The organism is Rheinheimera sp. WS51, from assembly GCF_050936095.1.
GTDB lineage: Bacteria > Pseudomonadota > Gammaproteobacteria > Enterobacterales > Alteromonadaceae > Alishewanella.
The window spans coordinates 1-115343 of sequence record NZ_JBOTRC010000009.1 but is presented as its reverse complement, the minus strand read 5'-3'; the positions used below and the strand labels follow the sequence as shown (position 1 = coordinate 115343).

Sequence of the window (115343 nt, the reverse complement as noted above, 5' to 3'; positions counted from 1 at the left end):
AGGTGCACGCTCACGTATTCGTGATACTGACTTTGCTAAAGAAACGGCTGAATTGACTCGTGCTCAAATTTTACAGCAAACCAGTCAAACAGTATTAGCTCAGGCTAACCAACGTCCACAAGCTGCATTATCTCTTTTAGGATAATACCGCTTTAAAAAGCTAGATAAAGGCCGCGCCTTTATCTAGTCTTTTCAGTTTGAAGTGGGGGGAGTTATGAATAGTGTAAATAGCATATCAATGGCTACTAATCTTAAGCATGATGACAGTTTTAAAACTGATGTAAATGTAGTCGCCCAAAATGATAAGGTAGTGCCGTTAAGTGATGCGGATAATAAAAGCCTTAATGAAACAGCCAAGAAAGAGGTACAGCCCTCAGAGGCTGAAGTTGAGCAAGCTTTATCTATAGTTAATAAGGCTGCAGTCTTTGAACAGCGCTCATTAACATTTACTATGGATGAAGATTCCGGTAGAACAGTAGTAAAAGTGATAGATAAAAATACAGAGCAAATGATTCGGCAAATCCCATCTGAAGAATTATTAAAAGTCTCGCAAGAAATAAAGAAACTGCAAGAAGAGATGGGGCAGTCATTAGGATTACTTATTAACAGTAAAGTATAAGTAGTTAAATGTTCATCAGATAATGAGGTTGCTATGTCAAATATAAATTTTTTAGGTGCCGCATCAGGTTTGCCCTTAAATGAATTAGTGACAAGTTTTGTTGATGCTGAGCGTGAAAGTAAATTTGGTCGCATTAATAAAGCTAAAGCAACTTTAGATGCATCTTTATCTGGTATAGGCAAACTGAAGTCTGCTTTATCTGCTTTTCAAGATGCTGCTAGTAAACTTAGTGGCGATAAATTAAAACAACGCTCAGTCACTATTACCCAACCTATAGAAGGTAAAAAATATATTGAAGCTACAGCTAGTGCAACGGCATCAGCGACAAGTTTTGATATTAAGGTTAATCAATTAGCTCAAGGTAGCCGTTTAGAATCTGCTGATGCGGCTTATAGCAGTGCCGATGATGTAATTGCCACTAGTGATGGTAAGTTAACCTTTACTGCGGGTAGTAAGAGTTTTGATATTGATGTCACTGCGGGTATGACTTTAGAGCAACTAAGGCTAAAAATTAATGATAGCGGCGAGAACTTCGGTGTTAATGCCAATATTATTAATGCCGGTGGTAGTGTTGGCACTAAGTTAGTTTTAAGCTCTAGTGAAACAGGCGATGGCAACGATTTAGTTGTTTCAAATGATAATGCCGAATTAGATGCAATCTCTACTCAGCCAACGGGGGCATCAGCTGGTTTAACAACTGTACAGTCAGCGCAAAATGCCATTGTAGAAATAGATGGTATTTTAGCAACAAGCGCGTCGAATACTTTTACAGATGTTGTTCAAGATATTAGTTTGACAGTATTACAAAAAACACCCGATGGTAACAATGCCAAACTAGACGTAGGCGTTGATAAAGAGACAGTCAAAACGAATATAAAAGCTTTTATAGATAGCTACAATCAGTTAGTTGACCAGGTAGATAGTTTAACAAAAAGTCGTACTTTGGGCGCAGATGGTAAAACAGTCACCGGTAATGGCGGTAGTTTAAAAGGTGACCCTTTACCTCGTTCTATCATGAGCCAGCTACAAGGTATCTTAGGCAATACTATAGACGGTAGCGATGCTGATATGAATTCCTTGTACTCACTTGGAATAACCTTAAATAAAGACGGTAAGTTAGAAATTAGCACATCAACAGAATACAGCGATACTTCAGGACAAATGCGTTTTGATAAAGCGTTAGATGAAAACTTTGATGCTATTGGTAAGATGTTTGGTAATGAATCAGGTTTAATTGCTAGTCTAGATTCTTTTATTCAAGAATTTAATAAATCCGGCGGCATTATCGCAAGTAAAGAGTCGTCGATTAACAAACAAATTGCAAATAACACTAAAGCTTCTGAAGCTGCTAGCCGATATATAGAAAGTTTCGAGAAATCATTACTAAGTCGTTATCAAGCACTGGATAGTTTACTAGCTGAGATGCAACGGACACAAGCAAGCGTAACTTCTGCACTCACTAGCTTGCCTGGGTTTGGAACGAATAAACAATCGTAATGCTATTTCTATTATATTTTTTAGTTCGGAGTAAAGTGCTATGAGTTATGGTATTAAAGCGTATAAAGCTGTAGGTGTAAAAGATGATTTAGCCGTAGCGGATCCACACCGTGTGATCCAACTTTTAATGCAAGGTGCTTTAGAAAATATGGCTAAAGCCAAAGGCTTTATTGAGCGTAAAGATTACAGTGGAAAATCGACTACCTTATCAAAAGCAATGGCCATTATTAACTCATTACAATCATCTATTGATATGAATGTTAGTGGTGAAATATCTAATAACCTACATTCATTATATGGCTTTATGCATGAACATCTTATTGTCGCTAGCCGTGAAATGAGTATTGAAAAAGTGCAAGAAGTTATGGATATTCTTTTAACGATTAAATCAGCTTGGGATCAAATTCCTGTAGCAGACAGAGAAGCCGCTTACAGTATGCGGGCAAAAAATACTCAGGAAGTAGGTGTGGCCTAATGCCTAAACCAGAGGCTGTTTTTGAAAAGTTAGCGCTTTTACAAGCAGAGATTAACAATCAGCTATATTTAGAACCGGCCGATTTAGAGCTTGCGATAATCAAAGTAATTGAATATCGCAAGTTGTTGTTATCCATTAGCTCTGAAACGCAATATGTCAGTCAAGTAAATCAGCAGCTAGAATGGTTAAATACACAAGTGAAGCGAATAAGTAATTTAAAAACCGAAGTGATGGCAGAAATTACCCAATTAAACCGTGCAAGAACAGCAAATGCTAGTTACGATATAAATAAATAGTTTTCATTTGTTAAAGGTGATTATGCTTAATCATTATCAAGACTTAATGCACCCAGATCCAGCTAAACAAAATTCTCTAGATGTTATCTTTCAAAAAAGCTTATCTGAACAGTTTACCGCCAATTTAGCCGCATTTTCTCAGTATTGCCCTAGTATTTTAAATCAATTAGTCGGTTACAAGATTAATCAATATAACTTGTTCTGTACCCAATTAGGCCAAGCAAACCTGCTAGATTTAACCAATGGTCAAGCGCTATATTCAAATAATCCCAAAAATGAAATTAACAATGAAGTTGAAAGCTTTCTACATGATGCTGTCGTTGTAAGTTTAAAAGAAGCGGCCTTTCAAGCAGAAAATACTGCTTGGCCCACTAAAGCTTTAGCAGCATCAAGTACTATATTACTGTTCGGTTTAGGCTTAGGTTACCAAGTGCAACTACTATTAGAACAAAGGCCACCAGCGGTATTGGTTATTTATGAACCAAACCATGACTTTTTTTATAGTTCGATGCAGGTTATTGATTGGGCGAATATTTATCAGCTTGCAGAGCTACATGGCACATTAATTTCAATTCAGCTAGGAAGTGACGGTAACAATGTAAACACTGTTATTGCTGATTTAAGACACTATCAGCCGGACTTAAAAGAAATCTTTATTTATAGACATATCGCTCATCCAGTGATGGATGAAGTTATCCATTTTTTGCTTTCTTCGCTAGCTAGAGAAAATAAAGCCTGCGGTAGAGAGCGACATTTTATAGGTTTTAATGAGCCAGAGCATTTTGTTGCCTCAAGAGTAGGGAATGTACTCGGTAATATTGACTGCTTAACTACAATAGACTCAGAAGCAAAAGGGTTATTTAAAACTAATATAGCTGCTTTTAAGCAGTATTATCCCGAACTCTCTAATATTATTGCTAATTACCAACCAAAGCATTGGTTCTTTGTTCGGCATAAAAAACAGGCTAACCTTTGGCATAAACAACGAAATGTGCTGCTTTATCAAAGTAGTACTTTAGATGCTGAAAAAGTTGTAAACGATTTTATAAAAAAACCTTATCAAGATGATTTATTGTTAGGGCAAAAGGTTGTCGATAAATTTAAACATTATGTCCATTATAAACATATAGCCAAACTACAAAATACGTTCAGTCAAATAGCGTCTAAGTCACAGCGCAATATTAATCAGCTTAGTTCTTTAATTATTTTTGGTATTGGCTGTGGCGAGCATATATCACAGATTAATCATCAAACTGATATTAAACAACTCTATATATTTGAACCCAATGTTGACTATTTGTATGCCAGTTTGTTTTGCTTTAACTGGCAGGCGTTATTTGATGAAGCAGCTGAAAATAATCAACAAATATATTTAAATATAGGTGGTTCAGACGATGATTATTTTGCTGATGTTATGCAACAGTTTTATCGAAATGGCCTTTTTGCTATTGCCGATACCTATATGCTACAAGCCTATGATAGTCCTTTTTTAGCCCAGAGTATTAAACTATTAAAACAACAGTTAAAAGTGGTTTTAGCTATGGGAGATTATTATGATTATGCTCGTTTTGGCATTAGTCATACCTATGATAACTTCCGTGCTGGTCATTATTGGTTAAAAGCTGATAGGGCGTTGTATAGTCAGCATCCAGCAACAGATATTCCAGTATTTATTGTTGGCAATGGACCAAGTCTAGATCATAGTATCGAGTTTCTAAAGCAACACCGAGATAATGCTATTGTTATAAGTTGTGGTACGGCATTAAAAGCGTTGCATGCACTTGGTATAACGCCGGATTTTCATGCCGAAGTAGAACAGAACCGCTCGACCTATAGATGGATCACTCAGGTAAATGATGTATCCTATTTAAAGTCAATAAATGCGATATCAGTCAATGGGCTACATCCTGATACTGCGAATTTATTTGCTGAAGTCTTTCTTGCTTTTAAAGCAGGTGAGGCGGCAGCTTATGTATTTAAGAAATTACTCGATGGTGCTGCGGACATTGCTAATTTAACTTATGCATATCCAACCGTATCAAATTTAGCTGTTAATTTTGCGTTGCATGCTGGGTTTAAACAAGTTTATTTATTTGGTGTCGATCTTGGTTATATTGATGTTGATAACCATCATTCTCAATTCTCTGCTTATTATGATCAGCAAGGAAAGTCAGTATACAACTATCGGCAGGAACATGGCGATGGTATAGAGGTATCAGGTAATTTTCGTCCGACCGTTTTAACAAAAGTTGAGTTTGATGTCTCTAGACAGATAATGGAGCAAACTATTGCTGCATTTAAATCTCAAGTTGAAGTATATAACTGTAGTGATGGTGCGAAAATTAAAGGCGCAATTACCCTGCAACCTGCAAATATTTTAATATCTAATAATTTGCAAGATCGCAAATCAATTTTAGAACAGTTTTTACAAGCCGCTTTTTATCAAAACAATTTATATGAGCAAAGCCAATTATTCTTAAAAAAATATAATGTTGCGCAATTCAAAAGTAGTATCAGGCGCTGGTGTGATTTAATTCAAGATGAAGTAACAGATATTGAAGGAGCAGAAACATTGTTAGAACAACAATGGGCCTTATTTAGAGCTCTTTCTATGGAGCCAGGCAGTTTGTTATTTCCTCTGTTGCATGGTAGTACAACCTACATACTCGGTGTTTTAACTAAACTTATATCGCTTATGGCTGATAATGAAAGTTTTGATTTTGCTCTAGAGCAATATAATTATGTTATGGCTATTTGGATAGAGTATCTTAACAGTGCCGCTGATGATTTATGTAATGAACCTTTAAAGTTAGATATCACCATATAATTAACTTGTAATTTAGATTGAAAGCTTAGCGGTGAATGACAAAACGCATGACACCATTCTTTGTGTTTTTGTAAGTTAAGCCTGCATACTTAGCAACATAAATAGAAGCAAGGTTAGTTGGTAAAATTTCGGCACAAATACTACCTGATAAGTTATGCACTAATTGTGATACCATCATTTTTGCTAAGCCTTTACCTCTGTAGTTAGGAGCTAAAGTCCAAGAAATTGTGTGTTTATCCTTTTGTGTATCAACACGGGTAGTGCCTATTGGCTGTTTTCCAAGCTCTACAATACATAGTTGTCGGTGGGGGTTAAGAAGGCTCTCTTTTAACCAGATTAAATGTTGCTCGTTAGTGATAGGAGTGGAGTTTAAACTGAATTGTCTGGTAAGCGAGTCATTACGCCATTGCAAAAGCTGGTTAGCATCAGCCATGGTGGCCAGTCTAAAATGCAACGATGTGGTCATATATTAAATTAAACTCCAATCTAAAGCTGTTCCCATATTGACATCTTTATTGATAGAACGTCCTAAAAATAGTGAAATATATTTAGGATCTAAACCTAAACCAGGGCGTACAGAACGTAGATTTTCTTTAGTAAATAAATCACCTTTTTTCATATCTTTGGCAATATACAGTGAACGGCGTAGTCTGCGCGACGCGAGCTCCTTCTCAGTACAACCATAATGCACTTTACCTAAGGCATCACTGGCTCTAGATGTTTCCTCTACAAGCATTTTCAATTCATGAGGCTCTAACGAGAACTCTGCATCAACTTCACCACCGTTTCTATCTAAGACAAAGTGCTTTTCAACGACGGTAGCACCTAATGCCACCGCTGCTACTGCAACGCCAACGCCTGGCGTGTGGTCGGATAAGCCAACCTGACAATTAAATAGTTCTGCTAGGTGTGGGATGGTGCGAAGGTTAGCGTCAACCGGCCTTGCAGGATAGTTGCTGGTGCATTTTAATAAAATAAGATCTTTACAGCCGTTATCGCGTAGCACTTGCACCGATTCGGCAAGTTCGGCTTGTGTAGCCATACCGGTTGAAACAATAATAGGTTTTCCTGTTTTGGCAACAGCCGCTAATAAGCCATGATCACTATTTTCAAATGATGCAATTTTATAGCAAGGAACATCTAATTGCTCCAGAAAATCTACTGCAGTGAGGTCAAAAGGGGAGCTAAATGCGATTAAGCCTTTGCTCTTAGCATAATCAAAAATTGGTTTGTGCCACTCCCAAGGTGTCATCGCGGCTTGGTAGAGCTTATAAAGTGAATTGCCTTGCCATAAACTATGTGGATCTTGAATATAAAACTCATTGTCATGAACATCAAGTGTAATAGTATCAGGCGTGTATGTTTGAAGTTTTAATGCGTGAGCACCTGCGGCAGCTGCAGCATCTACCAGTGCCATAGCTTTATCTAATGATTGGCCATGGTTACCAGACATTTCAGCGATGATAAAAGGAGTGTGAGCTTTTCCAATTAGTTTATCGCCTATTCTAATCTCTGACATTATGACTCCTATATACTAAGGCTTTGCTTTGAATAAATTATTTATTGCTTTGATAACGTCTTTGGTACCTGCTGTAATAGGCACTATAGTAGCAGCAGCTTTGCTTATTTCATCTAGCCGTTTTGGCTTCAATAAGTAATAGCGTAACTTTTCTGCAATAAGTTGCTCTGACATATCAGCAGCTTGCCCTAACCAGACACAGGCACCTAGCTGTTGTAGATACGCTGTAGTTGCTTGTTGGTTTTCGGCCACAGTAACAATTAACCCAGGAAGACGACTAATGCATCTTTCCCAATGGCTAGCACCGCCAGCGCCTAGCATAAGTTGTGCTTTTTGCATTAAAGCCGCCATATAGTTGCATTGCACATGTAGCTGCATATTGGGCTGGCTGGCTATTTGTTTTTCTAGTTCAGTACGCCAAGGATTATTGGCACCAATTACGATATCGGCCGTGACTTGCTGAAACTTTAGCGATGCAATAGCACTAATGGCTAAAGCCGTTAAATTATGCTCATCGCTGCCACCAAAACTGACTAAGATATGCTGTGGTATTGGCTGAGATTTTGTTTGATAAAACTCATCTCGTAGCAAGGCATAACTTGGCCCTAACAGTTGAATGCAGTGCGAAGGCACTAAATGATTATAGCGGCTACTAGCATTAGGTATTAAGTTTTGATCAAGTAATAAGTCACAGTCGTGCTGACGATTAGCTAAGTCATCAATGACTAAAACATACTGGCAGTGGCTGCGCAATAGTTGGCAATATTCTAAGCCAAGCTGATAGTGATCCACTATAAGTAGTTGATAATCAGTATTAAGAGCGGCTTGGGTTTTGATAGCGTCACTGCGCTGGGAATCTAAGCTGTTGTCGAGCGGGAACACAGTAAAGCCAAGCTGCTCAATCACCTTAATTAAATTGCCTTCACTTTGTTGGCAAACAAAGTGACATTCAGCACCTTGCTGGCGCAATGCGTGAGCAAGGGTTAAACAGCGCATAATGTGGCCACTACCTATCTGCACAGATGCATCGGCGCGCAGCAAGACTTTCATTTATGCTTTTTCCTGTTGTAGCAATTGATAAAGCAATTCTGCTCGGCGCCAGTCTTCTACAGTATCTATATCTTGGACTAAATGATCAGGTAAAACATGCATACGAGAATTTGCGCCAAAAATGGTTTTAGTGTTATCTAGCCAAGTACTGGCTTTGGCCCAATATAATTGGCCTGCATCATGAAATGCAGGCGCTAAATCTTGTGAACGTTTAGCAATACTTTGCGGATCAAAAGGAGTGATACCCGCATTTTCAGTCATTAATAAGGCGCGTTGAATAGGAAATGAAAACCGAGCAGCAGTAAAAACATAATCGGCTGAGCTTGTTTGTAATTGTTGATATAGCTGACGAAGGGTATCAGCGTTAAGCAAGGGAGTAGTAGCATATAAACAAGCACAATATTGCAAAGGCCAGCCTAAACGTAGCAGTTGCTCAATGGCATCACGGATCACAGCACTGGTGCCGGTGTGATCATCAGCCAGTGAGTTACTGCGCATAAAGGGCACTTCTGCGCCAAAATCTTGGGCGATAGAGGCAATTTCTGCATCATCAGTTGATACAACTACCTTATCAACTATACCACTTTGTAAAGCAGCCTCAATAGGATAGGCCAGCATAGGCTTACCATGGAAAAGCTTTATGTTTTTACGCGGTATACGTTTACTGCCGCCACGAGCTGGAATAATAACAACATTCATTTTAATAGTTCAGTCAGTTTATCCGCAATATATTGTTGCTGCTCACCGCTTAATTCCGGAAATATCGGCAGGCTAATAATGCGTTCATAAAAATCCTCAGCCACAGGAAAATCGGCCCAATCAAAGCCTAGCTGCTGGTAATAAGGCTGAGTATGAATAGGAATGTAATGTACATTCACGCCTATACCAGCAGCTCTTAAACCGTCAAACACAGCTTTACGCTTAGTTTTGTCGTTAAGACGAATAATATATAGATGCCAAGCGCTGATATTGTCATCATCAAGCGCAGGTAAACCAAGTGGTAAATCTGCCAGTAACTGATTGTAATTAGCGGCTAGCAGTTGGCGCTTTTTTATAATAGGTAATAATCGCTGGCTTTGGCTTATGCCAAGTGCGGCTTGCATATCGGTCATGCGATAATTAAAGCCTAATTGTAACTGTTGGTAATACCAAGCACCGTGGCTAGGCTCGGTCATTAAGCTATCATCGCGAGTGATACCATGGCTTCGCAGCATGCGCATTTTGGCTGCTAATTCAGCTTTATTGGTTAAGGCTACGCCACCTTCAGCGGTGGTAATAATTTTCACCGGATGAAAACTAAAGATACTAATATCACTATAACGGCAGTTGCCTACAGCTTCATCTTGATAGCGAGCGCCTACGGCATGGGAGGCATCTTCAATAATACTAAAACCAAATTCGTTGGCTAAATAATAGATCTGCTGCATATCGCAGCTGGCCCCAGCTAAATGTACGGGGATCACGACTTGCGGTAAGGTGTCTGTTAATCGAGCCTGCTCTAGTTTTTCGCGTAGGCTATTTACAGCCATATTGCCGCTATCTGGCTCTACATCTACAAAATCAACATCAGCACCACAATAACGGGCGCAGTTAGCTGAAGCAACAAAGCTAATGGGCGATGTCCATACTCGGCTACCAGGGCCAACGCCTAAGGCGAGACAAGCAATATGTAATGCAGAGGTAGCACTATTTACTGCTATGGCATCTTGGGCACCGGTGAGCTCTATTAACTTTTGCTCAAAAGCCGGTACAGCTGGCCCCTGAGTTAAAAAGTCACTTTGCAGAACGTCTGTTACTGCATCAATATCAGCTTGATTAATATTCTGACGACCATAGGGGATCACAACATAGCTTCCTGATTAAACTGAGCCAGCTGCTCTACCGTTAAAAAGTCTGGGTTTTGGTCTGATACATATTCGAAATTTTCAGCAACCAGCTGTCCTTTCTCTTGTAAAGCATTGCTAGAGAAATCATTGCTACGACTGAAGAACTTAATGGCTGGCGCAATAACATAATGATCAGAGAATTCAAAGGTATGATAAGACATATCACTTGGGCACATCATTTCGTGTAGTTTTTCGCCAGGGCGAATGCCCACTACTTTTATTGGTATTTGTGGCGCTATCGCTTTTGCTAAATCAACCACCCGCATTGAAGGTATTTTGGGCACAAAAATTTCACCACCTAACATGCGTTCGAAGTTTTTTAATACAAAATCGACCCCTTGTTGTAGGCTGATCCAAAATCGAGTCATCTCTACATGGGTAATTGGGATATGCTCACTGCCTTTCGCTTTTAATTGCTGAAAATAGGGAACAACAGAGCCGCGAGAGCCGACCACATTGCCATAGCGCACTACCGAAAATCGGGTTGATCGGCTACCTGCCATATTATTCGCTGCAACAAAGAGTTTATCTGAAGCCAACTTAGTGGCTCCATATAGATTTACCGGATTAGCGGCTTTATCTGTCGACAGTGCTATCACTTTTTCTACATTATTTTCGATAGCGGCATTGATAACGTGTTCGGCACCGTTGATATTGGTTTTAATGCACTCCATTGGATTATATTCAGCTGCGGGAACCTGCTTTAAGGCTGCAGCATGTATAACATAGTCTACGCCATGCATAGCGCGGATAAGTCGCGCTTCATCTCTAACATCACCAATAAAATAACGCATACAGCTTTGATTAAACTGTTGTTGCATTTCATATTGTTTAAGTTCATCACGAGAAAAGATAATAATTTTTTTAGGTTTATATCTAGCGAGCAAAGTCGCCGTATATTTATGGCCAAAAGAGCCGGTTCCGCCAGTAATTAATATGGTTTTTCCGTTGAACATGCAGCGCCCTTAGTAGCTGAAATCAGCCATCGTTATTATATTCATGCGTTATCTTGCAATCACAATTGTTAGCATTAACTATGCCGGAATAAAAAGCAATTTAATACTATGGATTATCAGTATATTGGCAGATAAATGATTAGGGTAGGTTAATAGCTGTTATTTTTTTGACACTGCGTCAAAAAAATAACTTATTTTGTTGCAAGCTTACTGATGCTTAGTACAATGAAATTAAAAGCATAATAAAAAGTGGCGCTATGTTGAATAATCCCGTTGTATATATTGTTGATGATCAGTCAGGGCGTGCTGAGCGTTTAAGTACGGTGTTAAGCTTTATTTCAGAGCCACACCAAAGCTGTGATTTAGAGACGTTAGTGTCTAAATTAAACCGTGAGCCTATTGCCGTTGTTTTACTGGGGGCTATTCCTGAGCAACAGCATGCCGATATTATTCAGCGTTATCCCACTGTCGCTTTTTTATTGCTAGGTGAGCAATTAAAGGCACATTTGCAATACCCTAATGTTGTTGGTTTATTAACTGAGCCCTTTGCTTATGCAAGCCTGACCCAATTATTGCGTGATTGTCAGCAATATCATCGTTTAATGCCAAAACAGCGTCAGCAAGATGCTAAAGTTCAATTTGATGGCATGGTGGGTAATTCTGAGCCCATGCAACAAGTACGTTTTTTAATTCAACAAGTGGCAGCAACTGATGCCAATGTTTTGGTATTAGGCGATTCAGGTACAGGTAAAGAAGTGGTTGCCCGGAACATCCATTTGTTGTCACACCGCAATACGGGACCTTTTGTGCCTATTAACTGTGGTGCTATTCCTGCTGAGCTATTAGAAAGTGAATTGTTTGGCCATGAAAAGGGCGCCTTTACTGGCGCTATTTCAACTAGAAAAGGCCGTTTTGAGCTAGCCCAAGGCGGAACCTTGTTTTTAGATGAAATTGGCGATATGCCTCAGCCAATGCAGGTAAAGCTGCTGCGGGTATTACAAGAGCGTACCTATGAGCGAGTGGGGGGAACTCAAGAAATTAAAGCCGATGTGCGTATTGTGGCAGCCACGCACCGCAATTTAGAGCAAATGATTGTAGATGGCAGTTTTCGGGAAGACTTATATTACCGTTTAAATGTGTTTCCAATTGAAACGCCGTCGTTACAACAAAGAGCTGAAGATTTAGGCTTACTTATTCAGGCTTTATTACAGCGTATTGCGCAGCAAAATAACGCAAATGTGAAGTTTACTGATAAAGCGATTGAAAGCTTAAAACTGCACCCATGGCCGGGTAATGTGCGTGAACTCGCTAATTTACTGGAGCGTATGGTGATTATGTATCCAGATCAGGTAGTTGATGTTGCTGAGTTACCTGTTAAATATCGGCATTTAGATGTTGAAAGTTATCAGCCTGAATACCCAGAAAGCCTGCAAGAGCGAGACTTACTAAACGAGTTATTTCAAACAGATGATGATACGGAAGAGCCAGATAGAGATACTGCAGAAGCAGAGTCATTATCTGCTTTTGCCAGTATGCAGCATTTACCAGAGGATGGTTTTGATCTAAAAGAGCATTTGGCCGAGTTAGAAATTCATTTTATTTCATTAGCCTTACAACGGCATGAATACGTTGTTGCACGGGCCGCTGAGATATTAGGCTTGCGCCGTACAACCTTAGTTGAAAAAATGCGTAAATATAATTTAAACAAAGAAGACTAAGAACAACAGTCAGTATATTGACACTGAAATAAGACTATAAAGTTATTTCTTATCAGTGGGTTATGTTTGGCCTGAACATTGCATTATCTATAGCACCTTAATATTTACTGTGCTAAAGGTAACGATAATTATGGCTAATACTGCTGCTGTTTCATCCCTTTATTCTGCAACACTAAACTTGTCTTCTGCGAGTTTAGGCTTATTGCCTGGGGGCTTGAATAAAACTGCGGATCCGCAAGCAAGCTTTGATCAGGCAGAAGCATTACTACAGGCCTTACCTGCAGCTGTTATTTTATTAGATCAACGTGGCTATGTTTATCAGGCTAATGCTGCCGCTATCGATTTACTTGGTGAGCCGTTAATTGGCTTGCGCTGGTTAGATGTTATCACTCGCAGTTTTAGCCCTCGCAGTGACGATGGTCTAGAGGTGTCATTAAAAGATGGCCGCAGAGTTAAATTAGCCATTAGCGCTATGGCTGCAACCTCGGATCAAACCCAGCCTGGCCAGCTTATTATGCTAACAGATTTAACTGAAACCCGTGCTTTACAAAGCCGGTTGAGTCATATGCAGCGCTTGTCTAGTTTAGGCAAGATGATGGCCTCTTTAGCACACCAAATTCGCACGCCTTTGTCATCGGCTATGTTATATGCGCAAAACCTCTCTAATCCGCGTATTACTATGCAGATGCAACAACAGTTTCAGCAGAAGCTGCAATCGCGATTACAGGATTTAGAGCAGCAAGTGAACGACATGCTGTTATTTGCCCGCTCTGACACATCACAAGCTGTAGACTCTTTTAGTATCAGCGAGCTAGTTACTGCTATTGAAGACAGTGCTGAGGCGGTATTAACCGAGGCTAATGCAATATTTCACCTCAGAGTAACAGCAGAAAACGCTAAATTAATTGGTAATTTGAATGCGCTCAGTGGCGCTATTTTGAATTTAATCAAAAATAGCTTACAAGCTAAACCTGAACAAGCCGAAATTCATTTAACCATTAGCCAAAGTGTACATAAACCGGAGCATATTATTATTGCAGTTGCTGATAATGGCCCCGGCGTGGCTAAAACTATTGAAGCCCAATTATTTGAACCTTTTGTTACTAATAAATCTTCCGGAACAGGTTTAGGGCTTGCTGTAGTGCAAGCGGTTGCTCACTCACATCATGGTGAAGTGCGTTATAAACCGAGCGAGCTAGGAGGCGCTTGTTTTGAAATGCAACTGCCCGTTCAGCAGGATCTAGGCTTAGGTTTAACTAGACATAAAGCGGAGGCTTAGCATGAAACAGACCATTTTAGTGATTGAAGATGATGCAGGTTTGCGTGAAGCACTACAAGACACCTTAATGTTGGCAAATTATCAAGTGCAAGCTGTAGAAAGTGCAGAAGCAGCCTTGATGTTATTAAAGCAACAGTCATTTCAACTAATTGTTTCAGATGTTCAGCTTGGGGGTGCATCGGGCTTAACCTTACTAAAAACGGTTCGTGAGCATTATCCGCAAGTTCCGGTATTAATGATGACAGCCTATGCCACAGTGCAAGCGGCTGTTGAAGCTATACGCTTAGGGGCTATAGATTATTTAGCGAAACCTTTTTCGCCCGAAGTATTAGTAAATACGGTAAGTCGTTATGTTAGTTCAGAAGATGCTTCTACCATCGAGCCTATTGTTGCAGCAGAAAGTAGTAAGCAGTTACTTACTTTATGTGGCAAAGTGGCACGTACCGATGCCAACGTTATGATTTTAGGGCCTAGTGGCTCAGGTAAAGAGGTGTTAGCTCGCTATATTCACCAGTTGTCGGAGCGTAATCAAGGGCCTTTTGTTGCTATTAACTGCGCTGCTATTCCAGAAAATATGCTGGAATCTACGCTGTTTGGTTATGAAAAAGGTGCCTTTACCGGTGCCATAGCCGCTTGTCCTGGTAAATTTGAGCAGGCACAACACGGCACTATTTTGTTAGATGAAATAACAGAAATGGATTTAAACCTGCAAGCTAAATTATTAAGGGTTTTACAAGAGCGTGAAGTTGAACGGTTGGGCGGGCGTAAAACAATTAAATTAGATGTGCGTGTGTTAGCAACAAGCAACCGTAATTTAAAACAAGCAGTAGCTGAAGGTGTGTTTCGTGAAGATTTATTTTATCGCTTAAATGTGTTTCCTTTAACGTGGCCGGCATTAGCCGAGCGGCCTGAAGATATAGTGCCGCTAGCCGAGTACTTTATTGATAAGTATTGTCGCAATGAAGGGCGGGCTATTGCTAAATTAAGTGCTGAGGCCGCATTGCGGTTACGGCAGTATAGCTGGCCGGGTAATGTACGAGAGTTAGATAATGTTATCCAGCGTGCCCTAATAATTTCTAACCAAGATAATATTCAAGCTGAAGATATTATGCTGGAATGTAGCCAAAGTATTCCAATGCCATCGTTGACACAAAAGACCGGCGAAATAACAAATAGCCATTTAGCTAGCAGCGATACTCATTTAGTGCAGCCATCATTGCCTGCAAGCACATCGGAGCCAGAGATAGACTTTAAAACCAGTGTGCATGATCAAGAACACCGTATTATTTTGGCAACCATGAAAGCCTGCGCAAATAAACGTAAAGAGGTCGCCGAAAAGCTGGGTATTAGCGATCGTACCTTGCGTTATAAATTAGCTCGTATGCGTGAATATGGTATTGATATTCCGGTGTAAATAAGTCGGTTATGTTTAATTACAACGGGCAGCTAAGACGCTGTCCGCTTTCTTTCCCTATCTAGAAACCAAGTTCAAGATCAATTAAGCCTAGAATAGGTTTGCTTTATTCTGGCTTTATCTACTGGATAGCTGCATTTAATTTAAACTTTTCTAATTATTTCAATGCATTAAAGTTGGCATATTTAATGCTTATATAACTATATTAGTTAAGCAGCAATTTTTTGACAGGTGACGCGATGAATATCAAAGGCCAAAATTTATATGCCGAAATGCAGTCTATGGCAGTGCAAGCTCGCGCAGTTGGCACCGAGCTTAAAGTAAAAAATACTGCTGAAGTTAACCCAAGCCAAACTGATTTTAGCCAAATGCTGACCCAAGCTTTAGGCAACGTTAATGATTTAGCACAAGAAACAGGCAAGTTACGAGGCGCACTTGAAATGGGCGACCCTAACGTATCTTTAGCTCAAGTGATGATTGCTAGCCAAAAGTCGTCATTAGCATTTGAGGCAACAGTGCAAGTTCGTAATAAACTGGTAGAATCGTACAAAGAAATTATGTCGATGCCGGTATAGGTCAGGAGTAAATAGACGTGGCTGATAATCAATCAACCGAACTGGCATTAAGCGGTAATGACTACGCCAGTGATGAGCAACAAGAACAAAAAACTAGCTTACTTGGCTCTTTAGCGGGTACTGATTTAATCCGTCAGATTACCATGGTTATTGCGTTAACTATCTGCTTAGCCATTGCCATTTTAATTGTGTTATGGGCCAGGCAGCCCGAGTTGCGTCCTCTTGGCACCTATGCTACCGAAGAACTTATTCAAACACTTGATCATTTAGACTCGCAAAATATCAGTTATGAGTTGCAAGGCAATGTTATTTTAGTGCCTGAAGATCAATTTCAAAAAGTTAAATTATCTATGTCTCGTGCCGGCTTAACTAAAGAGTCTTCAACGGGGACTGAATTTTTATTAAAAGACAGTGGCTTTGGCGTAAGTCAGCGCTTAGAAACCGAGCGTTTAAAGCATAGCCGTGAGCAACAACTGGCTCGTACTATTGAAGAGCTGCAAAGTGTATCGCGTGCTCGGGTGTTATTAGCTATTCCGAAAGAAAACGTTTTTGCTAGAAAGCAAAAAATGCCTTCAGCTACCGTGCTTGTTACTGCTAGAGGCGGTACTGTTATACGCGATAGTGAAGTTGATGCCATTGTGGATATTGTGGCCTCAGCGGTACAAGGATTAGAGCCAACACGAGTTACCGTAACAGACCAAAGTGGCCGTTTATTAAACAGTGGCTCGCAAGATGCTTCAGCGGCAAGAACGCGCAGAGAATATGAATTACAGCGTACTCGTGAAGAGGAATATAGACAGAAAGTTGACTCTATTCTAATGCCTGTTCTGGGGTATGGTAATTACACCGCAGAAGTTGATTTACATATGGACTTTACCGCCACAGAGCAAACTCAAAAACGCTATAACCCAGATTTACCCGCTGTACGTAGTGAAATGACGGTTGAAGAAAATAATGTAGGTAGTGTCAGCGGTGGTATTCCTGGTGCCTTATCTAATCAGCCGCCGCTGGATTCTACTATCCCTGAACAAGCTACAAGTAGTAGCAAACAACAAATTATTCCAGGTCGCAGCCATAAAGAAGCTACGCGTAATTATGAATTAGATACCACTATTAGTCATACAACTCAGCAAAGTGGTGTGATTCGCCGGTTAAGTGTTTCAGTTGCTGTTGACTATAAAATAGGAGCAGATGGTGTAACACCTGAGCCGCGCAGCCAAGCCGACTTAATGAATATTCGCCGTTTACTGCAAGGTGGTATTGGTTTTGATGTTCAGCGTGGAGATATAGTTGAAGTTATTTCTGTACCTTTCATCAAAGATGACATTTTAGATATTGAGCAGCCAAGTTTTTATACTCAAGAGTGGTTTACTCGCTTAGTGAGACTGATTATTGGCGGAATTATTGTTATCGTACTTTTACTCTTTATCGTGCGTCCTATGTTGAAGAAACTGATCTACCCAGATGACACTAAAGAAGCTTATGATGAAAAGTCGATGAGCAAAGGCTTAGACTTGGGTGATGACACTGTCGACATGCTAAACTCATCATTTGATGATAACGCTGTAGGCTTCGCTGCCGATGGCACCTTAATGTTACCAGACTTACATGGTGATGATGATCTATTACGCGCAGTTCGAGCCTTAGTTGCTAACGAACCTGAACTGTCTTCTTTAGTAGTGAAAAATTGGTTGGCTGAAGATGAATAGTATAGAAGAAACAAAACCTAGCTTTGATGTCGCTAAACTTGATGGCGTTGAAAAAGCAGCAATATTACTTCTGAGTTTATCAGAAGAAGACGCAGCGCAAATTTTAAAGCATCTAGAGCCAAAGCAAGTGCAGAAAGTGGGCTTGGCTATGGCGCAAATGGTCGATTTAAATCAAGCCAAGATTACCGCTGTGCATAGTTTGTTTATAGAGCAAATTCAAAACTTTAGTACCATAGGTTTCCAAAGTGAAGAGTTTATTAAGCGAGCACTAACGGCTGCCTTAGGTGAAGAAAAAGCAGCTAATTTAATTGACCAAATTGTATTAGGCGGCGGAGCTAAAGGCTTAGATTCATTAAAGTGGATGGACTCGAAGCAGGTGGCTAGCATTATTCGCAATGAACACCCGCAAATTCAAACTATTGTTTTATCCTATTTAGAGCCTGAACAATCGGCTGAAATTTTATCGCAATTCCCAGAAAAAGTGCGATTAGATCTTACAATGCGTATTGCTAACTTAGAAGAAGTACAGCCAGCAGCATTACAAGAGCTAAATGAAATAATGGAAAAACAGTTTGCTGGCCAAGCGGGAACTCAAACTGCAAAAATGGGTGGTTTAAAAGCGGCTGCGGATATCTTGAATTATATGGATACCAATGTTGAAGGCATGCTAATGGATGCTATTCGCGAGAATGACGAAGAAATGGCGCAACAAATTCAAGACTTAATGTTTGTGTTTGAAAACCTGGTTGATGTTGATGATCGTGGTATTCAAACGCTATTACGTGAAGTTCAGCAAGATGTATTAATGAAGGCATTAAAAGGCACCGATGAGAACTTAAAAGAGAAGATCTTAAAGAATATGTCGAAGCGGGCTGCTGAATTACTGCAAGATGATTTAGAAGCTATGGCTCCAGTACGAGTAAGTGATGTTGAAGCGGCGCAAAAAGAAATTCTGTCTACGGCTCGTCGCTTATCTGACGCTGGTGAGATTATGCTTGGCGGTGGTGGTGGTGATGACTTCTTATAATGACGGTAGAGCATAACACCTAGCGAATGCTAGATAATGTCGGTATTAGGTTGTAAAAGGTGAGTCTGGCATGAGTGATAAGAAAAATTTTAATTATGGTCGGCCATTTTCGCCTGACGACGAAACTGAACAACAGTTAAAACAATGGCCAACGCCAGATTTAACCGCTGAAACAAGCCAGCGCACTAATGCCTTTAATATTGCTAATGTTTCGCGTAAGTCTGAGCATAATAATGCCCATAATACCGATCCTGAAGAGCTTAGCATTAAGCCTTTAACGGCAAATGATATTGAAGAAATTAGACAAGCGGCTTATGACGAAGGTTTTGCTGAGGGCAAAGATGACGGTTTTAGTAAAGGCTATGCTGAAGGGCGTGAACAAGGTCAACAAGATGGTTTAGCTCAAGGCCAAGCTGAAGGCAAAAAATTAGGCTTAGCCGATGCTGAACAAGAGTTAACCCAGCAACGCAAACAACTCACTGCATTATTACAACAATTGCAACAGCCTTTGTTAGCCGTAAATGAACAAGTAAAGCAACAATTGGTAGCGCTAAGCTTAGCCATGGCAAAAGCGGTTATTGCGGTAGAGGTTCAAACTAATCCAAAAGTTATCTTACAAGCTATTACCGATGCCGTTTCGGCCTTACCATTACAGAGTAAAAATGTAGCTATTACCCTTAACCCTCATGATATAGCAATAATTGAACAGTTTTACTCTACAGCAGATATTGCAGCAAATGGCTGGCATTTAATTGCATCAGATCAGGTAGCTCAAGGCGGTTGCTTAGTAAAAAGCACTTTATCAAGTGTCGATAGAAGTATAGAGCAACGTGTACAAACCAGCTTAGCCCATTTTATTGAATTACAGCAATTAGCGAAAGAACAAGACACAAAGGCTAGAGCAAATGAACTTGCAGCTAATCCGGCTTCTGATAATGTTGAAGCGTCGCCAAATACTCCAGCCCCTAGTGCAGAGCAAGGTATAGCCGATAGTACGGCTGATGCGGTAACAGCTTCTGAGCCTAGTGAACTAGAAAAAGCGCCTGATCAAGCTTATACAGAGGCTGAACAGTCGCATCAAGATGCTGATTTTTCAAGCCAACAGCCAATAGATAAAGAGTAACTATGTCTAGCAGCGATCTTCTAAGTGAATTCTTACAACAACAGCAAGAATATATTCAATCTGCGCGGCCAGCTGCGGCTGGGCATTTAGTACGAGTTGTTGGGTTAACACTAGAAGCGACCGGTTGTAGTGCGGCAATTGGCCAGCCATGTATGGTTGAAGCCGCCCAAGGCGAGATAATGGCCGAGGTAGTCGGCTTTGCTAATGAACGTATCTTTTTAATGCCCAAAGACGATATAGCGGGCGTTGTGCCTGGTGCTAAAGTGACGCCTTTACTGAACTATAAAGGCGTTCCTCTTAGCTTAAACTTATTAGGGCGAGTTATCGATGGTGTAGGAGCCCCATTAGATGGCAAAGGGCCTATTGCATCAACAGAATATGCTACAGCCAAAGGTAAACCAATTAACCCTTTGAATCGACGCCCTATTAAGCTGCCGCTAGATGTTGGCGTGCGTGCAATTAATAGTATTATTACCGTAGGGAAAGGTCAGCGTATGGGCTTATTTGCTGGCTCGGGTGTGGGTAAAAGTGTGCTTCTGGGTATGATGACACGTGGTACTGCGGCAGATGTTATCGTAGTTGGCTTAGTAGGCGAGCGGGGCCGAGAAGTAAAAGAGTTTATTGATGAAATTCTTGGTGAAGAAGGTAAAGCTCGCTCTGTTGTTATTGCTGCTCCTGCAGATGTATCGCCTTTAATGCGCTTAAAAGGCTGTGAAACGGCGGTTCAGGTTGCGGAATATTTTCGTGATCAAGGCATGGATGTGTTGTTATTAATTGATTCAATCACTCGCTATGCTCAGGCGCAGCGTGAAATTGCATTAGCGGTAGGTGAGCCGCCAGCAACAAAAGGCTATCCCCCTTCTGTTTTTGCCAAGTTACCGGCTTTAGTTGAACGAGCAGGTAATGGCTCGGGTAGTCAAGGCTCGATAACGGCATTTTATACGGTACTATCTGAAGGTGATGATCTACAAGATCCTATCGCCGATGCATCGCGGGCTATTTTAGATGGCCATATAGTGCTATCTCGTCACCTGGCCGACTCAGGCCATTTTCCTGCAGTAGATATTGAAAAGTCTATTAGCCGGGTAATGCCAGCGGTAACCAGCATGGAGCATCAGAACCAAGCTCGTGCTATTAAACAACTTTATGCCAGTTATCAACAAAGCAAAGATTTAATCTCTATAGGCGCTTATGTCCGAGGCAGTGATCCTCAGCTAGACAAAGCCATTGCCATGATGCCGAATATTAAGCAATTTTTGCAACAAGGGATGACAGAAGTTATTGCTTATGACGAAAGTTTACAGCAGCTTAATCAGCTAGCGCCGTTACCTCAGGGGCATAAACAATGATAAATCATCGTTTTGCTATGCTAATTAAAGTGCAACAACAGCGTGAGGAAAAGCTGCAAGCGCAGTTTATTAATGCCCAGCAGTTTTACCAGCAAGCCGAGCAAAAATATCAGGGGTTAGCTGATTATAGAACTGAATATATTCAACAAAGTCAGCAACAAGGTAGCTCTGGCTTACAAAGTCGCCAATATAATCAGTTTGTTAACTTTATAGGCAAGCTAGATCAAGCCTTAATGCAACAAGCTAAAGCCGTGCAGCAAGCCAGACAAGTGGCTGAACAGCGCAAACAGGCATGGTTAGCTATGCAAAAAAAACGTAAAGCACTTGAGTATTTAGTAGAGCGCGAACAAACCGCGGCTTTACATGCACAAATGAAGCAAGAGCAGAAAAACGCTGATGAGTATGCAGGGCAAATTTTTATGCGCCGTTTAGCTGCAGAAAAAGCAGAAGAATTATAAAAGCCTAATAAATAACAAACTGGCCTGAAATTTGTATGTATTTATTCTACATGCTGCTAATTAGCTTTTTAAAGTGATTAGCACAACATAAATATATTTTATTGGTGCCTTTGGTTATGCCTGATAAAGCCATTGTTAAACTGTTTGCTTTGATGTGCTTTGTTTATGTTAGCTTTTTAATGAGCTAGTTAGGCGTTAAGTGTCGTATCAAATGCGCTAAGTAGCAGGAGATGAGTATGTCTGGTCAGCCAGTTTCAACGGTTTTAAGTAGTATAGGCAGTGTAGATAGTTCGCTGCGTACAGGATTAGCGCAAGCTGAAACTAGCACGTCAGATGCTTTTGGTGCTAGTTTAGACCACGCTTTAACCCAAGAGCATAGTCAAAACTCAGGCCAGCAATTGCGGCAACTTCCTGCCGGTGTCGGCAATTTGTCTGAAATCAGTTTAGCACTGGCAAAAAATGATCCTGCTGTTAGCCTAGTTACAGTAGAAAACACTGGCAATGGCTTATTAGCTAATAATTTATTACAACAAATTGCTTTTACTAAAAAAAGTACTGAAGCTGAATTAACGGCTGAAACAAGCGACATAAAATTGACTGATACTAAGGCGCCAATTACCACAGGTCCTGTGCTAGTAACTGATGATCCTGATGCAGAACCTAAGTTAACTTTACCAGATGCTACAGAACAACTGCCATCGAAAACGGTAAAACCACCCGTGGTGGAAGGAAATCCGGTTCGCATTACTGATGAAACCAAACCTGAATTAGTGCTACCAAATGGCCCTGATAAAAAACAAGACAAAACAACTAGACCGCCAGTGATGGAAGGCAGTCCGGTTCGCATTACTGATGAAACTAAACCTGAATTAGTGCTACCAGATGGCCCTGATAAAAAACAAGACAAAACAACTAGACCGCCAGTGATGGAAGGCAGTCCGGTTCGCATTACTGATGAAACTAAACCTGAATTAGTGCTACCAGATGGCCCTGATAAAAAGCAAGATAAAACAACCAGACCGCCAGTGATGGAAGGAAACCCGGTTGGCAATACGGATAAAACTAAACCTGAATTAGAGCTACCAGAAGCCCCTGATAAAAAGCAAGATAAAACAACCAGACCGCCAGTGATGGAAGGAAACCCGGTTGGCACTACTGATGAAACATCGCCTAAATTAGATTTACTTAATCAGCCAAGCCATGGCCTTATTAGATCCGGTACCCAACCTATCCAGCGCGATGGGCCTATAACTATTGATATTGGTGGTAGGCCTGATCCTGAAATAGGTATTCCGGTAAAACCGATATTTAGTCAAGGCAATATTAGTTTAGCCACAGCTGCTAATAAAGAGCAGACTAAAGTAGATGATAAAACGCCAGCTAAGTCTAAAGCATCTTTAGCAGATAAAGTTGATACAGATAAAATGACTTCATCGGCAAAACAATCAGAGGTTAGTGCGCAGTTAGCCGAGAAATTGACAGCGTCGTCTACGGGCGCCTCCCGTCAAGAAAGTAGCTTTGCAGCAACTTTAGCAAGTAGTGTCACAAATACACAAGCAAGCGCGGTGGAATCACGTTTAGCTACAGCCGCAAATAATGCTAGCCAGGTGGCTTCTCATACTGAACAGTTAAAGCAAAGCATTAACCTAATGAAGCAAGATGCTGCAGGGCATATGCGTCAGCAAGTAAGTATGATGCTAAGCCAGCAGATCCAAAAAGCAGAAATTAGGCTTGATCCCGCAGGGCTAGGCATGATGCAAATCAAAATTGATATGCAACAAGAACAAGCTACTGTGCAATTTACCGTGCAACAACAGCAAGCTAAAGAGCTAATAGAACAACAATTACCGCGTTTACGTGAAATGCTCCAACAACAGGGTATTCAATTAAGTGAGGGGCAAGTGCAACAGCAGTCACAGCAGCAACAACAGCAAAGACAGTTAGCACAACAAGGCCAGCAGAATCAGAGCTTTGCACAAGGAGAAGATGCAAATGGTGAACAGCTTGGCATGCCAATAAAATTAGTCGTCAAGCATTCAGAAAGATTAGTGGATTATTATGCCTAAGTGGTAAGTTGCTATTTACTGACGATTTATTGGCTATATAAATACAACAAGATAGAAAACTTGGTACAAAGATTTACATTCTCTAGCTTAGGGTCGCATAATAGTGACAAGGAAAATGACAGGTAGTTTTTAATATGGCAGCAGATAAAGATTTAGTGATTACTGAAGGGTCAGGTAAAAAAAAGAAACTGGTTATTGTTGCAGCCGTAGTTGTCGCTCTGTTGCTTGCTGGTGCAGCGTATTTGTTTTTGTTTAGTGATCAAAACAAATCAGACTCAGGTACTGAAGGAACATCAGCAAGCAAAAGTGCCGAATCAGTTAAAGCAATGACAGGCTCAGCACTATATGTACCTTTACCTAGGCCCTTTGTGTTCAATGTGCCAGGTAGCGCCCGCGATAGAATGGTACAAATTAAGGTACAACTCTTAGTCCGCGGTAAAGAAAATGAAGTGTTAGCAATGCGACATATCCCCCTTATTGAGGGCAGTTTATTAGAAACCTTTAGCGCCTCTAATGCTGATGATCTAAGTGCACCTTTAGGACGTGAAGCATTAAAAAATGAAGCTTTAGCTAATTTACAACAAGAATTATTAGAAGTAGTGGGTTCGGTGGTGGTAGATGAAATACTTTTCACCGGTTTTGTTATGCAATAAGAGTGAGCAGCCGTGACCGATTTATTGTCACAAGACGAAATTGATGCGCTTTTGCATGGTGTTGATGACGTTGAAGAAGAAGAAGTAGTCGAAGCTGGCGATAAGTCGCATCGCTCTGCTACTGAATACGATTTCTCATCGCAAGATCGCATTGTGCGCGGACGCATGCCAACCTTAGAAATGGTTAATGAGCGTTTCGCACGGCATATGCGCATTAGCTTATTTAATATGATGCGCCGTACTGCAGAGGTATCAATTAACGGCGTGCAAATGATTAAGTTTGGCGAGTATGTACATACTTTATTTGTGCCTACAAGCTTGAATATGGTTCGGTTTAGACCTTTAAAAGGCACCGGTTTAATTACCATGGAAGCACGATTAGTCTTTATTCTAGTGGATAACTTCTTTGGTGGTGATGGCCGTTACCATGCCAAAATTGAAGGTCGTGAATTTACGCCAACCGAACGACGCATTATCCAAATGCTGTTAAAGCTTATTTTTGAAGATTATAAAGAAGCTTGGGCGCCGGTGATGGACGTGTCTTTTGAATATATAGATTCTGAAGTTAACCCTGCCATGGCTAATATTGTTAGTCCAACTGAAGTGGTTGTTATTAGTTCTTTTCATATTGAGCTAGACGGCGGAGGTGGTGATTTTCATGTTGCTTTACCTTATTCAATGCTTGAGCCTATCAGAGAGCTGTTAGACGCGGGTGTACAAAGTGATAAAGAAGATACAGACATGCGCTGGAGTAAGGCGCTACGTGATGAAATCATGGATGTTAAAGTTGATTTAAGCACTAAAATGCTTGATGTCGATATTAGCTTACGGGAATTAATGGAGTTAAAAGCGGGTGATATTATTCCAATAGAGGTACCTGAGCATATTACCGTGCTGGTGGAAGACTTACCTACTTATCGCGGTAAATTAGGCCGCTCACGGGAAAATGTTGCGGTTAAAATTGTCGAAAAAATTAAACGCCCAGAATCTGTTAAGTCAGAATTGCATGTCTTTACTAAAGGCGGTCGCCGACTTGATAGCGACGCAGATATTAATGAATTAGAAGCTGATCTGGATTTGTCAGATCATGACATAAGGTAATAAAAATGGCTGATGATAAAGATACCATGGACGAATGGGCAGCTGCGATGGCAGAAGCAGAGGGTGGTGCTGAAGCGGTTGATTTAGAAGAGCTTCGTGATGAAAAAGCGGAAATTAGCGCAGATGAAAAACGTAAGCTTGATACTATTTTAGATATCCCTGTTACTATTTCTATGGAAGTAGGGCGGGCAAAAATAAGCATTCGTAATTTGTTACAGCTTAATCAAGGTTCTGTGGTTGAGTTAGATCGCGTTGCCGGTGAACCATTAGATGTATTAGTTAATGGTACTTTAATTGCGCACGGTGAGGTTGTGGTAGTAAACGATAAGTTTGGTATTCGCTTAACCGACGTTATTAGTCAAATTGAACGTATTAAGAAACTACGTTAATGCTGGGCTTTTTAACTAAACTTTTTTGCTCTTTGCTACTTATATTGGCGTTTACCAGCATAAGTAGCTTTGCTGTTGCCCAAGACAGGTTAACTGATACTGCCACGGAGCAGGCTAAAGCAGAGTTAGAAGCAAAGCAAACTAAAGCAACTTCTGTCGTGACTGAACAAGTTAATACAGACGGTATAAATTTAGATGCAACTAAGTTAGATACTACAAACCCTAATACCGAAACAGAGAAACCTGCTTCAGGTCCGATAAAAACAACTGCATTTCAAAGGCCTACAACTGATTTAACAGCGCAAGATAGCCCTCGTCCCAAGTCAGGTTTAAGCCTTGGTAAAATGGCCATTTCTTTGACGATCGTAGTGCTTATTGTCTTAGTGTTAGGTTGGACCTTTAAAAAGTTGACACTTCGGTTACCTGGAAGTCGGCATATTAAAATTATTTCTACTACTTCTTTGGGCCCGAAGGAAAAGATATTAGTTATTGAAATGCAAGGGAAACAACGGGTTTTAGGTGTTACAGCTAACAGTATAAATTTACTGTTTGAACTAGAAAATCCTCTTCCAGAAGAAAAGTTGGCATCAGACTTTCATATGCAGTTACAATCGTTTCTAAAAAAATAGAAAAAATTATGCTACGACTGTTGTTTTTGCTGCTAGTTGCTTTAGTTAGCCCTGAGGTTTTTGCTGATAATAGTGCGTTATCGGCACTTAAAATAACCACCGCAGCCGATGGGAGCCAAGAATATAGTGTAACACTGCAAGTGTTAGCCATAATGACGATGCTGAGCTTTATTCCAGCGCTCGTTATTATGATGACCTGCTTTACTCGCATTATTGTGGTGTTGGCTATTTTGCGCCAAGCAATTGGTTTGCAGCAGTCGCCATCAAACCAAGTCTTAATTGGTATTACGTTATTTTTGACGTTTTTTATTATGGCGCCAGTATTTAAAGATATTAACGACACTGCCATTCAGCCCTATTTAAGCGAGCAAATTACCCCCGTTCAAGCGTTAGAAACAGCCATAGTACCGATTAAAGGTTTTATGCTACACCAAACTCGGACTAAGGATTTGGATACTTTCGCCCAAATAGCCGGTTTAGAACTAGCTGAAAACCCGCAAGATTATCCCATTACGGTTGTTATTCCAGCGTTTATAACCAGTGAGCTAAAAACTGCCTTTCAAATTGGCTTTATGCTGTTTATTCCTTTTTTAATTATTGATCTGGTGGTGGCGAGTGTATTAATGGCCATGGGTATGATGATGTTATCGCCGATGATTATCTCATTGCCATTTAAGTTAATGATGTTTGTCTTAGTCGATGGCTGGATACTCGTTATGGGTACCTTGGCCACAAGTTATGGGGTAGGCACATGAGTCCAGAGGTTTTTGTTGATATATTACGCGATGCTTTATTTTTAGTTATCTTGCTTGTTAGTGCCATTATTTTACCGTCGCTGTTTGTGGGATTATTGGTTGCGGTATTTCAGGCTGCGACTTCGATAAACGAACAAACATTAAGCTTTTTACCGCGCTTAATTGTAACACTGCTGGCATTAACTTATGGTGGTCATTGGTTAACTCAAACCATTACAGAGTTTACCCACGAGTTAATTCTTAGTATTCCTACGGTTGTTGGCTAGCTGAGCCTATTATGGAATTTCCATTAAGCATATTAATGCAGACCATCGCTGATTATTTACTTCCTTTGTGTCGAGTTACGGGAATGTTTTTGATTATGGCGGGTATAGGGGTGCGTAATGTCCCTATGCGCATTAAAACCGGCTTAGTTGTTATGATTACCCTAATTATCATGCCAACCTTACCCCCTGTGGCCAGTGCTGACTTAATGTCTGGGCAGATGATTTTAGAGGTCTTACTGCAATTAATGATTGGTTTTGCTTTAGGCTTTATTTCATTATTATTTATTACCACTTTCGTCGTGGCTGGCCAATTGTTAGCAACTCAAACGGGTTTAGGTTTTGCCTCTATGGTAGATCCAGCCAGTGGTGTTAGTGTACCAGCGATTGGTCAATTTTATTTAATATTGGCCACCTTGCTATTTTGGTTGTTTGATGGCCATTTAATTATGATCCAAATGCTTGTATTTAGCTTTGATACTCTGCCCATTAATGGACAATGGTGGGATGTTAGTAGTTATTGGGTGGTTCTTGAGTTTGGCGGTTGGATGTTTGCTACTGCGTTAGCCATTGCTTTGGCGCCTATAATCTCTATGCTTACGGTTAACTTATCTTTTGGCATTATGACTCGTGCTGCACCTCAGTTGAATATTTTTTCGATAGGTTTCCCAATTACTATGTTATCGGGCTTAGTTATTTTATGGCTGACGTTAGATACATTTTTATTCCACTTCGAAAAGCAATGGCAGCACAGCATAGAATATAGCTGTCGCTTAATTGGCTGTTAAACAAGGCGCATTGACATGGCAGATGATAGTGCAGAAAAAACCGAACAGCCCACCCCCAAGAAGCTGCAAGACGCAGCAGAAAAAGGGCAGATAGCGCGGTCTAAAGATTTAGGCACAGCCTTTGTTTTAATTGGCAGTGCCTGTGCTATTTTAATTTTTGGCCGAATGTTAGCAGAAGCCATTTTAACTATTGGCCGGCGCATGATGCATTTAGATCAAAAAGATATGTTTGAAATAAACTCTATGTTTACGGCTTGGGGCGAAATAGGCAAAGAGTTGATTCCACCGATGGCGGGCATTTTTGCGTTTATCCTTGCTGCGGCCTTTATTGGTAATGTCTTATTAGGAGGCTTTAACTTTAGTATGCAGGCGGCTGCGCCTAAAGCCAGCAAAATGAGTGTATTAAAAGGCTTTAAACGCATGTTTGGTTTGCAAGCTTTGGTTGAGCTATTAAAAAGTTTTTTGAAAGTAATAGTGGTAGTTGGTATTGCTTACTTACTTTTAAAGTTCTTTTTCGACGATATTATGTCGCTTTCTTTGATGAGTGAACCTAACAATATTAAGTCAGCTTTATATTTTTTAGCTTGGATATTTTTAGGGTTATGCTCAAGCGTTTCAGTTATTGCATTAGTTGATGCCCCTTATCAAAAATGGAACCATATCAAACAGCTAAAAATGTCGTTACAAGAGATAAAAGACGAGCATAAAAATAGTGAAGGTAGTCCAGAAATTAAGGCTCGTATACGTCGTACGCAAATGCAAATGTCTATGAAGCGGATGATGCAAGAAGTGCCAAAAGCAGACGTAATCGTAACCAACCCAACGCACTATGCTATTGCATTAAAATATGACCAAGGAAAGTTTAGAGCGCCAGTTGTCGTTGCTAAAGGCGTAGATGAAGTTGCTATGCATATTCGTAAAATAGCCAATGAACATAAAGTGCCAGTATTAGAGTCACCAATGTTAGCGCGCTCTATTTATCACACTACAGAAGTAGACCACCCCATACCAGAACAGTTATTTGCAGCCGTAGCTCAAGTGCTAGCTTATGTCTATCAATTAAAAATGCATAAAAAAGGCAAAGGCACAAGGCCAAAAGCCTTAGCTAAAGATCTGCCAATACCAGAAGATTATCGTTATTAATCTATATTGTCATAAAAATCGACTGTAACCCAAGTATCTGTAAATGTTGGAGCAGTTCTTGCTTGTGTCCTGTATAGCGCCAATTTACTGTCAGGATTATCATGCAGTTAGTCAGTTATCTTAAAGGTTTTGATCGTTCAAAGCTTAACTTCTTAACCGGGTTAGGTACGCCGCTATTTATATTAGCTGCTTTAGCCATGGTGGTTTTACCTTTACCCCCGGTATTATTAGATGTGCTGTTTTCATTTAACATTGCCCTAGCTCTAGTGGTTTTGTTGGTCACGGTATATACCATGCGGCCACTGGATTTTGGCGCTTTTCCTGCAATTTTGTTAGTTGCAACCATTATGCGCTTAGCTCTGAACGTAGCGAGTACTCGGGTGGTGCTACTTGAGGGGCATAATGGTGGCGATGCTGCGGGTAAAGTTATCGAGGCTTTTGGCTCGGTGGTTATTGGCGGTAACTATGCGGTCGGTATTGTTGTTTTCCTAATTCTTATCATTATCAACTTTGTGGTTGTCACCAAAGGTGCTGGCCGCATAGCTGAAGTCTCTGCACGTTTTACCTTAGACGCTATGCCGGGTAAGCAAATGGCCATTGATGCCGATTTAAACTCAGGCTTGATTACCCAAGAGCAAGCTCGCGATCGTCGTGATGAAGTGACTACAGAAGCTGATTTCTACGGTTCAATGGATGGTGCTAGTAAGTTTGTTAAAGGCGATGCGATAGCCGGTATTGTAATTTTAGTGATCAACTTGGTTGGTGGCTTATTTATTGGAATGATCCAGCACGGCTTATCTTTTGCCAATGCCATGGAAGTTTATACCTTATTAACAATAGGTGATGGCTTAGTGGCACAAATTCCATCGCTGTTATTATCTATAGGTACAGCGATTATTGTTACTCGGCAAAATAAATCTCAAGATATGGGGCAGCAAATGACGGCACAGTTGGGCAATACCCAAGTGCTATTTGTAGCTGCAGGCGTATTAACGCTGATGGGCGTTGTGCCAGGGATGCCGCATTTTTCATTTTTATCATTAGCGGGCATTGTTGGTGGTATGGGCTATGTAATGCATAAGCGTGGCAAGCAGGCTAGCGCTGAGCTGGTATCTAGAGATGCTGCTGCAGTAACCGCAGCAGAGCCTACAGTTAATAAAGAAATTGGTTGGGATGACGTACAGGGCGTTGATGTGATTGGCTTAGAAGTTGGCTATCGCTTAATACCTTTAGTTGATAAAAGCCAAGGCGGCGAGTTATTAAGCCGAATTAAAGGCGTACGTAAAAAGCTATCTCAAGAATTAGGCTTCTTAATTCCAGCGGTACATATTCGAGATAATTTAGATTTAGAGCCTAATAGTTATCGCATGACCTTAATGGGCGTAATTAGTGGTGAAAGCGAGCTACGGCATGATAATGAGTTGGCGATTAACCCAGGTCAAGTTTTTGGCACTGTAAAAGGAATAGAAACCAAAGATCCTGCTTTTGGCTTAGATGCTGTATGGATTGCCAAAGAGCAACGTGAGCATGCACAAACTTTAGGCTATACCGTTGTTGATGCAGCTACTGTTGTTGCAACCCACTTAAGTCAAATTTTAACTAACCATGCCGCTAGCTTATTAGGCCATGAAGAAGTGCAAAACTTACTTGATATGCTAGCTAAGCATTCACCTAAGTTAGTTGAAGGCTTAGTGCCTGATACTTTACCGTTAACTGTAGTCGTAAAAGTGCTACAAAACCTATTGCAAGAAGGCGTACCTATTCGCGATATGCGCACTATAGTACAAACCTTAGTTGAGTATGGGGCTAAGAGTCAGGATGTTGACGTACTGACTGCAGCTTGTCGAATCGCCTTGCGTCGTTTAATTGTCCAAGAGGTTGGTGGAAACCGCAGCGAAATTCCGGTTATTACTTTTGCGCCTGAACTTGAACAAATGCTACATCAGTCTATGCAGGCCGCCGGTAATGATGGTGCGGGCATCGAGCCTGGGCTAGCAGACCGTATTCAGCAGTCATTACAAGATGCTTATCAAAGCCAAGAATTAAGCGGAGATAGTGCTGTTTTATTAACGTCAGGAATTTTACGCACAGTTATGGCACGATTTGTGAAGTATACCATACCAGGACTTAGGGTATTGTCTTATCAAGAGATACCCGATGATAAACAAATTCGCATTGTAAGTGTGATTGGCCAGGCTTCTTAGGAGTAACTCATGAAAATAAAACGCTTTGTAGCAAAAGACATGCGTAGTGCTTTAACCGAGGTAAAAGAGTTCCTTGGGCCGGATGCGATTATACTTTCTAATAAAAAAGTGGCTGAAGGAGTAGAGATTGTTGCCGCTATTGATAATGAAGCCAAGCCAGAAAAAATGCAGCCTAAACCGGCACCGCAGCGTGTTGCGTCACGATTCCAGGCGACAGTAGCTGATGATGATGAGGCTGAACCTGCCGCTGATTCATTAAAAGCCTTATTAGCACGCCAAATGCAAAAACAGCAACATGAACAGGGTAATACTGCGGTGCCATCTCAAGCGGCCGCAGTACAGAATCGTCAGACCCAGCCTGAGCGTGCTCCTGCTTTTGACCGTCAAAATACTGGCAATACACAGGCCGTACCAAATTTACAATTATCTGAGCTTAGCAAATTGCAGCAACAGCAAGCTGACTTTATGCAAAAGCAAATGGACTCGATGCGTAATGAAATGCTGTCGATGCGTCAATTATTGCAGCACCAAGTATCAGGACTGATGTGGCAAGATTTAGCTCGTCGAGAGCCTTTACGTGCTTTGGTGATAGAAAATTTGCAACAGCTTGGTTTATCTGAGGCAATGGCCGATCAGCTCGCTTGTTTTATGTCAGAAGATATGAATTCAAATGATGCTTGGGATGCGTCGTTAGAACTACTAGCAGGACAAATTAGTACTACTAATGATGATATTTTACGCCGTGGTGGTGTAGTGGCTTTAGTTGGACCTACAGGCGTAGGGAAAACGACTACAGTTGCTAAGTTAGCTGCTGAGTTCGCGCGTCGACATGGAGCTGATCAAGTCGCATTAATTACCACAGACTGTTATCGCATTGGCGCTTATGAACAATTAGCAACTTTTGGTCGTATTATTGGCTGCCCCGTTAAGTTAGCAAAAGATAGCGAAGAATTAACCTTGTTAATTAATCAGTTACAGCAACGTAAATTAGTTTTAATTGATACTGCTGGGATGAGCCAACGAGATATTCATTTAACTGAGAAACTTGCTACACTAGTGAATAATAGCCATGTCAAAATAAAAAATTATCTGGTATTGTCTGCTACAGCACAGGCTAGAGTTATGCAAGAAAGCGTAACTCATTTTAAGCGTATTCCATTGTCAGGTTGTATTTTTACAAAACTAGACGAATGTTTAAGCTTAGGAGAAGTGATTAACGTGGCTATTCAAAATGCATTAGCAGTAAGTTATCTGACTCATGGCCAGCGTGTACCTGAAGATATTGCTGTTGCAGATGCTAAAGCCTTAGTACAACAAGCTGAAACATTGCGATTAGCACAAAGCAGTACGGTTCATCAATGGCATACAGATGAGATGAGTCGAGTGGAAACAACCTATGCATAATCATGACTATTTAGATGATCAAGCTACTGGCCTTAGAAAAATGAATAAGCAGATGGTAAAAGTTATTTCAATTAGTGGTGGTAAAGGCGGCGTTGGTAAAACCAATGTTTCGCTTAACTTGGCCATGGCGTTATCGCAATTAGGCAAAAGTGTTATGGTGCTTGACGCTGATTTAGGTTTAGCTAACTGTGATGTAATGTTGGGTCTTCGAGTAGACAAAAATTTATCACATGTATTGTCAGGTGAAGTATCTTTAGACGATATAATTATTGACGGGCCTTTTGGTATCAAAATTATACCGGCTTCGTCTGGCTCACAAAGCATGACAGAGCTGGCTCCGGCAGAACATGCTGGACTTATTCGTGCTTTTAGTGAAATGCAAACCAGTGTTGATGTCTTATTAGTTGATACTGCCGCTGGTATTTCAGATATGGTACTTAGTTTTTCCCGCGCATCGCAAGATGTGCTTGTTGTTGTCTGTGATGAGCCATCATCAATCACTGATGCTTACGCATTAATGAAAATACTAAGCCGAGATCATGGTGTTGATAAGTTTAAAATTGTTGCCAATATGGTGCGAAGCATAAAAGAGGGGCAAGAGCTTTTTGCTAAGTTAACACGAGTAACTGACCGCTTTTTAAATGTAAATCTCGAATTAGTTGCAACTATACCCTATGATGAAAATGTCCGCAAAGCGGCACGTAAGCAAAAAGCCTTTATTGAGGCATTTCCAAAAACACCAGCAAGCATGGCAATTAAGAGTTTAGCGTTAAAAGCCGGTAAGTGGCCATTACCTAATATGGCATCAGGGCATTTAGAGTTTTTTTTAGAGCAATTAATTGACTCTCATCCGGAACGAGGCTTAGTGTGAATAGTAAACTAGCAGCTTATGGCGGTGTTGATCGCATGCAGCAATTGATAGATCAGCACACGACTTTAGTTAAGCGTATTGCCTATCATTTGTTAGCGCGATTACCGGCAAGCGTGCTGGTAGATGACTTGATTCAATCTGGTATGATAGGTTTAATTGAAGCAGCAAAGAATTTTGATGGTAGTAAAGGCGCAAGTTTTGAAACCTTTGCAGGTATTCGCATTAGAGGTGCAATGTTAGATGAAATGCGCCGAGGCGATTGGACGCCGCGCTCAGTACATCGTAATGCGCGTTTAATTGCCGATACTGTAGCCGAACTAGAAGCTGCCTATGGCCGTGATGTAAAAGATTATGAAGTGGCGGAAAAACTGAATATATCCTTAGATGAGTATCATCATATACTTAGTGATATTAGCAGTGGTAGAATTATTGGTATTGAAGATCTTGGTGTTTCTGAAGATGTAATCGTAAGCAGTGATGATGCTGGTAGCGATGATTTATTTGATATCCAAGCTAATAATGCATTTCAACAAGACTTAGTGTCTACTATAAGCAATTTACCTGAACGTGAAGCACTAGTATTATCTTTATATTATAATGAAGAGCTAAATTTAAAAGAGATTGGTGCTGTGCTAAACGTAAGCGAATCACGTGTTAGTCAGATACATAGTCAGGCACTTGTTAGATTAAAAGCCAGAATGCAGAATTGGGTCTAACCTTATACTGAGTTAGCTGTAATATCTCGTTGGAGGAGATTTTGGATAAAAACATGAAAATTCTTGTAGTTGATGACTTTTCAACTATGAGACGAATAATAAAAAACCTATTACGTGATCTCGGCTTTACCAATGTTTCGGAAGCTGATGATGGCAGTACCGCCTTACCTATGCTTCAAGGTGCAGACTTTGATTTTGTGGTAACGGATTGGAATATGCCTGGAATGCAAGGTATCGATTTGCTTCGCGCTATACGCGCGGACGAAAAACTAAAGCATATACCTGTATTAATGGTTACAGCAGAAGCTAAAAAAGAGCAAATTATTGCAGCTGCGCAGGCTGGGGTGAATGGCTATATTGTGAAGCCTTTTACTGCTGCAACATTACAAGAAAAATTGGCAAAAGTCTTTGAGCGTTTAGGCTAATCGTCACTGACAGGAGAGTCTTAGTATGACGATGAAAACTGAACCGATAATTACATTAGAACAAGCTCGGCAACTGGTTGAGTTTATGGAGTCAGAGCAAGTTGATGCAGCTAATGAGCTAGTTCAAACACTAGTTGTACCTAGTGCATCTGAACTATTTGAAGAAGTTGGTAAGTTAACTCGGCAGCTACACGACTCTTTAGAGAATTTTCATGTTGATCCTTCTTTAAATAACCTACTTGAAGAAGATATTCCTGACGCTAAAAAACGATTAGCCCATGTAATTGGCATGACGGAACAGGCAGCTAACCGTACTATGGATGCGGTAGAGTCCTGTTTGCCTATAGCTGATAACATTTCTCAACAGCTCAATATTATTCAACCGCAATGGCAGCGTTTAATGCAAAGGCAGCTGCAGTTAGGTGAGTTTAAAAGTTTATGCCACAATTTGGATGGCTTTTTAGTACAAGCTAATAATGATTCTAAAACATTAAATGGTTTATTAACTGATGTATTAATGGCACAAGACTACCAAGATCTTACAGGGCAAATTCTTAGCCGAGTAATTGAGTTGGTTCGTGAGGTTGAAGAAAGTTTGCTCGGGCTGTTAACTGCTTTTAATCATTCAAATACATCAGGCTCAACAGTAAAAAGTAAACCAAAAGCAATAACACGAGATGCCGAAGGTCCTATCTTAGATGCCGCAGAGCGAGAAGACGTGGTAACAGATCAGGGTGATGTTGATGACTTACTGTCAAGTTTAGGCTTTTAATAGAGGTATTCATGCATGAGCTTTGATATGGATGAAGATATTTTACAGGACTTCCTTGTCGAAGCAGGTGAGATTCTTGAATTATTGCAAGAACAATTAGTTGAGTTAGAAAATAACCCTGACGACGCAAATCTATTAAATGCTATATTTCGCGGCTTTCATACCGTTAAAGGTGGCGCTGGTTTTTTAGCATTAACTGAACTAGTTGACGCCTGCCATGGTGCTGAAAATGTTTTTGATATTCTAAGAACAGGCAAGCGACAAGTCACCGCTGAATTAATGGATGTTATTTTACAAGCTTTAGACAGCATTAATGCCATGTTTGTTGCTGTAATACATCGCCAACCATTAACCCCAGCACCCGCTGAGTTACTTCAAGCTTTACACTTTTACAGTGAACCTGCCTCTGAAAACGAAGTTGCTCCTGGTGCTGTTGCAGATGAAGAACTTGTGGCTGATGTTACTGACGCTCAAGACGAGATTGTAGAGCAGACTGCCGAGGAGCAAACAGAAACTCATACTGCTGATGGCCAGGGCATTGATGAAATGACCGAAGATGAGTTTGAGAAAATTTTAGATGAATTACATGGCAAGTCTCCAGGTTTAGCTAATAATGCGGCAGATGCCAGCAGTCAAACTAATGCTAACAATGCTAACAATGCTAACAATGCTAGCAATGACATTACTGATAACGAGTTTGAAGCTATTTTAGATCAGCTTCATGGCAAAGGTACCTTTATTCCTGATGCCATTAAAGAGCAAACCGCTCAGCCTAAAGCGACTGATTCGAGCAGTAGTGATTCAGATGAAATAGATGATGATGAATTTGAGGCTTTACTTGATCAGCTACATGGCAAAGGAAAGGCACCCACAACTGCGTCTGTTAGTTCAGCTAAACAAGAAAAGGCAGAACCACAAAGTATTTCTACTGACTCAGATGAAATAGATGAGGATGAATTTGAAGCTCTACTCGATCAACTTCATGGCAAGGGGAAAGCACCTCAGACGATAGAGAATAAAGTTAACCCAGCGTCTTCTAGCACGGCTAAAGCTAGCAGTGACAGTGATTCAGATGAAATAGATGAAGAGGATTTTGAGGCTTTACTTGATAAATTACACGGTAAAGGAAAAGCGCCTACTTCAAAAGAAAGTTCAGTAGAAACTAAAGTAGCAACAACAGCTGCTGAAGTTAAACCTACAGCAAAAGCGCCTGTGGGCTCAACTGCTAAAGCTACTGATAGCAAAGCTGTTGATAACAAAGCAAGCACAGCTACTACACCCGCTAAAACTTCGCCGGTTGTTAGCCCAGCTCCAGTTGTTGCTGCAACACCAGATAAAGCAGTGGCTATGCAGCAAGTTCAAACTGATACAACGGTTAGGGTTGATACTAAGCGGTTAGATCAGATTATGAATATGGTTGGTGAGTTAGTTCTGGTTAGAAATCGCTTGTTAAGCCTTTCAGGTAGTGCTGAAAATGAAGCGATGAGTAAAGCCATTGCTAATTTAGATGTTGTCACTGCCGATATACAGGGCGCGGTGATGAAAACCCGCATGCAGCCTATTAAAAAGGTATTTGGTCGCTTCCCTAGAGTTGTTCGTGACATGGCTCGGTCTTTGAAAAAAGATATTGAGTTAGTGTTAGAAGGTGAAGAAACCGATTTAGATAAAAACTTAGTGGAGGCTTTAGCTGATCCGCTAGTGCATTTAGTACGTAACTCTGTAGATCACGGCATTGAAATGCCAGACGTTAGACAAAAAGCGGGCAAAAAGCGTGTTGGTACTGTGAGGTTAGCAGCAGAGCAAGCAGGTGATCATATCTTACTAACCATCCAAGATGATGGTGCTGGGATGGATCCTGAAAAGTTAAAAAGTATTGCGATTAAACGTGGTATTTTAGATATTGATGCTGCTGCTAGAATGTCTGATACCGAAGCCTTTAATTTAATATTTGCCCCTGGCTTTTCAACCAAAGAGCAGATTTCTGACATCTCTGGTCGTGGTGTAGGCATGGATGTGGTTAAAACTAAAATTAACCAACTTAATGGCTCTGTACAGATCCAGTCTAAGCTAGGTGAAGGCACACTATTAGAAATTAAAGTGCCATTAACCTTAGCTATTTTACCAACCTTGATGGTGCTTGTTGGTAAACAAACTTTTGCTTTGCCATTAGCGGGTGTGAGCGAGATTTTCCATTTAGATTTAAATAAATCAAATATGGTTGATGGCCAATTAACCATAGTGGTGCGTAATAAAGCCATTCCTTTATTTTATTTAGAGCATTGGTTGGTTAAAGGCTCAGAGAAAAAGCGTCGCCGTGAGCAAGGCCATGTTGTGATAGTACAAATAGGCACCCAACAAGTCGGTTTTGTTGTTGATGCTTTAATAGGTCAAGAAGAAGTGGTTATTAAACCTTTAGATCGGTTACTGCAAGGTACGCCAGGTATGGCCGGTGCGACAATAACATCTGACGGTGGTATTGCTTTGATACTTGATGTCCCAAGCTTATTAAAACATTACGCTAAAAAGTCAAAAATTAAATTAGAGCGTTTTAGTAACGGCCGAGGTGAATAGAGTAATATGGCGATAAGGGTCCTAGTAGTTGATGATTCAAGTTTTTTTCGCCGTCGACTGACTGAGATCTTGGCGAAAGACCCATTAATTGAAGTTATCGATACGGCAATTAATGGGCGAGATGCCATTGATAAAGCAAAGTCATTGCAACCCGATGTTATTACTATGGATGTAGAAATGCCGGTACTTGACGGTATTTCTGCGGTACGAGAAATAATGCAATGGCAACGGATCCCTATTCTCATGTTCTCATCGCTAACCCATGAAGGAGCTAAAGCAACTTTTGATGCCTTAGATGCCGGTGCGGTGGATTTTTTACCGAAAAAATTTGAAGATATTGCACGAGACAAGGAAGAAGCGAGTCAGGTATTACGAGATCGCGTTAAAGCAGTTGCGCGAAAAAGACCTTTAGGCCGCACCACTTTTAACTCACTTGCCCCTAAGAGTGACTCGCTTAGCGCATCATCTATTAACACAACGCCAGTAAGCCGCAGCACAGGCTCTGCAGCTTCAGCCGCTACGACAAAATCTGAACTATTCCAACGACCACAACTCACTCAGCGTGTATCGGCATCCAGCCGGATTAAAAAATTTCAGGCCAGTGGTAAAAAGCATAAACTTATTGCAATAGGAACATCAACCGGTGGGCCAGTTGCTTTGCAGCGTATTCTAACCGCTTTACCTGTAGACTTCCCTTTACCTATAGTGCTTATTCAACATATGCCTGCGGCATTTACGGGCACCTTTTCTCAACGGTTAAATAGCTTAGCTAAAATCACGGTTAAAGAGGCTGAAGATGGTGATGTTTTGCAGCCAGGTGTTGCCTATTTAGCACCAGGTGGCAAGCAAATGCTGATTGAAGGATTGCCTAATCAAGCCCGTTTAAGAATTCGTGAAGATAATTCTGCAAGGATTACCTTTAAACCTAGTGTTGATATTACTTTTGCAACAGCTGCTAGGGTGTTTTCTGGTGACGTTTTGGCTATAGTTTTAACAGGCATGGGAGCCGATGGCCGTGAGGGAGCAAGAATGTTAAAGCAGCAAGGGGCACAAATATGGGCCCAAGATGAATCGAGCAGTGTGGTCTATGGCATGCCTCAGGCGATAGCTCAAGCAGGACTAATGGATGTTGAGGTAAGTTTAAATGATGTGTCAGCTCATCTAATGGTGGAACTAAATCATGGATAAACTAGCGTTTGCCGGATTTGCCGTAGCCATTATTGCTGTAGCGGGCGGTTTTGTAATGGAAGGGGGTAGCCTAACAACTTTATTGCATTTACCTGCTTTTTTTATCGTTGTCGGAGGCACTATTGGGGCTGTGATGCTACAAACACCCTCTGCTCAATTTAAGCAGGGTTTTAAAATGTTGCCCTGGGTGTTTTGGGCTCAGCCTAATAAAGTAGCGCATACGGCACAGCGTATCGTTAACTGGGGCACAGCAGCTAGAGGCAGTGGCTTCTTAGCCTTAGAAGATGATGCACTTTCAGAGCAAGATGAGTTTTTGCATCGAGGTTTAAATATGCTGGTAGATGGCGTAGAGCCAAGCGTATTGCAGGATACGCTTGATGCAGAATTAAGTTTAGAGCATGAGCGTTTAATGCGTGGTGCGAGCATTTTTGATGCTATGGGAGGTTATAGCCCAACAATCGGTATTATTGGCGCAGTGCTAGGCTTGATCCAAGCGTTAGCGCATATTTCAGAGCCTCAACTATTAGGTATGGGCATAGCAACAGCCTTTGTGGCTACAATTTATGGCGTAGGTTTTGCTAATTTTTTCTTTTTACCTATAGGAAAAAAATTAAAAAACTTAGTTGAACAACGCTCACTATATAACGAGCTTATTATCGAAGGTTTAGTGTCTATAGCTCATGGTGAAAATCCGTATAATATTGAGCGTAAGCTGGCCGCTTACCAGTTGGATTAAGCTATGTATCGTCGGCGTAGAAGTTATCAGCATGAGTCTGATCAAAATTTAGATCGCTGGTTAGTTTCTTATGCCGACTTTATGACGTTATTATTTGCTTTGTTTGTTGTGTTATACGCAATGTCTATTATCAAAGAAGAGCAATATAGCGTCTTAGCGCAAAGCCTAACTAGAATGTTTGATAAAGCAACAGATCCTGATACGGGGTTAACAGGACCAGGTTTATTGGTAGAAGCTGGGCCGCAAAGCGAAGTCGATTTATATGGTAGTTCGTTACAGCCTGCTAAAGGGCCAACTTTATTAGCTGATGCCAGTACCTTATCTGAAATTGATAATAAGCATTTAGGCAGCCCTTTGCAGTTTGTTGAGCAGCATTTAGTTAAAGCGTTAGATAACTTAATAGAGCAAGGTTTAACTAAGATAGAGCGTGAAGAAAACTGGCTAACCATAGAGTTAAATAGCGGTTTACTCTTTGCCAGTGGCAGTGCTACGGCAACCGATTCTGCAACAACATTATTATCTGAAATCACTAAGGTGATTAACCCTATTACCAATTATATTCGGGTTCGTGGTTACACCGATAATCAACCGATTAATAATGAATTATTTGCTTCAAATTGGCAGTTATCTGCTAGTCGTGCGGTGTCGGTATTACAAGTGCTTGAAAAATTAGGTACTACACCAGCTAGAATGGCAATTGAAGGCTTTGGTCAATACTATCCTTTTACTAACAATGACAGTGCCCAAGGCCGGGCTGAAAATCGTAAAGTTGTTATTGCTATTTCTCGTTATGGTTATCAAGAGCCTGAGCAGCCTATGATTGAAGCTGCTGAAGATGTAGAGTTACAACAAAAACTAGAACAAATAACCCAAGATGACGGCAGTATTAAAATAATTGCCTTACCAGGTGGGGGAATTCGAATTACAACTCGGCCTTTGCCTGCCCAAGAGTAAGGACAATAATGTGCAAATTTGGACGGTAGCGAATCAGAAAGGCGGTGTGGGTAAAACCACCACTGCGGTCAGTTTGGCGGGCTTACTCGCAGAGCGCGGCTTTAAGGTTTTATTAGTTGATACCGACCCTCATGCTTCTTTAACCTATTATTTTGGCATTGATGCCGAAGAGTTGGAAGTGAGTGTTTACGATATTTTTATTCGTGGTAATGAAGTAACAGCAGAGCAAATTTTACAATCATTGTGTCCAAGTGGTGTTAAAAACTTAGATATTTTACCCTCATCTATGTCGCTTTCTACTTTAGATCGCTCTTTGGGTACACGTGGTGGTATGGGCTTAATGTTGAAAAAAGCCTTACTAAAAATAGAAAAAGAATATGACTACGTGCTTATTGATTGTCCACCTGTAATGGGGGTGTTGATGGTTAATGCTATAGCGGCATGCGATAGATTAGTTATTCCTGTGCAAACGGAGTTTTTGGCGTTAAAAGGGCTAGATAGAATGATAGCCACGATTAAACTCATGTCTACATCGCAGAAGAAAAACTATCCTTACACTATAGTCGCTACTATGTATGATAAAAGAACTAATGCCTCTTTAGAAGCATATAAAGCCTTAAAAAACAGTTATGAAGACAAAGTATGGCCGTCGGTTGTTCCAATAGATACTAAGTTTCGTGATGCTAGCTTAGCGCATACGCCACCGAATGTGCATGCACCCGCTTCGCGAGGTGTATTTGCTTATAATACGTTACTGACTTATTTGTTACAGTTAGCGTCGGAGTAGCGGATGAGTAATTTAAATGCTAGTCATAAGGTTATGCAACACTACTTATCTGCTTTATTAACAGAAGAAGTTGCAAAGCCCGATTTATTAGCACAGCAGCAAAAGCAACAGCTCAATGAATTACTGTCGCAGGTCAGCCAGCCTAAGCCTGTAGCTAAAGCTACAGTAGTGCAAGAACAGCCTGAAGTTAAGGTACCAGTGGCAGAAACTCAGGTTGAGCAGTCTATAACAACTAAAACAGAGCTAAAACCGTCAGCTGAGCCAGTTAGCTCTAAGGTTCATTTAGAAAAAGAATACCGCCAAGGCCGTTTTCAAGCCCTGTTTTTTGAGTTAGCAGGTTTAAAGGTTGCAGTGCCTTTAAAAGAGCTAGGCGGCATTCATAAGCTAAGGCATGTAAATAGCTTGATAGGTAAACCAGAATGGTTTAAAGGTGTTATGCTCTATCGAGAGCAAAAAATAAATATAGTTGACACTGCACGCTGGGTAATGCCTGAAAAATATGATAAAAAAATGCAGCAACAGTTAGATTATCACTATGTCATAATGCTAGCGAACAGTAATTGGGGCATTTGCTGTGAATCATTAGTTAATACCTTTGTCCTTGAACAAGATGATGTACAGTGGCGACAAAGTGAAGGAAAGCGGCCTTGGATGGCAGGGGTAATTAAAGAGCATATGTGCGTGCTAGTCGATGTTGATGCGATGATTGACTTGCTAAACCGTGGGTTAGATATTTCATCGTAAGCAAATATATAAGTATTAAGGAGCGGTGTATGAGTACACTAGAAAAACAATCTAAGTCAAAAGGTGCTAGCGCTGATGAAGTGTTGCAATGGGTAACCTTTAAACTAGAGGAAGAAACCTACGGTATTAATGTTATGCAGGTACAAGAAGTGCTGCGCTATACTGAAATTGCTCCTGTACCCGGTTCGCCAGATTATGTCATTGGCATTATAAATTTGCGGGGCAATGTCGTCACTGTAATTGATACCTGTACTCGTTTTGGTTTAGCGCAAGGTGAAGTGACTGATAATACGCGTATTGTTATTATTGAAGCTGAAAAGCAAGTAATAGGTATTTTAGTTGATAGCGTAGCAGAAGTCGTTTATTTAAAGCAGTCTGAAATAGATACAGCACCCAATGTAGGGACTGATGAAAGTGCTCGCTTTATTCAAGGGGTTTCTAACCGAGACGATGAGTTACTAATTTTAGTTGATTTGAATAAGTTACTTACCGATGAAGAGTGGGAAGAGGTTGGCACTATCTAATGATGCTGCTTTGGCTTGTTATACTCACACAAACGCTATTACTTATTGCTTTAATTCTAAGGCTATATTTTATTCAGCGTAAAAGCCAGCTGCAGCTAGAACAGCTGCAGCAAGAGTTGCTATTGCTAAATGAAAAGCAACAAGAGGCCAACTTATTTGGCCATGAAATTACAGAATTGCGTACTGGTATTATTGGTGTGGGTCATAGAGTTATCAGTATGGAGTCAAACTTATCTGAGCAGCAGCAATTATTGCAGCAGCTTATGGATAAGCAACAGTCATTAGAGTTAGCGGATCCTGAAGCAAAAATTTATAGTAGAGCTATGAAAATGGTAGAGCTAGGGGCTGATATCGATGAAATTATCCGTGAATGTGAATTGCCACGCGCTGAAGCCGAATTGTTAATGAATTTACACCAAACCAAATCAAACTAGCTTACCTTAAGTTTTAATATCAACCCGTTGGTGAATATTATGCCAATTTTCGGGAAACTTGCCTTGTAATACATAGGAAAAAGCAATTAGTTCTGCAATAACAATATAAAGTTGCTGCGGAATTTCTTGGCCTAAACTTAGCTGATTTAACAGCTTACTTAATTCATCATCTTGGTGAATTAACACGCCATGCTCTTTAGCAAGAGCAATAATATCATCAGCTAATTCGCCTTGGCCTTTGGCTGTTACTGTGGGGGCCGCTTTACCTGAGTATTGCAACGCCGTGGCTGTTTTATGCTCAGTGGCTTTATCGCCGGTTGTACTTTCTGGCGTAAATTGTTGATATTTCTTCATCATTTTTTAAACCTTTCTGATAGTTTAAGCACTTTGGCCACTACACTCTTATGGTCACCAGGCTATTGGTTCTGGGCATTAGGCTTTGTGGGATCACCCCTAAAACACATTCTGCCTGATTAACTTCGATACCTTGGGCTTGGCAACGTTCTTTTAATAAGGGTAAAAAACGCTCAGTAACTTTTTGTGCTGCGACTTGCTCAGCATAAAATTGTAACTGTAATTCATCTTGCTGCAAGGTAGCAATGACCAACAATTTACCTAGTTTTTGTAAATCAAACTTCATGGTTAAACGCCACTGCTTTTGCTTGCTACCTGCTTCTTTGTTATTGGCTTCTCGTTGTTCAATGCTAATTTGATTTAAGACACTTTGCTGGCCTTGCTGCATGGGCAGCTGGAATACTAGCTGCTGATTACTATTAGGATCGACCATATTTAATTGGCTTTGTTGAATAACGCTGCTGTGACTGCTTAATTGACGAAGTAAGCCACTAGCTTGTGCTGGCTCTAGCTGACCTATAAGTGATGCTAGCCTTTGATTTGGAGAGGTATTACTCGCAGGCGCGGTGGCTTTTTGTTGTAAGTTACCCAGTAGTAATTGGATGGCTAAGGCTAAGGTACCGGCTCCGGTTTGTGGATTAGGCGTTGCTTGTAAAGGTTGAAATTGTAATAGCGCGCTAAGTTGCTGAGTTAACTGGTTTGTCGTTAATACTTTATTGCCATCAGGTTGGCCCTGGCGAACCAGAGACAAGACTTTACTCATTTCTGGCTCTAAGGCGTTATCAGCTAAAGGGTCAATATGTTGCGGCAATAATGGTAGTAACTGACGCCAGGCTTGTTGCACACTCTGTTGCAAGCTTTGTGCTGACATTACAGTGGTACTTACCGGTGCTGCACTAGCTGAACTTGGCGTGGCAGGCTTAGTGATAAGCTGCACCGCTAAGTTTAGCTTATCGGTAGCGACGCTAGCTGAGTCACTTAGAGGTAAGTTGCTAAGCTGTAATTGCCACTGATTGCCCTTGGGAGTAATTTGCACCTGATAATTGGCATTATTAAATACAGTTGCACCGGCTTGGCTTGGCTGATTGGGCAAGGTTAATAGTGCTAACTTGCCATAGCTTAACTGTTGGTTGTTTACTGTTACAGTAGGTGTTTGCTGATTAACGAGGTTACGCAGCAGTTGCTGAATTTTAATATGCTCTTGCGGATTTAAGTCGACTTTAACAAGCTGCTCTGCAGTCATGGTACTTAGCTGCTGTGAAATAGGTGGGCTCACAGCATTGGCTTGCCCTTGTTGCGTTACAGTTGGCATCAAGTGCAGTTGACTGTTGGCTGGTCTAATAATCAATTGCACTGGCATTTCTTTGCTATAGGTTGCAACTTGGCGTTGAATAGCTGCGCCTATAGCACGGCTAGAAGCCGAACTTAAAATAATGCTAGGTAATTTAGCAATATTCAAAATGATTTTATTGTTATTAATACTAATACTGGCATTGATAACGGCACCTGTTGCTTGATTTGACGCATTAACTAACACATTACTGATTTGCAGAGGGGCGATAGCGTTTGTATTTAGTTGGCTATCTTTTGGGCCTGCTTGATTTAAGAGGCTAGGGCTTAACGCTAAGGCAATTTGCTGGGCTTGCACCGGATTAATTGGCAAGTTAATTGTCGTTGCTGGTGCTTTAATGTTTAAGGTTAATTGACCATTGTTTTGACTGATAAACTCAACTTGAACCGGTAGTTTTTGTGCTTGGCTTTTATTATCAGAGTTGACGGGAGTTAACCCTGTAAAGCTTGTAGGTAAGGGGATCTGTAGCGGCCCTTGTTTAGTGGGCAATTGAACAAAAAAGCCACCATTACTAAGCTGTTGCAGTTGGGCTTGATATATTTGCGCCACTAATAGCTTAAGCGCAGGCTTATCAAGCGTTAAATTACTGGCTTGGCTTGGTATGGGTAAGTTTATTTCATTCATTATTTGCTCTTTTTCTTCCTTAAGTCAGGGCTGTCTCATTCGTATTATGGTCGCATTATGCTAATATGCGCGCAATTTACTTTGTCGTCGATAACTTTAGGTGTGCGCTCACTTGCTATCTTATCCCGTATCTACCGGCCAAATGTTGTTGCAAGCCACTGATCTTAGCTGTATTCGGCAAGACCGAGTGCTATTTGAACAGCTATCTCTTCAGTTGGCAGCTGGCGATTTATTACAGATTGCCGGTAAAAATGGCGCAGGTAAAAGCTCTTTATTGCGTTTATTAGCAAATCTTGCAACACCAACAGATGGTCAAGTGCATTATTTACAACATGCTTTGCCAAAAGCGGCGGCCGACTATGCTGCTAACTTATGTTATATCGGCCACCATAGTGGAATTCATGAGCATTTAACGGCGATTGAGAATATTTCTTTTTGGCGAGCCAGTATGGAGCTTGCTGCGGCAGATGATTATCAGCTTTTAGCTCAGTTAGGCTTAGCTGGTTTAGAAGATATTCCTTGTCGCATGCTCTCTGCTGGGCAACAACGCCGAGTGTCTTTAGCCAGATTATGGTTTACACCCAGCCAAATCTGGATTTTAGATGAGCCTTTTACGGCATTAGATCAAGCTGCCATTGGCTTATTGCAACAACATTTTTTAACGCATTTACAGCGCGGCGGTGGCATAATACTAACCACTCATCAGCCTTTAACGCTGGATTACCCTGCAATACGAAAATTGGAGTTAGCTTACAGATGGTGATGCTAGGCCATTTTATTCGTCGTGAATTGTGTTTATTAGCAAGGCAAAAAGCCGACTGGCTTAACCCAGTGCTGTTTTTTATTATTGTGCTGACTTTATTTCCGTTAGGGGTTGGCCCCGAGCCTAATTTATTACGGCAAATGGCGCCTGGTATTGTCTGGATAGCGGCGTTGTTAAGTGTGTTGCTAGCAGCAGAGCGTTTATTTAAAGACGATTATCGCAATGGTGTGGTTGAGCAATTAGTGGCAGCAAGACAGCCTATAATGAGTTTTGTGTTAGCAAAGTCGTTTACAAACTGGTTAAGCACTGGATTACCCTTAGTGTTGTTATCACCTTTAGTAGCATTATTATTAGGCTTAAACGGTGCGAGTTTAACGGCAATGTTTTTCACCTTAGCCTTAGGCACTCCCTTACTTAGCTTGCTAAGCGTATTAGGCGCAGCACTTACGCTTTCTGCCGAAAAAGGGGGCATTTTATTGGCACTCCTTATTTTACCCTTGTATATTCCGTTGTTAATTTTTGCTAGCGCCGCTATGGAAGCCGCCAGTATGGGGCTATCTTATCAAGGCCAGTTAGCAATAATTTTAGCAATGTTATTATTTAGTTTGGCGTTAGTCCCGTTTGCGGTGGCCAGCGCATTGAAAATAAATGTGAGTTAACATGTTTAAATGGTTACACCCTTATGCAAAACCTGAGACTGTTTATCATTTATGTGGTCGTTGGTTACCTTGGCTAATGCTATTGGCCTTAGCTACTTTGGCTTTAGGTAACATTTGGGGCTTAGCATTTACGCCACCAGATTATCAACAAGGCGATAGCTACCGTATTATTCACCTGCATGTGCCTGCAGCTATTATGTCTATGGGAACTTACTTCTATATGGCTGTAGCGGCTTTTATCGCTTTAGTCTGGCAGGTTAAAATAGCCCAGTGGTCAGTACTAGCAATAGCGCCTATTGGTGCTGTTTATACCGCAATTGCGCTAGTAACTGGGATGGCTTGGGGTAAGCCTATGTGGGGTACTTGGTGGGAGTGGGATGCACGTTTAACCTCTGAGCTTATTTTATTGTTTTTATATTTAGGCGTTATTGCCCTAAGCGGCGCTTTTTCCGATAGAGCTACAGGCAGTAAAGTGGCTTCATTACTAGCGGTAGTCGGTGTGATTAACTTGCCCATAATCCACTATTCGGTACAGTGGTGGAATACCCTACATCAAGGTGCGTCTATTACTAAGTTTGCTAAGCCTTCGATAGACCCAAGCATGTTGTGGCCATTATTAATTAGTATTTTAGGTTTTGCATTTTTTATGTTTGCTATGGTCTGTATGCGCTTACGCACGGCTATTTTACAAAATGAACAACATAGACCTTGGGTTAAGGCGCTGGTGAGGAAGTCATAATGTATTTTCAATCATGGGCAGAATTTTGGGCAATGGGTAATTATGGCTTTTATGTTTGGTTATCTTTTGGCTCTACTTATGCCATGTTGGCCGCTTTAGTGGTTTATAGCCGCTGGCAGCATAAACAGCTTAAACGTGAAATCGCAGCGCAAGCTGCTCGTGAACAACGCATCAAGCAGTACCAGGAGCAACAGAACTAATGCAGCCAAGACGACAGAAACGCTTATTAGCCATTGTGCTTATTGTGGGGTTAGTTACCGCTGCTGTAGGGGCTATGCTATATGCTCTACAGCAAAATATAGATTTGTTTTATACCCCGACGCAATTAATAGAAGGGTTAGGTAAAGATAAAGTGATCCCGCAGCCTGGGCAAAGGTTACGCATTGGCGGTATGGTTGTTGATGGCTCGGTAAAACGCGATCCTAATACACTAAAAGTACAGTTTGATGTAGTTGATACAGGCCCAAGCGTGACCATTATTTATCAAGGTATACTGCCAGACTTATTTCGCGAAGGCCAAGGTATTGTTGCTCAAGGTATTTTACAAGATAGTCGCACCATCATTGCCAGTGAAGTGTTAGCTAAACATGATGAAGAATATATGCCACCAGAAGTAGCAGAAGCGATGAAAGGCATTAAACATGTTCCACCGGTAAATAAGCCAGCCAATGGGAGCTACTAATGATTGTTGAGTCGGGCCAACTGGCTCTTAGCTTTGCCTTTGCCTTATCCATTGTTTTAGCTGTTGTTCCTTTTTACGGCAGTATTAGTGGTAATCAGCAAGCATTACTTAGTGCTAAACCCTTAGCGATAGCTATGTTTATTTTTAGTGCAATCGCAATGGCGGCTTTAGGTTACGCTTTTTATATTAGTGATTTTTCAGTAATTAATGTTGCTAGTAACTCCAGCTCGGTGCTGCCTTGGTATTATCGTTTAGCGGCGAGTTTTGGCTCTCATGAAGGCTCTATGCTGCTTTGGGTGCTAATGCTAACCGGCTGGACAGCATTAGTTGCTATTTTCTCTAAAGGCTTACCTTTATTTTTGCAAGGCCGTATTTTAGCCGTTCTTGGCTTAATAAATGTCGGTTTTATTGCCTTTTCTTTATTAATGTCTAATCCGTTTGAGCGTAGCCTACCGTTTTACCCGGTAGAAGGCCGTGATTTAAATCCTTTATTACAAGATTTTGGCATGATTTTACATCCGCCTATGCTGTATATGGGCTATGTAGGTTTTGCTGTGGCCTTTGCTTTTGCTATTGCCGCTTTAATGGGGGGCAAGTTTGATAGCGTTTGGGCTCGCTGGGTTAGACCTTGGGCGTTAGCAGCTTGGGTGTTTTTAACCTTAGGTATTATGTTAGGCAGTTGGTGGGCTTATAATGAGCTTGGCTGGGGCGGCTGGTGGTTTTGGGATCCGGTGGAAAATGCCTCTTTTATGCCTTGGTTAGCAGGTACGGCTTTAATTCATAGCTTAGCGGTAACTGAAAAACGCGGTACTTTTAAGTCATGGACGGTATTACTGGCCTTATCAGCATTTGCGTTAAGTTTAGTTGGAGCCTTTTTAGTTCGCTCTGGGGTTTTGGTTTCAGTGCATTCTTTTGCTACCGATCCGGGGCGAGGCTTATATTTATTAGTCTTCCTACTGATTGTTGTTGGCGGCTCATTATTACTTTATGGCTTACGAATGAGCGCAGTTCGCAGCCAAGCGCGCTATCAGCTTTTCTCTCGAGAAATGCTGCTATGGAGCAATAACATCTTTTTATTAACGGCCTGTTTAATTGTATTTTTAGGCACCTTATTTCCGTTATTTCACAAAGAATTGGGCTTAGGCTCTATCTCTATAGGTGAGCCTTTCTTTAATCAAATGTTTTATTACCTGACCATTCCCTTTGCCTTGTTGTTAGGCTTGGGGCCTTGGGTGCGTTGGAAACAGCAACAATTTATGTTGTTAATCAAGCCGCTTTCATTAGTTGCGATAGCGGCGGTGATGCTGGCGCTAACGGTTATGGTGACTATGCAAAGCCTGCAAGCTAATTTAGCATTACTTGGCTTATTGTTAGGTGCCTGGGTGGGAGTATCTGCCTTAGCTGAAGTCTTGTTGCGTTTACACAATTTTGGTTCTATTAAGCAAGGTTTAACTAAGCTTAATGCAAGTCATTACGGCATGACCATAGCGCATATTGGTTTTGCTGTGTTAATTGTTGGTGTTGTGATGACTAAAACCTACACTGAAGAGCGTGATGTGCGAATGCAAGTAGGCGATGTAACTTCAATCGCGGGATATGACTTTAAATTAACCGAAGTCTATGCCCTTAATGGCCCTAACTACGGGGGGCAGGCCGCTGAAATTGATGTTAGTACTAATGGCAATTATGTTACTCATTTACATGCTGAAAAACGTTTTTATCGTATTCAACGTATGGTGATGACCGAAGCGGCCGTGCATGCCCGTTTAAGCAGAGATTTATATATCTCTTTAGGTGAGGAATTACCTGGCAATGCGTGGGCATTACGCATACAGGTTAAACCTTTTATGCGTTGGGTTTGGTTAGGCGGTGTTTTAATGGCCGTAGGTGGCTTATTAGCGTTAGCCGATAAGCGTTACCGTAAAAAATCAAAGCGTAGAGGTAATAAGGAGCGAGTTAATGCGTAAGTTGTTCTTTTATTTGCCGCTAGCCTTATTTTTAGCATTAAGTTTATTTTTACTGAGCGGGTTATTTTCTAATCCGATGGAGCGTAGCTCGGTAACGGTAGGCAAGCCACTACCCGAATTTAGCCTGCCCGATTTAATGCGGCCTAAACTGCAGTGGAATGCTAAAAAGTTAAAAGGGGAAACTTTTTTACTTAATGTTTGGGGTACTTGGTGTCCAACCTGTAATGCTGAACTTGCCTATTTAACTGAGTTACGTCAGCAAGGAGTAAAAATAGTTGGTTTGTACTATGACTTACCAAAAGACCCAACCTTTGATGAGCCCTTTAACTTAGCCACTTTACAGCAAGAAGTTGCAGAGAAGCTTAGTCAACGCGGCAATCCATACCAATTTAATATCTTAGATGCTTCACGCACTTTATCATTAGATTTAGGGGTAAGTGGCGCACCAGAAACTTTTTTAGTAGATGCTGACGGTGTAGTGAGGTTGCATCATATAGGGGATATTAATCCACAAATATGGCGCAGCAAAATTGCGCCCTTATATCAGCAGTGGAGTGCTAAGCCGTGAAGTCATTACTAATGATATTATGCTGGCTATTCTTTGCTAGCGTTAGCCACGCTGAAGAGATTTTAACTTTTAATAATGGTGCTGAGCGGCAACTTTATCAGCAACTGACTGCTGAGTTGCGCTGTCCGCAATGTCAAAATCAAAATATTGCCGATTCTAATGCTGTTGTGGCGGTAGATATGCGCGAGAAAACCTTTCAGTTAATTCGTGAAGGTAAAAGCAGGCAGCAAATTCTAGATTATATGGTTAATCGCTATGGTGACTTTGCGCATTATCAACCACCAGTGAATAAACTAACGCTTTGGCTATGGGTCGCTCCTTTAGTCATGTTAATCGCCTTACTATTATTTGGCGCTTATAGACGTCAAGCAGCAAATAACTCGCAATCTTCAGCTGCTAGCGAGTCTTTACACACCTCATCGTTAGATAAGGCAAAAGATGCTGAGTTAGATAAGTTGATTGACCGTTACCGGAGTAAAAAATGATGATCTGGCCTTTAATAGCCGCAACTAGCCTAATGCTACTGATTTGTGTATTAGGTTTATTTTGGCCTCGGCAAAGTCGGCAGCAAAATTTATCTAACACCGCGCTATTTGAACAACGCTTGCAAGTATTAGCTTTAGCGCGTGATAACGGTGAACTAGCGGAATCTGATTTTGTGCAAGCGGCAAACGAATTAAAACAGCAATTTATTAGCGGCAATGATAAAGAAATTGCTGCTCAGACTAAAAAAAGCCACCTTTTACCTTGGATTATGCTTATTAGCATTATTGTTATAGTGTCAGCCGTGTATTCATTTAATGGTAATTATAGGCAATTACAGCAGTGGCAACAGGCGCAAGCGAATTTACAGAGTTATGGCGAGCGAGCTTTACTACAACAAGGCGAGCCTTTATCGACCGAAGAGGTCAGGCTATTTGGTTTAGCATTAAGAACTAAATTAGCTAAAGAGGGTGATGATGCTATAGCTTGGATGTTACTTGGTCGAATTTATTTGTCTCAAGGCATGCCAGAGCAAGCTGTTGATGCTTTTGAAAAAGCCTTGCAGTTAACTCCAGATCGGATCCCTGTGTTATTAAGTTATAGCCAAGCGTTAATTATTGTTGGTGATGAGCACAGCTTAGCGCTTGCGGGACGTGCTGTGGCTAGAATTTTGCTGCAAGAGCCTAAAAATAGTGATGCTTTATCCTTGATGGCGTTAATTGCCTATGAAAACGGCGATCTGGAAGAAGCTAAACAAGCTTGGACCGCTTTATTGGCAGAGCTAGAAACGGATGATCCGCGTTATCAGGCGGTGCAGCAACGCTTAAGTGAATTAGGGGTCGATGTTGATACTGCAACGCGGCGTATAACGGTAGATCTTTATGTTGATCCTGCCTTACAAGAAGCTAACCCTGATGCAACTTTGTTTTTATTTGCCAGAGCTAAAGAGGGACCGGCATTACCTTTAGCCGTGCAGCGTATTCCTCTAGTTGCTGGCCAGCAGCAGCTAGTGTTACAAGAATCAATGGCTATGCAACCAGGTTGGAGTTTAGCCAATGCTGATCAAATAGAGGTGGTTGCTAGAATGTCGTTATCAGGAACCGTTGAACAGCGTCCTGGCGATGTGCAAGTCGTCTCTGATACGTTGTCTTTTGAACAGCCGCACATTTCAATTAAGTTAACCCTGGAACCCTAATATGGCCAGATTAAAGCACTTTATTAGTAGTACTGCTATTTTATTAATGCTAGCTGGCTGTGCCAGTAATAGTGCACCAGAGCGTGCTGCTGAAGATGAGATAGCGACATCTTCTAGTCACAGTTATGCTGACAAGCGTGATCCGCTAGAAAGCTTTAACCGTGATATGTGGGATTTTAACTACGATGTGTTAGATCGCTATCTATTAAGACCCGCCACAGTAGGTTATATGACCTTAGTGCCTAAACCTGCTAGAAAAGGCTTAGTGAATGCCAGTAATAACTTGTCTGAGCCGGTTAACGTGTTAAACGGTGCCTTACAAGCAAAACCGAATAACACAGCGATTAGTGCAGCACGGTTTTTAGTAAACAGTACTTTGGGTATTTTTGGTATTTTTGATGTAGCCACTAAAATTGGCTTAGCTGAGCAAGATGAAGATTTTGATCAAACATTAGCTGTGTGGGGCGTTGGTGATGGGGCTTATTTGATGCTGCCGGGCCTAGGCCCTAATACTGCTCGTGGTGTTGTCGGTAAAGCTGGAGACTCACTGTATTCACCTTTGTCACTTTTAAGCATGCCATTAAGTGTGACTAAATATGTAATTAGCGCCTTAGATAGCCGTGAGCAATTAATGTCTATGGAGCAAATGTTGGATGAATCGCTGGATCCTTATGCTTTTGTAAAAGAGTCTTATTTCCAGCGTATATTATTTAAAATTTATGATGGCAATCCACCTAAGCAAGCAGAGCCAGAATTAGATGAAGACGCCTTTGATGATATTTTAGATGATTGGTAAAGCGAACAATCAGTTAGCTTATTATATCTAACCAAAAGCGACTTACTCAATTAAGTCGCTTTTTTGTTTAAGCTAATTTTCTCGGTTGCTGTTGTCGTTAATTATAGTTTTATAGTGATTTTTAAATGTTAACAATAGTTGGCATTGAATTGTAAAATCCATACAATGAAATAAGTTGTAGATGTATAAAGTATAAGGGCACTAAGTGAAGCTAGGGTTCGTTGGTATATTATTTTATTTTTTCACAGTACCCATATCGGCGGATGATAATTTAGCAAATGTGATTAGTGATTTTGATCAGCATTTTTTTGCTAAGCTAACCGAGGCTGGTATCCCTGGTGGCGCTTACGCTATTGTAAAAGGCGATAAAATTATTGCTACAGCGGGTTTTGGCGTGCGTCAATTAGGCTCAGAAGAGGCGGTTGACCCTTATACTGTCTTTCGTATTGCCTCAGTATCGAAAACCTTTGCCGCTGGCTTATCAACCATTTTAGCAGCAGAAGGTAACTTTACTTTAGATGACAAGCTAATTGATTACATACCTGACTTTTCTTTTAAATCTAAACGTTATAATAGTCAGCTAACATTAAATCATTTACTGTCACAAAGTACCGGTGTTATGCCCAATGCATATGACAACTTAATTGAAGCGGATGTGCCGCTGGATCGTATTTTACCTCAGTTTAGTAAGATTGATCCCTTATGTACTCCCGGTAAGTGTTACGGCTATCAAAATGTATTATTTAGTTTAATTGAACCTGTGATGTTGCAAACAACAGGACAAACTTATGCTGATTTAATTGAAAAGCGTATTTTTACACCTCTTAATTTGCCTACAGCTTCGGTAGGTATGGCCGGTTTTTTTAGTAGTGAAAACAGAGCAATGCCCCATGTTATGGCGCGCAAAGAATGGCATCCTGTTAAAGTGTCTGAAGATTATTATCACTTTTTACCGGCCGCAGGGGTTAATGCTAGTGCTGTAGATCTAGGCTATTGGCTAATTGCTCAGTTAGGTCATAATCCAACTGTTTTATCAGAGCCACTATTGGAGCAATTAACAACTAGGCGAATTAAAACTCGTCGTGATCTTCGCCGTAAGCAATGGAAGCCTTATCTTAAAGATGCTAATTACGGCTTAGGTTGGCGCTTATATCAATTTGGCGAAGACGAATTGGTATATCATGGTGGCTGGGTAAAAGGCTATAGAGCTGAAATTGCTTACTCAGCTGAGCATCAAGTTGGTGTGGCTATGTTGTTGAATGCTGAGTCTAACGTTATAAACGAGCTTGGCCCTTATTTTTGGCGGAGTATGTTAACGGCCTTGCACCTACAACAACCAAAGCATGGTAATAAAGCAGCTGAAATTGTTAATGCGCTAGTCCTAACACCAGAGTCAAATAGCCTAACCAAATAGTGATTTAAGCAGTATTACCATATGAAATTTTAGCTAATATGTGGCAAAAAACGGACTGTTTTAATCATATTGTCTTGAACATTAATCACTTCAAACGGATAGCCCGCTAACTTAATGCTTAAACGGCCCTGAGGGATCTCTTCTAGTAATTCTAATATTAGGCCGTTAAGTGTTTTCGGACCGTCTGTTGGCAGGCTTAGCTCCATCTCACGATTTAAATCACGAATATTAATACTGCCATCAATTAAAAACGAGCCGTCAGGCTGGGGCATAATATCTTCGTTGGTTTCTTCTGCAATATCGGTTGTGAATTCGCCAACAACTTCTTCTAAAATATCGGCTAGAGTAACTAACCCTTGGATATCGCCATACTCATCTACCACTAAACCTATGCGTTCTTTAGTACGTTGAAATTTAAGTAGCTGCGTGCTGAGCTGGGTTCCTTCAGGAATAAAGTAAATCTCATTTACTGCTCGTAATAAAGAGGCTTTTGTTAGTTGCTCTTTAATTGCTAAACGCATTAATTCTCGAGGGTGAACAAAACCTAAGGCATCATCAATATTATCGCGATAAAGTAAAATACGGCTATATTGAATATTCGCTAACTGGCGTTCTATATCTTTCCATTCATCATTAATATCAATCCCTATTACTTCATTGCGCGGGATCATAATATCTTCAACGGTAGCATTTTCTAAATCTAAAACACCCACTAGCATATTTTGGTGCTGTTCAGGAATTAATGCACCAGCTTCATGCACAACGGTACGCAGCTCTTGGGCGCTTAAGCTATTGCCTTGATGGTTTTCTGGGCTAATACGGAATAACATTAAAATGCTGTTAGTAATGCAATTAACTAGCCATACAAGTGGGTAAAATATCGTTAATAAAGGCTTTAATAACACTGAGCTGGGAAAGGCAATGCGTTCAGGGTGAAGAGCCGCTATAGTTTTAGGCGTTACTTCAGCAAAAACTAAAACAATTAATGTTAATACTACAGTAGCAATAGCAATACCAGCATCGCCATAAAGTCGCATACCTATAATAGTTGCAATAGCTGAAGCGGCAATATTAACTAAGTTATTGCCAATTAAAATAAGGCCAATTAAGCGATCAGGTCGCTTAAGAAGTTTGCTAACACGAATAGCCCCTTTATTATTTTCGTTTGTTAAATGCTTCAAACGATAAGGATTTACAGACATCATGCCGGTTTCTGATCCTGAGAAATAGGCAGATATGAAAATAAGCACGCCAAGAATAATAAATAACGTACTTGTTGCTATGTCGTCCAAAAGTTAAACACCTATATAACCAAAGCCCCTATTTTTAAAGTGGGGCCTATGAGTTAAAAAAATTAAAATTTATCTAATAGTACTTCGCGAACAAAGCGACTACCAAAGTAGGCTAATGTTAGCAGTAAACTGCCACTAATTGTTAGCATATTTGCTGTTTTTCCACGCCAGCCTTGGCAGGCGTGTCCCCAACATAACAGGGCAAATACTAAAAATGCAATAAAGCTTAGCACGTTTTTATGTAGGTTATCTTTTGCTAACCAATTATCCATAAAGAGTGCACCAGATAATAGCGCTAAGCCTAACAAAATAGTACCGGTTAATAATAATCTAAATTGTAATTTTTCGGCATACACTAAAGGGGGCATATGGCGACTAACGGCAGTGAAATCTTTGCGTTTTAATTTATTGCTAATATAGGTAACTTGAAGCGAATACAACATAGCCATAACTAATACTGCATAAGCAATAAAAGCTAAGAAAATATGGGTTAATAAACTAAGGTGCTGCTCAAAATGCTGTATTTGGCTATATTGCGGCGTCACTAAGGTAGCTAATTGCACTAAACTGGCAAAACCATAAACAACGGGAAGCAATAAAATAGTGGGCGTGCGTAACGCTATCACCGTTATTGCAACGGTAATTAGCCAGCAAATCAACGAAATAACATTAAGCAAACTAAAGTTTTGGCCATCTGCTGTAAACAATAGTGCGGTTAATGCCAGCATATGTAGCACTATGGCTAGGCTTGCTGCAGAAAAGGTAGTTTTAAAGTGAGGCCCAGCAGGATGAAAAATACGCAATGACACCGACGCGGTTGCTACTAGATAAGCAACTAAAGCCAGTGCGCTGAGCAATACCGTTGACATGTGCATTAATCCCTCTTATTTCGTCAGTTCATTATTGTAGGGTATCTTGGCATTTAAACACAGTGTTCACTCTGAGTCTTTATCAGCCAAGTTAAAATTAGAAATATAATACGAGTATTTGATAACGGCTGATTCTTGTCCTCGTCTGAGGTATAATCGGTCATATTATCAGTGTTGAGTATAATAGCATGTTTGAAAACCTCTCTGACAGATTAAGCCGAAGCTTAAAAAATATTACCGGTCGCGGTCGTCTGACTGAAGACAATATTAAAGAAACCTTACGCGAAGTGCGTATGGCCCTGCTTGAGGCCGACGTTGCTTTGCCTGTAGTGCGTGACTTTGTTGCTAATGTTAAGCAGCGTTCAGTAGGTTTAGAAGTAAGTAAAAGTTTAACGCCAGGCCAAGAGTTTCTAAAAATAGTGCAAAAAGCACTTGAAGAAGCCATGGGCGACGCTAATGAAGAGCTTGCTTTAAATACCCAGCCGCCAGCGGTTGTAATGGTAGCGGGTTTGCAAGGGGCGGGTAAAACCACCTCAGTGGCTAAGTTAGCAAAATATTTAACTGAACGTAAAAAGAAAAAGGTGCTAGTGGTTTCAGCCGACGTCTATCGTCCTGCGGCAATAAAACAGCTAGAAACTTTAGCAAATGATATTAAGGTTGAATTTTTCCCAAGCGACATCTCACAAAAACCAGTTGATATTGTTAATGCGGCTATTGGCCATGCTCGAGTGCGTCAGTTTGATGTTCTTTTGGTGGATACTGCAGGTCGTCTGCATGTTGATAGTGACATGATGGATGAAATTAAAGCCTTACATGCAGCCGTTAAGCCAATTGAAACCCTGTTTGTGGTTGATGCCATGACAGGTCAAGATGCGGCTAATACAGCAAAAGCCTTTAACGATGCGTTGCCATTAACGGGTGTAGTATTAACTAAAGCCGATGGTGATGCCCGTGGTGGTGCGGCTTTATCTATTCGTCATATTACCGGTAAACCAATTAAGTTTATTGGTATGGGCGAGAAAACAGACGCTTTAGAGCCGTTTTACCCTGACCGTATCGCTTCTCGTATTCTTGGCATGGGTGACATGCTGGGTTTAATTGAAGAACTTGAGCTAAAAGTTGATAAAGAAAAGTCAGCTAAAATGGCTAAAAAACTGATGAAGGGCAAAGGCTTTTCATTAGAAGATTTTCGTGATCAACTGGTTCAAATGCGCAGCATGGGCGGCATGATGTCGATGCTAGATAAGCTACCAGGCATGAAGAACCTACCAGCAGGTGCCATGGATCAAATGGGTGATAAACAATTTATCAAGATGGAAGCCATTATTAACTCTATGACGCCTAAAGAGCGTAATTATCCTGATTTATTAAAAGGCTCTCGTAAAAAGCGTATAGCTGCTGGCTCTGGTACCCAAGTGCAAGATATTAATCAGTTATTAAAGCAGTTTATGCAAATGCAGAAAATGATGAAAAAAATGTCTGGCAAAGGCGGTATGATGAAAATGATGCGTAGCATGGGCGGTAAGTTACCACCAGGTATGCTGCCTCCGCGTTAAAGCTAATCGCAGCTTAGTCAAAGCCTTGTCACAGACAAGGCTTTGTTGTTTTATTCGGCCAGTAATTGCTCTATTGCTTTGGTTATACTGCTAGGTTTAGTTCTGGGCGCATAACGCTTAATAACATCGCCTTGTTTATTAACTAAAAACTTGGTGAAGTTCCACTTTATAGCGCGGGTGAATAACACCCCAGGTGCTTGGCGTTTTAAATAATCAAATAAAGGCGCAGCATTAGGACCGTTTACGTCAATTTTTGCCATAACTGCAAAGCTGACACCATAATTACGTTGGCAAAACTGTTGGATCTCAGTATTGCTGTTAGGCTCTTGCTTACCAAACTGGTTACAGGGAAAGGCTAAAATAACTAAGCCTTTATCTTGATATTCTTGATGCAGCTTTTCTAGCTCTGCGTATTGCGAGGTAAAACCACACTCGCTGGCGGTATTAATAATTAATAACACTTTATTAGTAAACTGACTTAAGTCTAGGCTATTGCCATGGCCATCGTTGACAGTAAATTGATGTATTCTCGCCATAGACGACTCCTTGTTATTTATAAAATTGCTAGGCTGCTTACTTGCGAAAGTATTGCTTGGTTAGTTGCAAACTAGGTACTTACTTATTGCCAGATTACGCTAGAATAAAGCCAATCAATTTAGGCAAAGAAAACTGAAGATCTTGCTTAACAGCTTTGCAATTAGGCAGATTAATTTGTAAGCTCTGCGCCACAGTGTGTCACAGTTTTAAGTCTAAATTATGTCAAATAATGCAAATGAACAAAGTAAGCGGGTTGCCTTTATAGGTTTAGGGGTTATGGGATACCCAATGGCTGGTTTTTTACAGCAAAAGGGTTATCAGGTGACGGTATATAATCGTACAACAGCTAAGGCAAAGCAGTGGGCGACTGAATATAACGGCGCCTGGGCAGAAACGCCTGCTATGGCTGTAAAAGAAGCCGCATTGGTTTTTATGTGCGTGGGTAATGATAACGATGTGCGCTCGGTAGTTTATGGCGAGCAGAGCGTATTAGCCGGTATGCAAACTGGCAGTGTGTTGATTGATCATACAACCGCTTCGGCTGAATTAGCCAGAGAATTAGCTGCAGCGGCCAAACAGCAAGGCATTGGCTTTTTAGATGCGCCGGTTTCAGGTGGCCAAGCGGGTGCTGAAAAAGGAATTTTAACTGTGATGATTGGCGGCGAAGATGCCGATATGGCTAAGGCAGAGCCCGCTATTCAATGTTATGCTCGCTGCGCTAAGTTGTTAGGGCCTGTTGGCTCTGGGCAACTAGCTAAAATGGTTAATCAAATTTGTATTGCCGGTGTCGTGCAAGGCTTAGCTGAAGGCTTAAATTTTGCGCAAAATGCCGGCTTAGATGCCGCCGCCGTAGTCGAGGTGATATCGCAAGGTGCTGCTCAGTCTTGGCAAATGCAAAATCGTTCTCTTACTATGTTAAAAGGCGAATATGATTTTGGTTTCGCCGTTGATTGGATGCGTAAAGACTTAGGGATCGCCTTAACTGAAGCGCGTAATAATGGCAGCCATTTGCCATTAACAGCCTTAGTTGACCAGTTTTATAGTGAAGTGCAACAAATGGGTGGCAATCGCTGGGACACCTCAAGTTTATTAGCGCGCTTAAAGCGGTAAGCAACAATAAAAAATGCCGCTCACCTTAAGTGAACGGCATTAGGCATTAAGCCAGCTTTTCTTTATTACATTTAGCTAGATAGCTATCGAGGATAACCATCTAGGATAGCAATGTTAGCATTAGCTAAACTGCATTTCTGGAATGTCGCCATTTATCACTAATTTACCCGCTGTTTTTTGTTGAATTTCTTCAACTGAAATACCAGGAGCCCGTTCTAATAAATGAAAGGCACCATCACGTACTTCTAACACGGCTAAGTCTGTGACAATTTTTTTAACACAGCCTACGCCGGTTAGCGGCAAAGTACAGTCAGTTAATAGTTTACTGTTACCGTGCTTATCTGCATGAGTCATAGTGACAATAATATTTTGGGCACCGGCTACTAAATCCATAGCGCCGCCCATGCCTTTAACTAGCTTGCCTGGTATCATCCAGCTAGCAATATTACCATTTTGGTCAACTTCAAAGGCACCTAATACCGTTAAATCAACATGGCCGCCACGGATCATGGCAAAGCTTTCAGCTGAATTAAAAATTGCCGCGCCTTTAACGGCTGTCACAGTTTCTTTACCGGCATTAATCATGTCAGCATCGATTTCATCTTCAGTAGGGTATTGTCCCATACCTAATAAACCGTTTTCAGATTGCAGCATGACTTCAATACCTTTAGGTACATAGTTTGCTACTAAAGTTGGGATACCTATCCCTAAATTGACGTAATAACCATCTTGTAGTTCTTGTGCTACGCGCATGGCAACTTGTTCACGAGATATAGCCATTGTTGCCTCCTTAAGCTTGACGAACTGTACGACGTTCAATGCGTTTTTCAAAGTTACCTTTGATAACACGTTGTACGTAAATACCTGGGGTATGAATTTGTGATGGCTCTAATTCACCCGGCTCAACAATTTCTTCTACTTCAGCGACGGTAATTTTGCCTGCTGTAGCTGCCATAGGGTTAAAGTTCATTGACGTATGGCGAAACATTAAATTGCCATAACGGTCTGCTTTCCAGGCACGTACAATAGCAAAGTCGCCTTGAATAGACTCTTCGAGTACATAGTTACGGCCATTAATTTCACGGGTTTCTTTACCTTCTGCAACAGGTGTTCCGTAACCTGTAGCGGTAAAAAAGGCAGGAATACCAGCACCAGCAGCACGCATTTTTTCAGCTAAGGTACCTTGAGGCGTTAGCTCGACTTCTAATTCACCGTTAAGCAGTTGCTTTTCAAATAAGGCATTTTCACCAACATAAGACGCAACCATTTTTTTTATTTGTTTATCTTCAAGTAAAATACCCAAACCAAAGCCATCCACACCACAGTTATTTGAAACGACGGTTAAGTTTTTGGTAGCCATTTTTTTTATTTGGGCAATCAAGCCCTCAGGAATACCACATAAACCAAAGCCACCAGCAATAACGGTCATGCCGTCCTGCAAGCCTGCCATGGCTTCCTCGTAGCTTGATACGACCTTATTAAACCCTGCCATTTGTTATCCTCTGTATTTGCTTAGTTGTTATTTTTTTCTGCAACAAAACACTATAACGCTGATTAAATTAAGTTGTACTGCACTTAGCTTTAAGCGCCAATCCTACTTTAGAACTAGGTTGCTTACCCAACTTGTCGGTGATAAAGCGGCCGGCGGCGGCTAATGTATTTAACTCCACCCCGTGCTTAATACCTAAACCGTTTAATAAGTAGACTACATCTTCAGATGCGACATTGCCAGATGCGCCTGCAGCGTATGGGCAGCCACCTAAACCTGCTACAGCGCTATCTATAACGCTAATGCCGCGGTTTAAAGCAACATAGATATTACTTAGCGCTTGGCCATAGGTATCATGAAAATGTACGGCTATTTTTTCTACCGGCACAACCGCTAACACTGCATCTAGCATGGCATTAACGCTGTTAGGTGTGCCTACACCTATAGTGTCGCCAAGTGATATTTCATAACAGCCCATATCGAGTAAAGCTTTAGCTACCCGAGCAACCTCACTAGGGGCTACTTCACCTTGATAAGGACAGCCTACGACACAAGACACATAACCTCTTACTTTAAGGCCATCGCGCTTAGCTGCTGTCATTACTGGCTCAAACCGGGCTAAGCTTTCTGCAATACTGCAGTTGATGTTTTTTTGGCTAAAGGCTTCTGAAGCTGCGCCAAAAATAGCAACTTCGCTCGCATTGGCTAACTTAGCTGCTTCATACCCCTTTAAATTAGGTGTTAATGCTGCATAGGTAATATTTGCCTGGCGCTTTATTCCTGCAAACACTTCTGCAGAGTCGGCCATTTGTGGCACCCATTTAGGTGACACAAAGGCGCCACTTTCTATATAACTATGCCCAGCCGCCGCTAACTGATTAATTAGCTCAATTTTATCGGCTGTGCTAACACTTGCTTCATTTTGTAGGCCGTCGCGCGGGCCTACTTCAACCAGTCTAACTTGCTTGGGTAATGTCATTATTCGTCCGCCGTAAAATCAACTAATTCTGCGCCGTCTTGGACTAAGTCACCTGCGGCATAAAATACATCATTCACCGTGCCATCTTGAGTGGCTTTAATGCTGTATTCCATCTTCATGGCTTCCATAATGACTAAAGTATCACCGGCTTTAACAACGGCGCCTTTGTCTACTAATACCGCAACCACAGTGCCGTTCATCGGCGCTGTTAAGCTACCTGCATGCTCAGCGCCATCAAGATCGGTTGCCACTTCAGTTTGGTAAATAAAGTCATAGCGTTGGTGTTTAATAAACACACTAACAGTATCTTGATATTGGCTTACCCGCACTTTAGTTCTGTGCTCACCCACAACGGCACTTAATTCATCACCGTTTAATTCGGCATTACAAATGACACTTTGTTCCCCTAGCTGTACTTGGTAGTGCTGTTGATGTTGTTCAATAGTCACTTGGTTTTCTTCATCACCACGGCGTAAGGTAAGTGTAACTGTTGGGGTTTCATTCAAACGCCAGCCATGGCTAAATTGCCAAGGACTAAAGGACGTTTTATGGTTAACTTGTGATTTTTGCTGCTGCAAAATATATAAAGCTGCTAATACTAAAGCTTGATTATTCTGCTGGTTAGCAGGAGCAAATAAGCTATCGTGATGCTGGTTAATAAAATTAGTATCTAATTCTGCTGCTTTAAATGCAGGATGCTCAGCTAAGCTGGTTAAAAAGCCTAGGTTAGTCGTTACACCGGCGATACGATAGTCATCTAAGGCACGAAGCATACGGCTAATTGCGCGATCACGGCTTTGATCCCAAACAATTAGTTTGGCAATCATAGGATCATAAAATGGGCTAACTTCATCGTTTTCAACTACACCGGTATCAACGCGAACATAACGACTGGCTTCTGGCTGGCGTAAGTAAGTTAATTTTCCGGTAGCAGGTAAAAAGTCGTTATCAGGATCTTCTGCATAAACCCGAACTTCAATAGCATGACCGTCAATTTGCACTTGGTCTTGGCTTAGCGGTAAAGGTTCACCTGCGGCTATTAAAAGCTGCCAATTAACAAGATCTTGGCCAGTAATCATTTCAGTTACTGGGTGCTCTACTTGCAGGCGAGTATTCATTTCCATAAAGTAGAAAGAGCCGTCTTCGTCGAATAAAAACTCAACTGTACCGGCACCGCGATAATCGATAGCTTGAGCCGCTTTAACCGCAGCCTCACCCATAGACTCACGCTGTTGCTGAGTAAAGTTTGGCGCTGGCGCTTCTTCAATAACTTTTTGATGACGACGTTGAATAGAACAATCACGCTCTGCTAAATAAACAGCATTGCCATGATTATCCGCAAAAACTTGAATTTCAATATGACGCGGCTTAGTTAAATAACGCTCTATCAGCATTTTATCGTTACCAAAGCCCGCTGTTGCTTCGCGGCGCGCACCGGCTAAGGCGCTAGCAAATTCGTCTTCTGACCACACCACGCGCATGCCCTTACCACCGCCACCATAAGCCGCTTTTAGCAATTGTGGGTAACCTACTTTTGCAGACTCCTCTGCTAATTTGGCATCAGACTGATCTTCACCATGGTAACCCGGAACGAGGGGAACACCGGCTTTTTGCATAATGTTTTTAGCGGCACTTTTTGAACCCATAGCAGTGATAGCACTAACTGGCGGGCCAATAAATACGATGTCGGCATCGGCACAGGCTTGAGCAAACTGTTCATTTTCAGCTAAAAAGCCATAACCTGGGTGAATGGCTTCAGCGCCACTTTTTTGGGCTATAGCAATAATTTTATCTAAACGTAAATAGGAGTCTTTACTGGGGGCAGGGCCAAGTAAATAGGCTTCATCTGCCATGCGAACATGACGTGCATTGGCATCAGCTTCAGAGTAGACAGCAACACAGCGAATACCTAGCTTATGTGCGGTATCTATAATACGGCAGGCAATTTCGCCGCGGTTAGCAATCAGAATTTTACGAAACATGAATATTATTCCTCACTTAGCCAATTAGGTTTACGTTTAGTTAAAAACGCAGTTAAGCCTTCTTGGCCTTCTTCTGACACCCGAATTTCAGCAATCGCCTGCGTAGTATGAGCAATAACATTATTGCCAATCTTACGGTTATAAATATTGTGGATCAGGGTCTTGGCGGCTTTTATTGCTGCGGGGCTATTTTGTAATAAAGTTTGAATAAAAGTATCTGCAGCAGCGTCGAGTTGCTCTTTTGCTACAACTTGATGTAATAAGCCCATGTTTAATGCTGTGTCGGCACTGAAGCGTTCAGCGGTAATAAAGTAACGACGGCTTTGTCGCTCACCTAAGGCGCGCATGACATATGGGCTGATAACTGCGGGAATTAGGCCAATTTTAACTTCACTTAAACAAAAGCTGGCATTATCTGAAGCAATAGCAATATCACAACAGGCAACTAAACCCACCGCGCCGCCAAAAGCTGCACCTTGCACTAAGGCGATGCTAGGCTTTGGAAAGCGATCAAGTTTGTGCATTAACTCTGCCAGCTCGTCGGCATCATCTAAGTTCTGTTGATAATCTTTATCAGCCATGGCGCGCATCCAGTTCAGATCGGCGCCAGCTGAGAAGTTTTTACCCTTAGCGTTTAACACTAAAACACGTACAGCATCATCAGAGGCTAAACTGCCTAAAATACTGATCAGTTCAGCGATCATTTTATCGTCGAAGGCATTATGCACTTCCGGGCGGTTTAACGTTAAAGTGGCAACCCCGCGCTTATCTATGCTGACTTCTGTGTAAGTAGGCTTCATATATTACTCCGAGAGTATTTTAATTTATTGCTCAAGCATGACTTAAAAAAGCAATGCTGTTTCATATCTTTAAATTCGCTACTGCTGCGTGAGCTTTTTTAGCGACACGCCGTAAACCCATCCCTGGGGGCTCATTTTCGCCCATCCAGGGCTGCAAAGGTCGCTAAAAAGCCACATCCGCATCCGCTTAGTCTTGCTTAAAAACTGCTATCAGCGCTATTGCTCAGTAGACCAAATGCCAGTAGAGCAAGCGCAGAGTGTACTTTGTTCAGAACCGTGTTTTTCAGGGATGAAAAACTCGAGCCTACATGGATGTATTTACGGCGTGTTCTGACAAAGTTGCACGGCGCGATTGCGTCTCGCTAAGTGGTTTTACACCATCGGCTACATTCTAAACACGCCAAACTTAGTCTCTTCAATAGGCGCATTTAAAGCTGCGGCTAAAGCTAAGCCTACTGTCATTCGTGTTTGAGCAGGATCAATAATACCGTCGTCCCATAAGCGACCACTGGCGTAGTAGGGATGACCTTGCTTTTCATATTGCTCAACAATTGGCTTTTTAAGTGCTTGCTCAGCTTCTGCTGACAAGGTTTCACCTTTACGCGCTAAGCCATCTTTGGTCACCTGTGCCATAACACCGGCAGCTTGTTCGCCACCCATTACGGAAATTCTAGCATTAGGCCACATCCACATCATGGTTGGATCATAAGCACGGCCACACATGCCGTAGTTACCTGCACCATAACTACCGCCAATTAACACCGTGAATTTAGGTACTTTAGCGCAACTTACCGCCATCACCATTTTAGCGCCGTGTTTAGCAATACCTTCGGCTTCATATTTTTTGCCGACCATAAAGCCGGTAATATTTTGTAAAAACAATAAAGGAATTTTACGTTGAGCACAAAGCTCAATAAAGTGGGCGCCTTTTTGCGCTGACTCAGAAAATAAGATGCCATTATTGGCAACAATACCCACTGGATTGCCAAAAATACGGGCAAAACCACAAACTAAAGTTGAACCGTAATATTGTTTAAACTCATCAAAATCTGAGCCATCAACAATACGGGCAATCACTTCTTTAACATCAAAAGGTTTACGTAAGTCTGTACCAACAATGCCATAGAGCTCTTTGGCATCGTATAACGGCTCTTGGCTTGGCTTAACATCCACCTTAGTTTGCTGTTGGCGGTTAAGGCGAGCTACACAGTTACGGGCTAACTGCAAAGCGTGCTCATCATTTAAGGCATAGTGATCGGCCACACCTGAAATTTTACAATGGACATCGGCACCGCCTAATTCTTCTGCGCTAACTTCTTCACCTGTTGCCGCTTTAACTAAAGGCGGACCGGCTAAGAAGATGGTGCCTTGCTCTTTTACAATAATGCTTTCATCAGCCATGGCTGGCACATAAGCACCACCAGCTGTACATAAGCCCATTACCACAGCAATTTGCGGAATACCTTTGGCAGACATATTGGCTTGATTAAAGAAAATACGGCCAAAGTGCAGTTTATCTGGGAAAACTTCGTCTTGACGCGGTAAGTTAGCGCCACCTGAATCAACAAGATAAATACAAGGCAAATGGCAACGTTCAGCAATTTCTTGGGCACGTAAATGTTTTTTCACAGTTAACGGATAATAAGTGCCGCCTTTTACGGTTGCATCATTAGCCACTACCATGCATTCAACACCGTTCACACGGCCGATGCCAGCAACGATACCTGCACTTGGCACGTAGTCGTCATAGCATTCCCAGCCAGCAAATTGACCGACTTCTAAAAAAGGTGAACCGGGATCTAATAGCTTTTGCACTCGCTCACGGACAAACATTTTGCCACGTGCAACATGGCGGGCAATAAGAGATTCACCACCACCGAGTTTAATCTGTTGCACTTTGCTGTTGAGATCATCGACAACGGCTTGCATTGCCGCTGCATTTTTTTGAAATTCCTCTGAGCGAGGATTTATTTTAGACGTAATTTTGGTCACTTAAGTCACCCTATACTGAACATTGAGTTACTGGCCATCAATGGGGGCTAGCATTATCAGTTAGCTCAAAACAAAACAGGAACAATGATTTAGCCTGTGTTGCGAGGTTAAATCTGAATTGTTCCTTATTTTGTTTACTTATTTCAAGCCGTTAGTTTGATTCGGTAAAGAGTTCCCGACCAATCAACATACGACGAATCTCTGACGTACCTGCGCCAATTTCATATAGCTTAGCATCACGTAATAAACGGCCTGTTGGGTACTCATTAATGTAGCCATTACCACCAAGTAATTGGATAGCATCTAAAGCCATTTTTGTTGCTAGTTCAGCAGCATATAAAATAACTGCTGCAGCATCTTTACGCGTTGTTTCGCCGCGGTCACAGGCTTTAGCTACAGCATAAACATAGGCTCTTGCTGCATTCATTTGTGTATACATATCGGCTAATTTGCCTTGAACCAATTGGAATTCACCAATGGCTTGACCAAATTGTTTACGGTCGTGTACATAAGGTACCGCAACATCCATACAGGCGGTCATAATGCCTAATGGGCCGGCAGAAAGTACAACACGTTCATAATCTAGGCCGCTCATTAATACTTTTACACCGCTACCTACTTGGCCTAATACGTTCTCAGCGGGCACTTCACAGTCTTCAAATACTAATTCACAGGTATTTGAACCGCGCATACCTAATTTATCTAGCTTTTGTGCTGTACTAAAACCTTTAAAGCCACGCTCAACAATAAAAGCGGTAATGCCTTTAGAGCCCGCATTAACATCGGTTTTAGCATAAATAACTAATACATCAGCGTCTGGACCATTAGTGATCCACATTTTGTTGCCGTTAAGAATATATTTGTCGCCTTTTTTCTCGGCGCGCAGTTTCATGCTTACCACGTCAGAGCCGGCATTTGGCTCACTCATCGCTAAAGCACCAACGTGCTCGCCAGAGCATAGTTTAGGCAAATATTTTAATTTTTGCTCTTCGCTACCGTTACGAGAAATTTGGTTAACACATAAGTTAGAATGGGCACCATAAGATAAAGCAACAGAAGCAGAGGCTCGGCTAATTTCTTCCATAGCAACAACATGCTCTAAATAGCCTAAACCAGAACCACCGTATTTTTCATCTACAGTAATACCTAGTAAGCCTAAGTCGCCAAATTTACGCCATAAGTCGGCTGGAAATTCATTATCTATATCAATTTGGCTAGCGCGTGGTGCTATTTCTTCACGAGCAAATGCATTTACTTGCTCGCGGATCATATCGACGGTTTCACCTAAGTCGAAATTAAGGCCTTTATAACTGCTAATCATGTTATTCCCCGTTTCTCAATCCTGCTGCTTTAGCAGTGTCTGTGGTTTGGTATTGGCTAAGATATCTCGGCAACGTTTTTCAACAGTTACCAGCTCCATTAGCACAACTTTGATATCGTCCATTTGCTGATGTAATTCAGCTTTTTTCTGTTCAATTAACTTCATCATGGTATTTAGCTGCGTTACGCTGCTTTTATCTACATCATAAAGTTCAAATAGTTGTCCTGTCTCGGCTAGACTAAATCCTAAACGTTTGCCACGTAAAATCAGCTTTAAACGAACTCGATCTCGGTTGCTATAAATGCGAGTTTGACCTTTACGCAAAGGCATCACTAAGCCTTGGTCTTCATAAAAACGAATACTTCTAGTGGTAATGTCGAACTCTTTTGCAAGCTCACTAATGCTGTAGGTTTTTTCTTCTTTTATCGTCATGTCTGCCTTCTCAAAAACGCTGCAACTATAAGTGAAGTTTACGTAAAGGTAAAGCTAACAGAGGATAGACGTCTAGACCGCAAGCCTCTGTTTATGCCAACTGTAAAGCAAAAATGCCACTTTTCTAGCGTAAGCTGTACACAGAAATGAACCAAATTAAGCATACACAACCATAGTCTTATAAGGTTGACGTTGGCGTAAACGTAAATTTGGTGTAGGCTCTGAAACAACTTTTTTATCTATTTTCATTTCAATCAAGTTTGGAGAACATAATGGCGTCTAACAATATCGTAATCGTTGCAGCTCAACGTACCGCTATGGGCGGATTTATGGGTGGTTTATCAGCGGTTGATGCAACCGTCTTAGGTGCAACGGCAATTAGCGCAGCATTATCTCAAGCAGGTATTAAAGGCGAGAGCGTTAGCGAAGTTATTATGGGTAATGTGTTGCCTGCTGGTTTAGGCCAAGCCCCTGCGCGCCAAGCAACATTAAAAGCCGGTTTACCTTTATCTGCCGGGGCCACTACGATTAATAAAGTGTGTGGCTCGGGTTTAAAAGCCGTTATGTTAGCGACTGATTTATTAAAAGCAGGCAGCGCAGATGTTGTGGTTGCCGGTGGTATGGAGTCAATGACTAATGCGCCATATTTACTGCCAAAAGCTCGTGGTGGCATGCGTATGGGCCATGGCGAAGTAAAAGATCATATGATGCTAGATGGCTTAGAAAATGCGTATGATGGCAAGGCCATGGGCTGTTTTGCTCAAGAAACCGCTGATGAAAAAGGCATAACTCGTCAGCAAATGGATGCCTTTGCTGTGAAGTCATTAACCCGCGCCCAACAAGCTATTACTAGCGGTGCCTTTAAGGCTGAAATTACGCCTGTAACCATTAAAACCCGTAAAGGCGAGCAGGTTTTTGATACTGACGAGCAACCGGCTAAAGCCAATTTCGAAAAAATTCCTACCCTACGTCCAGCTTTTGCTAAAGAGGGCACTATTACCGCAGCGAACTCTAGTTCTATTTCAGACGGCGGTGCAGCTTTAGTGTTAATGCGTGAAGACGATGCCAAAGCACAAGGTTTAACACCTTTAGTTCGTGTAGTTGCTCATGCTACTAATTCTATGGAACCTGCTTTATTTACTGTGGCACCTGTTGGCGCTATGGAAAAAGTATTAGCTAAAGCAGGTTGGTCTAAGCAAGATGTTGATCTATGGGAAATTAACGAAGCCTTTGCCATGGTAACTATGCTAGCAATTAACGAGCTTGGCTTAGATGAAGCTAAAGTAAACGTTAATGGTGGCGCTTGTGCATTAGGTCATCCTATTGGTGCCTCAGGCGCCCGTATTTTAGTTACCTTAATTCATGCTTTACGTCAGCGTGGCTTACATAAAGGTGTTGCATCGTTATGCATTGGCGGCGGTGAAGCTGTTGCTTTAGCCGTTGAGGTTATGTAAGGCCAAGCTTATATATAATAACTACCTGCCAGTTAATATAAAAAATAAAGCTGGCAGTGCTTCAAACAACCAGGAGAAGCTCCATGACAGTTAATGTAAAACATTTTATTGATGGCGAATTTGTTAGCTCTAATAGCGACAAATTAATTGACGTAACCAACCCTGCAACCCAAGAAGTCATTGCTCAGGTACCTTGTGCTACGCCAGACGAAATGACACGCGCTATTGAATCGGCAAAAACGGCCTTTTTAACCTGGAAAGAAGTACCAGTATCAGAGCGGGCGCGCTTAATGATGCGTTATGCCCATTTGCTAAAAGAGCATCAAGCAGAGATAGCTGAAATTATTTGCCAAGAATTAGGTAAAACGGTTGAAGATGCCAAAGGCGACGTATGGCGCGGCATTGAAGTTGTTGAGCAAGCAGCAAATATTCCGTCATTAATGATGGGCGAAACTGTCGAAAACGTAGCACGTAGCATTGATACCTATAGCTATATTCAGCCGTTAGGGGTGTGTGCCGGTATTACACCATTTAACTTCCCTGCGATGATCCCATTATGGATGTTCCCAATGGCTATTGCCTGCGGTAATACCTTTATTTTAAAACCGTCTGAGCAAGATCCCATGACGGTGAATAAATTAGCTGAGCTATTTGTACAAGCAGGAGCACCTAAAGGTGTGTTACAAGTAGTGCATGGGGCTAAAGAGCAAGTTGATACCATTTTGCATCACCCAGATATTAAAGCTATTTCCTTTGTTGGTTCGGTGAATGTTGGTCAATATATTTACAAAACTGGTACTGATAACTTAAAACGGGTACAAGCTTTTGCTGGTGCGAAAAACCATATGGTTATTATGCCAGATGCGAATAAGCAACAAGTCATTAATGCCTTAGTGGGGGCTTCTGTTGGTGCAGCTGGCCAGCGTTGTATGGCTATTTCGGTTGCGGTCTTTGTGGGTGATTCTGCACAGTGGATCCCAGAAGTTGCTGCTGCAATTGGTAAGGTTCGCCCAGGCGTTTATACCGATCCTGAAGCCGCATATGGCCCGCAAATTAGCCCACAAGCACGTGCTCGCGTTTTATCATTGATTGAACAAGGTAAAAAAGAAGGCGCTAAGTGTGTGCTAGATGGCTCAAACTGCACAGTTGAAGGTTACCCAAATGGTAACTGGGTAGGCCCAACCGTCTTTACTGATGTAACCGCCGATATGGAGATTTACAAGCAAGAAATCTTTGGCCCAGTATTAACCACTATGCAGGTTGATTCTTTAGATGCCGCCTTAGAAGTAGTTAATGCCAGCCCTTATGGTAATGGTACTTCTATCTTTACCGCTAGCGGTGCTGCAGCGCGTAAATATCAACATAACGTTGAAGTAGGTCAGGTTGGTATTAACATTCCTATTCCAGTGCCTCTGCCATTTTTCTCTTTCACCGGTTGGAAAGGTTCTTTCTATGGTGATCAGCATGCTTATGGCAAACAAGCCGTACGTTTTTATACCGAAACTAAAACTATAACAGCGCGTTGGTTTAACGATGATATTCCGGTGTCAGGGCCTAATATGTCGATTAACCTGCGTTAAGGTTTATTTAGTATTTAGGTGTATTGGCCTGCACACTTTACACGCCGACACGCAATAAACCGTCCATGGGGCTCGTTTCCGGCCATCCATGGCCTGCAACGGTCGGCTAAATAAAGTCTGCAGTCCCTGTTATAAATTTAAGTTTCAAAGCAGGACATTATATGAATTTTAATTTAACCGAAGACCAACAAGCCTTTGCCGATGTTGCTAAGCAGTTTGCAGAGCAAGAGTTGGCCCCTCATGCTGCTCAGTGGGACCGTGAGCATTTTTTTCCAAAAGCTGTTATTCAAAAAGCCGGTGAGCTAGGTTTTTGCTCGCTTTATACCCCAGAGCAATACGGTGGTATGGGCTTATCACGGTTAGACTCCTCTATTATTTTTGAACAGTTATCTATGGGCTGTACTGCTACAACTGCCATGCTCACTATTCATAATATGGCAACTTGGATGATAGCCAATTGGGGCACAGATACAGCTAGAGGTGAATGGTTAGATAAACTCGTCACAGGCGAAAAGTTAGCATCATATTGTTTAACCGAACCAGGCTCAGGCTCTGATGCCGCCAGTTTACGTACTAGCGCTAAAAAAGAAGGCGATGAGTATGTGCTTAATGGCTCAAAAATGTTTATCTCAGGCGCAGGTGAAACAGAAGTACTTGTTGTTATGGCCCGTACCGGTGAGGCAGGCCCTAAAGGAATCTCGGCCTTTGTAGTTCCAGCTGATGCCAAAGGCGTTATTTACGGTAAAGCGGAAGAAAAAATGGGTTGGAATGCTCAGCCAACTCGGTTAATTACCTTTGAAGATGTGCGTATTCCTGCTCATAACTTATTAGGTAATGAAGGTGAAGGTTTTGGTTTTGCCATGAAAGGCTTAGATGGTGGTCGTATTAATATTGCTACTTGCTCTATAGGTACGGCGCAGCAAGCTTTGAATACCGCGCGTAATTATATGTTAGAGCGGCAGCAGTTTGGTAAGCCTATTGCTGCATTTCAGGCCTTACAGTTTAAACTTGCCGATATGGCCACAGAGCTGGTTGCTGCGCGTCAGTTAGTGCGTTTAGCCGCCTTTAAATTAGATCAACAAGACAGCGAAGCTACTGCTTATTGCGCTATGGCGAAACGTTTTGCCACCGATGTTGGTTTTAGCGTTTGCGATCAAGCCCTGCAGTTACACGGTGGCTATGGTTATATCAAAGAATACCCATTAGAGCGCCATTTCCGTGATGTGCGGGTACACCAAATTTTAGAAGGCACTAATGAAATCATGCGTTTGATCATTGGCCGTCGTTTGTTAGATCAAGCTGCTGCTGATATTTTATAATCAGCATGCAAACTAATAGTCAGTAAACACGGACTATCGGTAACTTGCCACAGCAAATGTTTATGTTTTTGCTGTGGCCTAGATAAGGAAACATCATGGCACAGTTAAAACTAGAAAAGCGTGGTCATACCGCATTAATTACTATTGCTAACCCTCCTGCAAACACTTGGACCTTTGAAACTTTAAGCCAATTGCGTGACGCTGTTAAAAGCCTAGATGAAGACAAAAATATCTATGCTTTGGTTATTACCGGTGAAGGTGAAAAGTTTTTTAGTGCGGGCGCCGATCTTAAATTATTTGCTGATGGTGACAAAGCTGTGGCTAGCGATATGTCTCGGATCTTTGGTGAAGCCTTTGAAACCTTAACTGCTTTTAGAGGGGTATCTATAGCGGCTATTAATGGTTATGCCATGGGCGGCGGTTTAGAAGTCGCTTTAGCTTGTGATATTCGTATTGCCGAGCAACAAACTATAATGGCATTGCCTGAAGCAAAAGTAGGCTTATTACCTTGTGCTGGCGGTACTCAAAACCTAGCTTGGTTAGTCGGCGAAGGTTGGGCTAAGCGAATGATTTTATGTGGCGAGCGAGTAAACGCTGAAAAAGCCTTACAAATCGGCTTAATTGAAGAAGTTGTCGCTACCGGCGCTGCTTTAGATACCGCTTTAGAGTTAGCCGACAAGGCAGCAGAGCAAAGCCCTCCTGCAGTTAGCGCTTGTAAACAGCTAATCCAGCAGGCCCGTAAAGGCAGTATGCATAGCGCCTTGCCTTTAGAGCGTGAATATTTTGTTGGCTTATTTGATACTAAAGATCAAGTTGAAGGCGTCACCGCATTTTTAGAAAAGCGTAAACCCAATTGGATTAATGGATAAGCAGATGACAGACGTAGTTAAATATGTAGAGCTAGATACCCATAATGGCAAAAAAATTGGCGTTGTGACGTTAAACAGCGAAAAGTCATTAAATGCGTTAAGTTTGCCCATGGTTGAATCAATGCTGCCACAGTTACAGCGCTGGCAGGCTGATGACAATATTTGTTTGGTTTTTATGCAAGGTGCTGGCGAAAAAGCCTTTTGTGCCGGTGGTGATATACGTGACTTATATCATGCAATGCAGCAGCAACCAGGTGAATATGCACCAGAAGTTGAAGAGTTCTTCAGTAAAGAGTATGAGTTAGATTATTTAATTCATACCTTTGATAAGCCGGTATTAGTTTGGGGTAACGGCATTGTTATGGGCGGCGGTTTAGGCTTAATGGCTGGCGCTTCGCATAAAGTGGTTACTGCAACAAGTCGTATAGCTATGCCAGAAATGGCCATTGGCTTATATCCAGATGTTGGCGCTAGTTGGTTTTTAAACCGTATGCCAGCAGGTTGTGGCTTATTCTTAGGCTTAACGGGGGCTTCAATAAATGCTGCCGATGCCAAGTTTATAGGTTTAGCTGATCACTTTGTAACTAATGAGCGCAAAGAAGCCTTGATGGATAAGCTATTAACCGTAAACTGGGGCGATACAGTAATATTGAATCATCAAAAGTTAAGCGACATCCTACGTACTGAGGAAGATCAGTGCCGTAGCCAGATGCCGTTAAGCCATATTCGCCCATACCAAGATGCAATAGCTGCATTAGCCACTAAAACCGACCTAGAGCAAGTTATGGCTAGCATTGATGCTATTGAAGGTGAAGAAGATAAGTGGTTAGATAAAGCCAAAGCGTCTTTAGCCTATGGTAGCCCTATTACTGCACATATTGTGTTTAAATTATTGCAGTTAGGCCAAAGTAAAATTTTAGCCGATAGCTTTCGTTTAGAGCTTGGTTTAAGTGTGCAATGCGGTAAATTAGGTGAATTTGCCGAAGGTGTTCGCGCCTTATTAATAGATAAAGATCACCAACCAAAATGGCAATATAAAACGGTTGCCGATGTACCGGCTGAAATAGTGACTGAGTTATTCCACTCGCCATGGACTGCCGCTGCACATCCGCTTCGTGACCTTGGACAAATAGAAGAATAAAAGGATCCTAAGATGGCAAAAGTCGCTTTTATAGGCCTTGGTAACATGGGTGGCCCTATGGCTATCAATCTTGCTAAAGCCGGACATCAAGTTACCGCATTTGATTTATCAGCTGCAGCCTTAACCCAAGTAAAAGCTGAAGGTGTAACCAGCGCTGGCTCTGCAATGGCAGCGGTAACCGATGCTGAGTTTGTTATTTCAATGCTGCCTGCGGGTAAGCATGTTATTGGTTTATACCTAGGTGAACAGGGCTTAGCTAAGCATATTGCTAAGTCGGCTTTGGTTATTGACTGCTCGACAATTGATGCCGATAGCGCCCGTAAAGTTGGTGCCGGCTTAGCTGAGCAGGGCATTGCTTTTATCGACGCCCCTGTTTCAGGTGGCGTGGGTGGCGCCAAAGCCGGTACTTTAACCTTTATTACTGGTGGTGAGCCTGCTAATTTTGAGCGTGCTAAAACAGTGCTAAGTGATATGGGTAAAAACTTATTTCATGCCGGTGATGTAGGTGCAGGCCAAGTGGCTAAAATTTGTAATAATATGCTGCTGAGTATTCTTATGGCGGGCACGTCAGAGGCATTACAGATGGGCATAGATAACGGTTTAGATCCTAAAGTGTTATCAGATATTATGCTAAAAAGCTCGGGCCGTAACTGGACGCTAGAGTTATATAATCCTTGTCCTGATGTGATGGAGAATGTGCCATCATCTAATGGTTATCAAGGTGGATTCTTAGTTGATTTAATGGCGAAAGATTTAGGCTTAGCCCTAGAAGCCGCCTTACAAAGCAATAGCAGCACGCCAATGGGAGCCTTGGCGCGTAGTTTATATGTAACTCACCAGCGCGCAGGTAATGGCAAGCTTGATTTCTCAAGCATTTTTAAGATGTTTGAGAAGAAAAGTTAGCTTGTAGATCCTGTGTGGCGAACCGCAATTGCTGCGTATATTTTTTCTGAGACACGCCATAAACCATCCATGGGGCTCTGTTTCGGCCATCCATGGCCTACAAAGGTCTCAGAAATAAATACTCCACATTTGCTGTTGGGGTGTTTTTAACTGATTAATTAGCAAGGCAAAGTCAGGCGCGGATGAACTTTTTTTCTTGACCCTTGGACACCAGGACGGTGTCCAAAGAGGCTACATGGAGGTATTCACGCCGTGTCATGAAAAAAATGTTCGCAGCACCTGGCGCTTTCAAATAAACAATAAACAAGGTAAACACATGGACCTGAAAGACAAAACCATCGTAATCACAGGTGGTGCTCAAGGCCTTGGTCTTGAAATGGCACGTATGTGCGCAGAAGCGGGCGCAAAATTAGCGTTAATTGATATGAATGCCGAGCAATTAGCTGCGGCTAAAGCCGAATTAGCAGCAAGTACCACGGTAAATACCTATAGCGCTAACGTTGCAGATGAAAGCGAAGTCGAAGCAACCTTTAGCCAAATTGATAATGATTTTTCAGGTATTGATGGCTTAATTAATAATGCCGGTATTTTACGTGATGGCTTATTATTGAAATATAAAGACGGTGAAATTCAAAGCAAAATGTCACTGCAACAATTTCAGTCAGTTATCGATGTAAACCTAACAGGCGTCTTCCTGTGTGGTCGTGAAGCTGCAGCCATAATGGTAAAACGTCAGCGTAAAGGCGTTATTATTAATATGTCTAGCGTCGCACGTAGCGGCAATATGGGCCAAACAAACTATGCAGCCGCTAAAGCGGGTGTCGTGGCGATGACAGTTACTTGGGCCCGTGAGTTAGGCCGTTATGGTATTCGTGTTGCCGCTATAGCGCCTGGCGTTATACGCACAGCCATGACAGATGCTATGAAACCGGAAATGCGCGAGCGTTTAGAGAAAATGAAACCGGTTGGCCGTTTAGGTGAAGCCAGTGAAATTGCTCATACTGCTAAATATATCTTTGAGAACGACTTCTACACCGGCAGAGTGGTAGAAATTGATGGCGGTATTAGCATGTAATGGTTTTTACTGCTAAAACTGTGTTATCAAAGGCGCATTGAGCGCCTTTTTTATTGCTAATATCTTAACTTAACCATAAGGATCTAAGATGAAACTGTTAGTGAGCTGTTTATTTGGCAGTATTTTACTGTTAAGCCCTGTATTTGCTATGGCTGATGATAAATCGGAATTAACCGCCTTACTATCGGAGTTTCTCGATGGTGCCACCCGTAATGATGCTAGCATTCATAATAAGTTTTGGGCTGATGAGCTTATTTATACTAGCTCCAGCGGCAGCCTTTTGGTAAAGCAGAGTTGATGCAGAGCGTTAAAAGCAGCGGCATGATAGCACCTGACAATATCGAAACAGTGTATAGTAGTGAAGACGTTAGCATAATGCAGTATAGTGATACGGCTGTTGTTGCCTTTGTATTAGTGGGGCGTTCAGGTGCTAAGACTCAGCGTTATTTAAATAGTGGCACCTTTGTTAAACGTAACGGCCAATGGCAAGCAGTTAACTGGCAAGCTACGATTAAAGCCGCAACAAAATAGCAGTGCTCAACTATTCACAGCTTGTTGAATCAAGGGTTATTGAGCGCTAGGCTGATATTGTCTACAATAGCGTACTTTTATTTACTTTAGGTTTACCATGAACGAGACTAAATCGCGTCCAGAATTACCGGATCATTTATCAGGGAACCCTCGTAGCCCGCATCATATAGCAGAGATCTTCGAGCACAGCGTAGGCATTAGGCTTAACGGCAAAGAGCGTTTTGATGTTGAAGAGTATTGCATCAGCGAAGGTTGGGTTAAAGTAGCATCACCTAAAGCGCTAGACCGCCGTGGTCAACCGTTATTAATTAAGCTTAAAGGCACTGTTGAAGCTTTTTATAAATAAATACTGCTGTAATGATCCAGTATAATAAGCCGGCTAAATTGCCGGCTTATTTATTAATAAAACAAAGGAAGGGGCTAAGCTTGATCACCATTCGCGATTACGCTCCGGCAGATGCTTCAGCTTTATGGGATCTGTTCTACCATACTATTCGTCATATCAACTCTCGTGATTACTCAGCAGCGCAAGTGCAAGCTTGGGCACCTGATAACTATGATATGGCCGCTTGGCAAAAGAGAATGCAAGGGCTCTCTCCTTATATTGCAGTTATTGATGGGGCTATTGTTGGTTATAGCGACCTTCAGTCTACAGGTTTAATAGACCATTTTTTTTGCCATCATTTATATCAAGGCCAAGGTGTAGGCAAAGCATTGATGCGGCACATATTTAGCCAAGGCCAATCTTTGGCAATAAAACGCTATTATTCTGAAGTAAGTATTACTGCTAGGCCTTTTTATCAGAAAATGGGTTTCACTGTCGTTAAACAGCAACAAGTCTTAATTAATGGGCAAAAACTAACAAACTTTATAATGGAAAAAGTCAGTTAATTAGTATCTACTGATAATATTACCGCTTTAAATGGACAGATGGCAATGGGGTATCAATTTTGGTTAAAAAGAGCAATTAAGGTTTATGGTGTTGTTTTTATTTTACTTTTTGTTGTTCAGTTACTAAAGCAGAATAATTTGTCTGTCTCACTATCATTTGCAGCGACTTGGGCATTTATTACTACTGCAATCTTTATAGGCTCTCGGCTATATCAGGCTAGTAAGGGTGTAGAGTGTTCCTTGTGTAATGATATCGCAAAGCCAGATGGTAAAGATACTGACTCTGGTGCTTAAGCGGTAACTTAATTATTCCTCAGGCTTAATTGTTGTAGTTGCTTATTCAACTTAAACTTTTTAATCTGAATTCTAAGGGGGGCAAATGGCGTCAGATAAATCAACCGCTTTTAATGGCACTAACATCTGGACAAAAATTCGGCCGCTATTAGCATTAAATCCACAAAAACGGCCTTTTGGTATTCATCTTACTGTCGCTTTATCTGTTGGCGTTCCTGCACTTATTGCTGTTTGGCTTAATCACTTTATGCTTGGTGTTATGGCAAGCTTAGGTGGCTTGGCCAGCTTGTATATCAGGCAAACGCCTTTGCCACATCGCATGGTAACTATGGCATTAGTGACTTTTGGTTTTTCTGCTAGCTTTACTTTAAGTCTGTTGGCCGGCTTTAATCCTTGGGTATTAGTGCTGGCACTGTTTTTTGTTTCATTTTTAGCGACTTTTATTTGCCGTTTTTTTGTTGTGCCGCCACCTGGCAGTTTCTTTTTTATTATGATTGCATGCGTTGCCAGTGCAGTACCTTTTGATCTGGCATTAGTGGCACAAAGAGTGGGATTATTGTTATTCGGCTGTTTGGGTGCAAGTTTGTTAGCACTTATTTATAGCTTAGTTCAGCTAATGGCTGGTAATAAACATGGCCTAGTCGCCGCTGAACCAACCGAACCTAGAGTGGCGGCAATTTTTTTAGAAGCATCTACTATAGCTACTTTTATTGCCTTAAGTTATTTTTTGGCTTTATGGTTTGGTTTTGACAAGCCTTATTGGGTGCCGATTTCTTGTTTAGCTATCCTCCAAGGTGCTAGCTTTCGGGCAGTGTGGCATAGAAAAATTCATCGTATTGTTGGAACGGCCATTGGTATGGGCTTAGCTTGGAGTATTTTTTCGTTAAATCCAAATGCGTGGATATTGGCATTCTTAATTATGTTATTTAGCTTTTTAATTGAAGTGTTAATAACGAGAAACTATGGCTTAGCCGTTATTTGCATTACACCGTTAACTATTATTCTTGCCGAAGCCAATAGCATAGACCAGGATCTAAATTGGTTATTAATGCTGCGGTTGAAAGATGTCTTACTTGGTAGTTTTATTGGCTATTTAGGGGGGGGGTTGCTGCATCAAACTAAGGAGTATGCCATTTTAGAACAACGTTTACAGGCATTTTTAGCTAATAAGTCGCATTAGGCTAGTTTTAGCATCCTTTATTAAGCTTAATTAGTCGCAAGCTGGCAGAACTTAAGTTTTAAAGCGTGTACAGTACAACAGAAACTAGCCTTTAATAAGTTAGAGAAAATACTCAGTGCTAGTAGTTAATGTATATTAGTGCATTTATGTTTACACTCTAATGGCTATTTATGCCGATAAACATTTTAAGCTAGCTGCTGGTTAAAGTGAGCAACAGGCAATAGAATTCTGTGAAATTTATCATGGCAAGGTTTTAACGAACAAGACTTAATAAATAACTAAAAGCTTAGGTCATGTTTTACCCGTATTAAATAAGAATTAAGAGATCAAAATGGAATCTATTAGTGTTTTTGACATTATAAAAATAGGTATCGGACCGTCGAGTTCGCATACGATGGGACCGTGGAATGCGGCAGAGTTATTTATAAACGAAATTCGTAAAACACATAAAATTTCTGATGTAAAAGAAGTCTTTGTTGAGTTTTTTGGCTCGTTAGCTAAAACGGGTATTGGTCATGGTACTGATATAGCCGGTATGTTAGGGCTGTCGGGTGAAGACTTTAAAACCATTGATACAACGAAAATAACCCAAAAAATTGAGGCTATTAAAGCAGCGAAAACGCTTAAGTTTGCAGCTGAAATTGAGCTGCCATTTATCTATGGCCATCATCTTATTTTAAATAAAGAAAAAAGTTTAGATTTCCATCCTAATGGAATGATTTTCAAAGCGGTATTTAAAGATGGTACTGAGTTTGAACAAGACTACTATTCTATAGGCGGTGGTTTTGTTGCAACCGAAGAAGAAGCTTTAGTAGACGAGCTCACAATTCGCACGCCTTATCCTTGTCATAAAGGCAAAGATGTTCAGCATTATTGTGACAAATTAGGCGTGTCTTTTTCAGATTTAGTTTATATCAACGAAGAAAGCTGGCGCACGAAACAACAAACAAATGAACAAGCTTTAGCTATTTGGCAAAGCATAAAAGAGTGTATTTATAAAGGTATAACTCAAGAAGGCATATTGCCAGGCGGCTTAAAAGTAGTGCGCAGAGCAGCAGCTTTAAACCGCACTTTATTAGGAAATAAACCATTTAAAAATAAAGATGAATGGTATCAGCTAGTGCTAGATACTGATGAAACCTTTGTTAGAATTAGTAAATGGGTTTCTTGTTTTGCCTTAGCTGTGAACGAAGAAAATGCTAACTTTGGCCGTATTATTACTGCGCCAACAAATGGTGCTAGTGGCATTATTCCCGCCGTTTTAATGTACTCACAAACCTTCACTGAGTATACCGGGGACGACAAAATTATTCGTTTCTTATTAGTTGCAGGTGAAATAGGGACTTTATTTAAGAAAAATGCCACTATCTCTGCTGCTATGGGCGGCTGTCAGGCTGAAACAGGAGTCTCATCAGCAATGGCAGCAGCCGGTTTAACCGAAATTATGGGTGGTACACCAGGGCAGGTGCTAATGGCAGCAGAAATAGCCATGGAGCATCATTTAGGCTTAACTTGTGATCCTGTAGCAGGCTTAGTTCAGATACCTTGTATAGAGCGTAACTCTATGGGAGCCATTAAAGCGATAACGGCTGCTAATATTGCCATTGAAAGTGATCCTGCTAATGCTCGGGTTACCTTAGATGAAGTTATCCAAACCATGTGGGAAACCGCGCAGAGTATGAATGGTCGCTTTAAAGAAACCTCAGAAGGTGGCTTAGCTATAGCGGTTAATATCGCAGAGTGTTAATTACTAACAGTTAATTTATAGCAAGTACCGCTGTTACTTGTTTCTCCCTTAGGTTGCTAAATATGTTAGTTATTATAGCAGCCAAAGGGAGATTATTTTCCTGCCTAACTAAACCAATGCCGAGTTCTATTAGCAAACCAGACTAAAGATAACATTACTGGCACTTCAACTAATACACCAACTACCGTTGCTAATGCTGCACCCGAGTGCAAGCCAAATAATGAAATTGCCACTGCAACCGCTAATTCAAAAAAGTTAGAGGTGCCAATCATACAGGCAGGAGCAGCAATGTTATGCGGCAACTTAAGTCGTTTCGCTAACCAATAAGCCAGCACAAAAATACCGTAGGTTTGAATTAGCAAGGGGATCGCAATCAGGATAATGGCTTCCGGTTTTGCTAAAATGGTTTCTGCTTGCAAGCCAAATAACAACACAACAGTTGAAAGTAAGCCAATAATAGACCAAGGTTTCATTTTGCCTAAAAACTGCTCTAGTGCTGAATTGTTAGGCTGTGCCTTAGGGGCTTTATCTAGTTTTTTGCGGGTTAAAATACCGGCAATCAGGGGGACTAATACATATAGGCCGACCGAAAGCAGCAACGTATCCCAAGGTACGGTAATATCAGTTACCCCTAACAGTAAGGCGGCTAAAGGGGCAAAAGCAAAAATCATAATAATGTCGTTTATTGACACTTGTACTAAAGTGTAATTAGCATCGCCTTTAGTTAGCTGGCTCCAAACAAAAACCATGGCAGTACAAGGCGCAACCCCCAGTAGAATCATACCGGCGATATATTCAGTTGCTGTAGTAGGATCAACCCAGTCAACAAAGATAACTTTAAAAAACAACCAGCCGAGTAAGGCCATAGTAAAAGGTTTAATCAACCAATTGATAATAAGGGTTAATGCTAAGCCTTTTGGTTTTTTGCCAACATCTTTAATAGAGGAAAAATCAATTTGCACCATCATAGGGTAAATCATCAACCAAATAAGGGCGGCGATAACAATATTGACATGGGCAAACTCTAATGTAGCAATAATATTAAAAGCTTGAGGTACTAAGCTCCCTGCGACAATGCCCAGCACTATAGCAAGCGCAACCCAAATAGATAAAAAGCGTTCAAATAATCCCATAACGGATCTCCTTATAGTACGGGTTAATTAACGGTTTCTTTGAGCTGGTCAGCCGCTATTTTTTCTAATGCTAATTTAAGCTCTGCAGGGGCTAATGCTTGTTTAGCAAGGAGCTTAAGCTTTTCTACCCGTTGGCTTATTTCGTTAATGCAGGCTAAAAAGGCTTGTTCAATTTGATCTTCATCAGCTTGTATTTTTGAAGGGTCGTTTAAGCCCCAATGAACTTTTAGGCTAGAACCAAAATAAAGTGGGCAGCTTTCACCCGCCGCAGAGTCGCATACTGTAATCACGATATCTGGCTTAAAGTCAGTAAAATCATGCCAAGATTGGCTGGTTAAACCTTCAGTTGCATAACCGGCTTGGTTTAGATACTTAAGCGTGAGGGGATGCACTTCACCAGCAGGCTGGCTACCCGCACTTCTAGCTTCTATTAAACCTGCTGCAACACTATTTGTAATAGCTTCTGATAAGATGCTTCGACAGCGATTATGGGTACAAATATAGAGAATTTTCATAGGTAATAACTTTATTTAACAAGATAGATTAGAAGAAGCTTGTGCGGCAATTAATTTTTGTAAGTCAGCATTAAAATAAGCAAGGTTGTGCTTAGCGGTGCTGATAATTGCATCTCGAACCCACTGCGGTAGCTGCGGGTGAAGTGAGTAATAGACCCATTTACCCCGCCGTTCATCCATTAGAATACCGTTTTGACGTAATAGGGCTAAGTGGCGAGATATTTTAGGTTGATCAAGCGCTAACGCTTGCATTAAATCACAAACACAAGCTTCAGGTGTGTGAGTAAGAAGCAGTAGAGATTTCAGTCGTGTATCATCAGCAAGACATTTAAAAAAGGTACAAGGATCCATTTAACATATCCGAAATTTCACATATGTGTAATTTCGCATATGTTAAATGTTAGGTCAATCTATTTTAATACAGTAATAAAAGCGCACTAAAGCGCTACTTTATTACTTGGTACAGCCGCTGCCACATGGCTGCATTTTTTTGTTTAAGCTCAGTGGCTTTTTGTTTTAAGGTTAAGCTTAGTGCAGTTTTATGCTCTAACACTTGCTGTAAGCTGGCTAACAGGTTTTGCTCTGTTAGTTGCTCTACGCAGTATTCAGCCATGCCAAAGTCGCTCATCATGGCGTGGTATTTATGACTCCAGCTAGTGGCAATGCAGGGCACCCCTTGGCTTAAGGCATTAATAGCGCCATGAAAGCGAGAGCTAATAGCCAGTTCAGCTTTACCAATAAAGGCTTTAACGGCTAAGGGATCTTCAATCTGGACGATCTGACACTTGGCTTTAGCGGCAATTTCATTGCAAAGCGCTGCATCTTCTTTGCCTTCATGATTCACCAGCATTACCTGGAAACCCTTTTCGTTTAGCTTATTGGCCGCAGCAGCAAAGGCATTAATGTATTGCGCTCGTTGTTGCTCGGCATCGGCATGGTTAAATTTAGACACGACTTTATTGTTAGGAATAAGTGCAGCATAGGGACCATCAATGGTTGGCACTTCATGATTCGCTTTAGCGGTTAAGCCTATTGTAAAGTCGGGAGTCAGCACAACTGATTGCGGTAGGTCTGCTACACAGCCTTGTAAGTGCTGCAACGACACAGGATCGCGAACAAATATTAAAGCAGCATGCTGAATAATATCGCGCATGGCAGCTTTACTAGGCTCTGATTCAAAAGGGCCAAAGGCTTGGGGCATAAAAATAAAGGGCTTGCCAGCCTTAGCAAAACGCACTACTTCTTTGGCGGTGTTTTGTAAAAAGCGCAGTGGCCATTGATCACCATAAGCAAAGCCGCTGGCCTCTAGCACTAAATCGACTTGTTGCTCACACAGCATGCCATAACGGCGAAATAAACCCTGCATGGGTAGCTTGCCAATCCACGGGGTAAAATCTAGGCCGCCACGGCGAAAAGATAGCTTTTGCCAAGCCCCTAAACGCGCGCGTTCAGGGTAGGGTAGGTTAGGTCCTGGCGATAATACTAATTGCACGTTAGGCTCGGCTTTTAAGCCATCTAAGCAGGCAAGTAACATTAAATAGGCGCCTTTATTGCGAAACTGGACGCCTTTAATTTCAACAAAAAATGGTTTGCTCATATACCGCCCTTATTAAAACGCGTTAAATATTTAGGTTATTTATTAATTTTTGCGCACTGTTACTAACTGCCACATTTGTTGGCGTGTGCTTTTAAATAAAAATAGAAAAAAGAATGAGGCAAAAGAGTAAGAGATAAGTGTAGCCCAAGCGGCACCAACTATCCCCATTGTCGGGATCAGCCAAATATTTAGGCCAACATTAAGTAAAGCACCTATAACATGGCTAGCTAAAGATAAAGGCTCTTGCTCAGTAATAAGTAAATGCTGGCTAATTAAATAACGAACAAAGATAAAACAACCTGCCCAAACATGAATTTGTAATACCTCTACGGCTGCTAAAAAGTTAGCACCAAACAATAAACTAATAATCCAAGGTGCAATAAGCGTCATTACCAGCGCGATAGAAAACGCCGCGGCAAAAAACAATAAAGCGAAACGGCGCAGCTTCAAATAATAGGAGTTAAAGCCTTGTTGGTAAGCACGGATCATATCCGGATAATAGCGGGCAGCTAAGGTGGCTGGAAATACATACCACAGCTCAGATAATCGGCTGGCAGCGGCATAAATACCGGCTTGCTCAGCACCCGCTATAGAGCCAAGCATAACGATATCTATTTTTAAGTAAATTACCGAGACAATACCCGACAGCCAAAGCCAAGAAGATCGCTTTAATAATTGTTTAGCCTGAGCCAGATTAAACCAGCGCGGATGATAGCCCGGCCAGCGGTTTTCTGTTTCGTTATAAGGTTTGTGTTTTAAACGATAAACAATGTATTGGGCCAAGCCAACCAGCAGAAATTCGATACCGGTAAATAAAATTAAGCTTGCGATACCAAAGCCTTGATATAACAGGGTTAATTTAATACTAAAGCTTACGGCGGTTATAGCGGCTTTAATGTAAGCTACCGTTCTAAAGGTGCCTTGGTAATTTAAATAAAATTCAAATAATAAAAAGCCAAAAAAAGTTTGCAGCAAAAATAGCGCTGGAATAGCAATGCGCAAATGGCCAACAAAGAGGTCGGGATAAAGCCAATAAAAGGCCAGTAAAATAAAACTACCACCAATAAAGCCAAGAAGTAAGCGCATACTGATAGCGCTATACAGCATGGTCATGGCATCTTTACCCTTGTCATGCTTTACCATTTGCCTAACAACGATATTGTTTAAGCCTAAACTCGTAATAGGTACTAAAAACGCGCTCCAAGCCATAACAATAGAGAAAATACCTAGCTCAGCGGCACCGAGCATACGGGCAACAAAAATAGTTAAAATCGCACCTGCTGCTAACTTAAACATTTTATCGCCAAGCATGGCAGTGGCTCTAGCTTGCAGCAGTTTGATTATAAAATTCACTCTTAATCTTCCTTATAAGCTTTTGATTAAAAAATGTTTAAATCTTACTTATTGTTATGACGTAAAGCTTGCTGGCGAAAATGTGACACTAGGCGCCAAGTGTTTTGTAATAAATATAAATAACCGGCAAATGCCAAGCTAAATAGCAGCAACATAATAAAGTCGGGCACCAGTAAGTATTCAGCAATAATACCAATACAAGAGAACACGCAAGCTAAAGACGTTATTAATAATAATGACTCGCGAGAGTTTAAGCCTAAACGTAAGGAAATATGGTGCAAATGCTCGCGATCAGCTTTAAAGGGGGACTGGCCTTTGCGAATACGCCTAACCATAATGGCAATCATATCCATTAATGGAATAGCAATAATCCACAAGGCGGTAACAGGTCTAAAACTGGCAGTTTCACTTTGGGTGCCAATAATTAGTAACCAAATAATCGATAAACCGATAAACATACTGCCGGCATCGCCTAAAAATATCTTTTTATTACCGATAAGCCCTAAGTTACAGGCTAAATAGGGCAACATAGCGAAAATTATAACTAAGACAAATACAGCATAGTCTTGCTGGCCCCATAACCACATAAAAATAGCGATAGTGATAAAGCTCACTAAGCTAAGCATACCTGCTAGGCCATCTATGCCATCGGTCATATTAAAGGCGTTAATAGCCGCAATAACGGCAATTAAGGTAATAGGTAAGCCGAAAACCCCCAGTTCTATGCTACCTAAACCAAATAAGTTACCTAAGCTACTTAAGTGCAAACCTAAACTCCATGTCATGGCTAAACCAAGTAGAGTTTGCACGGCTAAGCGCAGCTTGACACTTAAATCTAGATAATCATCAAAAACACCTAGTAGTACTATACAACCGGTACAGGCTAAATAATAAAACGGCTGTAATGTGGTATTTGCAAATAAACTTAAACTAATGGCGATACCTATATAAGTAGCAATACCGCCAATTAATGGCACAGCCCCTTGGTGTTGTTTACGTCCGTGCGGAATATCAACTAAACCAAAGCGGATCGACAGTGGATAAAGCAAGCTTATCGCTAGGGTCGAGCAAACCAATGCAGTGATGTAAAGTAATGTGTTTTCAGCCATTTAGTTACCCATATATCTGTTTTTATTACTATGCTGTTAGTGCTATTCAGCACAGCGTCAGCTAAAATCGGGTTTACTGTGCACTAAGGTTGTTTAATTTAACTGGCTAAATTGGCCGTTAGGACGAATAAGTAACGTGCAATTATCTCAGTGTAAAATTCTTATTATAAGTAATATGGGGCCAAAACCATCGGCGCCATTTCAAGGTAAATTTGTTCATAACCAAGTTTGGGCCTTAGCCAAACTTAACCCTGCGTATCATTATATGCGCTGGCACAGTGACTCTTTGCTGAACAAGCTTTTGAAATATCCAGTTTTTTTATTTAGCTTTATCTGGCGCTTTGTTATTAGCCGTCAGCGTTATGATATAGCACATATCCACTTTTTCTATCCGACTATTTGGCTGGCTTTAGTTTATAAGTTTTGTCGCAATAGAAATTTAAAAATAGTTGTCACCTGTCATGGCAGTGATATTTATAAGTATCAACCACCCAGTAAACTATATCGCTGGTGTGCTAAACAGGTTGATCAGTGGATCTTTGCCAGCTCGGCGTTAGAGCAGCATTTTTCTTTGCCTAAAGCCAATAGCAAAGTGTTAGCAGCGGGTATTCATGAGTCTTTTCGCCAAGCTGAGCAAGTGACCTGGCAAGATAAAACAATCGATTTACTTTATGTTGGTAGTTTAGATGAAAACAAAGGCATGGATAGACTGCTGGCTATGCTGCCTTACTTAACAGATAAACATGTAGTTATTGCTGGCAGTGGTCCTTGGTTAAGTCGGTTGCAAACAGCGGCGACTGAGTTTTCCAATGTCTTAGTTGTCGGGCCGAAAAATAGTAGCGCCTTAAAGCAGCTATATCAGCAGTCGCGATACTTAATAAATTTATCCCGTAACGAAGCCTTTGGTTTAGTGATGACTGAGGCCATGTGCTGCTATACGCCTGTTATTGCCAGCTTTACTGATGGCGCTCAAGAGCAAGTGCAAAATGGCGTCAACGGGGTCTTACTTAGCGCTACTGATTCTGAGCAGCAGTGGCTTGCGAATGCAACTGCCATTATTCAACGCTTATGGCAGCTGCCACCCGAGCAGTATCAACGGCTGCAACAACAAGCCCGTACTAGTGCAGAGCCCTATTTATTAAAAAATATCGCAGAGCAATTAGAGACAGTTTATCAACGAGTTGTTTTATGAGTGAATCAGTTATAAATAATGAAGCAATTAACCTAGAAACGGTTAAAATTGGCCCTGTTCAGGTGGCAGCTTTTAACGATATGCAGCATATGCTGGAATTAGTGATTAAGCCCGATGCTACAGTGTTTGCCGGCTCAGCTATTGCTATTAATCCTGAAAAAATATTAACCGCAATGCAAAACCCAGAAATTGAGGCGGTAATTAACCAAGCCGATTTACGCTATGCCGATGGTATAGGGGTGGTGAAGGTTATGCGTAAACGGTTAGGCAAACAAGTACAACGTATTCCCGGTTGTGAGTTTTGGCAGCAATTAATGCTACGCGCTGCACAATATCAGGTGCCGGTATTTATTGTCGGCGCTAAGCCTGAGGTTAATCAGCAAACTGCCACTAAGTTAAAACAGCAGCAGGTGAATTTAGTCGGCGCGATTGATGGTTATTTTAAAGACGAAGCGGCTCTAACCGCCAGTATTAAACAAAGCGGCGCTAAAATAGTTAGTGTGGCTATGGGCTCACCTAAACAAGAGTTGCTTATTCAGCGTCTAGCCAAAGCGCACCCCAATTGTTTTTATATGGGCGTTGGCGGCACTTATGATGTTTTTACTGGCAATGTAAAACGGGCTCCGGCTTTGTGGTGCAAACTAAATTTAGAATGGGCTTATCGGTTGCTGTTGCAGCCTAGTCGTATAGGCCGGCAGTTGGGCTTGTTGCGTTATATTTGGTGGTATTGGCGCGGTAAAATTTAGTGATATTTAGTAATAAGGGTGATAACGAATGGTTTATGCAACAGCTTTACCCCTGATCAGTGTTTATATGCCTACTTATAACCGGGTTAATATGGCGATCCGTGCTATTGAATCTGTTTTAGCGCAAACTTACCCTAATTTTGAGTTATTGGTAGTAGACGATGCTTCGCCTGATGATACTTGGCATATTTTAAACCAGCGCTATGAGCATGATAGTCGAGTGCGTTTATTTCGCCAAGACAAAGGCCAAGGCGCTTGCGCTGCCCGCAATAGAGCCATAACCGAGGCTAAAGGTGAGTGGGTTACTGGCATTGATGATGATGATGAATTTTTGCCTAATAGATTGCAAAGCTTATATGACGCTTATGACGATAAATATAGCTGTGTTTGCTCAGGTTATATCTGGGATTACGGCTCTTTGCAAAAGCGGCTTCATACCAAGCAGGAAGTGGTAGATTTAGCTCAGTTGCTTGATCTGCATGTGCTATCTAATCAAGCCCTAGTAAAGCGTGATCGCATGCTAGCCTTGGGCGGCTTTGATATAAATTTAGCCGCGTTTCAAGATTACGATATGTGGGTACGGGTAGTGCGTGACTATGGTCCCGCTTTACGTATTGCCGAGCCAAGTTATAAGGTGAACGTAGGTCATGAACTGGGCCGTATTACAGACTCGCCCAAACGTTTAGATGCTCACAAGCAATTTGTGGCTAAACATCGCAGCTTAATGTCTGAGCGTAACTTACAAAATCAAATGTATTACCGCCAAACCATGCAACATCAGCCTCTTAGTCTATTTGGCTTTTTTAGCCGTGCTCGTTACGGTTTAGTCGGCTTAAAGTGGCGTTATTATTTAAAGCATAAATTACGGATTTTAAGTAAATGGCGAATGCAGTTGTTTAGTAAGGGTGTTATGGGGCTGTTTAAAAAGTGATAGCCCCAGCAAAAATGCAGTCTTGGTTATTAAGCCAAGCCGATCGGCTGTTATGTGGTTTGATCCCTTGGTTTTTGTTGGTTGATTGTTTAAATGGCGCTTTACTACAAAGCCAAGGTTCGGCTTATGGCTTGGCTTTGGTTTATAAAGGTTTGCTGTTAAGTTTAATGTTGCTGGCGCTTAGTCAAAGCCAGTTTAAAGCCGTGTTAATTTATATTGCGACTGCACTTTTACTGCTATTGGGGCCGGCTGTAAGCAGTTGGCAACAAAGCAGCCAATGGATTTTGGCAGACGTTCAATTAGTGGTAAAAATACTCAGCCCCTTGTTAGGCTTTTACTACTTTTTCACTTTACAGCAACGGCAGCCTGCTTCAGCTCAACGGCTGTTCTACTTTACCCTAGCTGTAAGTTCAGTCGTTTTATTACTGAATATGTTATTGGGGTTAAGTGGCTGGGGTTATAGTGCTTATCGGCCGATGGAGAATGTGCAGCAAGCATTTTTAGGCATAAAAGGTTTTTTTTATTCCACTAATGAATTGTCGGCATTGTTACTCGTCTTAACGGCAGCATTATTAAGCCTTACTTGGCCGTTATCGCGCTGGCGTTACTGCCTTGTTAGCCTATTGGCCTTGGTAATAGCTTTGTTGTTATTAACTAAAACCGGGCTATTTGGCTGTTTAATTTTAGTGTTAACTATTCCTTTATTGTTTATGCCTGCTCAGTTTTGGCGTCAGCATCAGCTAAGGTTAGTTGCCATGGCAGCCGTGTTTCTTGTGCTATTTTTGTTGGCAAGTCTTAATCTGCCGGCTCTGTTGCAGGCATTAGGCATTTACCAAAAGTTAGACTTTGTTTATCAACAGCGTGGTATAAGCGGTATTATTTTATCGTCGCGTGATCTTTATGCCAGCCAAATATGGGCCAGCGTACAGCAGCACTATGCCAGCGGCCAAACTCTACTTGGGGTAGGGCAAGGCGGTAGTGCTTTACAGCTTAAAAAGTACTTTGCTGAACTAGACTGGTTTGATTTATTTATCTTTTATGGTGTGGTTGGGGTAGTTGTTTATATTGCCACTTTTGGCCTATTTATTTGTAATAGCATTAAACACCTTGGTTTAAGGGCAGGCCGTGTTATGTTATTGCTTAATCTAGTATTATTGGCTGTTTCTGCTATGGCAGGCCATGTTATTACTTCTGGCTTATTGTGGTTGCCTTGGGCACTTTGTAATGCGCTATTATTTTCAAGCAGCGAGCAGCAACTAAGGACGATACGTGAAAGACATTCTTGAGCCTTTGCTATACCCACAAAATATTGTGTTATTTGCTTTATTTATTAGTTGTATTTTCTACCGCAAAAAAGGTTTATGGTGCTTATTTATTTTTTATTATGTGTTGGGTAATAGTTTTATTGCCAATCAAGTAAGGGCGCTATTCCCCGAGTTTAAGTTAAGTGAGGCAAGAGTAACAAAAGCAAGCAGTGTTAATGCCGTTGTGCTTGGCTGCGGTGGCAGTGCGACAGCTTTACCCGCCTGTGCTAAATCGCGTTTAGATAGAGCGGTGCAACTACTACCTAAACAGGCTGCATCTGTGGTAGTAACTACTCGACACTGCCAGCCTTATGTTGACTATTTACTGCGAAATCAACCCAATATTGCCATTAACTGCTTTAATGGCGGCGATAATACTTATCAAGAGCTTTCTAGTTTAAGCCAAAAATATGGCATTAAGGCTAATTATATTGTAACTAGCCAGTTTCATGGCTGGCGGGTTCGGCAACTGGTTGAGTACCATAAGTTGCCTAGCCAAGTTGTTACGACTTCGAGCCAAACTTTTCGCGCCGTAAATTGCGGGATAAATTGTTTTTTTACCGTAAATTTAAGCAATTTTGATTTATACAGTAAGTTAATTGCCGAATTTAGCAGCTATACGGTGTTTGTTGCAACGCGTAGCTGGACTTCATGGCACCAAGCACCAGAGGCTGAATAAAAGCATGACAACTTCATCAACGAAAGTCTTGCCATGGATTTTTACCTTTTTAAAACCTTTTTGGCTTAAGGTTATAGCCGCCCTTATTTTTTTAGCTATAGGATCTTTAAGCTGGCTAGCCTTAGGCCAAGGCGTAAAAATGTTAGTTGACCAAGGCTTTGCTCAAGGTAATGCAAGCCAGCTCAATTATGTCACTGGCTTTATTTTATTGTTATGTTTAGTGGCGTCAGTGGCCACTTTTGCTCGGTTTTATTTAATGACTTGGTTGGGCGAGCGGGTAAGTGCCAATATCCGCAATACCGTGTATCAGAATATGTTAAAACTATCGCCTGCCTTTTATAGCGAAATGCGCACCGGAGAAATTATCTCGCGTTTTACCGCTGACACCACCTTATTACAAAGTGTGGTTGGCTCTAGTTTATCTATGGCCTTGCGCTCTAGTGTTACTATTGTCGGCGGTTTAATTATGATGGCACTAACTAGCGTAAAAATGACACTGTTAGTCTTGATTGCGGTGCCCTTAGTCTTGTTACCTATTTTTATGTTAGGTAAAAAGGTACGGCTTTTAGCCCGCGCCAGTCAAGATAGGCTGGCTGATGTTGGTGCTTATGTTGATGAAAGTATACATGAAATTCATACCGTGCAGTCTTATACCCATGAGCAGCATGATATACAGCGTTTTGGCCAGCGCATAGAGCAAGTTATGCAGGCAGCTAGCGGCCGTATTTTTTACCGTGCCTTGTTAATTGCTATGGTAATGATGCTAAGTATAGGCGCTATGGTGCTAGTAAGTTGGGCTGGCGCTCATGATGTTATGGCCGATAAAATGACCCCAGGCGAGTTAACGGCTTTTATGTTTTATGCTGTTATGGTGGCCGGAGGCGCGGCGACCATAAGCGAAGTAATAGGTGATATTCAGCGAGCAGCTGGTGCGGCTGAGCGCTTAATTGAATTAGCAGAAATGCCAGTTGATATTCAATCAGCTGAAATAACCGTACCTTTACCCCAGCCAATTACCGGTGCTATTGAGTTAAAGCAATTAAGTTTTGCTTACCCTAATACAGATGACAAGCTAGTGCTACAGCAATTACAGCTGGCTATTAAACCAGGCGAGCGCATTGCCATAGTTGGCCCAAGCGGTGCTGGTAAAACCACTTTGTTTCAATTGTTGCAGCGGTTTTATCAGCCCAGTCAAGGCGCTATTTACTTAGATGGCGTGGATATTAACCAGCTTGAGTTAGCACAACTACGCCAGCAATTTGCCTTAGTGCCACAAGATGCCGTTATATTTGCTGACAGTGTGTTAGAAAATGTGCGTTATGGCCGACCAGAAGCGACTGAGCAAGAAGTGGTGAAAGCTTGTATTGCGGCTCGTGCCGATGGCTTTATTAACGAATTAAGTGCAGGTTATCAAACCCAATTAGGCGAGCGCGGGGTTAAGTTATCTGGTGGGCAAAGGCAGCGAATTGCTATTGCTAGAGCTATTTTAGCCGACCGGCCAGTATTATTGTTAGATGAAGCCACCAGTGCCTTAGATGCCTTAAGCGAGCAGCAAGTTCAGTTGGCGCTAGAGCACTTAATGCAAAATAAAACCAGCTTAATTATTGCTCACCGTTTGGCAACAGTGGTTAATGCTGATCGGATTATTCTATTAGATAAAGGCCGTATTATTGCCAGTGGCACCCATCATCAACTAATAGAGCAAAGCCCGCTGTATAGTGAGCTAGCGAAGCTGCAGCTTTTGCATTAACAACTAGCACTAACAAAAAAGCCTGCTAAAAATTAGCAGGCTTTTTTAGTGTTTAGTGTTTAGTGTTTAGTGCACTGCAGCTTATTGGCAGCCGCCGCAACAAACCCCGCCTTCGCCATGGGCTTTGGCTTTAGGTTGCACAAACAAAATTTCATTTTCTAATAAAATATGCTGCATTAAATCTTGTCTTAATTCTTCAAGGCCAATATACAGCGCGGTCCAAGTGTTACAAGCACCCGCTGGCAAAGTAATATCATTAGTGAGTTTACACAAGGTTTCTAGCGCATCGCCATGCTGAATGTGCTCTTCTTCCATTACGCTAATTGGGCCTGATGGGTAAATACCACCTGCAAGCATAGGAAATAAAATTTGTTCTTCTTTCATCATATGACTTTCTAATTCTTGATACATTTGCTCTAAATGTTCGGTTAAACCGTTAGGGCAATTAGGGTCCATACCGTGAACATGCTCAACCCGACGGGCTAAACGGGTTAACTCAGGTAGCTGTTGCCTATGACGCTGGTGAAAGCGTGTAACTATGTGCTCAATTAACTCTTTAACTGGCTTTTCTTGCCAGTTTATATGGTCGGTTGTTTGCTGCTGTAAGGCAGTTAATGCGGTAACAACGTCTTGTTCGTTTAGCTCACGTTTGGCTAAAGCTTCGCGTAAACTTAGTTGGCCACCACAACAAAAGTCTAATTTAAATTGATGAAATACTGCTGTTGCTCCAGCAACAGATGTCGCAATGCTACCTAAAGATTGATCTAATAATGACATACTGACTCCTAGCTAAATAATAAATAAAACTTGTTATATAGCTGTATAGAGCAAGAGTTAGGCCAAAACTACCACCATTGATTTATATGGTTTTATTTAACGCTATGGTATATTAAACCCATATTAAGCTAGGTTTAAATAACCATGAAAGGGTGAAAGCTACCATGCTAGAGCAAAGCCTTATTGCTGATTTAGTCACAGACTTACCGGCTGCGGTTCGTTTGCAACGTTTAGTGAGTACTTTACGTAGTCATTTTAATTGTGGTGCTGTGGGTCTATTAAAGTTAGAGCATGAAATTTTAAAACCTGTGGCCTTGCATGGGTTAGTGCGCGAAGCCCATGGTCGGCGATTTTTAGTGGGTAAGCACCCGCGATTAGCCGCTATTTTAGCTAGCCGTAATCCAGTGAGGTTTGATCCCAGTTCAGAGCTACCCGATCCTTATGATGGCTTATTAGCCGATCAACCCGGTAAAGCGTTACCAGTACATGATTGTATGGGCACCTCTTTATTTATTGAAGGCCGCTGCTGGGGAGTATTAACCCTAGATGCGCTAGACGGCAATAGCTTTAATCAGGAGACGGTTATAGAGTTACAGCGTTACAGCTTATATGTTGAGGCAGCGGTTAGGTTAACTGAGTTAGAGCAAGCCAATAGAGCGCTGCGAACAACCCATCAGGCAAATGAGCCAGTATTTACAGCCAATGATCAGCAATATGAACTTATTGGCCAAAGTAAGCCGCTACAGCAAGTACTGCAAGAGTTAGCAATAGTCGCAAATTCAGACTTACCGGTTTTATTATTAGGTGAAACTGGGGTAGGTAAAGAGCTATTTGCAAGGCAGTTACATCGTAGCTCTAACCGAGCGAAAAAGCCGTTAATTTATTTAAATTGTGCGGCTTTACCGGAAAGCTTGGCAGAAAGCGAGTTATTTGGCCACACTAAAGGGGCTTTTTCAGGTGCTAATAGCGAACGTGCTGGTCGCTTTGAAGCTGCCGATGGCGGCACTTTATTTTTAGATGAAGTAGGGGAATTGCCCTTAGCGGTGCAAGCTAAATTATTACGAGTATTACAAAACGGTGAAATTCAACGTTTAGGCTCAGATGAATCAAGAACCGTCAATGTACGCTTAGTTGCTGCAACCAATCGAGATTTAAAGCAGCAAGTGAAAAGTGGTGAATTTAGAGCTGATTTATATCATAGATTGTCGGTTTATCCGTTACCTATACCACCATTAAGAGAACGCAGAGATGATATTCCATTATTAGCCGGGCATTTTTTAGAGCTAAATAGTCGCCGTTTAGGTTTACGAGCTTTGCGCCTTGAACCACAAGCTGAGCTAGCATTATTAAGTTATAACTGGCCGGGTAATGTGCGCGAGTTAGAGCATGTTATTAGCCGCGCTGCAATTAAAGCGCTAAGTCATGGTGCTTCACGCAATGATATTGTAACTATTGCTTCTGAGTTATTAGATATAGAAGCCAGCTCAGCGTTAATGGGTGAACATGAGTTAATTCATAAACAAGTCGTGGCAGGTGTGTCATTAAAGCAAGCAGTTAATCAATTACAACGCCAGATGATAGAGCAAGCCTTAGTTAACTCTGCAGGTAGTTGGTCACAGGCAGCACGGCAGCTAGAAATAGATGCCAGTAACCTGCATAAATTAGCCCAGCGTTTAGGAATGAAATAATGTTGCGCTTTATGGGAGTGCTGTTTTGGCGTTTTTTGGCCATTATCAGCTTATTATTAGGCCTAATAGGTATGGTATTGCCGGTGATGCCAACAGTGCCATTTATATTAGTCAGTGCTTGGGCGGGCGGTAAAGGCTGGCCGGCATTAGAGCGCTGGTTATTAGCTCAGCCTCACCTTGGGCCTGCCATTTTAAAGTGGCGCCAATACGGTATAGTGCCCAGAAAAGCTAAATACTTATCTATAGGTATGATGTCTATAAGTGGCATTGTATTACAGTTTTCAGCAGCTATTTTCTGGGTGAAAATAGCTGTACCTTTAATTATGTTAACCGTTGCTATTTGGATCTGGCTGCGACCAGAGCAGATCCCTGAGCAATTGGCAGAGAATAACAATGACAACGTCTCTTAACAAAAAACAACTAAAACAAATAACCCCTGAACAAGCTATGCGTTATAGTCGTCATCTTATGCTGCCGGCCATGGACTTTCGCGGTCAAGAAGCTTTATTAGCCAGCAAAGTACTGGTTATCGGCATGGGCGGTTTAGGCTGTGCGGCGGCTCCTTATTTGGTTGCTAGCGGCGTTGGTGCTATTACTTTGGTAGATGATGACAGTATTGATAGCAGCAATTTACAGCGACAAATTTTGTATCGTGAAACGGATATTGGTTTAGCTAAAGTACAGCAAGCGGCAACCCAGCTGCGACAGTTAAATAGTGAAATACAAATTGATACTCTGACGCAGCGTTTAACGGCAGAAGACTTAGCCCAACTGATCCCGCAGTATTCATTAGTCTTAGATTGCACCGATAATTTAAGTACTCGTAACGCCATCAATGCTGGCTGCGTTAAGGCTAAGGTGCCCTTAGTATCTGGTGCGGCTATTCGCTTTGAAGGCCAAGTGGCCAGCTTTAGCATGCAGGGCGATCAAGCCTGTTACCATTGTTTAAGTCAGCTATTTGGCGAGCAGCAATTAAGTTGCATGGAAGCCGGCATTTTATCGCCTGTAGTTGGCATTGTCGGCACTATGCAAGCACTTGAAGCGGTGAAAATTTTAGCCAAAGTGGGCCAGCCTTTATTTGGTAAACTGCAGTTATTTGATGCTATGTATAGCCAATGGCAGCAGTTTACTTTAACTAAAGATCCGCATTGTTCAGTCTGCTCTTTGCTTTAAAGCTGATCATGGAGTGCTAATCGCTTGTCGCTAGGCCTAAGTGTTTGGTACGAACCAGCTGCATTAATTTATAAGCATCGTTTAGGTTACAACTTTCATGTTCACGTTTTATATAGCCAAGTGACGTTAACTCTAAATGCCAAGTGGGTACTACATCAACAGTGGCTAAGGTTTGCTTTACACAATTAAGCGCACAACCATCTACAGCTAAAATGGGCCGGCCAGATTTAGCCACTTTAACCAACTGCTTCACTTTACCGCCAACACCAGCAATACAAGACATTTGAGCCGAACCTTCTCTGTCTAAAACTACAGCCAAGTCATTAGCTAGTTGTGCAACATTTGAACAACCTGAGCAGGCGTAAACTAAAGGCTTATCTTTATAATTTATGGTCATTAACTTGGCTCCTATAAGGTTACAACAAAGTAAGTTGTAACCTTAAGTCTAGAGCGCAATTAAAATGTTGACTTGATATATATCAAACTAAAGCTAGGCTAGCGCCGATTTACTGACAAATAATAAACCGGCTTAGAGCATTATTGAAACGAAGTGTCTTATTAGCCAGGCCGGCCATCAGGACGCGGGGTAGTTAATACCGGAAAATATACGATAACATAGAGCAAATAAGCGACACACCAAGCAGCCACGCCCAACATTAACCAATGTGTTGTTTCAAGCGGCCAAATTGAGATTAACAGTGTTCTACTTACTGCCGCAGCAATAACTAAAATAAAGGCAACAGACATTATGGCTTTGGGTTTTAATACTCGGCCACTATGACCTAAAGAAACGCGTGCCATCATACTTAAGATCATCGAGCCCATAGCCCCAGCAGTTAACGCATGTAAGGCAACACTATTGCTTATTGGTAAACCGGCATAACGGGCGCTATAAAGCGCTAAGCCAATTGGGATAAACCAATAAGCAATATGCAATGACCATAATAAAGGCACTTTAGCGGTGATCCATATTTTCCAGCGAGCGCAGCGAATAGCAATGGCTATAGCGCTAATGGCAAATAAAACACTAATAGCATAAGCATGAATGTACTGAGTTAAGGTTAAAAAGTGCAGAATGAAAATTAACCAAAGCGAACCTAAAGCAATACGATCTAACCAGACTATAGGCTCGGCTTTTTTAGTTTGAGTGCCGTTCGCGGTAAACATAGGCAATACCCTGCCACCGACGATGGTCATTAATAAGGTGACTAACCAAACCGCATTTTGGCTGCCCAGCTGCTGTAAATCATAGCGGTGATAAGCAACACCTATGTACATTAATAAGTTACATATAGTCAGTAGCGCCAACACAGGAATAAAAAACAAATTGCGCTGTTGGCCGGTTTGAATAAGGGGTTTGGCTAATAAAAAAGCACAAACAGGTAAAAAACTAAGATCAATAGCAGCAACCAATACTAAGGGTAAAGATTGGCCAAATAATAAGACTAAGCGACCGGCTAACCATAATAAGGTAATAAACAATAAAGTTTTGCCATGAGGCGCGCGCAGGCCAGTCCAGTTTTGCACTGCGGTTAATAAAAAACCGATAACAATAGCAACAACAAAGCCAAATATCATTTCATGGCTATGCCAAAACAATACATTGGCAAAGGGCGTTAGTTGTATATGCCCGGCTAAGACAAGCCCCCAAAGCAACATAGCAATAGCGCTAAAAGCCCCACCTAATAAAAACATGGGTCTAAATGCTTGTCGCAGTAATGGCATCAGTTTTTGCTCTGTAGCAAGATCACTAATTTGCATGTTTATTTATCCTATAAAAAGTCATCATTTTCCTGTAAGAAGTTATTTTCACGTGCTAATTTAAGTCGCTGTTGAAATTGTGCTGCTTGGTTTGCAAAAAACATTGTCACCATACACAGTGCAAGCACACCATATAAAATCATAAAGCAGCCTGTAACAATGCCGAGTATATCTTGTGCTACACCAAATAAAATTGGCAAGGTACAACCGCCTAATGCACCAATAGCGGCAACAAAGCCCCCCGCTGCGCCCATTTGGGTTGGGTAATAATCGTAAAGCACTTTATAAACACTAGCTCGGCCAAAACCTTGGGCAACACCAATAATAAAAATAAGCGCAGTAAACCACCACACATTGACAGAGATAGAAATAGTGACATCTTTTTCAATGCCATGAATAAGCATGGTAGTAGGTGGGTAGCTTAAAAAGAATAAGCAAACAATACAGACCCAAAATACAGTCCAGTTTACTGCTCTCCCACCATATCTATCAGCAAACCAACCGCCTAAGGCTCGCATCATTGATGAGCTAGCAACAAAAAATAAAGTAAATGCCATGGCTTGTTGCGCCGTTAATTCATAGGCTTGCATATAGTATTGTGGTAGCCAAAGCAGTAAAGCTAAGAAGCTGCCGAAAACAAAGTAATAATACAGTGAAAAACGCCAAACTCTGGACTGAGCACTAAGCTCGCGTAATGAACTGGTTTTAACCGTACTGTTTATTTTTGGCGGCGCTACATTAGGCGCTAACAGTGCAAACAATAAGATTAATAACACAAGCCCTAGAGCATAAATAGGACCAATCCAGCGCCAATCTAGAAAATGTAATATAAGCGGTATTAAAATAAAATTGATTGCTACGCCTACATTACCAACGCCAAAAATACCTAAAGCTCGGCCTTGTTGCGCTGTGCTAAACCAATCAGATACATAACGAGTGCCAATGCTAAATGATGCACCACTAACACCAAACCAAAGCCCTAGCCACAAATAACCTTGAAAGTTATTAATATAAGGCAAAAGTAGTAATGGGGGTAATACCAATAACATGAGCGCTATCCACAGCTTTCGGCTGTTATAGCGATCAGCCAGTAAACCTACAGGGATACGCAATAAGGCGCCAGATAATATTGGCGCAGCTAATAAAACCCCGTACTGCGTTGCTGTTAATTTTAGCTGTTGCTGCAGGTTTAAGCCCATAACGGCATAAAGGGTCCAAATTGAAAAACAACCAGCAAAGGCTAGCGTGGCAATAATTAAAGCTTTATTTGCATTAACCCGTTTTACTTGCATGTTATTACCCGTTAGTAAGCCATAGCTTTAGTTTACTCAGTGCAATTAATTTTGCAGTGAATTCTAGGGTGTACCTCTGATGCGTTTATTTATACTTTTTTATTTTACCGCTTACCACTTAAGGGGTAGCTGCTATTGTCAGAATGCCAGTTACGGCTTTAAGTGCACTACTTACAATAGGTTATAATATTTATTTAACAACCACTTGGCTTTTTTTTAGTTTGTTTTATATCAAAGATTTTGTCGGGTTTGATCCTTACAATGAGTAGGGTTAATTAGTAAATCCCTTGGAGGGGTAATATGTCAGAGCCGTCATATTCAGCACAAAACAGTAGCAAATTAAGGATCCTTAATTTTGCTGATCAAAAAATAAAAATGCTGCACTTAGCGTGGTTTGCATTCTTTCTAACTTTTGTTATGTGGTTTGCTCATGCTCCTTTGCTTATTCATATCAAAGAAGCGTTAGCGTTAAGTGATGCCCAAGTAAAAGCCTTACTTATTTTAAACGTCGCTATTACCATTCCTGCACGAATTGTTGTCGGCATGATGGTAGACCGCTATGGACCGCGTATTGTTTATTCATTAGTGTTATTTATATCTGCCATGCTGTGTATTGGTTTTGCTTTTGCTCAAACCTATAACATGCTGGCCATAATGCGATTTTTATTAGGTTTTGTCGGCGCCGGTTTCGTTATTGGTATTCGTATGGTAGGTGAGTGGTTTCCGCATAATCAGGTTGGCACAGCAGAAGGCATTTATGGTGGCTGGGGTAACTTTGGTTCAGCGGCAGCTGCTATGACTTTACCAGCATTAGCGTTAATGTTTGGTGGTGAAAACGGCTGGCGCTACGCTATTGCTGCGGTTGGTGTTATAAGTGCAGTGTATGCCTTAATATTTTATAAATTAGTACGTAATACCCCTAAAGGTTCGGTTTATTTTAAACCGAAAAAAACCGGTGGCATGATGGTTTCAAGCTGGCGCGATCTGTACTTGCTAATTATCATGAATATACCAATGTATTTAGCCCTAGGTATGTTGGCATGGCGTTTATCCCCAGCCGGAGTAGAGTTATTCTCTACGAATATTATGTACGGATTTTGGGGGGTGTTGGTGGTACTGTTTATTGGCCAAACACAACAAATTTGGAGTGTTAACGTAGAGCATTTACGTGCTGGTGTAGCTGAAACGGATAAATATAGCTTTAAACAAGTCGGTATTTTAAATGTGGCTTACTTTACTACCTTTGGCTCTGAGCTCGCCGTAGTATCTATGTTACCTTTATATTTTATAGAAACATTTGAAGGTTTGTCTGCTGTTAAAGCAGGCTTGTTAGCCTCAGGCTTTGCCTTTATGAATTTGGTATCTCGGCCTATGGGCGGTTGGATTTCAGATAAATTTGGCCGTCGCAAAAGTATGCTTATTCTTATAGGTGGCCTAGCTGCAGGTTACTTTTTAATGGGCTTAATGGATAGTCATTGGTGGATCCCATTCGCGGTTATAGCCACTATGTTATGTAGCTTCTTTGTTCAAGCCGGTGAAGGTGCTGTTTTTGCTATAGTGCCACTAATTAAACGCAGTATGACAGGCCAAATAGCGGGTATGGCTGGTGCTTATGGTAACGTAGGCGCTGTCGTATATTTAACTGTATTAAGCTATGTTGATTACAGTACCTTCTTTTTTGTAATCGCCGCTTCAGCTTTAGTAGGATTATTTAGTGTAATGTTTTTAGACAACCCTAAAGGTCATATTACTGAAGTGGGTGAAGATGGTACTGTGCATCATATTAGTGTTGGATAAGGCACTGGCCTAAACACAGAAGTTAGGAGTTAGTTTTAAGGTGAGCGAACAACAGCTACAGCTTGTATTTAGTCAGCTCAGTGAAGCCGGCATTAAATCGGTTAATGAAGATGCTGTTGCTAGCTATATCCCTGTTGATGCTCACCTTATGACATACAAAGGAGCCTGTTTTGCTTTAGCCGATGGCGTAAGTACCGCCGAAGCAGGACAGCAAGCCAGTACCTTAGCTGTGCAGCGATTCAGTAAAGAGTATCCACAAACGCCAGATAGCTGGTCAGTAGCTTATAGTACCGAACAATTATTAAAAACAATTAACGATAAACTGTATCAATTAAGTCATGTTTTTAATCACTCTAGTAATCATGAGCAAAAAGGCTATTTAACTACTTTTACGGCTTTAGTTTTAAAATCACAAACCGCGCACTTTTTTCATGTTGGTGATAGCCGTTTATATCATTTACGTGATGGTGTTTTGCAACAATTAACCCAAGATCACACCACAGTTTTATCAGATAAGAGGCAGTTTTTAGGTCGTGCTCTAGGTATGGATGCAAAAGTGTCGGCTGATCATAACAGCATTGCTATTGAAGCGGGAGATCGCTTTTTACTCACTAGTGATGGTATCCATGATTTTATTACAACCTCAGAGCTTACCAAACTTATGCAGCTAACTGATGTTAATGCTGCAGTGCAAGCTATGTATAACACTGCAATGGCCAAGCGGTCTGATGATAATTTAAGTGCTATTTTGGTTGAAGTAACAAGTATTCCAGAGCAAAGCTTAGATGATTTAAACCAACAATTAACCCGTTTACCTTTTCCACCTGCGCTAGAGCCTGGCATGAAAATAGATGGTTATTTGGTACTAAAAGAGTTATTTGCCAGCAGTCGTAGTCATTTATATTTAGTTAAAGATGAGTCCACTGCAACTGAATTAGTGCTTAAATGCCCATCAATCAACTTTGACGATGATCACTTTTATATTGACCGTTTTATACGCGAAGAATGGATTGGCTTGCGGATCCAAAGTGAGCATGTAGTAAAAGTGATTCGCCAAGATAGGCCACGCACGTTTTTATATTATTTAATGGAATATTTACCCGGCCAAAGCTTAGATAAATGGTTTGCCGAGCAGCCGCAACCGTTAAAACCGTCGCTGGCTATTTCATTAGTAAAACAGATAGCTCAAGGTTTACAGGCTTTTCATCAAGTAGGGGCTATTCATCAAGACTTAAAGCCTGGCAATGTTTTACGTTTGCCAGATGGAAAACTTAAGGTGGTCGACTTTGGTTCGGTTTATGTAGCCAGCTTAGCTGAAATTTATAGCCCCATGCAGCAGGATATTGCTTTAGGTACGGCCAGTTATTCTGATCCGCAATATTTACTTGGCCACAACTCGGGTATTCAAGGTGATATTTATGCCTTAGCCACTATTAGCTATGAGCTGTTTACAGGCGGACAATTACCTTACGGCGATGCGGTAGAGGAGTGCAGAACAGCCGCTGATTATGACAAGTTACGCTATCGTTCTGCCAGTCAGTTTAATGCTGTTATCCCAACTTGGTTTGATCGTGCTTTAGAAAAAGGGGTAAGTTTATCGCTAAACCAGCGTTATCAAACCCTAAATCAATTGCTAACCGACCTACAGCAGCCAAACCCAGAGTTTTTGCACCAAGAAGTAAAACAAGAGCATAAAACCAACCCCTTACTTTTTTGGCAATTGTTGTCGGGGTTTTGGTTTATTACGTTGTTGTTGGTTATTTGGCTGTTTATATTACGACGTTAGCTTTTAGGTCGAAAGGGTTTAATTACCGCTTCATTGCACACTAAGTAAGGCCCTTCCATTAAATCAATGCAATAAGGCACAGCAGGGAACACCGCATCTAAACACTGGCGAATAGCTTTAGGCTTACCTGGTAAGTTAATGATTAAGCTATCGCCGCGTAACCCAGCTGTTTGCCTAGACAATATAGCCGTAGCAACATATTTTAATGACTCAGCGCGCATAAGCTCACCAAAACCAGGCATCATTCTATCGCACACTGCTTCTGTTGCTTCAGGGGTTAGATCTCGCTTTGCTGGCCCAGTACCGCCGGTAGTGACAATTAAACTACAGTTTTCATCATCAGCAAGTTCGGTTAAGGTTAACTCTATTAAGTTTTTTTCATCAGGAATTAACCGATATACTGGCTGCCACTCGCTAGTTAAATAATCATTTAAAGTATCAATAATCGCCTGACCAGAAATATCTTCATATTCACCGGCGCTAGCGCGATCACTCACGGTGACAATACCAATTTTAGCCATCTTATTATCCATGTTTGTTCCTGTTATTACTTATATAATTACTGACTTGCCATACCGGCTAATTGCAACCAATAACCATTGCTGTCGGTAGCGGCTAAAGCTTGCGGTGCTTGGCCGTTAATATTGGCTTTAAATTTGTCTAGCCAGCTAAAAGTGCCTTCTACTTCAGGACTTAAGCGTACTATATCCACTAACCCTTGCATAGTTGGTAGCTGATTAACTAAGTTATAACGATAGCCAGACTGAGTTTGAATGCCGTTAAGAATAAATACTTGGCTGCCATCTTGGCTATTAACTTTACGGCCTTGTGGGTATTTAATGCAGCATAGTTCACATTGATCTTTACTGCGATTTTCTGAGCGCGCAGTAAAACAGCGACCACTCCAAGCTAAAGGAAGGTGGCCAAAAGCAAATACTTCGGTAGTAAAACAATCACGAATATCTGTAATAACACTTTGTTGCAAAATGCTGCTTAACCATTGCTGTGATAACTCAACAGGCATAACCCAGCGGTTCATACCCATACCCACTAAGCGGCGCAAAGTGTGTTGGTTGTAGCAGTTAATAGCCGCACCAGCAACAAAAGGTAAACTTTGTTCTTGCAGTAACGAAATAGCCCCAACATCATTAACTTCAATTAAAAATTCACCGTTTTCAATGTACTTACGTAATTCTCTAAGTTCGCTTGGCGCTTCTAATAATGTCATAGTGGATAAACAAACTTGTTTACCAGCCTCACGTAACATATGGGCTAGCTCTAAGTAATCTGGCAGTTTCAGCTCACGCCTTTTGCTACAGACGGTCTCACCAAGATAAACAATATCGATGCTAGAGTCGGCAGCCTGCTGATAAAACTGCTGCATTTGTAATTTTGGCCAAAAGTATTGCACTGGGCCTAGAGAAAATTTCATTGCATTTATTCCAATGTTTACAATTATTTCCAACTGCGATGATAAGCACCTAAAGTGGTTTGGCTGCCCTCAGATAAGTTTGCTAACACCTGCTGCCAGTTTTGTTGTACTGAAAACTGCTCTGGATCACGTAGAACATGATCAATAGCAGCGCGCCACACTTGAGTTATTTGTGCTACATAAGCAGGGCTACGTTGTCGCCCCTCTATTTTTAATGAGGCAATACCTAACTTATGTAACTCTGGCAACAGATCTAAAGTATTTAAGCTAGTGGGCTCTTCTAAAGCGTGATAGGTGTCATTATCTACACTGAATCTACCCTTGCATAAAGTGGGGTAGCCAGCTGTTTCATTAGGCGCAAAACGATCAATTAATATGCCGTTTAAACGCGACTCTAAGTAACCGTCATTTTCATCCCAACGAACAAAGGCGGCAGGTGAGCAAGCTCCCGCTGTATTAGGGGATTGGCCTGTCATATACGAGCTTAAGTAGCAGCGGCCTTCAGCCATAATACATAAGCTGCCAAAAGCAAAAACTTCTAAATCAATATCGCAGCTATGGGCTAAGGCACGTACTTGCTGGATAGACAATACGCGTGGCAATACCACTCGACTAACACCAAATTGACGATAAAACTCAATGGCGGCGGCATTAGTGGCTGAAGCTTGCACAGATAAATGCCGCTCTACAAAAGGGTAACGTTCAGCGGCATATGCTAACACTGCTAAGTCAGCAATAATTAATACATCTGCACCCGCAGCAACAGCCATATCCACGGTTTGCTGCCATCGTTGCCAGTTATCGGGATGAGCGAAAGTATTAATCGCAATATGCAGTTTTTTGCCATGCTGGTGTACATAGCGTGCCGCTTGTTCAAGCTTAGTTAAATCAAAGTTTAAGCCAGCAAAATGCCGGGCATTAGTATCATTTTTTAAGCCAATATAAACGGCGTCAGCACCGTTATCTATGGCGGCTTGCAATGCAGGCATGCTACCTGCTGGACATAATAATTCCATAATGGCACCTAGGTTAAATCACTGTCCTACCCCTGAAAGGATATGGGCACCGCGAGTTAATTATGGTTTGATTATAGAGCTATATAACCAAAAAAAGGTGCACTATGTTTGATATTAAAAGAGCTAACCAAAAGGTGGTATCGGCAATACCCTTAATAATGCGGCGGGTTAATCATTATGCGCCAAAAGCAGTACAAGTAAGGGTGTTAAGCTTAGCTTTAAATCAGTTTTTTCAACAAGAATGCCGTAGTGGCGAACTCGACTTTTTACTGAACAAAAGCGTGGTTATTGAAGTGACTGACTATCAGTTAGCTTTTGGTATTAGCTTAGTAGATAAGCGATTACAGGTTAGCTTGCCAGCACAAAAGCAAGATAGCCTTATTAAAGCAAGTTCAGTGGATTTTTTACAAATGATCACAAATCAAGTTGACCCAGATACCTTATTCTTTCGTCGAAAATTAGTCATATTAGGTGATACAGAGCTAGGGCTAGAGTGTAAAAACCTGTTAGATAGTATTGGCTTAGAGCGCTTGCCCAAACCAATTATTGAAGGCTTACACTGGTTAACTGCTCATCAAGTAGCTGAACAGCTTTGATAACGCAGAGAAAACTGAGCTAGATCAATAACCAAACTGCTATGCGCGCTATATTAGCCTTTAGCAGCAACATTAAGTGAGAGCCGTATAATGCGATGGGATAATAAATTAATTGAAAAATATAATATTAATGGGCCACGTTATACCTCTTACCCAACCGCATTAGCGTTAAATCCAGATTTTAATCTAGCTAATATTGCTAAAGCTATTGAGCAAAGCGGCGCTGAATTAAGCCTGTATATTCATATTCCTTTTTGTCAAAAACTCTGCTTTTATTGTGGTTGTAATAAAGTTATTACCAAGCATCAACATAAAGCGGATATTTACCTTGATAACTTAGCCATAGAAATGGCTATGTACGGCCCGTTACTAGAGAAAAAGTTAATTAATCAGCTGCACTTGGGCGGTGGCACACCTACTTTTTTAACCGAAGTGCAATTAAGTAGGTTGATGGCCATGGTACAGCAGTATTTTAAGCTAACAGCTGATGCTGAAATAAGTATTGAAATTGATCCGCGCAGTTGTAGCGACCAAAAGTTAGCCCACTTACGCCAACTAGGTTTTAATCGAGTCAGTTATGGCGTGCAAGACTTAGACGAAAAAGTACAAATAGCTATTAATAGAGTGCAAGATACTGATCTTATTCGCCGCCAAGTGGCATTGAGTAAGCAGCTTGGTTTTAGCTCAATTAATTTAGATTTAATTTATGGTTTACCCTTTCAGCATGTTGAAAGCTTTGGCCAAACTTTGAAAGAAATTATTAAACTAAGCCCAGATCGTATTTCCTTATTTAGTTATGCTCACTTACCTGATCGCTTTGCTGCCCAGCGCAAGTTAGATAACGACAGCCTACCTACAGCAGCCACTAAACTTGAATTACAGCAGTTAGGGATCAGTGCTTTTGTCGATGCCGGTTATCAGTTTATTGGTATGGACCATTTTGCTAAGCCCAATGATAGCCTAGCTAAAGCCCAGCAAGCGGGTAAGTTGCAGCGTAACTTCCAAGGTTACACCACAGCCGGTCAAGATGCCTTAGTTGGCTTAGGTGTCTCTAGCATTAGTCAAGTTAATGGCGTGCTATGGCAAAACAGTAAAGTAGTAACCGATTATTACCAAGCGCTAGAGCAAGAAACGTATCCTGTAGAACGCGGTTTTAGTTTAAATGCCGACGATAAACTCCGTGCAGCCTTAATTAGCCAATTAATTTGCCATTTTGAACTAGATATAAAGCAATTTAGCGCTAACTGGCAACTAACCGATTTTTGGCACTACTTTGCTGACGCTAAACAAAAGTTAAGCCCTTTTATTGAAGATGCTTTAGTTGAAGTACATCAAGATAAGCTAGTAGTCAGCCAAACAGGCCGTTTATGGGTACGCAGTATCTGTGCTTGTTTCGATGCCTATTTAAATAAAGGCCAACAGCGTTATTCGAAAGTGGTTTAAATAAAACCACTTTAAAAGTCTTACTAACATTAAATCACCACCTTTCAAAGCTGGTGATTTAATAGGTTACTTCTTACGCAAAATACTGTGATTACATACATAACCAGATAAACACGTTTTTAGCCTTATTAGACGGACTTTTCCGTACTTGCCGCACCAAAAAATAGCACTGTACCCATAACCTATTGTATATAATCTAAAATCATTGTAATGTCTTCAACATTAAATTTACAAAGACGGAAAATTCCGTGTTTAATTACGGATTTTTCCGCCTAATAAGCGTTAGGGCTACTTGATATTACGAGTTCAGCTCCCAATTAATTTATGACATTAAATTAACGGGTTAAGAAAATGGACTTCGGCAGTAAATTCGGTGGCTGGGAGCATCTTTTACTTTATTCTGTTGTTGGTGCGGTCTTTATTTTATTATTGTGGGGGCTGGCAAAGCTTGTTCGATGGGCTAAGGGAATGCCAGTCGGGGGTTACGTTATATTGGCGCTATTTCCTTTGATTTCGCTGTTTCCTATACCTCCAGCGGAAATAAAAAAGTTACAACGTATTAAGCAAGAGCAGGTGAAACGCAAACAAGAATCAGGAGATCCGCCAAGTGATGATGAGCCGACACCGCCCTAACAAAACGCAGCACTCGCGGCCTGCGGCCGCTGGGACGCCAACCCGCTGCGCGGCTCGTCGCCCGTGTGCTTTGCGTTATGTAAATCATTCAACTTGGAGTTACTAATGAGACATTTGCTTTTAATTTTTATGTTTTTTTTTGCTGCAAAAGTATCAGCTGATGAATTTGATCTTAAAAAATTTGCTCAAACTTATTTCGATACCATGATTGCAACTCAAGCACCTGGCGCAACAAAGAATGAGCTAGAAAGTTACCTTGCCTTACTTACTGATGACGTCGGACACTCACATTTACCTTGGGTAACTGATGATTCTAGATTGCCCGACGGCAAGGAAACTATGCGTAAAGGAATGACTTTTTATTTAGGTGCGCACACTGAATATAGTGCTGAGCTTCTTGACGTATTTACTTTTAATAACTCAGCTATTGCTATTAGGTACAGAAATAGCGCAAAAGGTATTCACCCCGAGAGTAAGCAACCTATTGCTTATAATCAGGTAATGATGGAAGTTTTGGAAATTGAAAATGGCAAAGTTGCAGTAATTCGTAAATATCACGAGTAAAATTCACATAACAAACAAATATTATCGCCAGCGAAAAGCGCTGGCTGCGACGTCAACCCGCTGCGCGGCTTTCCGCGCTGAATTTGGGCGTTATGTGCTAAAACAGAATGGAGCTCGTATTGAGTTTTAGTGTTAAATCAAAACTATTAATTAGTGGTGGCGTTATTGCATCGGCTGCAGCTATATGGCATTTACTTTGTATTTGGGGCGGGCCAAGCTGGTTTGCTTTTGCACGAGCGCCTAAGCAAATCATAGACTCAGCTCAACAAGGTACTTTGCTTGCACCTGTCGGTACCATAATTGTTGCAGGTTTAATGCTGGCGTGTACGGTGTTTGCTTTTTCAGCCGTTGGTTTAATACGCAAGGTTCCATTGGTTAAACCTGCTTTAATTACCATCGCGTTACTTTGTACTTTGCGAGGATTAATTGGTATTCCAGCATTTGCTACAGCAACCGGTGTCGATATTTGGCAAATAGTTGCTAGCACTGTTTGGTTGTACGTTGGCGTTTGTTTTATTGTTGGCAGTATTGAGCATAGTACTGCTTTAAAATCAGGCACATAACAATCAAATATTATCGCCAGCAAAAAGCGCTGGCTGCGACGTCAACCCGCTGCGCGGCTTTCCGCGCTAAATTTGGGCGTTATGCAGTAGGAGTAAACATTGAGTTATCTTTTCATAGTTGAGACCAATATCACTGATCCATCATGGGTCAATGAATATCTTCTAAAGGTTACGCCCCTTGTCAGTCGATTTGGTGGTAAATACTTAACCAGAACTTCATCGATTGAATTACTGGAAGGTGCGGAAAAGCCGCAGTTTAGCTTGGTTGCTCAATTTCCAAGCAAAGAGGATGCGTTAGGCTTTTACAATTCTGAGGAATATGAGCCATTTAAACACGCGCGCCAGTCTGGCTCGGCAAGTAAATTTTTATTGGTGCCAGTAGAGAATGCTACTTCATAACAAACGCCACCAAAACGCCGCTTCGCGGCTCGACTCGCAACAAGTTGCTCGCGTTTGTGGCGGACGTTAGAGCTAAAAGGAGAAAGCTTTGAATAAATCATACCTATTATTACCACTTACACTTTTTGTTGTTTCTTGTGCTACAACAACTAAAGTTGAAGAACCAAAAATAAATTACCTCGATATATCAGGTAAAGATCAAATTAAATTAGTTGATGAGTATTGGACTGTTGCAAAAAGGATTGAACCTAGATATCCAATTTTAGCAGCTAAAAACAACGTATCTGGTTGCGTTGATCTAATCGTTGGTATTGATCAAAATGGAAAAGCCCAAGGGTATAAGGTTCGTTCATCGTACCCTAAAGGCGTATTCGATAAAAATGCAGCTGCAGCTTTGGTTAAATGGAAGTGGCAAGCTACAGAGAAAAATAAAGATAATACGCCTGTTTTAACTTCTATCCGTATGGATTTTTCAATTAGCAGGAATCCTAGTGATCCGGAATATCTACAAAACTGCCCAAAACGGGAAGTTTAGCTCTAACAAGGTTTTAAAGTCGGACTTGTAACAGTTTGCTCGGTTCCACTTCGTTTCACACTTTAGCAAACTGTTACTCGCCGCTTAAAATGGCGTTATACGGTTGTAGTAGATTGCACTTAATTTCAAATAGGGATATTGATTTGTATAAATTATTCTATTATCCAGGAAATGCTAGCTTTGCAATACATCTGATTCTAAAGGACTTGGGAGTAGAATATAAGCTAGAATTTGTTGACCGAAAAAGTCAATCTCAAAAATCCAAAGAATACCTCCGATTAAATCCGACCGGACGGATTCCGACGCTGCTAGATAATGGGCAAGCTATTTTTGAGAGCGGTGCAATAGCTTTGTACTTGGCTGAAAAACACCCCGAGCATCAGTTGTTGCCACCATTAGGCACCACAGAGCGAGCATCGTGCTTACAGTGGCTATTTTATTTAACTTCAACGCTTCAGCCTGAACTAATGGTGTATTTTTATCCTGAAAAACACACTACCAATGCTACTCTTTGTCAAAGTATTGTGACCGCGCAAGAAAATAGAATTATCAGTATGTACGGCATACTAAATGACCAATTAGGAGAAAGAGATTATTTGATAGGAAGTTCAATATCGATTTGTGACTATTTTTTGTTTATGTTGTGTCACTGGGGAAGTGAGTTTAAATTCGCGCCTATGAAATTTCCTAACTTAGCTAGATGTTTAAAACGATTGGCCCATACAGAGACATTTCAAGAAGTTTGTGCTACGGAAGGTGCGAGCCTTGCGGTGTATAGTTAGACGTATAACAAGGCGCTGCAGCCGAGCTGCATTGCGCCGCTTCGGTTTGTGGCAATGGCTTCGCTCATTTTTCCACAAACCTTCACTCTGCAACGCAGCCGGCTGAGCACGGCGTTATGTGAGGCAAATCATTAGGAGTAATTACGTGGAACAGTTATTAATAATTATAGGTGCATCAATATTTGGCCTTCTCGGCCTGGCTCATCTCTTATTCACGTTCTTTACAAATAAATTTAACGCCTTCAATCCAGATGTCACTGAAAGCATGAAAGGCACCAGCCCAGTTTTAACGAAAGAAACAACTATGTGGGACGCATGGGTAGGGTTTAATGCTAGTCATAGTCTAGGGGCTATAATCATTGCTGCCGTATATATTCCATTGGCTGCATTTAACATGGATGTGATATCTCATAGTTTCTACTATTCGCTACTTCTGGTAACTATTTCCCTTGCCTATCTAAGCCTAGCTTATAGATATTGGTTTAAGGTTCCTTTATTAGGTGTTGGTATCGCTACAGCTTGCTTTCTAGGCTCAATTGCGGTGAAAATCACATAACAAATAAATCAAAATGACGCCTGGCGGCGCATTTTATTAAGGCGTTAAGGATACTATGGTCGACTTTGAACTAGAGAGCGGGGAGCAACTCCACGCAGAAGCCCCGGATACCTTTTGGATTCCGCCGTTACCTGCTAGACAGTCTCTTTCCTCTGGGGACATCGTAAAGCTTGTGTTCCGTATAGAAGAGGATGGTGAGGTCAACGTCGAAAGAATGTGGGTGGTTATTCAGCAGGCAACCACAGAGGGCTACGTCGGCATACTGGATAATGACCCATACTGCACAGATCAAATCCAGGCAGGCTTGGAGCTAAAATTTGCTCCAAAGCACATCATCGATATCTATGCTGACGACTGAAATCCTTAACAAGTCATTGCAGTTCGTTCCGGCCCTGACGGGCCTCCACCGGACGGCCTTTTCTCCGCTTCGCTACGCAAAGGCCGCCGCTGAATATTGGCGTTATATGCGCAAGGAGTCCCGGAAGTGAAACATTTATTATCGACGATACTTTTAATTTTTATATTCACAGCGAGCAGCCTCTCGGCAGCTAGCGATACAACTCAAAAGGAACGTAGTATGTCTGCATCAGGAACTTTCGAGGTAGATCTTGAACCGCAAAATGATCAAGAGTTTCCTGCGGGAAGGATGGTTATACGCAAAAAGTACAGTGGCGACCTTGAAGGGAGTGGCATTGGTCAGATGATTAGTAAAAGGACAGAAGGTGGGGCTTCAGTTTATTCAGCGATTGAGGAGTTTGAGGGCACGGTCGAGGGAAAGTCAGGGTCTTTTAGTCTATTTCACAATGGGTACATGTCGGCTGAGCGACAATCGCTAGAGGTCATTATCGTTCAAGGCTCAGGTAAAGGTGAGCTAGAAAGTATATCCGGATCTTTGGAAATAGTCCAGGAAGAGGGTAAACATAAGTACGTGCTTACTTATGAGCTGTAAAGCATATAACCAAACCATCAAATACGCTCCCTGCGGTCGCCGGACCTCGTTTCACTCGGCCGTTTATGGCGGGCGTTATGTTGCAAGGTGAATCATGGAGCTAACTGAAAGATGGACTCTTATCGAAGCTGAATTAATGGCAGCTTTCGAGTTGCTACCGAGTAACGCAGTAGAATCAGATAACGGATATAAACAAGAAGATTTCTTGGATTATATCAATGCTAATGAACTGCTTTTAGCTATGGAAGTACTAGGTGGGGTTATCGAGGATAATCCAAGCCCATCCAAGGAGTTTTGGTTGCACTTGATTAACGCATCAAAACTTATGGGTAACAAACACTTGGTAAAATATGAGTCCATATTAAATGCAACATAACAAGTTGCTTAATTTCGTTCCGGCCACAAAATGCGTTGCCTCCACTGGACTGCCTACGCTACGCTGCGGCAGCCAATTAGCAAA

General features: G+C 41.4%; 120 protein-coding genes (1 of these 120 running past the window's edge). 88 read left to right on the top strand and 32 right to left on the bottom strand.

From position 1 onward, the window contains the following. The 6 genes from ACRCA4_RS11415 to ACRCA4_RS11390 all read left to right on the top strand — a co-directional run. Nucleotides 1-145, top strand: the final stretch of a protein-coding gene (locus ACRCA4_RS11415) for a flagellin (protein WP_433188500.1). Its footprint begins 680 nt before the window's first position; 145 of the gene's 825 nt are visible here — the last part of the coding sequence; its start codon lies beyond the left edge, outside the window; it ends in the stop codon at nucleotides 143-145. Between the two features lie 69 nt (nucleotides 146-214). After that, nucleotides 215-619, top strand: a complete 405-nt coding sequence (locus ACRCA4_RS11410; RefSeq protein WP_433188497.1) for a flagellar protein FlaG — start codon at nucleotides 215-217, stop codon at nucleotides 617-619. Nucleotides 620-652: 33 nt separating this feature from the next. Continuing rightward, on the top strand, nucleotides 653-2116 hold the full coding sequence (gene fliD / locus ACRCA4_RS11405) for a flagellar filament capping protein FliD (RefSeq protein WP_433188494.1): 1464 nt from the start codon (nucleotides 653-655) through the stop codon (nucleotides 2114-2116). A gap of 40 nt (nucleotides 2117-2156) precedes the next feature. Beyond that, the gene (gene fliS, locus ACRCA4_RS11400) at nucleotides 2157-2591 is read left to right on the top strand and encodes a flagellar export chaperone FliS (protein ID WP_433188491.1); all 435 of its coding nucleotides are present in this window, start codon (nucleotides 2157-2159) and stop codon (nucleotides 2589-2591) included. Then, a complete protein-coding gene (locus ACRCA4_RS11395) occupies nucleotides 2591-2887 on the top strand; it encodes a hypothetical protein (RefSeq protein WP_433188488.1) in 297 nt (98 codons plus the stop codon). Before fliS ends, ACRCA4_RS11395 begins: the two co-directional genes overlap by 1 nt. 22 nt (nucleotides 2888-2909) lie before the next feature. Further along, a complete protein-coding gene (locus tag ACRCA4_RS11390; protein ID WP_433188485.1) occupies nucleotides 2910-5714 on the top strand; it encodes a 6-hydroxymethylpterin diphosphokinase MptE-like protein in 2805 nt (934 codons plus the stop codon). 25 nt (nucleotides 5715-5739) lie between these two features. Here the strand turns inward: ACRCA4_RS11390 and ACRCA4_RS11385 are convergent, their stop codons facing one another. Genes ACRCA4_RS11385 through pseB form a run of 6 tightly spaced genes read right to left on the bottom strand, consistent with a single transcriptional unit; the run spans nucleotide 5740 to nucleotide 11125 of the window. Then, nucleotides 5740-6180 carry a GNAT family N-acetyltransferase gene (locus tag ACRCA4_RS11385; RefSeq protein WP_433188482.1) on the bottom strand — a complete coding sequence of 147 codons (441 nt, stop codon included), beginning with the start codon at nucleotides 6178-6180 and terminating at the stop codon, nucleotides 5740-5742. A 3-nt stretch (nucleotides 6181-6183) separates the two neighbouring features. After that, nucleotides 6184-7233: a pseudaminic acid synthase gene (gene pseI / locus ACRCA4_RS11380; protein WP_433188479.1), complete on the bottom strand. Its 1050-nt coding sequence runs from the start codon at nucleotides 7231-7233 to the stop codon at nucleotides 6184-6186. 15 nt (nucleotides 7234-7248) lie between these two features. After that, complete coding sequence (gene pseG, locus ACRCA4_RS11375; RefSeq protein WP_433188476.1) at nucleotides 7249-8283, bottom strand: UDP-2,4-diacetamido-2,4,6-trideoxy-beta-L-altropyranose hydrolase; 1035 nt, start codon at nucleotides 8281-8283, stop codon at nucleotides 7249-7251. Next, nucleotides 8284-8982 carry a pseudaminic acid cytidylyltransferase gene (pseF, locus tag ACRCA4_RS11370; RefSeq protein ID WP_433188473.1) on the bottom strand — a complete coding sequence of 233 codons (699 nt, stop codon included), beginning with the start codon at nucleotides 8980-8982 and terminating at the stop codon, nucleotides 8284-8286. Beyond that, nucleotides 8979-10127: a UDP-4-amino-4,6-dideoxy-N-acetyl-beta-L-altrosamine transaminase gene (gene pseC, locus ACRCA4_RS11365; protein WP_433188470.1), complete on the bottom strand. Its 1149-nt coding sequence runs from the start codon at nucleotides 10125-10127 to the stop codon at nucleotides 8979-8981. The genes pseF and pseC overlap by 4 nt, the downstream gene beginning before the upstream one ends. After that, nucleotides 10124-11125, bottom strand: coding sequence for a UDP-N-acetylglucosamine 4,6-dehydratase (inverting) (pseB, locus tag ACRCA4_RS11360; protein ID WP_433188467.1), 1002 nt, complete (start codon nucleotides 11123-11125; stop codon nucleotides 10124-10126). The genes pseC and pseB overlap by 4 nt, the downstream gene beginning before the upstream one ends. A 257-nt stretch (nucleotides 11126-11382) precedes the next feature. Here pseB and ACRCA4_RS11355 point away from each other — a divergent pair, with 257 nt between their 5' ends. The 32 genes from ACRCA4_RS11355 to ACRCA4_RS11200 all read left to right on the top strand — a co-directional run bounded on the left by ACRCA4_RS11355 (nucleotide 11383) and on the right by ACRCA4_RS11200 (nucleotide 43894). Further along, the gene (locus ACRCA4_RS11355; protein ID WP_433188464.1) at nucleotides 11383-12843 is read left to right on the top strand and encodes a sigma-54 dependent transcriptional regulator; all 1461 of its coding nucleotides are present in this window, start codon (nucleotides 11383-11385) and stop codon (nucleotides 12841-12843) included. 130 nt (nucleotides 12844-12973) lie between these two features. Then, nucleotides 12974-14122: a sensor histidine kinase gene (locus ACRCA4_RS11350; RefSeq protein WP_433188461.1), complete on the top strand. Its 1149-nt coding sequence runs from the start codon at nucleotides 12974-12976 to the stop codon at nucleotides 14120-14122. A 1-nt stretch (nucleotide 14123) separates the two neighbouring features. Beyond that, entirely contained in the window at nucleotides 14124-15536 is a 1413-nt protein-coding gene (locus tag ACRCA4_RS11345; RefSeq protein ID WP_433188458.1) for a sigma-54-dependent transcriptional regulator, read from the top strand. A gap of 239 nt (nucleotides 15537-15775) precedes the next feature. Beyond that, nucleotides 15776-16111, top strand: coding sequence for a flagellar hook-basal body complex protein FliE (gene fliE / locus ACRCA4_RS11340; protein ID WP_433188455.1), 336 nt, complete (start codon nucleotides 15776-15778; stop codon nucleotides 16109-16111). 17 nt (nucleotides 16112-16128) lie between these two features. Next, nucleotides 16129-17820, top strand: a complete 1692-nt coding sequence (gene fliF, locus ACRCA4_RS11335) for a flagellar basal-body MS-ring/collar protein FliF (protein WP_433188452.1) — start codon at nucleotides 16129-16131, stop codon at nucleotides 17818-17820. Next, nucleotides 17813-18847, top strand: a complete 1035-nt coding sequence (gene fliG / locus ACRCA4_RS11330) for a flagellar motor switch protein FliG (protein ID WP_433188449.1) — start codon at nucleotides 17813-17815, stop codon at nucleotides 18845-18847. The genes fliF and fliG overlap by 8 nt, the downstream gene beginning before the upstream one ends. A 70-nt stretch (nucleotides 18848-18917) precedes the next feature. Further along, nucleotides 18918-19970 (top strand): flagellar assembly protein FliH, encoded by a 1053-nt coding sequence (gene fliH / locus ACRCA4_RS11325; protein WP_433188446.1) that lies wholly within the window; start codon nucleotides 18918-18920, stop codon nucleotides 19968-19970. A gap of 2 nt (nucleotides 19971-19972) precedes the next feature. Continuing rightward, nucleotides 19973-21319: a flagellar protein export ATPase FliI gene (fliI, locus tag ACRCA4_RS11320; RefSeq protein ID WP_433188443.1), complete on the top strand. Its 1347-nt coding sequence runs from the start codon at nucleotides 19973-19975 to the stop codon at nucleotides 21317-21319. Then, nucleotides 21316-21777, top strand: coding sequence for a flagellar export protein FliJ (gene fliJ / locus ACRCA4_RS11315; protein WP_433188440.1), 462 nt, complete (start codon nucleotides 21316-21318; stop codon nucleotides 21775-21777). The genes fliI and fliJ overlap by 4 nt, the downstream gene beginning before the upstream one ends. A gap of 236 nt (nucleotides 21778-22013) precedes the next feature. Further along, complete coding sequence (locus ACRCA4_RS11310) at nucleotides 22014-23843, top strand: flagellar hook-length control protein FliK (RefSeq protein WP_433188437.1); 1830 nt, start codon at nucleotides 22014-22016, stop codon at nucleotides 23841-23843. A 134-nt stretch (nucleotides 23844-23977) separates the two neighbouring features. Continuing rightward, on the top strand, nucleotides 23978-24496 hold the full coding sequence (gene fliL, locus ACRCA4_RS11305) for a flagellar basal body-associated protein FliL (RefSeq protein ID WP_433188434.1): 519 nt from the start codon (nucleotides 23978-23980) through the stop codon (nucleotides 24494-24496). A 12-nt stretch (nucleotides 24497-24508) separates the two neighbouring features. Continuing rightward, nucleotides 24509-25597 (top strand): flagellar motor switch protein FliM, encoded by a 1089-nt coding sequence (fliM, locus tag ACRCA4_RS11300; RefSeq protein ID WP_433188432.1) that lies wholly within the window; start codon nucleotides 24509-24511, stop codon nucleotides 25595-25597. A gap of 5 nt (nucleotides 25598-25602) precedes the next feature. After that, entirely contained in the window at nucleotides 25603-25986 is a 384-nt protein-coding gene (gene fliN / locus ACRCA4_RS11295) for a flagellar motor switch protein FliN (protein WP_433188429.1), read from the top strand. Continuing rightward, the gene (fliO, locus tag ACRCA4_RS11290; RefSeq protein ID WP_433188426.1) at nucleotides 25986-26615 is read left to right on the top strand and encodes a flagellar biosynthetic protein FliO; all 630 of its coding nucleotides are present in this window, start codon (nucleotides 25986-25988) and stop codon (nucleotides 26613-26615) included. The genes fliN and fliO overlap by 1 nt, the downstream gene beginning before the upstream one ends. An 8-nt stretch (nucleotides 26616-26623) precedes the next feature. After that, entirely contained in the window at nucleotides 26624-27370 is a 747-nt protein-coding gene (gene fliP, locus ACRCA4_RS11285; RefSeq protein ID WP_433188423.1) for a flagellar type III secretion system pore protein FliP, read from the top strand. Continuing rightward, nucleotides 27367-27636, top strand: a complete 270-nt coding sequence (gene fliQ / locus ACRCA4_RS11280) for a flagellar biosynthesis protein FliQ (protein ID WP_433188420.1) — start codon at nucleotides 27367-27369, stop codon at nucleotides 27634-27636. Before fliP ends, fliQ begins: the two co-directional genes overlap by 4 nt. 11 nt (nucleotides 27637-27647) lie before the next feature. Then, a complete protein-coding gene (gene fliR / locus ACRCA4_RS11275) occupies nucleotides 27648-28421 on the top strand; it encodes a flagellar biosynthetic protein FliR (protein ID WP_433188417.1) in 774 nt (257 codons plus the stop codon). 15 nt (nucleotides 28422-28436) lie between these two features. Next, the gene (flhB, locus tag ACRCA4_RS11270; protein ID WP_433188414.1) at nucleotides 28437-29564 is read left to right on the top strand and encodes a flagellar biosynthesis protein FlhB; all 1128 of its coding nucleotides are present in this window, start codon (nucleotides 28437-28439) and stop codon (nucleotides 29562-29564) included. Nucleotides 29565-29665: 101 nt separating this feature from the next. Beyond that, on the top strand, nucleotides 29666-31768 hold the full coding sequence (flhA, locus tag ACRCA4_RS11265) for a flagellar biosynthesis protein FlhA (RefSeq protein WP_433188411.1): 2103 nt from the start codon (nucleotides 29666-29668) through the stop codon (nucleotides 31766-31768). Between the two features lie 9 nt (nucleotides 31769-31777). After that, on the top strand, nucleotides 31778-33172 hold the full coding sequence (gene flhF, locus ACRCA4_RS11260) for a flagellar biosynthesis protein FlhF (RefSeq protein WP_433188408.1): 1395 nt from the start codon (nucleotides 31778-31780) through the stop codon (nucleotides 33170-33172). Continuing rightward, nucleotides 33165-34043: a MinD/ParA family protein gene (locus ACRCA4_RS11255; RefSeq protein ID WP_433188405.1), complete on the top strand. Its 879-nt coding sequence runs from the start codon at nucleotides 33165-33167 to the stop codon at nucleotides 34041-34043. The genes flhF and ACRCA4_RS11255 overlap by 8 nt, the downstream gene beginning before the upstream one ends. Next, nucleotides 34040-34759 carry an RNA polymerase sigma factor FliA gene (locus tag ACRCA4_RS11250; protein ID WP_433188402.1) on the top strand — a complete coding sequence of 240 codons (720 nt, stop codon included), beginning with the start codon at nucleotides 34040-34042 and terminating at the stop codon, nucleotides 34757-34759. The genes ACRCA4_RS11255 and ACRCA4_RS11250 overlap by 4 nt, the downstream gene beginning before the upstream one ends. A 53-nt stretch (nucleotides 34760-34812) precedes the next feature. Then, complete coding sequence (gene cheY / locus ACRCA4_RS11245; RefSeq protein WP_433188399.1) at nucleotides 34813-35184, top strand: chemotaxis response regulator CheY; 372 nt, start codon at nucleotides 34813-34815, stop codon at nucleotides 35182-35184. Between the two features lie 25 nt (nucleotides 35185-35209). Next, nucleotides 35210-35956, top strand: coding sequence for a protein phosphatase CheZ (locus ACRCA4_RS11240; RefSeq protein ID WP_433188396.1), 747 nt, complete (start codon nucleotides 35210-35212; stop codon nucleotides 35954-35956). 15 nt (nucleotides 35957-35971) lie between these two features. Further along, complete coding sequence (locus ACRCA4_RS11235) at nucleotides 35972-38527, top strand: chemotaxis protein CheW (RefSeq protein WP_433188393.1); 2556 nt, start codon at nucleotides 35972-35974, stop codon at nucleotides 38525-38527. 6 nt (nucleotides 38528-38533) lie between these two features. After that, entirely contained in the window at nucleotides 38534-39715 is a 1182-nt protein-coding gene (locus ACRCA4_RS11230; protein WP_433188390.1) for a protein-glutamate methylesterase/protein-glutamine glutaminase, read from the top strand. Continuing rightward, complete coding sequence (locus tag ACRCA4_RS11225; RefSeq protein ID WP_433188387.1) at nucleotides 39708-40451, top strand: flagellar motor protein; 744 nt, start codon at nucleotides 39708-39710, stop codon at nucleotides 40449-40451. Before ACRCA4_RS11230 ends, ACRCA4_RS11225 begins: the two co-directional genes overlap by 8 nt. Before the next feature lie 3 nt (nucleotides 40452-40454). Next, on the top strand, nucleotides 40455-41405 hold the full coding sequence (locus tag ACRCA4_RS11220) for a flagellar motor protein MotB (RefSeq protein WP_433188384.1): 951 nt from the start codon (nucleotides 40455-40457) through the stop codon (nucleotides 41403-41405). 10 nt (nucleotides 41406-41415) lie between these two features. Next, nucleotides 41416-42192, top strand: coding sequence for a ParA family protein (locus ACRCA4_RS11215; RefSeq protein ID WP_433188381.1), 777 nt, complete (start codon nucleotides 41416-41418; stop codon nucleotides 42190-42192). A gap of 3 nt (nucleotides 42193-42195) precedes the next feature. Beyond that, entirely contained in the window at nucleotides 42196-42936 is a 741-nt protein-coding gene (locus ACRCA4_RS11210; RefSeq protein WP_433188378.1) for a chemotaxis protein CheW, read from the top strand. 29 nt (nucleotides 42937-42965) lie between these two features. Further along, on the top strand, nucleotides 42966-43460 hold the full coding sequence (locus tag ACRCA4_RS11205) for a chemotaxis protein CheW (RefSeq protein ID WP_433188375.1): 495 nt from the start codon (nucleotides 42966-42968) through the stop codon (nucleotides 43458-43460). Then, nucleotides 43460-43894, top strand: a complete 435-nt coding sequence (locus ACRCA4_RS11200) for a DUF2802 domain-containing protein (protein WP_433188372.1) — start codon at nucleotides 43460-43462, stop codon at nucleotides 43892-43894. The genes ACRCA4_RS11205 and ACRCA4_RS11200 overlap by 1 nt, the downstream gene beginning before the upstream one ends. Nucleotides 43895-43900: 6 nt before the next feature. On the opposite strand, the gene ACRCA4_RS11195 is transcribed toward ACRCA4_RS11200, so the two are convergent. Together ACRCA4_RS11195 and ACRCA4_RS11190 are read right to left on the bottom strand one after the other, a co-directional pair. Further along, entirely contained in the window at nucleotides 43901-44251 is a 351-nt protein-coding gene (locus tag ACRCA4_RS11195; protein WP_433188370.1) for an EscU/YscU/HrcU family type III secretion system export apparatus switch protein, read from the bottom strand. A gap of 37 nt (nucleotides 44252-44288) precedes the next feature. Next, entirely contained in the window at nucleotides 44289-46223 is a 1935-nt protein-coding gene (locus ACRCA4_RS11190; protein WP_433188367.1) for a flagellar hook-length control protein FliK, read from the bottom strand. Nucleotides 46224-46335: 112 nt separating this feature from the next. Between ACRCA4_RS11190 and ccmA the strand changes: the two genes are divergently transcribed. The 11 genes from ccmA (at nucleotide 46336) to ACRCA4_RS11135 (ending at nucleotide 55489) form a co-directional block, all read left to right on the top strand. Then, nucleotides 46336-46986: a cytochrome c biogenesis heme-transporting ATPase CcmA gene (gene ccmA / locus ACRCA4_RS11185; protein WP_433188364.1), complete on the top strand. Its 651-nt coding sequence runs from the start codon at nucleotides 46336-46338 to the stop codon at nucleotides 46984-46986. Next, nucleotides 46980-47645, top strand: a complete 666-nt coding sequence (gene ccmB, locus ACRCA4_RS11180) for a heme exporter protein CcmB (protein ID WP_433188361.1) — start codon at nucleotides 46980-46982, stop codon at nucleotides 47643-47645. The genes ccmA and ccmB overlap by 7 nt, the downstream gene beginning before the upstream one ends. 1 nt (nucleotide 47646) lies before the next feature. Further along, on the top strand, nucleotides 47647-48384 hold the full coding sequence (locus ACRCA4_RS11175) for a heme ABC transporter permease (RefSeq protein ID WP_433188358.1): 738 nt from the start codon (nucleotides 47647-47649) through the stop codon (nucleotides 48382-48384). Beyond that, complete coding sequence (gene ccmD, locus ACRCA4_RS11170) at nucleotides 48384-48584, top strand: heme exporter protein CcmD (protein WP_433188355.1); 201 nt, start codon at nucleotides 48384-48386, stop codon at nucleotides 48582-48584. The genes ACRCA4_RS11175 and ccmD overlap by 1 nt, the downstream gene beginning before the upstream one ends. After that, the gene (ccmE, locus tag ACRCA4_RS11165; protein ID WP_433188352.1) at nucleotides 48584-49066 is read left to right on the top strand and encodes a cytochrome c maturation protein CcmE; all 483 of its coding nucleotides are present in this window, start codon (nucleotides 48584-48586) and stop codon (nucleotides 49064-49066) included. Before ccmD ends, ccmE begins: the two co-directional genes overlap by 1 nt. Next, a complete protein-coding gene (locus tag ACRCA4_RS11160) occupies nucleotides 49066-51033 on the top strand; it encodes a heme lyase CcmF/NrfE family subunit (protein ID WP_433188348.1) in 1968 nt (655 codons plus the stop codon). The genes ccmE and ACRCA4_RS11160 overlap by 1 nt, the downstream gene beginning before the upstream one ends. Further along, nucleotides 51026-51601, top strand: a complete 576-nt coding sequence (locus ACRCA4_RS11155; protein ID WP_433188345.1) for a redoxin family protein — start codon at nucleotides 51026-51028, stop codon at nucleotides 51599-51601. Before ACRCA4_RS11160 ends, ACRCA4_RS11155 begins: the two co-directional genes overlap by 8 nt. Further along, on the top strand, nucleotides 51598-52086 hold the full coding sequence (locus ACRCA4_RS11150) for a cytochrome c-type biogenesis protein (RefSeq protein WP_433188342.1): 489 nt from the start codon (nucleotides 51598-51600) through the stop codon (nucleotides 52084-52086). Before ACRCA4_RS11155 ends, ACRCA4_RS11150 begins: the two co-directional genes overlap by 4 nt. Continuing rightward, nucleotides 52083-53279, top strand: a complete 1197-nt coding sequence (ccmI, locus tag ACRCA4_RS11145; protein WP_433188340.1) for a c-type cytochrome biogenesis protein CcmI — start codon at nucleotides 52083-52085, stop codon at nucleotides 53277-53279. The genes ACRCA4_RS11150 and ccmI overlap by 4 nt, the downstream gene beginning before the upstream one ends. Before the next feature lies 1 nt (nucleotide 53280). Continuing rightward, nucleotides 53281-54075 (top strand): MlaA family lipoprotein, encoded by a 795-nt coding sequence (locus ACRCA4_RS11140; protein ID WP_433188337.1) that lies wholly within the window; start codon nucleotides 53281-53283, stop codon nucleotides 54073-54075. Between the two features lie 205 nt (nucleotides 54076-54280). Then, entirely contained in the window at nucleotides 54281-55489 is a 1209-nt protein-coding gene (locus ACRCA4_RS11135) for a serine hydrolase domain-containing protein (RefSeq protein ID WP_433188334.1), read from the top strand. Nucleotides 55490-55518: 29 nt separating this feature from the next. Here the strand turns inward: ACRCA4_RS11135 and ACRCA4_RS11130 are convergent, their stop codons facing one another. Continuing rightward, on the bottom strand, nucleotides 55519-56781 hold the full coding sequence (locus tag ACRCA4_RS11130; protein ID WP_433188331.1) for an HlyC/CorC family transporter: 1263 nt from the start codon (nucleotides 56779-56781) through the stop codon (nucleotides 55519-55521). Nucleotides 56782-56843: 62 nt separating this feature from the next. Continuing rightward, nucleotides 56844-57656 (bottom strand): cytochrome C assembly family protein, encoded by an 813-nt coding sequence (locus ACRCA4_RS11125; RefSeq protein ID WP_433188328.1) that lies wholly within the window; start codon nucleotides 57654-57656, stop codon nucleotides 56844-56846. 182 nt (nucleotides 57657-57838) lie between these two features. On the opposite strand from ACRCA4_RS11125, the gene ffh reads away from it, so the two are divergent. Further along, a complete protein-coding gene (gene ffh, locus ACRCA4_RS11120) occupies nucleotides 57839-59206 on the top strand; it encodes a signal recognition particle protein (RefSeq protein WP_433188326.1) in 1368 nt (455 codons plus the stop codon). Between the two features lie 50 nt (nucleotides 59207-59256). On the opposite strand, the gene ACRCA4_RS11115 is transcribed toward ffh, so the two are convergent. Continuing rightward, entirely contained in the window at nucleotides 59257-59742 is a 486-nt protein-coding gene (locus tag ACRCA4_RS11115) for a glutathione peroxidase (protein ID WP_433188323.1), read from the bottom strand. A gap of 220 nt (nucleotides 59743-59962) precedes the next feature. Here ACRCA4_RS11115 and ACRCA4_RS11110 point away from each other — a divergent pair, with 220 nt between their 5' ends. Then, entirely contained in the window at nucleotides 59963-60853 is an 891-nt protein-coding gene (locus ACRCA4_RS11110; RefSeq protein ID WP_433188320.1) for an NAD(P)-dependent oxidoreductase, read from the top strand. A gap of 120 nt (nucleotides 60854-60973) precedes the next feature. Here the strand turns inward: ACRCA4_RS11110 and ACRCA4_RS11105 are convergent, their stop codons facing one another. From ACRCA4_RS11105 to ACRCA4_RS11070, 8 genes are all read right to left on the bottom strand, one after another. Beyond that, nucleotides 60974-61633: a CoA transferase subunit B gene (locus ACRCA4_RS11105; RefSeq protein ID WP_433188318.1), complete on the bottom strand. Its 660-nt coding sequence runs from the start codon at nucleotides 61631-61633 to the stop codon at nucleotides 60974-60976. A 10-nt stretch (nucleotides 61634-61643) separates the two neighbouring features. Continuing rightward, complete coding sequence (locus ACRCA4_RS11100; protein WP_433188315.1) at nucleotides 61644-62345, bottom strand: CoA transferase subunit A; 702 nt, start codon at nucleotides 62343-62345, stop codon at nucleotides 61644-61646. A 67-nt stretch (nucleotides 62346-62412) separates the two neighbouring features. Continuing rightward, nucleotides 62413-63321 (bottom strand): hydroxymethylglutaryl-CoA lyase, encoded by a 909-nt coding sequence (locus ACRCA4_RS11095; RefSeq protein WP_433188312.1) that lies wholly within the window; start codon nucleotides 63319-63321, stop codon nucleotides 62413-62415. Beyond that, nucleotides 63321-65303, bottom strand: coding sequence for an acetyl/propionyl/methylcrotonyl-CoA carboxylase subunit alpha (locus tag ACRCA4_RS11090; RefSeq protein WP_433188309.1), 1983 nt, complete (start codon nucleotides 65301-65303; stop codon nucleotides 63321-63323). Before ACRCA4_RS11090 ends, ACRCA4_RS11095 begins: the two co-directional genes overlap by 1 nt. 5 nt (nucleotides 65304-65308) lie before the next feature. Then, nucleotides 65309-66103, bottom strand: coding sequence for an enoyl-CoA hydratase/isomerase family protein (locus ACRCA4_RS11085; RefSeq protein ID WP_433188306.1), 795 nt, complete (start codon nucleotides 66101-66103; stop codon nucleotides 65309-65311). Nucleotides 66104-66487: 384 nt separating this feature from the next. After that, nucleotides 66488-68095, bottom strand: coding sequence for a carboxyl transferase domain-containing protein (locus ACRCA4_RS11080; RefSeq protein WP_433188303.1), 1608 nt, complete (start codon nucleotides 68093-68095; stop codon nucleotides 66488-66490). Between the two features lie 151 nt (nucleotides 68096-68246). After that, complete coding sequence (locus ACRCA4_RS11075; protein ID WP_433188300.1) at nucleotides 68247-69416, bottom strand: isovaleryl-CoA dehydrogenase; 1170 nt, start codon at nucleotides 69414-69416, stop codon at nucleotides 68247-68249. A gap of 15 nt (nucleotides 69417-69431) precedes the next feature. After that, on the bottom strand, nucleotides 69432-69848 hold the full coding sequence (locus tag ACRCA4_RS11070; RefSeq protein WP_433188298.1) for a MerR family transcriptional regulator: 417 nt from the start codon (nucleotides 69846-69848) through the stop codon (nucleotides 69432-69434). Between the two features lie 272 nt (nucleotides 69849-70120). On the opposite strand from ACRCA4_RS11070, the gene ACRCA4_RS11065 reads away from it, so the two are divergent. From ACRCA4_RS11065 to ACRCA4_RS11000, 14 genes are all read left to right on the top strand, one after another. Beyond that, nucleotides 70121-71302: a thiolase family protein gene (locus ACRCA4_RS11065; RefSeq protein ID WP_433188295.1), complete on the top strand. Its 1182-nt coding sequence runs from the start codon at nucleotides 70121-70123 to the stop codon at nucleotides 71300-71302. Between the two features lie 83 nt (nucleotides 71303-71385). Continuing rightward, nucleotides 71386-72882 carry a CoA-acylating methylmalonate-semialdehyde dehydrogenase gene (locus tag ACRCA4_RS11060; protein WP_433188292.1) on the top strand — a complete coding sequence of 499 codons (1497 nt, stop codon included), beginning with the start codon at nucleotides 71386-71388 and terminating at the stop codon, nucleotides 72880-72882. 161 nt (nucleotides 72883-73043) lie between these two features. Continuing rightward, the gene (locus tag ACRCA4_RS11055; protein ID WP_433188289.1) at nucleotides 73044-74201 is read left to right on the top strand and encodes an acyl-CoA dehydrogenase family protein; all 1158 of its coding nucleotides are present in this window, start codon (nucleotides 73044-73046) and stop codon (nucleotides 74199-74201) included. 95 nt (nucleotides 74202-74296) lie between these two features. After that, nucleotides 74297-75070: an enoyl-CoA hydratase gene (locus ACRCA4_RS11050; RefSeq protein WP_433188286.1), complete on the top strand. Its 774-nt coding sequence runs from the start codon at nucleotides 74297-74299 to the stop codon at nucleotides 75068-75070. A 4-nt stretch (nucleotides 75071-75074) separates the two neighbouring features. Beyond that, on the top strand, nucleotides 75075-76211 hold the full coding sequence (locus ACRCA4_RS11045; RefSeq protein WP_433188284.1) for an enoyl-CoA hydratase/isomerase family protein: 1137 nt from the start codon (nucleotides 75075-75077) through the stop codon (nucleotides 76209-76211). 12 nt (nucleotides 76212-76223) lie between these two features. After that, nucleotides 76224-77114: a 3-hydroxyisobutyrate dehydrogenase gene (gene mmsB / locus ACRCA4_RS11040; RefSeq protein WP_433188281.1), complete on the top strand. Its 891-nt coding sequence runs from the start codon at nucleotides 76224-76226 to the stop codon at nucleotides 77112-77114. Nucleotides 77115-77430: 316 nt separating this feature from the next. Next, nucleotides 77431-78189: an SDR family oxidoreductase gene (locus ACRCA4_RS11035; protein WP_433188278.1), complete on the top strand. Its 759-nt coding sequence runs from the start codon at nucleotides 77431-77433 to the stop codon at nucleotides 78187-78189. Nucleotides 78190-78277: 88 nt separating this feature from the next. Then, nucleotides 78278-78487, top strand: coding sequence for a hypothetical protein (locus tag ACRCA4_RS11030; protein ID WP_433188275.1), 210 nt, complete (start codon nucleotides 78278-78280; stop codon nucleotides 78485-78487). Next, the gene (locus ACRCA4_RS11025; protein WP_433188273.1) at nucleotides 78487-78720 is read left to right on the top strand and encodes a hypothetical protein; all 234 of its coding nucleotides are present in this window, start codon (nucleotides 78487-78489) and stop codon (nucleotides 78718-78720) included. The genes ACRCA4_RS11030 and ACRCA4_RS11025 overlap by 1 nt, the downstream gene beginning before the upstream one ends. A 97-nt stretch (nucleotides 78721-78817) precedes the next feature. Then, complete coding sequence (locus tag ACRCA4_RS11020) at nucleotides 78818-79066, top strand: DUF3297 family protein (RefSeq protein ID WP_433188271.1); 249 nt, start codon at nucleotides 78818-78820, stop codon at nucleotides 79064-79066. Nucleotides 79067-79146: 80 nt separating this feature from the next. Further along, nucleotides 79147-79611 carry a GNAT family N-acetyltransferase gene (locus ACRCA4_RS11015; RefSeq protein ID WP_433188269.1) on the top strand — a complete coding sequence of 155 codons (465 nt, stop codon included), beginning with the start codon at nucleotides 79147-79149 and terminating at the stop codon, nucleotides 79609-79611. A gap of 45 nt (nucleotides 79612-79656) precedes the next feature. Then, a complete protein-coding gene (locus ACRCA4_RS11010) occupies nucleotides 79657-79905 on the top strand; it encodes a hypothetical protein (RefSeq protein ID WP_433188266.1) in 249 nt (82 codons plus the stop codon). Nucleotides 79906-79990: 85 nt separating this feature from the next. Further along, the gene (locus tag ACRCA4_RS11005; RefSeq protein WP_433188263.1) at nucleotides 79991-81085 is read left to right on the top strand and encodes an FUSC family protein; all 1095 of its coding nucleotides are present in this window, start codon (nucleotides 79991-79993) and stop codon (nucleotides 81083-81085) included. A gap of 331 nt (nucleotides 81086-81416) precedes the next feature. Next, nucleotides 81417-82832, top strand: coding sequence for an L-serine ammonia-lyase (locus tag ACRCA4_RS11000; RefSeq protein ID WP_433188260.1), 1416 nt, complete (start codon nucleotides 81417-81419; stop codon nucleotides 82830-82832). A gap of 104 nt (nucleotides 82833-82936) precedes the next feature. Here ACRCA4_RS11000 and arsB read toward each other — a convergent pair whose 3' ends face one another. The 6 genes from arsB to wecA form a co-directional block, all read right to left on the bottom strand. Further along, complete coding sequence (arsB, locus tag ACRCA4_RS10995) at nucleotides 82937-83965, bottom strand: ACR3 family arsenite efflux transporter (RefSeq protein ID WP_433188257.1); 1029 nt, start codon at nucleotides 83963-83965, stop codon at nucleotides 82937-82939. A gap of 23 nt (nucleotides 83966-83988) precedes the next feature. Beyond that, nucleotides 83989-84480: an arsenate reductase ArsC gene (locus ACRCA4_RS10990; RefSeq protein ID WP_433188254.1), complete on the bottom strand. Its 492-nt coding sequence runs from the start codon at nucleotides 84478-84480 to the stop codon at nucleotides 83989-83991. Between the two features lie 15 nt (nucleotides 84481-84495). After that, nucleotides 84496-84831: a metalloregulator ArsR/SmtB family transcription factor gene (locus ACRCA4_RS10985; RefSeq protein ID WP_433188251.1), complete on the bottom strand. Its 336-nt coding sequence runs from the start codon at nucleotides 84829-84831 to the stop codon at nucleotides 84496-84498. 94 nt (nucleotides 84832-84925) lie between these two features. Then, complete coding sequence (locus ACRCA4_RS10980; protein WP_433188248.1) at nucleotides 84926-86077, bottom strand: polysaccharide pyruvyl transferase family protein; 1152 nt, start codon at nucleotides 86075-86077, stop codon at nucleotides 84926-84928. 42 nt (nucleotides 86078-86119) lie between these two features. Continuing rightward, nucleotides 86120-87430 (bottom strand): flippase, encoded by a 1311-nt coding sequence (locus ACRCA4_RS10975; protein WP_433188245.1) that lies wholly within the window; start codon nucleotides 87428-87430, stop codon nucleotides 86120-86122. Between the two features lie 44 nt (nucleotides 87431-87474). Next, entirely contained in the window at nucleotides 87475-88539 is a 1065-nt protein-coding gene (gene wecA, locus ACRCA4_RS10970; RefSeq protein WP_433188242.1) for a UDP-N-acetylglucosamine--undecaprenyl-phosphate N-acetylglucosaminephosphotransferase, read from the bottom strand. Nucleotides 88540-88675: 136 nt separating this feature from the next. On the opposite strand from wecA, the gene ACRCA4_RS10965 reads away from it, so the two are divergent. The 6 genes from ACRCA4_RS10965 to ACRCA4_RS10940 are packed head-to-tail and all read left to right on the top strand — an operon-like array spanning nucleotide 88676 to nucleotide 95141. Further along, nucleotides 88676-89731 (top strand): glycosyltransferase family 4 protein, encoded by a 1056-nt coding sequence (locus tag ACRCA4_RS10965; RefSeq protein ID WP_433188239.1) that lies wholly within the window; start codon nucleotides 88676-88678, stop codon nucleotides 89729-89731. Continuing rightward, nucleotides 89728-90477, top strand: coding sequence for a WecB/TagA/CpsF family glycosyltransferase (locus ACRCA4_RS10960; protein WP_433188236.1), 750 nt, complete (start codon nucleotides 89728-89730; stop codon nucleotides 90475-90477). The genes ACRCA4_RS10965 and ACRCA4_RS10960 overlap by 4 nt, the downstream gene beginning before the upstream one ends. A 28-nt stretch (nucleotides 90478-90505) precedes the next feature. Beyond that, complete coding sequence (locus ACRCA4_RS10955; RefSeq protein ID WP_433188233.1) at nucleotides 90506-91408, top strand: glycosyltransferase; 903 nt, start codon at nucleotides 90506-90508, stop codon at nucleotides 91406-91408. A 14-nt stretch (nucleotides 91409-91422) separates the two neighbouring features. Further along, a complete protein-coding gene (locus ACRCA4_RS10950) occupies nucleotides 91423-92694 on the top strand; it encodes an O-antigen ligase family protein (RefSeq protein ID WP_433188231.1) in 1272 nt (423 codons plus the stop codon). After that, nucleotides 92678-93391: an ElyC/SanA/YdcF family protein gene (locus tag ACRCA4_RS10945; RefSeq protein ID WP_433188228.1), complete on the top strand. Its 714-nt coding sequence runs from the start codon at nucleotides 92678-92680 to the stop codon at nucleotides 93389-93391. The genes ACRCA4_RS10950 and ACRCA4_RS10945 overlap by 17 nt, the downstream gene beginning before the upstream one ends. Before the next feature lie 4 nt (nucleotides 93392-93395). Then, nucleotides 93396-95141, top strand: a complete 1746-nt coding sequence (locus tag ACRCA4_RS10940; RefSeq protein ID WP_433188225.1) for an ABC transporter transmembrane domain-containing protein — start codon at nucleotides 93396-93398, stop codon at nucleotides 95139-95141. An 81-nt stretch (nucleotides 95142-95222) separates the two neighbouring features. On the opposite strand, the gene ytfE is transcribed toward ACRCA4_RS10940, so the two are convergent. Beyond that, on the bottom strand, nucleotides 95223-95918 hold the full coding sequence (gene ytfE / locus ACRCA4_RS10935; RefSeq protein ID WP_433188222.1) for an iron-sulfur cluster repair protein YtfE: 696 nt from the start codon (nucleotides 95916-95918) through the stop codon (nucleotides 95223-95225). Nucleotides 95919-96082: 164 nt separating this feature from the next. Here ytfE and norR point away from each other — a divergent pair, with 164 nt between their 5' ends. From norR to moeB, 3 genes are read left to right on the top strand one after another with little or no spacing between them, the layout of a single operon-like run. Continuing rightward, nucleotides 96083-97606 carry a nitric oxide reductase transcriptional regulator NorR gene (norR, locus tag ACRCA4_RS10930; protein ID WP_433188219.1) on the top strand — a complete coding sequence of 508 codons (1524 nt, stop codon included), beginning with the start codon at nucleotides 96083-96085 and terminating at the stop codon, nucleotides 97604-97606. After that, nucleotides 97606-98016, top strand: a complete 411-nt coding sequence (locus ACRCA4_RS10925; RefSeq protein WP_433188216.1) for a YbaN family protein — start codon at nucleotides 97606-97608, stop codon at nucleotides 98014-98016. Before norR ends, ACRCA4_RS10925 begins: the two co-directional genes overlap by 1 nt. Beyond that, complete coding sequence (gene moeB, locus ACRCA4_RS10920) at nucleotides 98000-98779, top strand: molybdopterin-synthase adenylyltransferase MoeB (RefSeq protein WP_433188213.1); 780 nt, start codon at nucleotides 98000-98002, stop codon at nucleotides 98777-98779. The genes ACRCA4_RS10925 and moeB overlap by 17 nt, the downstream gene beginning before the upstream one ends. Nucleotides 98780-98795: 16 nt before the next feature. Here the strand turns inward: moeB and ACRCA4_RS10915 are convergent, their stop codons facing one another. From ACRCA4_RS10915 to ACRCA4_RS10905, 3 genes are all read right to left on the bottom strand, one after another. Next, nucleotides 98796-99176 (bottom strand): putative zinc-binding protein, encoded by a 381-nt coding sequence (locus ACRCA4_RS10915; RefSeq protein ID WP_433188210.1) that lies wholly within the window; start codon nucleotides 99174-99176, stop codon nucleotides 98796-98798. A 161-nt stretch (nucleotides 99177-99337) separates the two neighbouring features. Then, nucleotides 99338-100540, bottom strand: a complete 1203-nt coding sequence (locus tag ACRCA4_RS10910) for an NnrS family protein (RefSeq protein ID WP_433188208.1) — start codon at nucleotides 100538-100540, stop codon at nucleotides 99338-99340. A gap of 11 nt (nucleotides 100541-100551) precedes the next feature. Further along, the gene (locus ACRCA4_RS10905; RefSeq protein WP_433188205.1) at nucleotides 100552-101832 is read right to left on the bottom strand and encodes an MFS transporter; all 1281 of its coding nucleotides are present in this window, start codon (nucleotides 101830-101832) and stop codon (nucleotides 100552-100554) included. A 300-nt stretch (nucleotides 101833-102132) separates the two neighbouring features. Here ACRCA4_RS10905 and ACRCA4_RS10900 point away from each other — a divergent pair, with 300 nt between their 5' ends. Both ACRCA4_RS10900 and ACRCA4_RS10895 read left to right on the top strand, forming a co-directional pair. Further along, a complete protein-coding gene (locus ACRCA4_RS10900) occupies nucleotides 102133-103629 on the top strand; it encodes a NarK family nitrate/nitrite MFS transporter (RefSeq protein WP_433188202.1) in 1497 nt (498 codons plus the stop codon). 40 nt (nucleotides 103630-103669) lie between these two features. Next, nucleotides 103670-105415, top strand: a complete 1746-nt coding sequence (locus tag ACRCA4_RS10895; protein ID WP_433188199.1) for a protein kinase domain-containing protein — start codon at nucleotides 103670-103672, stop codon at nucleotides 105413-105415. On the opposite strand, the gene mog is transcribed toward ACRCA4_RS10895, so the two are convergent. Genes mog through ubiU form a run of 3 tightly spaced genes read right to left on the bottom strand, consistent with a single transcriptional unit; the run spans nucleotide 105412 to nucleotide 107863 of the window. Continuing rightward, a complete protein-coding gene (gene mog / locus ACRCA4_RS10890) occupies nucleotides 105412-105948 on the bottom strand; it encodes a molybdopterin adenylyltransferase (protein ID WP_433188196.1) in 537 nt (178 codons plus the stop codon). The genes ACRCA4_RS10895 and mog overlap by 4 nt on opposite strands. 26 nt (nucleotides 105949-105974) lie before the next feature. Continuing rightward, on the bottom strand, nucleotides 105975-106847 hold the full coding sequence (locus tag ACRCA4_RS10885; RefSeq protein WP_433188194.1) for a U32 family peptidase: 873 nt from the start codon (nucleotides 106845-106847) through the stop codon (nucleotides 105975-105977). Nucleotides 106848-106870: 23 nt separating this feature from the next. Beyond that, nucleotides 106871-107863: a ubiquinone anaerobic biosynthesis protein UbiU gene (gene ubiU, locus ACRCA4_RS10880; protein ID WP_433188191.1), complete on the bottom strand. Its 993-nt coding sequence runs from the start codon at nucleotides 107861-107863 to the stop codon at nucleotides 106871-106873. Between the two features lie 104 nt (nucleotides 107864-107967). Here ubiU and ubiT point away from each other — a divergent pair, with 104 nt between their 5' ends. The 12 genes from ubiT to ACRCA4_RS10820 all read left to right on the top strand — a co-directional run bounded on the left by ubiT (nucleotide 107968) and on the right by ACRCA4_RS10820 (nucleotide 115259). Then, entirely contained in the window at nucleotides 107968-108459 is a 492-nt protein-coding gene (gene ubiT, locus ACRCA4_RS10875) for a ubiquinone anaerobic biosynthesis accessory factor UbiT (RefSeq protein WP_433188188.1), read from the top strand. Nucleotides 108460-108549: 90 nt separating this feature from the next. Further along, nucleotides 108550-109902, top strand: coding sequence for an oxygen-independent coproporphyrinogen III oxidase (hemN, locus tag ACRCA4_RS10870; protein ID WP_433188185.1), 1353 nt, complete (start codon nucleotides 108550-108552; stop codon nucleotides 109900-109902). Between the two features lie 351 nt (nucleotides 109903-110253). Further along, nucleotides 110254-110535: a hypothetical protein gene (locus ACRCA4_RS10865; RefSeq protein WP_433188182.1), complete on the top strand. Its 282-nt coding sequence runs from the start codon at nucleotides 110254-110256 to the stop codon at nucleotides 110533-110535. Nucleotides 110536-110640: 105 nt separating this feature from the next. Then, nucleotides 110641-111099, top strand: coding sequence for a nuclear transport factor 2 family protein (locus ACRCA4_RS10860; RefSeq protein WP_433188179.1), 459 nt, complete (start codon nucleotides 110641-110643; stop codon nucleotides 111097-111099). Between the two features lie 119 nt (nucleotides 111100-111218). Next, complete coding sequence (locus ACRCA4_RS10855) at nucleotides 111219-111662, top strand: hypothetical protein (RefSeq protein WP_221435300.1); 444 nt, start codon at nucleotides 111219-111221, stop codon at nucleotides 111660-111662. Between the two features lie 99 nt (nucleotides 111663-111761). Next, nucleotides 111762-112061 (top strand): DUF1330 domain-containing protein, encoded by a 300-nt coding sequence (locus ACRCA4_RS10850; protein WP_433188176.1) that lies wholly within the window; start codon nucleotides 111762-111764, stop codon nucleotides 112059-112061. An 88-nt stretch (nucleotides 112062-112149) separates the two neighbouring features. Beyond that, nucleotides 112150-112596 (top strand): energy transducer TonB, encoded by a 447-nt coding sequence (locus tag ACRCA4_RS10845; protein WP_433188173.1) that lies wholly within the window; start codon nucleotides 112150-112152, stop codon nucleotides 112594-112596. Nucleotides 112597-112739: 143 nt separating this feature from the next. Then, complete coding sequence (locus tag ACRCA4_RS10840; RefSeq protein WP_433188170.1) at nucleotides 112740-113378, top strand: glutathione S-transferase family protein; 639 nt, start codon at nucleotides 112740-112742, stop codon at nucleotides 113376-113378. Between the two features lie 145 nt (nucleotides 113379-113523). Continuing rightward, complete coding sequence (locus tag ACRCA4_RS10835; protein WP_433188167.1) at nucleotides 113524-113934, top strand: LIC_13387 family protein; 411 nt, start codon at nucleotides 113524-113526, stop codon at nucleotides 113932-113934. A gap of 55 nt (nucleotides 113935-113989) precedes the next feature. Further along, nucleotides 113990-114292, top strand: coding sequence for a hypothetical protein (locus ACRCA4_RS10830; RefSeq protein ID WP_433188164.1), 303 nt, complete (start codon nucleotides 113990-113992; stop codon nucleotides 114290-114292). A gap of 126 nt (nucleotides 114293-114418) precedes the next feature. Further along, complete coding sequence (locus tag ACRCA4_RS10825; RefSeq protein ID WP_433188161.1) at nucleotides 114419-114883, top strand: DUF3224 domain-containing protein; 465 nt, start codon at nucleotides 114419-114421, stop codon at nucleotides 114881-114883. Nucleotides 114884-114977: 94 nt separating this feature from the next. Further along, on the top strand, nucleotides 114978-115259 hold the full coding sequence (locus tag ACRCA4_RS10820) for a hypothetical protein (RefSeq protein WP_433188159.1): 282 nt from the start codon (nucleotides 114978-114980) through the stop codon (nucleotides 115257-115259). Nucleotides 115260-115343: the final 84 nt, after the last annotated feature.

Excerpts from the sequence above, each read along its gene's own strand:
- ACRCA4_RS11075 (WP_433188300.1), bottom strand. The coding sequence starts at position 69,416 with ATGATTAGCAGTTATAAAGGCCTTAATTTCGACTTAGGTGAAACCGTC.
- flhA (WP_433188411.1), top strand. The coding sequence starts at position 29,666 with ATGCAGTTAGTCAGTTATCTTAAAGGTTTTGATCGTTCAAAGCTTAAC.
- ACRCA4_RS11350 (WP_433188461.1), top strand. The coding sequence starts at position 12,974 with ATGGCTAATACTGCTGCTGTTTCATCCCTTTATTCTGCAACACTAAAC.
- fliN (WP_433188429.1), top strand. The coding sequence starts at position 25,603 with ATGGCTGATGATAAAGATACCATGGACGAATGGGCAGCTGCGATGGCA.
- ACRCA4_RS10905 (WP_433188205.1), bottom strand. The coding sequence starts at position 101,832 with ATGCAAGTAAAACGGGTTAATGCAAATAAAGCTTTAATTATTGCCACG.
- flhB (WP_433188414.1), top strand. The coding sequence starts at position 28,437 with ATGGCAGATGATAGTGCAGAAAAAACCGAACAGCCCACCCCCAAGAAG.
- ytfE (WP_433188222.1), bottom strand. The coding sequence starts at position 95,918 with ATGTCATTATTAGATCAATCTTTAGGTAGCATTGCGACATCTGTTGCT.
- ACRCA4_RS10915 (WP_433188210.1), bottom strand. The coding sequence starts at position 99,176 with ATGACCATAAATTATAAAGATAAGCCTTTAGTTTACGCCTGCTCAGGT.
- ACRCA4_RS11110 (WP_433188320.1), top strand. The coding sequence starts at position 59,963 with ATGTCAAATAATGCAAATGAACAAAGTAAGCGGGTTGCCTTTATAGGT.
- ACRCA4_RS11175 (WP_433188358.1), top strand. The coding sequence starts at position 47,647 with ATGTTTAAATGGTTACACCCTTATGCAAAACCTGAGACTGTTTATCAT.
- ffh (WP_433188326.1), top strand. The coding sequence starts at position 57,839 with ATGTTTGAAAACCTCTCTGACAGATTAAGCCGAAGCTTAAAAAATATT.
- ccmB (WP_433188361.1), top strand. The coding sequence starts at position 46,980 with ATGGTGATGCTAGGCCATTTTATTCGTCGTGAATTGTGTTTATTAGCA.
- fliE (WP_433188455.1), top strand. The coding sequence starts at position 15,776 with ATGAATATCAAAGGCCAAAATTTATATGCCGAAATGCAGTCTATGGCA.
- ACRCA4_RS11035 (WP_433188278.1), top strand. The coding sequence starts at position 77,431 with ATGGACCTGAAAGACAAAACCATCGTAATCACAGGTGGTGCTCAAGGC.
- ACRCA4_RS10960 (WP_433188236.1), top strand. The coding sequence starts at position 89,728 with ATGAGTGAATCAGTTATAAATAATGAAGCAATTAACCTAGAAACGGTT.
- arsB (WP_433188257.1), bottom strand. The coding sequence starts at position 83,965 with ATGGGATTATTTGAACGCTTTTTATCTATTTGGGTTGCGCTTGCTATA.
- ACRCA4_RS11085 (WP_433188306.1), bottom strand. The coding sequence starts at position 66,103 with ATGAAGCCTACTTACACAGAAGTCAGCATAGATAAGCGCGGGGTTGCC.
- ACRCA4_RS11050 (WP_433188286.1), top strand. The coding sequence starts at position 74,297 with ATGGCACAGTTAAAACTAGAAAAGCGTGGTCATACCGCATTAATTACT.
- wecA (WP_433188242.1), bottom strand. The coding sequence starts at position 88,539 with ATGGCTGAAAACACATTACTTTACATCACTGCATTGGTTTGCTCGACC.
- ACRCA4_RS11190 (WP_433188367.1), bottom strand. The coding sequence starts at position 46,223 with ATGAATGAAATAAACTTACCCATACCAAGCCAAGCCAGTAATTTAACG.
- flhF (WP_433188408.1), top strand. The coding sequence starts at position 31,778 with ATGAAAATAAAACGCTTTGTAGCAAAAGACATGCGTAGTGCTTTAACC.
- ACRCA4_RS11105 (WP_433188318.1), bottom strand. The coding sequence starts at position 61,633 with ATGGCTATATCTCGTGAACAAGTTGCCATGCGCGTAGCACAAGAACTA.
- fliH (WP_433188446.1), top strand. The coding sequence starts at position 18,918 with ATGAGTGATAAGAAAAATTTTAATTATGGTCGGCCATTTTCGCCTGAC.
- fliP (WP_433188423.1), top strand. The coding sequence starts at position 26,624 with ATGCTACGACTGTTGTTTTTGCTGCTAGTTGCTTTAGTTAGCCCTGAG.
- ACRCA4_RS11210 (WP_433188378.1), top strand. The coding sequence starts at position 42,196 with ATGAGTAATTTAAATGCTAGTCATAAGGTTATGCAACACTACTTATCT.
- ACRCA4_RS11125 (WP_433188328.1), bottom strand. The coding sequence starts at position 57,656 with ATGCACATGTCAACGGTATTGCTCAGCGCACTGGCTTTAGTTGCTTAT.
- ACRCA4_RS11310 (WP_433188437.1), top strand. The coding sequence starts at position 22,014 with ATGTCTGGTCAGCCAGTTTCAACGGTTTTAAGTAGTATAGGCAGTGTA.
- fliL (WP_433188434.1), top strand. The coding sequence starts at position 23,978 with ATGGCAGCAGATAAAGATTTAGTGATTACTGAAGGGTCAGGTAAAAAA.
- ACRCA4_RS11055 (WP_433188289.1), top strand. The coding sequence starts at position 73,044 with ATGAATTTTAATTTAACCGAAGACCAACAAGCCTTTGCCGATGTTGCT.
- ACRCA4_RS11195 (WP_433188370.1), bottom strand. The coding sequence starts at position 44,251 with ATGATGAAGAAATATCAACAATTTACGCCAGAAAGTACAACCGGCGAT.
- ACRCA4_RS11355 (WP_433188464.1), top strand. The coding sequence starts at position 11,383 with ATGTTGAATAATCCCGTTGTATATATTGTTGATGATCAGTCAGGGCGT.
- pseF (WP_433188473.1), bottom strand. The coding sequence starts at position 8,982 with ATGAATGTTGTTATTATTCCAGCTCGTGGCGGCAGTAAACGTATACCG.
- ACRCA4_RS11010 (WP_433188266.1), top strand. The coding sequence starts at position 79,657 with ATGGGGTATCAATTTTGGTTAAAAAGAGCAATTAAGGTTTATGGTGTT.
- moeB (WP_433188213.1), top strand. The coding sequence starts at position 98,000 with ATGACAACGTCTCTTAACAAAAAACAACTAAAACAAATAACCCCTGAA.
- fliD (WP_433188494.1), top strand. The coding sequence starts at position 653 with ATGTCAAATATAAATTTTTTAGGTGCCGCATCAGGTTTGCCCTTAAAT.
- ACRCA4_RS11220 (WP_433188384.1), top strand. The coding sequence starts at position 40,455 with ATGTATCGTCGGCGTAGAAGTTATCAGCATGAGTCTGATCAAAATTTA.
- ACRCA4_RS10860 (WP_433188179.1), top strand. The coding sequence starts at position 110,641 with ATGAGACATTTGCTTTTAATTTTTATGTTTTTTTTTGCTGCAAAAGTA.
- fliO (WP_433188426.1), top strand. The coding sequence starts at position 25,986 with ATGCTGGGCTTTTTAACTAAACTTTTTTGCTCTTTGCTACTTATATTG.
- ACRCA4_RS11095 (WP_433188312.1), bottom strand. The coding sequence starts at position 63,321 with ATGACATTACCCAAGCAAGTTAGACTGGTTGAAGTAGGCCCGCGCGAC.
- ACRCA4_RS11235 (WP_433188393.1), top strand. The coding sequence starts at position 35,972 with ATGAGCTTTGATATGGATGAAGATATTTTACAGGACTTCCTTGTCGAA.
- ubiU (WP_433188191.1), bottom strand. The coding sequence starts at position 107,863 with ATGGAATTATTATGTCCAGCAGGTAGCATGCCTGCATTGCAAGCCGCC.
- ACRCA4_RS11225 (WP_433188387.1), top strand. The coding sequence starts at position 39,708 with ATGGATAAACTAGCGTTTGCCGGATTTGCCGTAGCCATTATTGCTGTA.
- ACRCA4_RS10830 (WP_433188164.1), top strand. The coding sequence starts at position 113,990 with ATGGTCGACTTTGAACTAGAGAGCGGGGAGCAACTCCACGCAGAAGCC.
- ACRCA4_RS10955 (WP_433188233.1), top strand. The coding sequence starts at position 90,506 with ATGGTTTATGCAACAGCTTTACCCCTGATCAGTGTTTATATGCCTACT.
- ACRCA4_RS11060 (WP_433188292.1), top strand. The coding sequence starts at position 71,386 with ATGACAGTTAATGTAAAACATTTTATTGATGGCGAATTTGTTAGCTCT.
- ACRCA4_RS10925 (WP_433188216.1), top strand. The coding sequence starts at position 97,606 with ATGTTGCGCTTTATGGGAGTGCTGTTTTGGCGTTTTTTGGCCATTATC.
- ACRCA4_RS11345 (WP_433188458.1), top strand. The coding sequence starts at position 14,124 with ATGAAACAGACCATTTTAGTGATTGAAGATGATGCAGGTTTGCGTGAA.
- fliR (WP_433188417.1), top strand. The coding sequence starts at position 27,648 with ATGGAATTTCCATTAAGCATATTAATGCAGACCATCGCTGATTATTTA.
- fliI (WP_433188443.1), top strand. The coding sequence starts at position 19,973 with ATGTCTAGCAGCGATCTTCTAAGTGAATTCTTACAACAACAGCAAGAA.
- ACRCA4_RS11025 (WP_433188273.1), top strand. The coding sequence starts at position 78,487 with ATGCAGAGCGTTAAAAGCAGCGGCATGATAGCACCTGACAATATCGAA.
- ACRCA4_RS10885 (WP_433188194.1), bottom strand. The coding sequence starts at position 106,847 with ATGAAATTTTCTCTAGGCCCAGTGCAATACTTTTGGCCAAAATTACAA.
- ACRCA4_RS10900 (WP_433188202.1), top strand. The coding sequence starts at position 102,133 with ATGTCAGAGCCGTCATATTCAGCACAAAACAGTAGCAAATTAAGGATC.
- hemN (WP_433188185.1), top strand. The coding sequence starts at position 108,550 with ATGCGATGGGATAATAAATTAATTGAAAAATATAATATTAATGGGCCA.
- mog (WP_433188196.1), bottom strand. The coding sequence starts at position 105,948 with ATGGATAATAAGATGGCTAAAATTGGTATTGTCACCGTGAGTGATCGC.
- ACRCA4_RS10820 (WP_433188159.1), top strand. The coding sequence starts at position 114,978 with ATGGAGCTAACTGAAAGATGGACTCTTATCGAAGCTGAATTAATGGCA.
- ACRCA4_RS10910 (WP_433188208.1), bottom strand. The coding sequence starts at position 100,540 with ATGCAAATTAGTGATCTTGCTACAGAGCAAAAACTGATGCCATTACTG.
- pseI (WP_433188479.1), bottom strand. The coding sequence starts at position 7,233 with ATGTCAGAGATTAGAATAGGCGATAAACTAATTGGAAAAGCTCACACT.
- ACRCA4_RS10950 (WP_433188231.1), top strand. The coding sequence starts at position 91,423 with ATGCAGTCTTGGTTATTAAGCCAAGCCGATCGGCTGTTATGTGGTTTG.
- ACRCA4_RS10865 (WP_433188182.1), top strand. The coding sequence starts at position 110,254 with ATGGACTTCGGCAGTAAATTCGGTGGCTGGGAGCATCTTTTACTTTAT.
- ACRCA4_RS11160 (WP_433188348.1), top strand. The coding sequence starts at position 49,066 with ATGATTGTTGAGTCGGGCCAACTGGCTCTTAGCTTTGCCTTTGCCTTA.
- fliG (WP_433188449.1), top strand. The coding sequence starts at position 17,813 with ATGAATAGTATAGAAGAAACAAAACCTAGCTTTGATGTCGCTAAACTT.
- ACRCA4_RS11005 (WP_433188263.1), top strand. The coding sequence starts at position 79,991 with ATGGCGTCAGATAAATCAACCGCTTTTAATGGCACTAACATCTGGACA.
- cheY (WP_433188399.1), top strand. The coding sequence starts at position 34,813 with ATGAAAATTCTTGTAGTTGATGACTTTTCAACTATGAGACGAATAATA.
- ACRCA4_RS11065 (WP_433188295.1), top strand. The coding sequence starts at position 70,121 with ATGGCGTCTAACAATATCGTAATCGTTGCAGCTCAACGTACCGCTATG.
- ACRCA4_RS11030 (WP_433188275.1), top strand. The coding sequence starts at position 78,278 with ATGAAACTGTTAGTGAGCTGTTTATTTGGCAGTATTTTACTGTTAAGC.
- ACRCA4_RS10985 (WP_433188251.1), bottom strand. The coding sequence starts at position 84,831 with ATGGATCCTTGTACCTTTTTTAAATGTCTTGCTGATGATACACGACTG.
- ACRCA4_RS11390 (WP_433188485.1), top strand. The coding sequence starts at position 2,910 with ATGCTTAATCATTATCAAGACTTAATGCACCCAGATCCAGCTAAACAA.
- ACRCA4_RS11090 (WP_433188309.1), bottom strand. The coding sequence starts at position 65,303 with ATGTTTCGTAAAATTCTGATTGCTAACCGCGGCGAAATTGCCTGCCGT.
- ACRCA4_RS11255 (WP_433188405.1), top strand. The coding sequence starts at position 33,165 with ATGCATAATCATGACTATTTAGATGATCAAGCTACTGGCCTTAGAAAA.
- mmsB (WP_433188281.1), top strand. The coding sequence starts at position 76,224 with ATGGCAAAAGTCGCTTTTATAGGCCTTGGTAACATGGGTGGCCCTATG.
- pseB (WP_433188467.1), bottom strand. The coding sequence starts at position 11,125 with ATGTTCAACGGAAAAACCATATTAATTACTGGCGGAACCGGCTCTTTT.
- ACRCA4_RS10990 (WP_433188254.1), bottom strand. The coding sequence starts at position 84,480 with ATGAAAATTCTCTATATTTGTACCCATAATCGCTGTCGAAGCATCTTA.
- fliJ (WP_433188440.1), top strand. The coding sequence starts at position 21,316 with ATGATAAATCATCGTTTTGCTATGCTAATTAAAGTGCAACAACAGCGT.
- ACRCA4_RS11070 (WP_433188298.1), bottom strand. The coding sequence starts at position 69,848 with ATGACGATAAAAGAAGAAAAAACCTACAGCATTAGTGAGCTTGCAAAA.
- ccmE (WP_433188352.1), top strand. The coding sequence starts at position 48,584 with ATGCAGCCAAGACGACAGAAACGCTTATTAGCCATTGTGCTTATTGTG.
- ACRCA4_RS11045 (WP_433188284.1), top strand. The coding sequence starts at position 75,075 with ATGACAGACGTAGTTAAATATGTAGAGCTAGATACCCATAATGGCAAA.
- norR (WP_433188219.1), top strand. The coding sequence starts at position 96,083 with ATGCTAGAGCAAAGCCTTATTGCTGATTTAGTCACAGACTTACCGGCT.
- ACRCA4_RS11395 (WP_433188488.1), top strand. The coding sequence starts at position 2,591 with ATGCCTAAACCAGAGGCTGTTTTTGAAAAGTTAGCGCTTTTACAAGCA.
- ccmD (WP_433188355.1), top strand. The coding sequence starts at position 48,384 with ATGTATTTTCAATCATGGGCAGAATTTTGGGCAATGGGTAATTATGGC.
- ACRCA4_RS11385 (WP_433188482.1), bottom strand. The coding sequence starts at position 6,180 with ATGACCACATCGTTGCATTTTAGACTGGCCACCATGGCTGATGCTAAC.
- ACRCA4_RS10940 (WP_433188225.1), top strand. The coding sequence starts at position 93,396 with ATGACAACTTCATCAACGAAAGTCTTGCCATGGATTTTTACCTTTTTA.
- ACRCA4_RS11205 (WP_433188375.1), top strand. The coding sequence starts at position 42,966 with ATGAGTACACTAGAAAAACAATCTAAGTCAAAAGGTGCTAGCGCTGAT.
- pseG (WP_433188476.1), bottom strand. The coding sequence starts at position 8,283 with ATGAAAGTCTTGCTGCGCGCCGATGCATCTGTGCAGATAGGTAGTGGC.
- fliQ (WP_433188420.1), top strand. The coding sequence starts at position 27,367 with ATGAGTCCAGAGGTTTTTGTTGATATATTACGCGATGCTTTATTTTTA.
- ACRCA4_RS11410 (WP_433188497.1), top strand. The coding sequence starts at position 215 with ATGAATAGTGTAAATAGCATATCAATGGCTACTAATCTTAAGCATGAT.
- ACRCA4_RS11100 (WP_433188315.1), bottom strand. The coding sequence starts at position 62,345 with ATGGCAGGGTTTAATAAGGTCGTATCAAGCTACGAGGAAGCCATGGCA.
- ACRCA4_RS11140 (WP_433188337.1), top strand. The coding sequence starts at position 53,281 with ATGGCCAGATTAAAGCACTTTATTAGTAGTACTGCTATTTTATTAATG.
- ACRCA4_RS11200 (WP_433188372.1), top strand. The coding sequence starts at position 43,460 with ATGATGCTGCTTTGGCTTGTTATACTCACACAAACGCTATTACTTATT.
- ACRCA4_RS11155 (WP_433188345.1), top strand. The coding sequence starts at position 51,026 with ATGCGTAAGTTGTTCTTTTATTTGCCGCTAGCCTTATTTTTAGCATTA.
- ACRCA4_RS11240 (WP_433188396.1), top strand. The coding sequence starts at position 35,210 with ATGACGATGAAAACTGAACCGATAATTACATTAGAACAAGCTCGGCAA.
- ACRCA4_RS10980 (WP_433188248.1), bottom strand. The coding sequence starts at position 86,077 with ATGAGCAAACCATTTTTTGTTGAAATTAAAGGCGTCCAGTTTCGCAAT.
- ACRCA4_RS11115 (WP_433188323.1), bottom strand. The coding sequence starts at position 59,742 with ATGGCGAGAATACATCAATTTACTGTCAACGATGGCCATGGCAATAGC.
- ACRCA4_RS11230 (WP_433188390.1), top strand. The coding sequence starts at position 38,534 with ATGGCGATAAGGGTCCTAGTAGTTGATGATTCAAGTTTTTTTCGCCGT.
- ACRCA4_RS11000 (WP_433188260.1), top strand. The coding sequence starts at position 81,417 with ATGGAATCTATTAGTGTTTTTGACATTATAAAAATAGGTATCGGACCG.
- ccmI (WP_433188340.1), top strand. The coding sequence starts at position 52,083 with ATGATGATCTGGCCTTTAATAGCCGCAACTAGCCTAATGCTACTGATT.
- fliS (WP_433188491.1), top strand. The coding sequence starts at position 2,157 with ATGAGTTATGGTATTAAAGCGTATAAAGCTGTAGGTGTAAAAGATGAT.
- ACRCA4_RS11020 (WP_433188271.1), top strand. The coding sequence starts at position 78,818 with ATGAACGAGACTAAATCGCGTCCAGAATTACCGGATCATTTATCAGGG.
- ubiT (WP_433188188.1), top strand. The coding sequence starts at position 107,968 with ATGTTTGATATTAAAAGAGCTAACCAAAAGGTGGTATCGGCAATACCC.